We start from the raw sequence: 115,343 nt of genomic DNA on the forward strand, positions 1-115,343 counted from the left end.
CTAAACGTTACCGTTTTTAGCGGATGCAAACATACAACCTTTTTTAGTTCTCAGCAAAATCTTAAGCAATCTTTTTTTACAAAATTTCTTAATCTCTTTACCTTTTCAAAAAAACTCTAGAACGTATACTTTTTTCGCCGCAACGTATCCCGTTTTAGCGGCTGCAAATATAAGCAGCTTTTTATTCCATCCAACTTTTTTATAAACCTTTTTTTGCCTTTTTTTTAACCAACCTTTTAATACACTATTTTCTAGTGGATTATGTTATAAACTTTTTTTGTCTTTTTGTGGATTTGTGGATTCGCCTTTTGCTTGGTTGTGGGTTAACGATTGAGGCATTGTTGAAGCTCCTCACTTCGGCTACGCTTAGTGACCTTGCTTTTACTTTACTTAGTAGATTGTATCACACTTATATCTATACACTATATAGTGAGAGCGACTGGCGAAAGCGTGACCCTTTGTATTTTATTTAAAAAGACAAAGGGAAACCCCGTTAGATCTTTGGTCTTTGGTCTTTGGTGTTAGGTCTTTGATCTTTGATCTTTGATCTTTGGTCTTTGGTCTTTGGTCTTTGGTCTTTGGTCTTTGGTGTTGGGGGTTTGGTGTTGGGATTTATTCTATAATGTTTCTTTATGAAATAGATTTAAAAACTAATGATGATATATTTTGCGATATACAGAAACTAAAAATTGCCATATTAGTTGGTTTTACATCCAAAAAATATGGCAATTATTTATGAGGTAGTTTTATTGTCTACTACCTTATTTATACTGGTATTATTTTACAATAAATTTTTCAGTTATAAATGCATTAGATTCTGTTCCTCCTACTTTTAGTGTATATATACCAGAAGCAGCTTGAGACATATCTAAGTTTACGATATAAGAGTCTGCAGATGATCTTGATAAGTTTTTAAACTTAAGTTGCTGACCATTTATGTTATATATTGCTGCATACACAGAACCGTCATACGATGTATTTAGTACAGCTTGGAATTGGTTTTCGCCTTTTTCTATAATTTTAAGATCCGAGTTATTGATCAACGAAAACTCTTCAACGCTTAACGTTTGAATGCTTGCTGTATAATCTTCTGTTTCTCCATAAGTTGTTTCTACACATGCGTCGTCAGGAACTGCAGCATTCCAATTTGTTTTTGCTCTCATTCTGAAAGTACCTTGATTTGCATCTGCAGGTATTGTTACATCTACAGTATCCGTAAAAGTTCCTCCAGTTTGATTTGCACCTAATATAAAGTCAGTAACTACTTTTTCATTAGTTTCAAAAATATTGTTGTCATTAAAATCTATCCAAACCGTTAGATATTGATTCCCATAGTTTGTTGTTACTGTTAATGGATATGTTACTCCAGGTTCTAAACTTGCAATTTGATCTGTAAAATCACCATATCCTTCACAAGCAGAGCTATTGTTAATCTCTGCAATAGAGAATAATCGTAAACCATCACCTAAAGTACAATCTGCAGTAGGTGCACATACAGTATTCTCAACCATTGTGGTAACACTGTCATTACTTGGCATCTGATCTCCAACTAATAATGTTGTCGCCGTGATTGTATATACAGCAATATTTGACAAATCAGCAGTTAGCGGAAATGTATAATCGAGTGTTTGCTCTGGGTTAATTGCCGTAGTTATAGTTCCTCCAATTGGAGTTCCTCCATCTACAGTGAATTGAATCGGAATATTATTCTGCACATTCGCACCAAAATTTCTTACCGTCACAGTTACAGTCTCATTACCAAGACCAGAAGCTGTTTCTGGAGTTATAATACTTATAACTCCAACATCATTGTTTAGTAAATGCGTTACATCTTTAGTATATGGATCATTTTGCGTAAATTGATCTGTAGCAAGTGAAGTTTTTGCTTCTATAGTATAGGTTTGCCCTGAATTTGACAAATCGACGTTTTGAGAAAATGTATAGTTTGCTGTTTCGCCTGAGTTAAGTGTTCCTGTGAAAACTTCTGAAGCAACTAATGTTCCATCAACTCTCAATTCTACAGGAATGTTTGATTGTGTTAAGTTACCAAAGTTTCTGATGGTTACTTCTACAGCTTCTGAATTTGTCAAAATTCCATTTTCAGGAGTCACAATATTAATAATCCCTGTATCATTATCAAAACCAGGAGATAAACTAAAAGAAGCTACTCGAGATCTCCAAGAATTATTCGCTGCAAAATATTCGGCTGTATGCCAAAAAGTAAATCCATCTGGATCCATTGTTAGATGTGAATAATCTCCAAATCTATTTGAAAATGTTTGTACTCCAACACCATCAACTATTGTTGTTTCTGCAACAGACATTTGCCCTAGCGGATCTGAACTGAAACGACCAGTATAGGCAATACCTACTGGCGTAGCAGGACCAGCAATATTAAATCCAAGTCCTATATTTCCTTGTAAGTCGATTGCGGCAGAGCCCATAAAACGACTAAGACCATCTGCAGGCGCATAGGTACCTTCTTGATAAACACTCCAACCCGTTGAATCACTATTTCTTAATTCAATCCAACGCACACCCGAAGTATCATTACCATCTACATCAACGTTAAATGTGATTACCCATGAGTTGTGCACTCCAAAACTTCTATAATTTGCTGCATATGATATTACACCACCAATCATATCAATTTTTTGATTTGTTCCTGGCTGATCAACATCTCCTGTTCCGAAAGGTGCGAATACAGAATCGAAAGCGCCTAAAGGAATTTCAAGCGGCGCTGAAATTGCAGAGTTTGCAGGAACATTCCAATCCATATCAATTTCCCATACTTTTAAATGGTCATTTGTTATAGCAGTACTCCATCCATCATCTTGAAGATATACAATATAACCTGGCACATCAGTAGGATAAGCATTTCCTAAAAGATTTGCTGGTTCAGGACTAAAAACTGTATTTGGATTGTTTACTATACCTGGCAATGCGAAACCTACAATTTGTGGGTTTGGATCACCATTTAATATTACATCTCTTTCTAATACGTACACTGTTTCTGCACCACCTTTATTAGCTGTCAGGTAATATCCATCTGGCCATATTGAGTAATGCGGGTAATCAGGAAAAGCATCAAATACAAATTCATATACATTATATGCTCCTGTAGGATCTGGCGTATCAGAAACTCCTAAAACTAAAGAGTTAGTCGCAGCTCCAAATTGACTTACAAAATATCTATCAGCCAAATGATCATACATTATAATAGGATCTCCATCGTTATTTCCTGAACCTAAGAATGTACCTAAAGGTGTAGGACCTGCCAATGTGTTTCCATTTTTATCAAAAATCTTTACTGCGGTATTTACTGCATTTACATAATGGTTTGGACCTGCAGCACCAGATGGATCTGGAGGCGTAGAACCACCGGATTCATTTACTGAAATACCGTCGAAGTTTTCTTCCAAATTAAACATTGCTGAATAATTACCATTCGATCTTTGTCGTAAAGGATCGACACCGTTAATTGGAAGTCCGTTAGGGTTTAATTTTTCATTTGCTCTAAGGTTGTTAGAAATTATTCGTATTTCATTGACCCTGTAATCTTCCTCTTGATTTACTGCAAAATCTCGCAAAGGAATTGTTTTTCCTTTAAATTCTCCTTGAATAATCACAGTAGGATTGTTTTGCGAAAAGGCAAACGACATACACAGAAGAAGTGGAATAAGTAATAACTTTTTCATTAATTTTTGGTTTAGTTTAATAAATAGTAATCTCTAGTGGATGCAAATAGGAACATTTTCAAACATTCAGAGATTTTTAAATAGATAATTTCTATACGCTACCAATCACATAATCAAAATGAAAAGCAAATCTTATCCTATAAAGACTATTACTCTTTTCTGAATATGGCAACTACTTCATTGAATTTTATCATTAATGAGTTTTTTGTACTCATAACAAACTAAAACACCAACTAGTTGCTTTTCAGAAAAAACAGCATTTCTTCATGTATTTTTTTGATAATAGTATTAGAAATTAAGCAATTTTTGATAAAAGTATTGTTTTTACAGCTAGTTTCAAAAAGTTATTTTATGGAAATCATGCAAACTCTTTATTAAGAAAGCGATTACTACATACCTGAAAGTCTTTTTACTTTATGAGTAGAAAGCAGCACAATAAAATCCGCAATCAACTTATTTGCAGACGCATACACCCTAAATCAGTAAGTTTTCTTGCTTTATTTTAAGAGAAGAAATTCCACACAAGTCCAAAACGAACCACGAAATCACGATATGGCTGATTTGGCGCTGAGAAAAAGTTGTATCCTGTAAAGGAAGAATTTAAATGTTCTAGTTTGAAATAAATTCGAGTACGTCTTACTTTAGCATTGATGAAGACATCAAAACGCGGAAAACCTCCTATTTTTTGTTGATTTTGACTGTAGAATTCTCCTAACAATGGACTGTACGCATTTCCAAAATATTCTGTAAAGTAACTAAATGTAACTCCTGTTTGAATGAAAAGTGCCTTTTTGAACCATTTATCTGTATAGTATAACGTGTTTCGTGTTACCAATTCTGGCACATTAAACACATCTCCTGTTTGCGTTACCTGCTGATACATTACTGTATTGTTAAGAGCAATTTTCCCATAACGAAATTCTTTCCCAACTTTTACTTTTAAATACGTAATTCCATCCTGACTTTGTTGTGGCGATATTTGACTATCAGCAACAAGTCCTGAAAAGTATGTGTAATTATCTAGCGACGTAAAACTTACATCGGCATTTCCCCATTTTTTAGATTTTAGGCTAAAGTTGATGCTTTGCGTGCGTTCATTTTTGAGATTGTTTCGCCAATTGTAGTTTATATAATCGCTTTGATTGATGATAAAGTTAAAGTTTGGCGCTTTGGAATTGATGACAATAGATGCTTCTGCGTTGAAATCGTCATTAAATTTATAGCTTGCGCGACCCGTAAAATAGTTTCCTCCAAGTTCGCCAGATACATTTGCTAATAAATCTGCTTTAAGCTGAATTCCAGCAATCGTATGTCGCCATTCGCCTCCAATAGAAATCACATCTCCTTCTATTCTATTCGGAATCACATCTCCTGTGGATGGATATAAAATTTTATCAAAAAAGTAATCATATTTTGTATGATTGGCTTTGAACTTTACATCTCCAAAGGTTTTCGTAGTATAACTCAAACTCGCTTGATTGAATAGTTTTCGCAATTGCGATCGATCTCTTATCGCAGATGAGATAAAACTATCTCCAAACAATGCATTTTCATTATCCTGATTGTAGATATAGTATTTTGTTTCGTAATTGAAGGTATGTCCGATACGCAAATTATTATCGCGAAGCGAATCTTTTTGTCTTACAATTTTGTAATCGTGTTCTAGATAATATCGCTTTCCTACCAATATGTTTTCTGCATCTTGGAATTGTACTGATAAACGCGATCGATCTGTAAATTCTTCTACTCCATTTTCAAAGTCCGCTACAGCTTCTGTTGTCAAACCTCCATTTTCGTTGTTCAACACATCTTGTGAGTAAAAGTGCGCACGCAATCCGTAACGATCATTTTTAGTTCGGTAATTCGCTGTCAATCTAAAATTCCCAGTACTACTCAATACATTTTGATACTTTCCTAACGAACGCATTCCTTTATAAGCAATAGAAAAGTTCATACGTTTCGAAGTATTCATTGTAATAAAAGCATCTAATAATTGCCCTTGCTCCATCGCCGTTTTAAAGAACAACTCTGTCGTTGGTGTTGGCACATTAAAATACTTTACATCTTCAATTTCATCATAATTAAAGTGTTTTGCGCGCATTCCAATACTCGGAAAAGCAGAAGCTCTATCAAATGAATATCCTAAACTGTTATAGGTTTGTCCTAAGTTTGAAAAAGGTATCAACTCAAAATCGTCCCTTCTTAGGTAATTGTATTTATAATCTTTTTCAATAGTTAATGTCGTATCTAAAATCGTAGTATCGCGATCGTGCGAAATGATTTTATACAAATTGATGTCGTATTCTTTTCGTTTGGCAGTCCTATCCTTTTCAGAACCTTTGTTTTCTCTATTGAGCGGTTCTTCTCCTCGCTGATCGAGTCGTTGCTTTTTTTCTGGAACTGGTTTAAATTCTCCTTCCTGTGCTTGTACAGCAGAAACAGTAATACATATAAATATAACGAAAAGGATGTGCTTCACTTCTTTGATTTTTTTAGCGTATACTGCATAGTCTTCATTCATTGTACGCTAGCTACGCAACAAAAGTATACTTTTTGATCGAAATAAAAAGCTAAGATTTGTTATTGAAATCATAAATTGTTGTTTTTGAGGCTTCATCGTTTTATTTTTTCTATTTTGATTTGACTTATAGAACGAATAGTTTTGTCTTTAAAGATTTTACGCATGTTAGCATTACAATTATTTGAAGGTATAGAAGCTGGAACCGATGAAGCCGGACGCGGATGTCTCGCCGGACCTGTGACAGCAGCTGCCGTTATTTTACCAAAAGACTTTTCAAATGATATATTGAACGACTCCAAACAGCTCAGTGAGCGAAAGCGTGAAATGTTACGTCCAATCATTGAGTTGGAAGCGCTAAGTTTTGGTGTGGCACATATTTTTCCGAAAGAAATTGACAACATAAATATTTTAAATGCTTCTATTTTGGGCATGCATAAATCCATTGATCAACTTTCCATAACTCCAGAACATATTATTGTCGATGGAAATAAATTCAAACCTTATAAAGAGATTCCGCATCAAACTATTATAAAAGGTGATGGAAAATATTTAAATATTGCAGCTGCTTCTGTATTGGCTAAAACCTACCGAGATGCGTATATGGAAAAGATTCATGAAGAGTTTCCTATGTACAATTGGAAAAAGAATAAAGGATATCCAACTGTTGAACATCGTGAAGCCATTAAAAAGTATGGCGCCACAAAATACCATCGCATGTCATTTCGCTTGCTTCCAGAGCAGTATACGTTAGATTTATAATATTCATAGAATTTTCACGTTTATTTTTCATACATTTAATATTAAAACCGACCGTTATGAAAACTAAAATTATTTTATTCCTACTTGTAGGATTCTTAATTTCTTGCAACAACGATGATGATGCAACTACTCCTGGAAATCCAATTTCAGGAACTTGGAAATTGATTGATGTTTCCTGCGAATGTGCACCACCAAATTTTCAAGCAGATCACATTTGGAATTTCGATCTTTCTCAAAATAAATTAATGGTAGCTAATGAAGTCGATGAACCTTTACAAATCTTTGAGACTGGCATCTACTTTTTTGTTTTAGGGAGCAATACGATCACCTTGCAAGATCTTCCGTATGAATATTTCTTTGAAAATGACAGATTGCATATCGGCTATCAATACCAAAGTGATGGCCCATTAATGATTTTTGAAAGACAGCAATAAACTGTAACAATTATAAAAAATACAGCTCTCTAAGGTAAACACAAACCAATATGAGAGCTTTTTTTATACTTCTATTTGTAATTTTTTCGGCTAATACATCTTTCGGACAAATTTCTCCAAGCGATTTTCAACTTGAACATGGAACATATAAAGTAGGCTTCAAACACTACCAAAAAACAGACGCTACACGAACGTACACTCGTGTTTTTGAATGGACAAATACAACCATTTCACGTCCAATCCCAATCAGTATTTGGTATCCGAGTACAGAAACAACTGCGCAAAAAACCACCATTTTAAGCTATCTAGAAATTTTTAAGAACGAACGCGAGTGGGAACATTTACCCAACGAACAATTATTAAACTGGTTTCCATATCCTGTAAATAACACACACAACAAAGCAATACTAAACCATACGACAAGAGCATTTGTGAACAATAAGATTGCCAACGGAAAATTTCCTATCATTATATATGCGCCGAGCTATGAAGCGTCTTCTATTGAAAATTTTGTGTTGTGCGAATATCTAGCCAGTCATGGATATATTGTCATTTCGAGTCCGAGTCGTGGCGCTGATATGAAATATTTTTCTGGAGGAACGCATAAAGACATGGAAGCACAAGCACGTGATATTGAGTTTTTACTACAAGAAGCACTAACGTTTAAAAATACAGACGCCAGCAAAATTGCGACGATGGGATTTAGTTTTGGCGGATTGTCAAATGTACTCGCGCAAATTCGCAATAAAAACATCAAAGCTATTGTAAGTTTGGACGGAAGCATTCGGTATAATTATAAAGTTTTACAAGAATCGCCTTTTCATGATATCAAAAAAGTTGATACTCCTTTTATTCATTTCGCACAAAAAGACATTCCTGAAACAGTATTGAAAGCAGACAAGATTGATCCGAAATTGAATGATGAGTTTGAATTCTACGATAATTTGATACACAGCGATGCATACAAACTCAAGTTTCACGATTTAACACATGCTAATTTCAGTTCGTTCGGCGTTCTATTTCGTCCAAGAGACAAACGACAAGATAAAAGTGATCAAAAAATTCTCGCTTCATACAAATTGGTTTCAAACTATACCTTACACTTTTTAAATGCATACTTACGAAACAATCAAACTTCTATACAGTTTCTGTCAAATACACCGCAGCAAAATGGAATTTCGTCAAATTTACTTTCTAAAGAATCTAAAAAAGCAATCGAAAAACCGTTTAACTTTCCAGATTTTAATGATCTCGCTGCCAAACAAGAATATCAAAAACTAGAAGATTTACACAAAAAACTCATACAAAAACATCCAACTTTAACATTACCCGAATGGAAATTGAACAATCTTGGATTACAACTCAGTTTCAATCCAAAGACATCTTCATACGGAATTTTAGTGTTTAAGTTTGCCATCTATCTTTATCCAAAATCTGCCAACTTACTTGACAGTTTAGCAGAAGTGTATTTATTTACAGGTGATATACAAAATGCGATCGTTCACTTTAAAAAATCGCTTGCGCTAGATCCAGAAAATCAAAATGCAAAAAATCGATTGAAAGCGTTGAATAAATGATCAATTTTTTCGTTGTACATATATGTTGATTCGCAATAAACATAGAAAAATAATTAAAGCATTCAAGCGGTACTTTAACAACGAAGTTAAAATCCCTAGAGTTTTACCTAAAAAAGGAATTATAAGTAGCGAAAAAACAGGCTGGTATATTCGATACATATTTTTGAAAGATGAAAATGAAAACGTATGTCTCGATTTTACCGCTGAACACAGAATGACCAATCCCAGACATTGTAGAATTTCATTAAATGGTGAAATTACACATTTAGAAATGTATAGAGAATGTTACGGATTTGATTCTGATATTCCGGGAGACAAAGAAAAACAGGAAAAAGAGTATTATGCTCATAACAGAAAAGTTTCTCAAATACTGATAAAAAAAGGGCTTTCAGACAAAAGAAAGTGATCAATACTTATTTTAAATCAATCAAACTACATCCAAAATTATAAATACATAAAGTCAGCTTATGAACAATACATTTCTTACCATTATTCTTGTATTTTTTGTGCAATCTTTCGCTTTTGGACAATTTAGTAGAGAAAACATAGAGACTGATTCTAGCAATATTAAAATTGTTAGAAATTCTGCATATAAAACCTACACTGAAACTTATAAACATAAAAACTTAGAATGGTATAGTGTACATTTTATAAAAGATACTACACGCTTACATACCGAAGGTTGGTCACTTAAAGACGGAGAAAATATTGGTGTTTGGAACGAATACAATTTTGACGGAGAATTACTATTCACGAGAGATTATGACAATGCTACTTGCACCATCAACAAAACATTATTTCCTTTTCATAACCTGCTTGAAAAAATGAAAAAGAAAGCAGATCAATTAATAATTGATACGTACAGTAAAACATTCTTTGACAATCATGTTCGTTTCAATTTTGACTGTACTGCGCATGATAAAGATGGATATGTGGGTAATTGGACAGAACCTATGAAAAGAAAGCCCACAGAATTTCTATTTCAATATCAAGTAAAATTAAAAACTTCCAAATGGTATGATGAAATGATTACTATTGAATTGGACGAACAAGGAACATATATACTTAAAAAAGGAATTGGAAATAATTACGGTTTTGAGAAGGCAACTACGAAACATAAAACATTTCAAATTGATGAACATAAAGCGCTAGACATTGCAAAAACAAAAGGTTTAAAAGTAAATCCCTCAGAAGAAGTCATTGCTTTTTTGACATGGGAAAGCTTTAGAACAAAAACATTCTTTAATGGTCAATTTATGTATTACATTATTGAGCTTACAAAAGAAATAAAAGACATTAAAGAAAAAGGGCGCTCCAAAATCATTTATAAATATAATGTCTACACTTTCAATCCTTGGTCGGGAGAATTTATCGAAAAAAAGAAAATGAAAAGAGTTAAAACATGGGGACAGCGCAGTGGATTTACATCAGGATTATTGCCCGACGACTAAAAAATGATGTGCAAACTGAAAAAATGATCTCAAATACTATAACTTTAATGTTTACAAATTACGTCCCATGAAAACATTACAAATTCACCTTGCCAAAACGCAGTATTATCGTTGGTATCAATTGTATGAACGTCCTATGACGGATGCGCGTATCAGAAATCAGTTAGAACTTTTGGCAGAAGATATTTTGCTACAAAGTGCCGCAGGGGAAATGCGCGGAAAGGAAAGTTATCCCGAACGCTTAAAAGTGTATGAAGGTTGGCAAAATGCACATCATGTACAAGAGATTTCAATTCAAGAACACGAAGATGGTTTTTTACAGTTGAACGCTTCTATCCGTTATCAAAATATAAAGCCTGATGGCGAAAAAGCGAGTTACACCATTGATTATACAATTAATTTTGAGTCTTTTGAACGTTCACTTCCGCAGTTTAAAACTGTAAAAATTACACCTACAGGACAAACAAATGATATTTTCGCAGATGCATATCCGGAAAATCGCTGTAAAGCTTCCATGCATTATTGGTTGGCCAACATGGAACAATGTGATGGAAATGCAACTCCTTTTGTAGAATTGCTAGCAGACCGTTTTGAGTTGAATTTTTCTAGTGGAAAAGTGAGTTCCATTGAAGAGTTATCTACCTGGCTCAATGGCGCGCCAAAACATATGAAAGAAAGCAATCATCATCCAGAAAATTTTAAAGTAACTGTTATTGACAAAAATACTTATGAAATAAATGTTGAATTTGACTGGAATGGCATCACACTAGATGACAAAAAAATGATCGCTCGCACGGCACATCATTGGATTCTTACTGACAACCCCGAAGAACGATTTGCACGAATTAAAACCATGAATGTAACTGCGCTTGTGCCTTTTACCGTTGTGGAATCATAATAATTATACTTGTTATTCATCGCTTTTGTATAAAGCAAAAAACGATAACATACAAAATGCACTTTCACAGAAATGAAAGTGCATTTTTTTTAAGGCATCAGTTGCTTTTTTTAGTTCCCACGGAAACAACCTGCACTACCGTGACAAACCACCGGAAGTGTATACGGAGGACATCCTAAAGAGTTTTTACTAACTCCTCCAGGATTGCATGCTCCACCGCTAATTCCTCCAACAATTGCATCTGTTCCTAATTCTGAAACAGTTTGCTTTCTTAATTTCAATGACTTTAATTTAGTCTTTTTCATAATAATAATGTTTTTATGTTATGTTACTATGGGTACTATTCAAAAAATCATTACCCACTTTTTTAAAAAAAATGTATTTTTAGCTTATTAAATTATTTTTTATGTGGGAAGAACGACTTCAAATTTTTGACGCTATTGTAGAAAAATGTCCTCGCTTTGAGCGAAAAGGAAAAAGTATGATTTATACATCGGCAAACGGACATATGTTTGGCTTACTCAACAAAGCAGGTGAAATTGGTTTTCGCTATTCGAAAGAAGTACAAGAAAAATATATCAAAGAATTTAACTCCGATTATTACAAATCGCATGGCGCTACGATGAAAGGATATGTTTTAATTCCGGATGAAATGCTTACTGACATTGATAATTTAGCCAACTATTTGAACGAAAGTTATGAGTATGTGATGTCTTTAAATCCGAAATAACAGCTAAACTCACTCAAAAGCCAATTTCACTCATTCTACATTTGTATCCCTACATTTTACACCTATCTTCACTGTAAAGCGTAAAGCTTCTTAGTACATTCACGGAGTTTCTGTGTCTCTAGTACCTAGTTTGGTTATTGTTAATAAGAACTGTAATTCTATTGCTGTCATACTAATTCATAAATTAGTAAGTTTTATACTTTTGTAGATACATTACAAAAAGGGCAACGACATCGTACGATGTTATTAAATAGACATTACATGAAAAGAATTCTCATTCTTCTTCTTACCATACTTAGTATTGGCTGTACCACAGAAACTCCTAAAGAATATTCTTTATTAGTCTATGTGCCGCAAAACGCTGCTGCTATTATACAAATTCAAAATCTTGAAAGTTTCCGTAGCGAACTAAAGAACAATCAGTTGTTAAAATCATTTCGAAAACCGTCTTTCAAAAAAGATTTCAATGCTTTTATGGAGTATTTGCAATATATAAAACCCAATTCAAAATCGTTGGTATGCTTTAACGAACTAGGCAAGGATAATTTTGAATATACGTTTATCACAAAAATTCATCCTGATTTAATTGTCTTTGATTCTTTAGCGAAACCTAGCACTGAAAAAATTGACTATGAAGGGAATTCAATCTTAAAGACAACCTTAGGCGACCGTGTGAATTATACCTTTATTACCGATAGTATTTTTATAAATTCTTCTTCGGAGTTATTGATAGAAAATTGCATTCGTTCGTATCAAAAAGCAATCGTTCCTGAAACCCTCAAAAAAGTATATGCTACTATTGATGAAACGAAATCAGCCACCGTATTGGCAAATCCGAAATACATGCAACCTTTGCTGAAAAAGTTGTTTCCAAATGCTGCCACAAGCATGGTGACAAATTTTGGAGAACAAGCAGCACTTGACGTAAATATTTTACCTGACGAACTTTCTTTTACAGGAATTGTCACCGCAAACGATTCGTTATCGCATACGCTAAGCTCCCTGAAAAATACGGCTCCAAGGGAATACAAAATGGCAAAAGTGATTCCGCCATCTTTTGAACATTGTACGTCCATTACTTTTGATGCTTACGAGAAGTTTCACCCAGAAACTAAAAATTCACTATTAGATGCTTTAGAAGAAGTCACTACATTTACTTTTAACGGAAATACCTTTACAGGACTGCGTTTTATTTCTTCCAGCAATGAAGCCATTACACAATTACAAACAAAACCAGAAACGAGCACTGTTAGGAATACCAAAATTTATGAAAACGAAGATGATTTACTGTTCAAAGATCACTTTACACCTTTTATAAAACAGTTTGACAATCGTCATTTTGTCATTCTAGATGAATATATCATCTTTTCTGAGTCTGACGGATTGCGCACGTTGGCTATGATTATTGGTATGTATAAAGATGAACAAACGCTTTTTTATCAGAAGAATTATCAAGAAGTCATTGAGAATTTAAGTGATGAATCGTCATTACTTACCTTGGTAAATACAACACAGTTTAAGAAAACATTCGCGGAAAGTGCAGCCAAGAAATATCAAAAAGAAATTTCAAGCATTAATATTAGCGATTATCCTTTTGCCGCTTTGCAGTTTACCAACGAAAAAGGAAGCAATTATGCACATGTTCACGGAATTTTAAAACGTAATACTTCAAAACCATCAGAAAATACCGTTTCACAATTATTGAATGTCGTTTTGGACAATCCCGCAACATCTGATCCGCAGTTTGTAAAAAATCATATCACCAAACGAAAAGAAATTGTCGTACAAGACGATCAAAATGCGTTGTATTTGATTTCTACTTCTGGAAAAATATTGTGGAAAAAACAATTGGACGGTCAACTTTTAGGCAAGGTTTCACAGATAGATTTGTATAAAAATGGACGTTTGCAATTAGCATGTACAACTTCGCAATCTTTTTATGTGTTAGACAGAAATGGAAACGATGTAAAACCTTATCCGACAAAAGCGAAAACGACATTTACGCAACCTGTGGCTATTTTTGATTATGATGCATCGAAAAATTATCGTTTTGTATTTACGGAAGGAAACAAAGTGTATATGCGTGATAAAAAAGAAAAAACCGTGTCTGGATTTAAGTTTTCTGGATCGGAGAACGATTTTATCAATCCGCCACAACACTTCAGAGTTCGTTCTAAAGATTATATCACTTTTCAAGAAAGCAACGGAAAATTGCACATTTTATCACGTACAGGAAAACCGAGAATTACACCAAAGAAGAATATTCAATTTTCAGACAATATTATATACATTCACAACAACCTTTTCACGACTTCAGATCGCAAAGGTAATTTGATTCAGATTGACCAAAAAGGACAGTTTCAACAAACAAAACTTCCTGTAGAGGAAAGTCATGATGTAGTAATGACCAGCAAAACTTTGGTGAGTTTCTTTGAGAATAAACTACGCATCAAAGACAAAACCGTGGAACTCGACTTTGGTTCGTACAGCAAACCGAATATCTTTTATGTACGCAATAAAATTTATGTAACTATTACCGATAAAGATGCGCAAAAAGTATATTTATTTGATAGTAATGCGAAGCCAATTGCAGGTTTTCCAGCGTTTGGAAGTTCTGCTATTGATCTTGGGAATTTTGATAAAGACAATAAATTGGAAGTTGTGACTAAGGGAGAAAATAATACTATTTTGGTGTATAAGTTGAATTAGGTTTTGGGTTTTAGGTCTTGGGTCTTGGGTCTTGGGTAAAAAACATCCTTTTGAAAGCGTTTTTTCAAAAGAATGTTTGTTATAATTTAATACGATCTTTCTTTTAAAGATGTGACTTAATAAAGTCCCAAATTGCATGTAGCGCTTCGTCAATTAATTCTTGTGCCACAGAGAATTCTGTACCATCTGCATAACGAACTGGAGAACCGTTTCCATCAGGACTACAATGATTTACATCAATAGATCTACGCCAGTAATCTGCATGATTTCTCCATTCTGTCTGATTTACCTTGGTAGGAGCATCAACCCAAAGATTCCACGCTAAAACACTATCTACTTCTAATAAATTTCCAGAACCTATATTAAAAAGATTCATTACTAATTGGTTGAATTCATCAACGAAATCATCTCCTGTTTTTTGAACTTCTCCAATAATAACTTCCAAATTGGCATAATTCCACGCTACATTATTATGTAATGTAAATGAAGGCAAGTGTTTTAAAGCGTTTGGAGTGTACAACTTGTCTCTCACAAAAATAATTTCTGGATTGTCTACACCTGGCATCTTTATCGTACTGCTTGTATTGAGCTTAATTGCTTGATCTTTGTTAACTGGAAGGTGATGCAACTTATTTGCCTTCTCAAAAAGAAGCCAAAGAATTCTCCCCATCCAAGATAGGTTGGCATCTTTACTGAACCATATTTTAGGTCCAATAATCATATCAATTGCTAAACTTTTATCCGTTTCATTCACCCAACCTCTTTGTTTTACTACGGTAACTTCAACATTTATAGTACCAAAACCTGGAATATACGTTCCTTGTTGCGGACAAATAACTGCCCAATTTTGACCTGTACTATCATAACCTGCTCTTGAAATATCGGGCGCAAACATTTGAAAACATCTAGATTTTGGCTCATTATGCTTTGTAAGCCATGTAAACTCTGGCCACAATACACGCTGTTGTCTTTTAATTTTACCAATATTATCTAAATTGTCGGTCATTGGTAGTGAGCTTAAATCTGCAACACCATCTTTGTATTGCAACTCTGGATGCTTTTCTATAAATCCGCCTTTCCAACCTCTTGCCGGAATGTGATTTGGTGTAATTTTCTTTTCATCACATTTTGATTGTACTTGTTTTGAACTACTCATGTGTTTCGTTTTTATTTATGTTTTCTTAAAAATAAACAGAACACAATCAATACACACCCGTAGAATGTCTTGTTTTGAAATCCACGTAATTACACTCTTTCTTTTATTGAAAAAAGCGATCAACAGAAACATTTACAAAGTGTAATACACTGAAAAACAATGAAATTTCAAATACGCCTATGGTATAAATTTTAGCACGCAAGAAGACTTTTGCTTCAGAAATTTTAGCAAAATTATTAATACTCTACTTCTTCTCCAATATTGTCAATTTCTTCAATAACATCGTATTCTGAACGCAGACGTTTGATGCGTTTTTTTAATAGAGAAGCTTCTAAAAAACCAAAAAATCCAGGGATAGAAAACATGAATATGGTCAACACATCTTGTCGATTATACCCATATTCAATAAACCAAAGTAAAGAGTTTAATGTAGCACCCGCAACATATAAAAGAAACGTAGAAAAACAAACGGTGCCAACCCATAACAGTTTATGTACTTCTTTCTCCAAACGTTGCTTTTCTTTTCGTCTGTAGAAACGATATGTTTTAATATGATAAATGATGTTCACTATTGCAAAAATAAAGGCAAATCCGAAGTATATATATATTTCGAATGGGATTTGCACATTTTGCGCAGTAACCATAGCTTGCCACATAACATATACCACGGTACAGGTTATAATAAGCGAGACTATAATGAGTATGATTTTTAATACACGCATAAATCTTAGTCCTTATAAAATAGAATTATCGCCTATGTTCTCTAGTTCTTGTTCCAAAGATAAATTTTCGTGACGTTTTTGCACTCTTTGAAACATTAACAAGACTTCAACAACACTTAGCAGACTAAAAAACAATATAATCATAAAAATAATAAAACCATTCATATCTTGCTCAATTGAAGCATTTGTAGCATAAAAAAAGTTTACAAATGTCTCATAAATAAGGTATGCGATACAACTAGGAAAAATCAAAGCAGCGATCCAATATAATTTAGGAATGTTTCTTTTTCGTTTTATCTTACTGTAATATCGATAGGTTTTTACGTGAAATATCACCGCCAGAATTCCAGTTATAAATGCAATTACTAAAAGAATATAATCAAACGTATCTGCTGTTGTATCACGTGAAAATGATTCTACAAAAAGAAACAACAATCCTCCTAATACTATGAGCACATATGCAATGATAAAAACTTTTAGTATTTCTTGAATAATTGTTTTGGTCAATGTGAGTGATTTTGCGATTCAATATAAGACTTTCACTACTAAGATTCATGAAACCCTTTAATATTTTCGATTTCTTCGTGTTGTGCTCGTCTTCTTTTGTAGATGGTTACAAAACGATTCAACTTGTAGGTTTCCAACAGTGTCACCAATCCGAAAACAATAAAACAAATTGATAAGATGATACTTAAAGAATATATTGAAAAAGTGCCATTCACAATTTTTGGAAACAAAATTCCAAAACCTAATAATAGGTTAATGAGTCCGAATGAAATGTGTAATGCCCAATATTGTTTGGTGAGTTCATCTATCGTTTTTCCAAATATAAATAATGGATAATAGCTCAAGGTTTTGATATGAAAATAGATACTAAATGAACTTGTACACGCCAAGAAAAATAATGCTGAAACCGCACCTTGAAAACTCCTCAAGTCTAAATACATCACATAACTAAATATAAAAAGTAGTATGGTGATAATGATCGTAAAAATGAGCAATCCTATTTTAACAAGTTTCATTTTACGGTTTGATATGCAAGTTCAGCTTCAAAAAGTGTTTCAAAATGACGCAATAATTTTTCCTTTACTTTTGCTTCATCAACCTGCATTTTTCCAAGTTCAACATTTAAAGAAGTTACTGCTTTTCCTCTAATTCCACAGGGAATGATATTATCAAAGTATCCTAAATCTGCATTGACATTCAAAGCAAAACCGTGCATAGTTACCCAACGACTTGCACGTACGCCCATAGCACATATTTTACGTGCAAACGGTGTTCCTACGTCTAACCAAACTCCAGTTTCTCCTTCGCTCCTAGTCGCTTTCAAACCATATTCCGCCAAGGTCAAAATGATCATTTCTTCCAATAAACGCAAGTATTTGTGAATGTCTGTAAAGAAATTTTCCAAATCCAAAATAGGATAACCCACAATTTGTCCTGGTCCGTGATAAGTAATATCTCCACCACGATTAATTTTATAAAACGTAGCTCCTTTTGCGGCCAATTGCGTTTCATCTAACAATAAATTAGACATATCGCCACTTTTCCCTAAAGTATATACGTGCGGATGTTCGACAAATAGAAAATGATTCTTTGTTTCCAAACCTGCATTTTCACGTCGATTCTTAATTTTAGTATCTACAATTTCCTTGAATAAATCTTCTTGAAAATCCCACGTCTCCTTATAATCTTTCGTTCCTAAGTCCTGTATGTGTATCGTTTTGTTCAATGTCTGCATATTTTCAACTACAAAAATACGACATTACAAAATATCTATTCTTTTTAGAAACACTTTATTTAGAAATTGAAATCCATATTTCAGAAATTAACATGCCTACGCTCTCTGTAAATGTTGTTTTTTGTTATGAATTCTAAATAGAAACATCATGAAGAAAAAATCACTAAAATCATTATCCCTTAAAAAAAGTAGTGTTGCAAATATTACTGGAGGAACCGAAGATGCGCAAGCAAATCAAGCTGCAAATGCGATTAGTTCTATATGTCCAAATCCAACTATTATACTTACCATTCACTCCGCATTTCCTTGGGACTGCAGAACTTTATCCTGCATTACCGATTGCGAATGGTGTAAAATTTTACCGTAACAAAAAAAGAGGAATTACATAATTATAATTCCTCTTCTTCCTTGTAGTGTTTATTTTTTTATTTTTCTAACTCTACTTCAAAGTTTAATATTTCTGGATTGTCTACAAATTCCATAACATTCACTTCAAACACAAAACTCTTTCCATCTTTTCCGATCACAGCATCTTTTAAAGAAACTGATTTTATTTTTCTAGGAAAATGATAGTCCAATTTATATGAAGACGCAGCAAGTAACATTTCAGCTTGTCCAAGGTTTTGCTTGAGAGAATCTACCAATTTTTGATCCAATACACGGAAAGAACGTTTAAAGATATTATTCTTATAAGAATAGTCCATTTTTGTCAATTTATCGAAATCTACAGCAGCTAACGGATCTGATGCTCTCATGGCACTTCTGTCTTTAGCGATTTTCCCAATAGCTTCCATGCCTTCAAACATGCCTTTTATATCGCTGATGCTATTGAAATCTGCAAAAACATCAAAGTTCATTTTATTTTTATTAGCGTCTACCATCATATGAATATTCAACTTTTCTAAGTTTTTGATATTCTTCTGATCTTCTTTGGAAAGATTTGCAATATTAAATTTTGCTTTCCCAAGTACGTCTTTAAATGACACTATAGAATCGATAGGTTCTTCACCTCCAATTGGCAATTTATTTCCCATCATTGGCATTAAATCGGAACCATCAAGATATAATGACATTTTTCCTGTTCCGTCTTCGTTTACATAAATTGTTTCAGAGAATTCACAGCTTGTAAACAGTGTTGCAAATACGGCTAAAAGTCCTAAAAAGATTTTTTTCATAATTATAATTAAATTGTTTTTTTATTAGCGATCTGGATTATTTAAAATGACCAATGCAGCTATCGTTCCAGGAACCCAGCCACATATCCACAAGAGAAAGACTATTACCATAGATCCGCAACCTTTATCTAAAACAGATAATGGCGGAAAAATAATTGCCAATAATACTCTCCATATACTCATATTGTCTTTTTGTTTGATGATTGATGATACTAATATGACTTAAAAATGACGAAAATGTTACAGAAGTACTATTGTTACAAAGTTTTGTGACTTCAAATATTTCCAAATCAATACATTGGTATACTAATGAAATGTAATTATCTTTGCAAACTTAAATTTACACATAATATTATGCAATTATCAGAGCAAGAAATCGTTCGCAGAGAAAAACTTACTAAGTTACGCGAACTCGGCATTAACCCGTATCCAGCAAATTTGTATCCTGTAAATCACACTTCGAAACAGGTAAAGGAAACATTTGCAGAAGGTAAACAGGTGATAATTGCAGGTAGATTGATGTCGCGCCGTATTCAAGGTTCGGCTTCATTCGCAGAAATGCAAGATGCTGAAGGAAGAATTCAAGTTTATTTTAATAGAGACGAAATTTGTACAGGAGAAGATAAATCACACTACAATACTGTGTATAAGAAATTATTAGACATTGGTGATTTTATCGGAATTGAAGGAGAATTATTCACAACGAAAGTAGGTGAGCAAACTGTGATGGTGAAAAATTTCACGGTATTGAGCAAAGCTTTAAAACCATTACCACAACCACGAACAGATAGTGACGGAAAGATACATGATGCTTTTACGGATCCAGAACAAAGATATCGTCAACGTTATGCTGATTTGGTAGTAAATCCACATGTAAAAGAAATTTTTGTAAAGCGTACGAAATTATTCAACGCCATGCGTAATTTCTTTAATGAAGCTGGTTATTTTGAGGTAGAAACACCAATCTTACAACCAATTCCTGGTGGTGCAGCGGCACGTCCGTTTGTAACACACCACAATTCATTGAACATTCCTTTATATATGAGAATTGCGAATGAATTGTATTTGAAAAGATTGATTGTTGGTGGATTTGATGGTGTGTATGAATTCTCTAAAAACTTCCGTAACGAAGGAATGGACCGTACGCACAATCCAGAATTTACAGCTATGGAAATTTATGTAGCCTATAAAGACTACAATTGGATGATGGATTTTACAGAATCATTACTTGAACATTGTGCTATTGCCGTAAATGGTGAAACTACCGCAACGTTTGGAGAACATACAATTGACTTTAAAGCGCCATACAAACGTGTAACGATGACACAATCAATCATTGATTTTACAGGATTTGATATTACTGGAAAGTCTGAAGAGGAACTTCGTGAAGCTGCCAAAGGCATGGGAATTGAAGTTGATGAAACGATGGGGAAAGGAAAATTGATTGATGAAATTTTCGGCGAAAAATGTGAAGGAAATTATATTGAACCAACGTTCATCACAGATTATCCAAAAGAAATGAGTCCGTTGTGTAAAGAACATCGCGAGAATCCAGAATTAACGGAACGCTTTGAATTAATGGTTTGTGGTAAAGAAATTGCCAACGCCTATTCGGAGTTAAATGATCCTATTGATCAGCGTGAACGCTTTGAAGCACAGTTAAAACTTTCTGAAAAAGGAGACGACGAAGCTATGTTTATTGACAATGACTTTATTCGTGCTTTAGAATATGGAATGCCACCAACGTCTGGTTTAGGAATTGGAATGGATCGCTTGATTATGTATTTAACCAACAATCCATCTATTCAAGAAGTATTGTTCTTCCCACAAATGCGTCCAGAGAAAAAGCAAGTGGCTTTGACAGATGAAGCAAAAGCAGTGTTGGACTTATTGAAAAAAGCAGAAAAGCTTCCGCTAGCAGACTTAAAAGCACAAGCTGGATTGTCTAACAAAAAGTGGGACAAGTCTATTAAAGAATTGACCAAAAATAGTTTGGCTAAAGTGGAGAAAACTGACGACGGGCTTTTTGTGGAGATCGTTTAGTTTATAAAACGTACACTTCGACTTCGATTAGTGTACTTCACTAATAATATCAAAGGAACTGTAAATTTTGCAGTTCCTTTTTTTGTAAGGTGTTTTAAAAGGTTTCGTCAAATTTTATAATTGTTTTTAACCTATAAAACTTACCATCATGAATTTATACATTATATGCGTTGCTATCGTTTGCATTTCTTTGACAATTGATCATCTTATCTCTTTAATTCGAAAAACGTACCGATAAATTCACTAGATAACTTGTGACGATCTTTTTGCTAAGATTGTACAGTGTATAAAACATACACTTCGAGTCCGCTTAGTGTATTTTGTAAATAATATCTAAGGAATTGTAGATTTTGCAGTTCTTTTTTTTGTCATATATTTTTATATCTTGCTTGCCTTTAAAGCAAAATAAAATACACATTGAGAAACTCTAAATCTGTCTTCGGAATTATCATTACCGTCATTTTAGCTATCGGTCAAATTACCTTTGGAATTATTGATTTTTCTAACGATTCATCTTCCCAAATGGACTATCCAAAAGTTGATCCTGAAGTTAATAAGAAACTTGAGGATGATTTCATGAAAATGATTTCCAATGCTTTACTTACAGGAAAAATGTCACCAGGACAAGAACTGATGCAATTAGAAAAAGATTCCGTGTTTCCAGTTACAGAGAATGTTAAGGTGCATTTGTACAAAAAGTTTCATCTATATGATCCGGCTATAGCAACTACTGTTGAACTTTTTGGGAAATTTTCTAAGTATTATTTCTTTTATGATCGTGTTTCAACGTCTGCTTCAGAATCCATCGAAAATCAGTGGAAAAAATTACGCGTAAAGTCTGCAAAAACACAAGTTCCCGCAAGTAACTTTTCTCATAAGAATATAAAAAAGTATACTTCTAAAAACCTACACATAGAAGAACATACATTTACGATTTCTTGGGATCATATTGAAATGCAAGGCGTCGCAACTTTGGTAGAAACTGAAAACGATCGTTTTTTCTTTCACTTTGTTTCCAAAGAAAAAAAAGGACATAAGTTTGACACTTCTTTTCTAAAGAAATATATGGATCTTTATTTGAAGATTGAGTAGACTTGTTTAGACGCACTTTGTTTTTAGACTTGTTTCACTCTTAGACGCGCTTTGCTGTTAGACGTGGCTTCGCCTTTTGGTATTTTTTGAAACTTAGGATAAATTTTACCGAACGTCTTTTCGAGTGATTTTTGCAAAAAATTGTATCGAGAAATGTTTGATATTAGAATCGTCGTTGCTTTAGATTATTCAACTTTTACCAACTCCAACGTAGTTTGATATAAATCTGTTTTGTTCATTTTGGCTTTGAGCCATGCGTAAAAACTCATCACAAAAATATCTTCTTCAACACGTTCTTTCCATTGAAAAGAATGCGCAACGGCTGTGTGAAATTCCGCAGAAGTCACCGTTTCTGGCGCATGATAATATTCTTTTACAAACTTTAAAAAGGTAATGACACGCGCTTCTCCCGACTTTCTAAAAAACGGATAGTACTTTCGTTGGAAACTTGTAAAACGCGAATCGACATAGGAAATGTTTCCCAATTCAATATGTAATAACAATTCAATTAGATTCTTTTTAATGACCCAATCAACGCCCGTTTTTTCTTCGTACCATTTGTCGGTATGGTAAAATTTTGAGAACATTTTTTGCGCTTTTTTAAATTCGCCTTGCTGAAAATACAATACAATTAAACTTATATGCACATCCAACATGGCTTCCAAATCATACTTTTTCAAATCGATCACTTCTTCCAATAATTGAATCGCCTTTTGCGCATTTCCCAAATAGTTATGATTCAACGCTAATAAACATTGATAGGACAGCAAAGAATCTTTGTAATAACGCTGTTTTTGTTGCTCCATCGCCGTTTTCATACGTTCTAAATAAGTCAAACTTTGGGCAAATTCTTTCTTTCTAAAGAAAATATTCGCGATGAGATATAAGACTTTGATATGGTAAAATAAATGCTTGTCCGTTTGTTTTAATCGGTTCGAAATGGCGTTGTAATTCTCTAAAATAAACGGTTCAATCGCAAAATAGGTTCTATTAACTGCAGCAATTGAGTTGACAATTTGTGCTAATTGATACAAGGATTTATAGGACAATCCGATTTCCTTTGAAATTCCAAAGCGTTCGTAGGTTTCCTGAATTAGACTTTGAAACGAGATAATTTCGCCTTTATATACTACTTTTTGTACTTCTTCCTGAATCACAGCATATGCCATATTTAGTTTTTCTTCTTGCAAAAAATCTTGTTGGTTCGCCGTACATTTTTCAATTAACACTTCTAATGGTGGTGCAAAATTAGTTCTGTGCGCATATTGTATTTGCGTGTGATATACTTCGTTCAAAAGTGAAAAATGCTGAATATCGCTTGCTTTCTTTTCCGCTTTGTCTAAAATTTTAAAAGCCGTTTTGAATTGTTTTTGGAGTAATAGATTCCGTGCGACTAGAATACGTTTGGTAATTTCCAATTCATCTGAAACTTCATGCGTCAAACTTTGGGTTGCCATAAAATCGACCAATGAACTCCATAAACGTTTCCGCAATCCGTGATAGGCCGTTTTATTATCTTTTCCATATAGTTTTTGCGGAATTTCTTTTGCGGGATATTTCGCGAGTAGCAACTGAAACAACTGCACATTCTTCGTGTCGTGTCGCTTGTTTTTATATTTCAGATATTTTACAAATTCCTGCTGTTCTTCTGTTGAAAATTGAGAAATAATAACATCAATTGCAATCATTATATCGACTGTTTTTATTTAATTAAAATACTTATAGTCAATATTTTAATTATTATTTTACACTATAAATATAGTCCTTTTTTATGAAAATATAGATTTCGTAGTCAAAAATCCGATCGCATATTTGTCCTGTAATCAAAACAAAAAAACGAATCAATTTACATTTAAAATCAAACCATTATGGAACAACAAACATTTTTAAGTTCAGAAGAAAAAACAAAGAAAACGAAAACAGTAACAAACAATCAGGAAAGGAATCCTTTTAAACCAACGCCAGCGTTTATATCTGCATCTTGGGCAGCATTAGCTATCGGAATGATTTCGTACTGTATAGGATTGTGGAAAGCAACGATGGAGTTGAACGAAAAAGGATACTACTTCACCATTTTACTCTTCGGATTATTCTCCGTGATTTCAGTTCAAAAAGCAGTAAGAGATAAGATGGAAGGAATTCCAGTTACAGAAATTTATTATGGAATCAGTTGGTTTACAACCATTGCAGCAATTCTATTACTCGTAGTCGGATTGTGGAATGCAGAATTGGAATTGAGTGAGAAAGGATTTTACGGAATGTCGTTTACCTTAAGTCTATTTGCATCTGTAGCTGTACAGAAAAATACCAGAGATATGCACGCTTTAAAAAATCAAAACGCCTAAATGTGGGTTGATTACCAGAAACCTTGCAATAACAAGCGAAAGCAGTTGTTGCGAGGTTTTATTTGATCAAAAACGAATCAATACATAAAAAGATAAAAAATGAATCCACTAAAAATATCTCTAACAATAACTTGCCTTTTGCTGTCGCTTTTAGGTATTGGACAAAATAATCCAATAGAATTATATCGTACAGGGAATTCCAATTTCAAATCTGGGAATTATGAAAAGGCCATTGCCAATTACACGGAATTAATGGAAACCGTTGATAAAAAAATCGTCCAAAAAAACTGTTATATAAATCGCGGACTTTCATACGACAGACTTCAAAAATATGATTTAGCAATTGCAGATTTTACAGAAGCGATTCAGTTAGACAGTACAGATATGGCTTCTTTTATTGACAGAGGACTTTCAAGAATGCATGCCGGCTATTTGGAAAAGGCAAAAACAGACTACAACTATGTTGTTAACAAAAACAACAATTCTAAAATGATGGAATCTGCATTATATTGGCTTGCCCGAATTCACTACTCGCAAGGAAAATTTAAAGAAGTCATAAAAAACTGTGATCAGTATTTTGCAATCAACTCAAAAGATCCAGAATTGTATTTTATCCGTGGAACTGCCAACGATATGCTCGGAGATTTTAAACAATCCATTAAGGATTATAGTAAAGCAATTGAACTAAAGCCAACGTATGTGCAAGCAATTGCTAATCGAGGAACTGCAAAGATTAATCTTTTGACTACAAATGGAAATTTACAACCCAATAAAAAAGACACAAAAAGCGCTTGTCAAGATTTGAAAAGAGCGAAAGCATTGGGAGATGATGTCATTGATGATCTGATTTACATTTATTGCGATAGAAAAGAAACAAAGAAACGGAATTAAAAACCTTGTAATGACAAGCAATTCTTATTGTAGTTGTTATAAGATTTTATTTGAAAACATATTTTATCACTACATTTAACTAATACATTTTAAGTTTAATACTATGAGTTTAAAAATCACAAGAGCGCTGCCCGAATTGGTCGAAAACGATATTATTACGGACGAGATTGCTCAAAATATAAAAGCCCATTACGAGAAACATAATATAAATGATTCCAACAGATTGGTGACTATCTTCGGAATTTTGGGCGCTACTTTAGTCGGATTAGGAATCATCTTGATCATGGCACACAATTGGGATCATTTTCCAAGAATTATCAAAGTTATGCTAGCCTTTCTTCCTATGTTGGTAGGGCAAGCAATTTTAGGATTTAGCATTGTAAAAAGCAAATCTACTGCATGGAAAGAAGCCGCCACAGTATTCTTATTTCTCTCCGTCGGTGTCTGTATTGCTTCCGTAAGTCAGATATATCATATTTCTGGCGATTTAGAATCGTTTTTATTGGCTTGGGTTGTACTCTGTACTCCGCTCATATATGTTACCAAATCGACTTCTGCAATTATCTTACATTTAATTTTCATCACCTATTATACCTTTGAGGCTAATTTTGGAGTTCGAACAGGTTCTTTAGCTCCACTATACTACCTTATTTTATTAGCAATTCCGATTCCGCGTTACATTCAATTATTAAAATCCAATGTAAAATCGCCAGCCCTTATTGCTTTTCATTGGTTATTTCCATTAAGCCTAATGCTTGCGCTTCCGCTTTTTATTGGCAGCGCCTACTTTACAGGTCTTTTAATTTATATACTTCTATATGGTTTATTTTATAATATTGGAAAACACAGCTATTTCAAAAATGCTTCTTTATGGCAAAACGGATATTTATTTTTAGGAGCAATCGGAACTATTTTTCTATTATTTGCAGCTAGTTCTCGCATGGCTTGGAGAATGTTACAATATGCAAACAAGTTTGACACAAATGAAATACTCATCTGTCTTATACTATTAGCTGCTATATGTTTTGTTTTGTATCGAAATTCGAGAACAACAACATTCATAAAAGGCGATTTATTTCAATATATCTTCTTCATTTTTGGAATCATTTTCTTTATCTCAAATGAGAGTGGTGTCATTGCAACTTTAATGATAAATATCCTAATTTTTGCAATAGGATTAATGTTGATAAAAACAGGTGCCGACAATGTACATTTTGGCTATTTAAATAGTGGAATGCTGGTTCTTGCTGTACTAATTGCATTTCGTTTTTACGATACAAATATAAGTTTTGAACTACGCGGATTGCTCTTTGTATTGATTGGCGGAGGATTTTTTGCAGCAAACTATATCAAATTAAAAAAACAAAAGACTCGCAATAACAGTAAAACTTAATCAGAACATCATTAAATAGCTAATTGTCGTTTCTGCAAAAGCAGGAATTCATAAAAAACAAATACAATGAAAAAAACACATATATACATACTTTTTGGTTTGATGGTGATTGCTCAAATTTTCGCTTCTGCACAAATTGTATATAAATACGAAAGCATTATTTCTCCTGAAAATGTGTACAAATTCAAAACGGCTCCAATAGATCCGAATAATCCATTTATGGGAAAATATGTAGACTTAAACTTTGAAATGAACTTTTTTGTCACAGAAGATACCGACTGGCATTATGGGCAAACAGCCTATGCGTATATCTCAAAAGATGAAAATGGATATGCAGTTTTAGAAACCTTATCTAAAGAAATTTTACCAAATAGCGAATTTGACTATGTAGCTGTAGAAACTTCCCGTCATTACCATGAAGGCGTTCGTTTTCAATTTCCATTCAACACTTATTATATGAAAGAAACGAAAGCTTATGATGCTGAGCTATTATACAGAAGAAATAATAGAACTGAAAATCAGCAAGATGTATATGCAATTGTGCATATTAAAAACGGAAATCATGTACTTACGGATGTTATTATAGATGGCGTTTCTTTAAAAGATGCTGTTGAAGACTAATCTCCTTTTAACTGTTACAAAAAACACTTAAATAAATTATAAAAGCACCATCTTTCTATTGAGAGAAGATGGTGCTTTTTGCTTTAAATTCTTCTTTTCATGATTTCCCTTTTGAGGTAAAAACTCAAATTTTTCTTCATTTTTTTGTTAAAGGTCTAACGTTTGCAAAAAAATCAACGCTTATAAAGTAATTCAGCACTTGTATTGAATTATTACATACTTTGATAAAGAAATACAAAATTCAAAACCTCTTTTTAATAACTAAAATCATTAAAAAAGCATCTCGTATGTAAAAAATGTAATGTAATAAACATAAAAAAAGCGAACCGAAGTTCGCTCAATTTTAGATTCATTTCTAAAGTTACCAGCATCCTTCAGCTTCAGGACGCGAGAGTCTACAATCCCAATTTCTAGTAGGTCCACAATTGTCTGAAGGACAACCACCTTTAACAGCTTGATGTTGGAACTTTGAAATAGCTTTTTTGTTCAGTTTCAATACTGTAAGACTTCTTTTTTTCATGATTTATTGATTTATGGTTAATAAGAATTAAAAAGTATAAAAACAAAATAAAAACCTCTTACGGTATCACCGTAATTAACATTTTAAGCTATTGTATAACAATTAATTATTAATTTACGAAAGATCATTTCACAAACACTTTTTCGCTTCAAGAAAGTAACATGAAAAAAAAATTAAAGTTTGTGATTTTTGCACTAAAAAAAGAAGATTATATGTCAGCAATCTTCTGGCAGGTAATTTTTTGTATTTTCAACAACAATCAGAAAAACATTCTGAAAATGATATATTATGTCATATAGCATACTCACAAAAAATCTAAAAAACGAAATAGATGAAATTCCTATTTCTACACATAAACTCTTTCATACGTATTGGTTGCCATTATTTGAAAAACAGCAATGTGAAAATTTATTGAATTGGAAATATCCACATGATTTAGAAGCTGATGAAATTCAAAATGTTATAGTAGAATGGGAAAGGTTGCTTCCATTCATTTCTGGAACTTGGGAAAAAGAAAGAGCTAATTTTATCTTGAAGAAACTGAAAGAAATCAATTATAATGAATATCAATATATTAGTTTTGGTTAAACTCTAAAGGAACGAATAAGCGTCTGATATTTTAAGATATGAATTATAGATTTGTAAAAAAGAATAAAAGTACTTTAGAGAATCCAAGTTATGATTTTGGAGTTGATTTAGAAAGTATAGAGAAAGATGAGGAGTTTTCACTTTCTAGTTTTGATTGGTCTGAATGGAACGCATCAGAAGTCCAAAATATCATTGATCGCACCAAATCATTAACTGGAGAAGATTTTTTTGACTATTATGTAGACGGAAGTGAACTAAGAATTTCCATTGATAATGAATACGCCTTATTCTTTGATTGGAGAACAGAAACAGCCGACGATGATTTTAGATGGACAACAACAAAGTTTTTGGAATTTATGGAAGCTTTCAAAGTTTTTTTACAAAGTGAAGGCAGATAAAACAAGTATATACAACCATGAAAAAAATAACACTATTACTTTTAACCATTTTCCTTTTTAGCTGCAAAGGGAAAGGAATTCAAGAAACAGAATTCACGTATACGTTATCTCCAAACGAAACGTATTCGTATGCATTTGTGCTGAAATCTAAAATATTAACGATCACACAAGAAGTTGATTTTAAACTAGTAAAAGCAACAAATGATACCTTGCAGCTGGAAGCCGAAATTAAAGATATGAAGTGGAAAGATGATGGCGGAGAACTAGAACAGGAAACCAATCAATATTATAAAGATCGATTTATCAATAGACCTTTTGTGTTTTCGATAGATACGCAAGGAAAGGTTCTGCAAAATCTAGAATACAAAAGCGGTCGTCAAGGAGAAACAGTGTTTGATATCAATAATTTCTTTATGGAATTGCCTGCTGGAATTCAAAAAACAGGAGACTCTTGGACACGTTTGAGACCAGCTGTTGATTTGATGTTTACAAAAATCGATTCCAAATACACACTGCTGGAAATCGAAAATGATAGCTTGGCACATATTAAAGTTCATAGTGAACTTAAAAGTGATGACGAAAATAGCAGTTTTACCAAAAACCTAAAAGGCAGGTATATTATCAATACCAAAAACGGATTGCTAGAAGCTGGAGAACTTGAAATGGGCGGATTTAATGGTTTTAGCAATATTTCAGGAACAATTCGTATTTATAAAAAGTAGTTTTACAAACTTCCTTGCGAAATGTATTTATAATCTTCCAACTCCGTGAGTTGTTGAATGCGCTTGGAACTTCCGTTTTTAATTAAATAGATCTCATCTGACACTTCGGTAATATCTCTGTAATAATGATCGATAATGACAATGATTTTTTGCCGTTTTTCTGTTTGAATCAGCTTTTTAATAGCTTCAATTTGTATAGGAGAAATATGTGAAAAAGGTTCGTCAAGTAAAATGATTCTAGCAGGTGTTTTTAAGCTAAGAAAGACTTCTATAATACGGCGTTGTCCGCCAGAAAGATGTCCAAATTTTTGCAATAGATCAAAATCATCTTCTACAAAAAAGGAACGAAAATCTTGTTCTGAAACTTGATACAATTGCAATGCTTTGCGAATGGACATAAAATCTGGAATAAAATTATGCTGCGGCAGATACTTTACAATTCCAACAGTGTATAGCTTTTTCTGAATCACATTTCCATCAACCTTAATCAATTTGTATTTTGATTTTTCAGATCCAAAAACAATTTTTAACAAGGTGCTTTTTCCACAACCATTACTTCCTAAGATTCCTGTAACTTGTCCTTCTTCTGCTTTCAAGTAAACTCCATATAGTAACTGAATGTCTCCAAAATATTTTTCTATGTTGTCAACTTCGAGCATCTTATGAAAGTATAAATTGAAGTACTAAAATATCTATCGTAGATAAAAGAAGTAACAAACCTACAATAACACCATCGCTCATTCCTAAATTATACAAAAAATACAAGGTACTTTGATTGTTCATTTTCTTCATGATGAAAAACACAACAGGCAATACAATTTTCATCGTAATAATTAAAGGTGCTAACGGCAAAGAAAAGAGATTACACAATACATAACTAACGGTCAAAAATGAAGTCAAAATCAACAGTTCTTTCGCATAAAAAAAGACATAAGTAATGTATCTCATAAAAATAATATCTACACTTTCAAAGAAAAGCAATTCATTCAAGATGAATCGTTAACAACACACTAAAGACTGTTAAACAATTCCCAAAATAAAAATACTATTAAACCTTTCGCAAAAGCAAAAGTCCTAGAAGCAAATATTTAAAAGAACAGAACACATGAAAAACATCATTTATGCATTGGCAATACTATTCTCCCTAAATGTAGTTGCACAAGAAGGATCTGAACGTTCAGACAAAAAAGGAAAAAGGGAAATGAGCAAAGAATTTATGCAGAATTTGAGTCCCAAAGAACTTGCCACCTTACATACAAAGAAACTCACACTAGCATTAGATTTATCAGACAAACAACAAGCACAAGTTTTAGCTTTACAAACAAAAGTTGCTACAGAACGCAAAGCGAAAATGGAAGCGCATAAGGCGAAGAAAGAAAAAGGAGAAAAACCTTCAAAAGAAGAACGTTACAAAATGATGAATGAGCGTTTAGATGCAAAGATTGCCTATAAGAAAAATATGAAAGAGATTCTCTCTGACGAACAGTATACACGATGGGAGAAAATGCAGGCACGTAAAGGAAAAGGTAAGAAAAAACGAAAAGGAAAGCGCAAAAGACAAGAGTAGTGTTTCAGAAAAGAGAAGTTAAAAGGCTTCTCTTTTTTGTTATTTCTGTACAATTTTAGTATTATTGAGGTATTATTTAGCTAAAACCAACCAACAAGTTATGAAAAAATATATTACACTATTCACGTTTGTATGTGTATTGTTTCTAGGAATGCAAACTGCAACAGCTCAGGAAACTCCTGAAACTAAGGCAAAAACAAAAACCCTAGAATTAGCAAAATCAGTTGAACTTTCTGATGCACAGATAAAGCAAGTATATGCTGTTTACTTAGCATACGAAAAAAATAATCGTGTTGAGAATGCTGCTGCATTAGATAAAGCAAGAAGAGACATTAGTGCTTTATTACATCCAGAGCAACAACAAAAATTCAAAGCTCGTTTTGTGAAAGATAAAGAACGTAAGAAGAAATTAGCCAAAGGAAGAGGCGCACAATAAGGAACACTCTACTTTTATAAAAATATAAAACTCGGCAATTTGCCGAGTTTTTTTATGTCCTTTTTTATCAAATGTTACTTCAATTTCTATGACAAGAGCAAGTGATTTTAATTAAAGCTTTATTTCATATTAATTATGATTCGTCCTTACGAGGAAGCGTTAGCGACGTGGTAATCTGTTTATTGTAAAACACACATGCGTTCTTTGAAATATAAGATTGCTTCACTGCGTTCGCAATGACGAATCATGATAGTATTGCTCATTTTTAAATCACCAAATTGATGTATTATCACATAAAAAACGATTGTCACTTCAAGTAGTAAATTTATAATACCGAAAAGCACTTTAAATAACTCTCGTATGTTTTTACAACTCTTTCGCTACTTCTTCAATCGCTTGAATGGTTTTGTCTAAGTCTTCATAAGATAATGCATCTGACAAAAACCAAGTTTCAAACGCCGATGGCGCAATATAGATTCCTCTATCTAACAATCCGTGGAAAAATTTCTTGAATGAATCGTTGTTTCCTTTTGCAGAAGAAGCAAAATCAGTGACTGGCGCTTCGCAAAAATGTACCGAAATCATAGAACCAATCCTGTTGATTTGATGTGTAACTCCTGCTGCCGTCAATACTTTTTCAATGCCTTCGTGTAAATATGCTGTCTTTTTTTGTAGGCTGGTAAAAACCTCATCTTTTTGATTCAACTCTTCCAACATCGCCAATCCTGCTGCCATTGCGAGTGGATTTCCACTTAATGTTCCTGCTTGATATACAGGCCCAAGAGGTGCCAAATGACTCATAATTTCTTTTCGCGATGCAAAAGCTCCAACAGGCAATCCGCCTCCAATTACTTTTCCAAAACAAACAATATCTGCTTTGACTCCAAACAATTCTTGAACGCCTCCTTTTGCCAATCGGAATCCCGTCATGACTTCATCAAAAACTAATAAAATACCATGTTCGTCACACAAAGCGCGTAATCCTTCCAAAAATCCTGCTACTGGAGGAATGCATCCCATATTTCCTGCTACAGGTTCTAAAATGATACATGCAATTTCTCCTTCGTTTTGCTGAATAATTTCTTTTACATTTTCCAAATCATTGTAACGTGCTAGCAACGTATCTTTTGCAGTTCCTTGCGTGACTCCAGGACTGTTTGGACTTCCAAAAGTAACAGCTCCACTTCCTGCCTGAATTAAAAATGCATCGCTATGTCCGTGATAACAACCTGCAAATTTGATCATTTTGTCTTTTCCAGTATATCCTCTTGCCAAACGAACTGCGCTCATACAAGCTTCTGTTCCACTGTTTACAAAACGAATCATATCAATATTAGGCACCATGGAAACGGCGAGTTCTGCTATTTGCGTCTCAATCGCAGTAGGCATTCCAAAAGAAGTTCCTTTCTTGGCTTTATCTACGACAGCATCAATCACAGGCTTGTGTGTATGACCTAAAATCATCGGTCCCCACGAATTAATATATTCTATATATTGCTTATCATCTTCATCAATGATATAAGCACCTTTGGCTTCTTTCACAAAAATTGGTGTTCCGCCAACAGCTTTAAACGCTCGAACTGGTGAATTTACACCACCAGGAATCACTTTCTGTGCTTCTGCAAAGAGTGCGCTACTACGTTTATATTCCATTCTATTTTTTTATAATTTATAAAGATTAACATCTAAAGAAATAATTAATTCTTCAAATGTATTTACATTTCTTATTATGTTTATCAACGTTTTTATACTTTCTTCCTTCTCTGGAAAACGTTCTTCTATATATTTTCGTAAACTTCGTATGATTTCTTTCTTTAATCGAGGGAGTTCTATACAACCTATAATTTCATCAGCATACGAACATCCCTGTTTAAATTTTTCACTATATATACTGTGATTTACTGAATATTGAATACCATTACTATCTGTAATGATTTCAGTACTTGTATCTACTTTTTTACTTATTTCAAAATCCCAGCCCCAATGACTGCTTATTGACTGTAAAACAAGTTCTTCATCTTCATGAAACACGCTAAACTCATATGAAAAATCCTGATCTACATACAAAATAGGGTATTCTATACCCAAAGAATCATTTTGAGAATCAACTGTTTTCTCATGAAATTGAGGTTGGTATTCTTTTGTCGAAAAAAATAAATTCTTCAGTTGCCTGAACATTTTTAAAAATCTTTAGGAAGTGGTTTTACAAACAGTACTTGTCCAATAAAAATCTCATTGCTTTCAAGTCCGTTTAAAGATTTTAATTTCGCAACCGTTATTTTATGTTTTCTAGCAATACTGTATAATGTATCTCCTTTAGAAACCGTATAACGATCGTTGTGTGTAGTTACTTTTTTAGCGTCTTCTGGTTTCTTTCCTAAAACCTCAGCATCATATTGATACAACTTATAACGTTCAATCAATTTGATTAATTTTCTCGGGTATTTAGGATCCGTTGCATAACCTGCTTTTTTCAAGCCTTTTGCCCAACCTTTATAATCGTCTTTTGGCAACTTGAATAGTGATGCATAACGCGATCTTCCTGTTAAGAATAAGGAATGATCTGTAAATGAATATGCTGGATTTGCGTATTTTCGGAAACATTCTTGGTCTTCATCATCGTCATGATAAACGCGTTGTCCTTTCCAACCTTTATGACACTTGATTCCAAAGTGATTGTTAGAGCGCATCGTCAATTTACCTTTTCCTGATCCTGATTCTAAAATTCCTTGTGCCAAGGTAATACTTGCAGGAATTCCATGTAGTTCCATTTCTCGTTTTGCGACATCGATATACGTTTCAATATATACTTCTGTAATACTTTTTTTCGAAGTGGCTTCTGGAACTTTTACAACAATGTCTGGAGTCGTTTCTGTGGTGCGTACAGGCTCTTCTTTAGGCGTTGTCGTTTTGACAACTTTTGTTGTTTTCTTTGTACGTTTTTTTGTTTTCGTGACACGATTTTGTGTTCCACAGCTAGTGAATATCAATAAACCTAAAAGTGTATAGATGATATGTTTCTTCATGCGCTTATATGATCGTTTGTTGTCCTTTTTTTTGTAGTTTCTGGTTCATTCCTTCAATTCCTTGCAATCCACCAGAATGAATTGCTAAAATACGGTTTTGTTTGGCAAAATGCCCATTTTTGATCAAATCTATAATTCCAAACAGCATTTTCCCTGTATAAATTGGATCTAGTGGAATTTTTGTTTGTTGTTTGAACTGATTGATAAATGTGATCAATGTATCCGATACTTTCCCGTAACCGCCAAAATGATAATCGCTGATCAATTGCCAATTATTTTTGTGGGTATACTGTGCAATTTCTTTCCGTAAAAAATCTCCTTTCAACGCTGGAAAACCTAGTATTTGTTGATGCAAAAATGCTCCGTGACTCAATCCTGCAATCGTTCCTCCAGTTCCAACGGCACAACAAATGACATCAAAATCTTTTTCTTTTTCTGTGATGATTTCTGCACAACCTTTTACGGCCAATTCATTGGTTCCGCCTTCAGGAATACTATAAAAACGTCCAAACTCCTCTGTTAATTGTGTAGCGAATGCTTCAGATGTTTTTTCACGGTAGGCATTTCGTGTGATAAACTTTAAATGCATGCCGTTTTTTATAGCAAATTGTAAGGTTGGGTTGCTCTCTATTTTATGAACCAATTCTTCTCCTCTAATAATTCCGATGGTTTTAAATCCTTGGAGTTTTCCTGCTGCCGCCACTGCTGCAATATGATTGGAATATGCACCTCCAAAAGTCAATAAGGTATTTTGTTGCTGTGCTTTGGCTTCCGCCAGATTGTAGGTGAGTTTCCTAAATTTATTCCCAGATACAAACGGATGAATCAAATCTTCACGTTTTATGAACAATTGCACATCTGTTTCAAAATCGAGTTTGACTTCTTGTATCGGTATATTTTTGGTTAAAAATTCCATTCAGGTCACAAAAATACTGCAAAAAATAGAATCCTTCTGATGCTCTGAAGAAAACATTCATCAAAAAGCAAAATGATTTGTCACGAATACATGCATGTTTTTCAATTGATTTTAGTAAAAATTAATGGTGTTATATTTGATTCGTCATCATGAGGAATATTAGTGACGTGGTGATCTGTTTTACGTAAAACATGTCTGTTATTTAAAGTCACAGATTGCTTTGTCATACTTCCGCGCAATGACGTATCATAAGAGGCATGCTATCTGTTCAAATTGTCACATTTTCTCATTAAAAATCACCACTTTCAGAACCATAGTATTTATGTTTCACAATTTATTACGTCTAATCTACTTTATTTAGTAAATTCACTCATGAAAAATTACTTTCTACTAGTAAGCGTCGTACTCATTTGTTTGAGCAGTACTTCATGTACGGTTTTACAATGGCGTAAATCTGATACTGAAATAAAGCAAACATTTAATGAGTTGAACATTGCGACTGAGATTTCGTATTTTAAAGTAGACAGTCTTGATGTAAATATTCGCGTACAATCTGTTACATCTGCTGAAAAAAACATCAATCTCGTTTTTTTTCACGGTTCTCCTAGTTCATTATCTGCTTGGGAAGGATATTTGGCTGACAGTTCGCTTAGAGAAGTTGCCAATATGCATGCTATTGACAGACCTGGTTATGGCTACTCCAATTTTGGCGACGAAATGACTTCTATCCAAACTCAAGCTCAATTAATGAGTGCACTTATCCATCAAAAGAAATGGAATAATGTGATTGTAGTTGGTGCGTCTTATGGCGGTCCACTAGCGGCAAGAATTGGTTTTTTAAATGATCAAATAGAAGCCATTGTCATGATTTCTCCTGCCATCGATCCAAACAATGAAAAAGATATTTGGGCATCTCGATTCACACAATGGAAACTCACACGCTGGCTCGTTCCAACGGGATATCGCGTTGCAGGCGATGAAAAAGTAATACATGCCCAAGAACTTGCCTCCATTGTAAGCGACTGGAAACACATTGCCATTCCTGTATTGCATTTTCATGGAGATATTGATGATATTGTTCCGTATGAAAACATATATTTTAGCAAAGAACATTTTCAGAATATTGAAATCATTTCTATTCCCGAAAAAGGACATGAAATTGCATGGAAAAACAAAGAACTCATCATTCCGCATTTGCTAAAACTTATTCTGCAAATTCAAAAAGAAGAATAAGAAACACTCAAAAACTGTTTTAAGAAGAATTTGCGCGCGATTCATTTTTGGTGTAAATTAGCATCAAACGTAAATTATATGGCACGACAAAGTATTTCATTTACTCAACCAAATGATGAATGGTTAAAAGCACAAGTTGAAAGTCAGGAATATTCAAGTAAAAGTGAACTTGTTAATGATTTAATTAGACAAGCAAGGAATCAGCAAATAGAAATCGATTGGATTAGAGCTAAATTAGAAAAAGCTGAAAATAGCGGATTTACAAATAATAGCAAGGAAGATATTTTAGCACAATCCAAATCACTACTTAATGAGTGAATACAGACTAAGCAACAATGCAAAAGACGACTTGATCCGTATTCATCAGTATGGAGTCAAAAAATTTGGAATGGTACAAGCTGACAAATATTTTGAGTCATTTTTTCAATATTTTGATATCATTGCGCAACGTCCATATTCGTTTGAATCAGTAGATTTCATTAAGAAAGGATATAGACGTTGTATTTGTGACTCTGATAGTATTTACTACAAAATAAATAGTCATGTTGTTGAAATAATGGCAATTATTGGAAGACAAAATGTAAAGGAAATGCTCTAAACTTACAGATAAAACAAATGCTTACAATAAACTACTCAAAAAACAGACTTCCGACTTCTAAGTCTCCTTTAGCTTTTTCTAAGCGAACAATAGTGGTCTTTTTCTCTTCGTTTTCCTTTCCGTAATTTGTATACAATGCTACTTTCAAAATAGTTGGTCCAGATACTTTTTGCATATTATCTGCATAATGATCTACAACTATTTTATACTCACCTTTTACGGCATTTTTCAGCATAAATTCTTCGGGTCCATAGCCTTCCGTTAAATCTTCAGACATTCTTCCGCCAATTTTTGTAAGCTGATTTTTATACGAAGCCTTCTCTCCTTTCGGGTCAAAAACCCACAAATCAATATCTGTATCGTTATGATTCCAATCGATCACAATACGTACATCTACAGGCATTTCTTTAAACGTTTCTCGCTTTTCTTTCTTTATTTTTAGTTGTTTCTTATACGTATTTACCAAACGAGTCAATTCTACATATGCTACATGTTCGATACCTGTAAATCTACCATCTGCATCTTTATGTAATAATTCGCCATCGTACAATTTCCATAACAAGTCATAGCTTTTTTGAATCTCACCCACATATTCATACGCCAATGCCAAATCACGATACGATTGTGGTTCTTCTGGTCGCAATGCTAGCACTTTTTCATATACCAATACCGCCAATTCATATTGTTGCAACTCTTCAAATCTATAGCCTGCCGCTTTTAACAATTCATAATTATTAAGTTCCATTTCTAGTAAATTGGTAGTCACAGTCAATGCAATATCAGGAGCATTTCTCTTGTAGAAAAAGTCGGCAATATCTAAATAAAAAGAAGGTGTATTTGCATACGTATCTCGAATTTCTATATACTTTTTGTATGCGTTTGAAAGGGTTGTTTCTTTCTCTAGTTCTTTTATATATGGCATATCTGAATTCCACGATTTTAATTGTATACTGGAATTCATTTTTTCAGCAAATGCATCTATGGCTTCCAAATTATCCTTGAGTCCTTGCTTCGTAATTACATACACAATGCCTCCACGACCTTCCTGTCCATATATGGCAATTGCTTCTTCATTTTTTAATATACCTAATTGTTGTATTTCCTCTTCCTTTAACTTTTTAAGCATGTGAAGATTCGATATTTCTCCATCAATTATATATATAGGACGATTGTTTTCACTGAGCGAATTTTGACTTTGAAGAAACATTTCAATAGTTTCCCAATTTTGATGTACACCTCCTGAAATAACAACACCTGATGCACTACCTCTAAGCACAGATGAATGCACTGTAGAAACCGCAGAAGCAACTTTAGCACTAGACACATAACCGCCATAGCCGACTACCGTTACTGCTTCCAACGCTTCACCAAATTTCAATTTTGATTTTACAGTTGATGAATTGACTTGCACTTCGTTTGTAGTGTAACCTACATAAGAAATTACGAGATGCTGCCCTTTTTTTGCTTGCAGACTAAAGTTCCCATCAAAATCAGTTGTGGTTCCTCTACTTGTCCCTTTTACTATTACATTAGCGCCCGGAAGTGGCATTCCTGTATCATCTGTAACGAGTCCTGAAACTGTAAATAATGCACCCGAACCATTCATATTAGCTGTAGACATTTCAGAAGTCTGTATTGCGTTTGTTGTTTGATGTTCCGTAATTTCCTCCGTTTGTGCTACAGGTTCAGTTTGTCTTTGCGTTGTATCTTCCGTTGGTGTTACGGTTTGATTTTGTACAGTTGCTTGTGTTTGCGTCGTTACGGGAGTTGCTGTTTCTATAGCTGTATTTTGTACATCTGCAACCTTTTCTTCCTGATACCAATCCATCAAATCTTCGTATGCTTCTTGTAATTCTTTTTTTCTTTCAGCCAATTCTTCATCCAAAAACTCTTCATCAGATGACATGGTTGCTACATACTCTTTATATTCCGCTAATAGTTCTTTTGGCGGTTTAATTTTGAAGTGTACATAATCTTCGATACGATCTAAAATAATCATAGATGTATAATCCGTAATCAAACTATATCGGGTTGCCAATGCAATAATTTCGTTTTTATTTTCTAATTCGTTTTGATACAAATGCTTTAATTTTTGTTTTGCCCATAAGCGTTTTACAGCTGTAGTTCCTTCAGAAGCTTCAATACTTACAGGAACTTTTTGTGTTACTTGCCCTCCATAACCAAATAAGAGTTCAATATCAGTATCGTTTGAAAATTGACCACTGATTGAAAAATCTTGGTATACATTGACACGATGTTTCGGATATATTTCACGAACCTGTTCATTCTGTGTCATTCCTAAAAATTGATAGGTTTCTCTTTTTAATAGTTGTGCTGCCTTTGTATATTCAATTCGAACTAAGTTCAAATAATTTCCACCAGATTTTGTAGTAAGATCAATGAGACTTTGATGATTTGCAGACACTAATGAGTTGATGGCATACACTGGAATTTTTCGCTTCAAAGCTAAGTCTCCCATATTTCCCAATCCGTCTGAAAACAATAGTATTTCGTCAGCTTTGATTTTTAGGTCTTCAAACACATTTAGTTTTGTACCTCCGTCATACTGTACATTCCGTATTTCTGCAATTAAATCATTTGTATTTCCTGCTTTTACTATAAATTCTTTTTGCGTTTGAATTTGATTGTTGAATGTGATAAAATTCACCGTTACATTTTGCACATACTCCAAATACGACGTTATTAATTTTACTTCGTTTGCCACATCTTTAAAGCGCATGGAATACGACGCATCCCAAAGAATTGTTATCTTTTTTGGCTTCTTTTTTAAACGTGTTTTTGGTTGCAATACTTTGTGAAAATGAAAATATCCGTTGTATGTTGCCAAATGTTCTTGATTTGTCTTGTTTGAAATTTGAATCACAACAGGAGTTTTAGGCGCATGATTTTTCTTAGTGGTTGTTGCTACAAATGTATCTCCGTCTTTTTCGAAGAAGAAATCATCATAGTTTGTTTTTACAACTTTAGGCAACTGTTTCGTAAAAACATTCATCGTTATTGAAAACGCGTCTAACTTTTCAGAAATTCCAAGTGGCAATTCATAACTTTGTTTCCCATTTATAGTTCGTAACTCTTGTTCAAATTGTAAAATAATATGTTTGTGCTTTTTAGAAAATATAGGATATATACGAGCTCGGTAATTATTCCCTTCTGTCTTTTCTAACAATGCAGGATCAATTTTTCGTCGTATCGTGGTTTCATAAGCAACTCTTCCCAATTCACTTTCAACAATCACCGCATCGCGCATTTTCCCATTAACGTCCATAGCAAAACCTGAAACTGTTTGTCCTTCTCCCAAAGGAAATACCAATTCGCCTTCAAGCGTTCTATCCAATCCATTGTAAAACTTCATGTCATACGTTGTTACTGCTAAGTTTCCAACAATTTCAACATTCACCTTTAAGTCGGTTAGTTTTAAATCGTCTTCATCTTCCACCATAACTTTTGGTGGATTCTGTGCAATTGCTTGCGAACTTATCAGTAGTAAAAAGAAATAATAGTACAGTTTTTTCATGACAGTCTTGTTTTCAAATGATCAAAACAAAACTCATCATTTATAAAAGTTTATAAAAGGAGCAATGAGTTAGCGCATCTTTTGAATGAGTCAACGCCACCTTTCTGAATTTAATTTGGGAATGTATCTTTTTTCCGTGTGCAGCATAAACATAAAAATCTCAAAACGATTTTGATTTTGAGTAATATTCCTATAGCTTTAGCAATAAGTTTACTAAAATAAAAGTAAGTGATCAGAGAAATTTCTTAGTATTCATTAAAAATCGCACAACAGTACGACCGATAAAAAAAGTAAAATCATGAAAAACAACATCCTTATTTTTACAATTCTATTGACTTTTACGTTTACATCTTTCGGGCAAACAAATCCAATTACAAATTTAACTTGGAATCATACATATCAAACTCCAAATAATTATTTTACGCTTGCATGGGATGCACCTGCGTTGCCTCATGATGCGCTAATTGGGTATAATATATATAGAGGAAATGAATTGTATCGATTTCAAACTGAAAATTCTCTTTACAATTTACCACAAGGTTCTAATTGCGGAATAGACTTTTTAGTAAATGATACTAACACTCCATTTTTGGCACATGTAACTGCTGTTTACGACCCTGGTAATACAGAATCAACATTTACAGAAACTGTTCTTATTGAAGGCCCATTACTCAGCAATCCAGAATTCAAGAAAATTGATACTATTGTATATCCAAATCCTACAAGCGGCATACTGAATATTGGGAATGCGAATTTGAAAAAGATTTTGATGTATAACATTTCTGGAGAAATAGTCAAAGAATTTAAACCGAAGGCTACAATTGATGTATCTTCAATGCCAAAAGGTTTTTATTTGATAAAACTAATTTCTGACAAAGGAGCTTCAACAGATAAGATTATTATTCAATAATTTCAAGTTATTAGCTATCTTCTTTTAAAGTCTTGTAGCAACATGGATTGGGATCACTTTCATTCAGAATTCTGTCTTTCCCTCCAAATTTTTAAAATAAAAATATAATAATTACAAACAGTGGCGTTTGTAGATTGATTAAATGGTGCAAATCTGACAATCATCAAATTCAATACGCTTTGGATGGAAATAACAATGAATTGACTAATGAGCAAAAGCAATCTCTATTAAAAGAATTACAAAAAACAATATGAGACAAATAAAAAACATACTGACTATTTTGATTTCTATAGTTCTTTTAGTGAGTTGTATAACGGACACTAAAAAAGAAATAACGAAGCAAAAAGCTGTAGATGATTCATTGTTTAGCCTCAATCTAGATTCTATAAAACATCATTATGGTAAAAAATTCACAGAACTCAGGACGATTATAAATCGACATGATCCAATAAACCTTCTTGCTACTGGAGTTCCTAGTGATGAATATGAACCAGAAGTAAAAACAATAATTGTACAGTTGGAAAAAGAAATGACCAAAGAGCAAATTCACGATTTAATCTACCAAGAGTTTCTAAGATGGTTTGAAAATGACTCTGTAATAGGCAAAAAAGATTCTTATAAAAAATTAGCGAGTGCAATTGATCGCTGGAATAAGACTGGGTTTTATATAAATGAAAAAGGAGAAGCTCATATTGACAGCATTTATATTGACGAGAATGAAGTAGGGAAGTATAAAGAGTATGTACAGAAGAAAAAAGGGTTTCAAAAAACATTCAAAGCTTATTATCCTAAATATCCTAAGATAGGAAAAGCCTATAAATTTCTAGGAAGAAAAGATTCAATAAACTATGCAGTAATCATACAAAGATTAGACAGTTCAAGAATAGAATTTTTAACAGATAATACAAAACATAATAATAAAGCACACAAAGGAATTGCTGTTATTTCTAAACAAAAAAAAGGCTATTACTTAAACGAGAAAAGCATGCTCAATAATAATTCTTATAAAGCTGCTGAGTTTATTGAGCAAAAAGATAGTTCCATGCTAATCATAAGAGTTGGAATTGATTCTATTGGTAGTGGTGATCGACTTTTATTACGATTATTAAAAAAGCACAAAAATAAAATAATAACAGATGTTAAATTTGCTAATTAATAAAACCAATTACACTTTCTACATATACCGTAAAAACTGAAAAAGTCTGCGTTTTTTTAAATACGTAAAATCTGCTTCATTTTGATACGCTTCTCGTTCAAAACTTAAATTGAGATAGGCTTTATTTCGATTGCGATAATAGCAAAGTTTAATCAACCATTCTAGCACATATAAAACATAAAAAGGCAGAATCAGTAATTCGAGTTGTTGTCGCAGATGAATTCGTTCATGATGTATCAAAATAGCATTGCGTTTATCTTCTGCATATCGCAAAAAAATAAAAGGATATAAGGTAATTCCTCGAAAACCTCTCGGCACTATATATTTTGATATAAAAACCATACGCTTATATCCATTGTGATATGAAATTACTGTAAAGAAAATGATGATTTTTTTCTTTATTCGAATTTAAAAAATCAAGCATAGCCAAAGCTACGGTTTCTTTTTAAAATAAAGAAGAAAGGTGAAAAGGGTATTTTATTACGATGATTTCACATCATAATGGATATTAGTCATTCCAAATGTACGCCAATTTAAGTACCTTTGTCAAAATGAAGAAATTAATTCCCATTGAAGAAGGCGATTTTTATCTTTCGCCCGAAGGTTACAAGGTGTTTACTGAACAGTTTCACCTAAAAAGAGGCTACTGTTGCGAAAGTGGTTGCAGACATTGCCCTTACGGATTTAATAAAAAAAGAAAATAACATTTCATGGATTCCATCTTTATGAAATATAAAAAAGCTACTGCACATTTTCATCGTGTAGATATTCGCTATCCCTAGTATGTTCTTTAAACAGTCAACGTTTTTAGCATACAGAATAACTACATAAATAAATTAAAATGACAGTAAAAGAACATATTTTACAAGGAATTCCAAACGAATTACCAAATCCAAAACCGTACGATCCAACAATCAATCACGCGCCAAAGCGTAAAGAAATATTATCTCCAGAAGAAAAGAAGTTAGCATTGCGAAATGCATTGCGCTATTTTGATAAAAAGCATCACGAAGTTTTACTACCTGAGTTTAAAAGCGAACTCGAAACCTATGGAAGAATCTATATGTATCGTTTTCGTCCCGATTATAAAATGTATGCACGTCCGATAGACGAATATCCAGGAAAATCAACGCAAGCGAAAGCAATTATGTTGATGATTCAGAATAATTTGGACTATGCAGTTGCACAGCATCCGCACGAATTAATTACTTATGGAGGAAACGGTGGCGTTTTCCAAAACTGGGCACAATATTTATTGGCAATGCAGTATTTGGCAGAAATGAATGACGAACAAACGTTGGTGATGTATTCTGGACATCCATTAGGATTATTTCCATCGCACAAAGATGCGCCAAGAGTTGTAGTGACTAACGGAATGATGATTCCTAACTATTCACAACCTGATGATTGGGAAAAATTCAACGCACTCGGAGTTACACAATACGGACAAATGACCGCGGGAAGTTATATGTATATTGGTCCGCAAGGAATTGTACATGGAACCACGATTACCGTATTGAATGGTGGACGAAAAATTTCAAAGAATGGCGAAGGCTTGGAAGGAAAACTATTCCTTACTGCCGGATTAGGCGGAATGAGTGGTGCGCAACCAAAAGCAGGAAATATTGCAGGTTGTATCACTGTCTGTGCAGAAGTAAATCCGAAAGCAACCGAAACACGCCATTCACAAGGTTGGGTTGATGAAGTAGTATACGATTTAGATACATTGGTAAGCAGAGTAAATTCTGCGAAAGCGAATAAAGAAGTTGTTTCCATCGCCTATCAAGGAAATATTGTAGATGTTTGGGAAAAGTTTGACGAAGAAGATGTGTATGTAGATTTAGGAAGCGATCAAACTTCGTTGCACAATCCGTGGGCTGGAGGATATTATCCAATGGGACTTTCGTATGAAGCGTCAAATGATATGATGGCAAACAATCCAGCACTTTTTAAAGAAAAAATACAAGAAACACTCCGCAGACATGCAGCAGCCGTAAATAAACACACCGAAAAAGGAACTTACTTTTTCGATTATGGAAATGCGTTCTTACTAGAAGCTTCTCGTGCTGGTGCAGATATCATGGCAGAAAACGACATCGATTTCAAATATCCAAGTTATGTACAAGACATTATGGGCCCCATGTGTTTCGATTATGGTTTTGGACCATTCCGTTGGGTTTGTGCTTCAGGAAAGCCAGAAGATTTAGCAAAAACCGATCAAATTGCCTGTGAAGTCTTAGAAGAAATCATGAAGGTTTCTCCAACAGAAATTCAGCAGCAAATGGCAGATAATATTCGTTGGATCAAAGGCGCTCAGGAAAATAAATTGGTCGTTGGCTCGCAAGCACGTATTTTATATGCAGATGCGGAAGGTCGTATGAAAATTGCACAAGCATTTAACGAAGCCATTGAAAGAGGCGATATTGGACCTGTAATTTTAGGACGTGATCATCACGATGTTTCTGGAACAGATTCGCCGTATAGAGAGACTTCTAATATCTATGATGGTTCAAAATTCACGGCAGATATGGCCATTCACAATGTGATTGGTGATAGTTTTAGAGGTGCTACTTGGGTTTCAATCCACAATGGTGGAGGCGTTGGTTGGGGCGAAGTAATTAATGGAGGCTTCGGCATGGTTCTTGATGGTAGTAAGGAAGCATCAAAACGTCTACATTCCATGCTATTTTGGGATGTAAATAATGGAATTGCCAGAAGAAGTTGGGCACGAAATGACGAAGCAATTTTCGCTATAAAACGCGCTATGGAAGTCGAACCAAATTTAAAAGTGACACTTCCAAACCTTGTAGATGATGCTTTATTAGACTAGAATATTTATTTTTAAATAATATAGTAACCCAAAAAAAAGCAGTGATATGAAAACATTAAAATTACTATTGCCGGTAGTTGCACTACTATTCGTTACTTCTTGTATTTCGGTTAGAGTGGTTGCCGATTACGACCAAGAAGCTGATTTTAAATCGTATAAAACCTTTGCGTTTTATAAAACTGGAATTGACAAAGCTGAGATTTCTGATTTAGACAAGAAAAGAATTCTACGTTCTATTGAAAAAGAAATGCTTGCCAGAGGTTTTGTAAAATCTGACAATCCAGATCTTTTAGTAAACATCATGACAAAAGCTAACAAGCGCATCAACGTAAACAACAACTTCGGTTTTGGTTTCGGTGGCTTTGGCTGGGGCGGCTGGGGCTGGAACCCTTGGATGTGGAGAGGAAACTCTGCATGGGTAACCTCACGCGTTGAAGGTGTTTTATACATTGACTTGATTGATACCAAGCAAAAAGAATTGGTATGGCAAGGACGCGGTGCTGGAAACTTATTAGGACGTCGTGGTAATATTGAAAAGAAAGAAGCACGAATTCAAGAATTTGTACAAGAAATTATGAAAGAATATCCACCTGTAGCAGACGCTCAGTAGATATAATTCACATAGAAATAGAAAACCTCGGAAGGAAACTTTCGAGGTTTTTTTATGCGTTTTTTGATTTTTGCAGCGTTGTAAATGCTAAAAAGCTGCTGTACTTTTGGTAAAAACCTCCTTAGGTTTTGTTTATTTCCTGCGGTACTTTTGCATAAAACCTTATGTAGTTTTAAAAACGTGTACATATGATTTTAAAAGCATTAAGAAGTACTATTTTCTTGGGTTTAGTATGTTTTTAAGGTTTAAAAAACTACAAGTTTGTACATGTAATACTATTTTGTATTAAAAATTTTCTTTCATTTTCTTTGATTTTGGATGAGTTTCTTATAGATTTAAAACAATTAAAAAAAACTAAATTCCCTGCTAAAAAAACACACAAGCTATTGTTTTTACAGAGAACCTAACCACTAACTACTGTATTTTATTAATGAAAGAAAATTACAATTTTGCATTACGACTTATTCTGAATGCTAAAAGATACAGTCGCAGATCACTGAATCTAAGCAATCTAAATCTCCCTACGCTACCAAAGCAACTTTTTGAATTAACTAAATTAGAAGAACTGAACTTAAACTATAATCGAATTACTGAAATTCCTGAGGCTATTGGAAAGCTAAAGAGTTTAAATCATCTTTATTTAGAGAATAATCAAATTACTGAAATACCTGAAACTATTGGAAAGCTAAAGAATTTAAATCATCTTTATTTAGAGAATAATCGAATTATTGAAATACCTGAAACTATTGGAAAACTTATCTACCTAACTGAACTTTATTTAGGAAGTAATCAAATTACTGAAATACCTAAAACTATTGGAAAACTTATCTACTTAACTGAACTTTATTTAGGGAGTAATCAAATTACTGAAATACCTGAAACTATCGGAAAGTTAACTAATTTAACTCATCTTTATTTAGGAGGCAATCAAATTACAAAAATACCTGAAGCTATTGGAAAGCTAATTAATTTAGAAAGCCTAGATTTAGATGACAATAAGATTGAAACACTTCATACATCTATTGGAAAATTGACTCATCTAAAAAAACTTGAATTACAAAATAATCAAATTTCAAAGCTTCCTGAGTCTATTGGTAATATAACAAACTTAAAAACATTCTATCTGTATAGAAATCAAATTTCAAAGCTTCCTGAAGCTATTGGCAAATTAAACAACTTAGCCGAAATAGCTTTAAATGAAAATCTATTTAAAGTAGGCTCTGAAGTATACAAACTTCCTCCTAAAGAACAAATCCAAGAAATCCTAAAATGGCAAGAAGCTCAGAAGGCTGGCACTTTACAACCCATACACGAAGCCAAAGTAATTTTTATAGGAGAAAGCAATTATGGAAAAACTCATTTGATAGAATTTCTGAAAGAAGGAGAAATCAAACGTGAAATAAATACCACACATGGTATTGAACGCAGTCAACTGACGGTTCCACATCCTGATAAAAATATTCAATTAAATATTTGGGATTTAGGCGGACAGGAATTTATGCGCAGCACACATCAATTCTTCTTTTCAGAACGTACTTTGTATGTGTTGGTTACTCTTGCCCGTAGAGAACGTAAAGACATTAATCCTTGGTTAAAACTAGTAAATCAATTAGCGAATAAAGCTCCTGTTTTGGTCGTAATTAACAAAATAGATTTGGATGCTCAAGATATAGACAGACTCAGTTTAGAACGTGATTACCCTAATATTATCGGTTTTGTAAGAACCTGCATTATGGATTGTAAAGACGGAGTAAAAGCAAAAGACACATTGAATCTTTTAAAAAAACGAATTAAAGATGTTGTAAGCAACAAAGATATCATGCCAAGTGTTTTTGAACAACGTCCTCCTGATTGGTTTATGGTCAAAAACGAATTGGAAAAACTAGAAGCCAAAGGTGAAGATTTTATTACGTATAGTGAATATGAAAAACTTGACTTTATTAAAAACCTTCCTGAAGAAGAACGTAAAAGTAACTTAAAGCTATTAAGTATGATCGGCGCGGTAGTGAGTTTTGTAGACGATCCTCGTTTGATAGACACCAATGTAATCAACCCGCAATGGATCATGGATGGTGTGTATTCTATTATCAATGATTCAAAGGTAAAAGATGAAGCCAAAGGACAATTACATATCAACGACTTGGAACGCATACTTCCGAAAGATCGATTTCCAACCGAAAGACATGCTTACCTTTTGGAATTGATGAATAAATTCAACTTATGTTATCCAGCTAAAGAACAGCGTGACATCTATTTTATACCTGATCTTTTTGACGATATTGAACCAGAGTTTATGGAATGGAAAAACGATGCATCTATTCATTTTAGATACAACTATGACGATTTTTCCCCTGATGCCTTTATGACTCAATTTATTGTAGAAATGCATCAAGACATTCAAGAGGACAAACTTTGGCGTAGTGGTGTGTATATTTCTAATGGGAACTGTCAAGCAAAAGTATACCAAGCCTTTCGTAAAAACTTTATTCATATTGAAATCAGAGGAAATGCAAATGAAGGAAGAAGTTATTTGTACTCCATTAGAGAAGCCTTTCGAAAATTGCACAAGCCATTTCCTAAAATGCACATCACGGAAGAAGTATTGTATAAAAACTACTGGTTAGATTATGAAGAATTGACTATTCTCGAAGATGCCAATCAACCAAAATATCATACCAAACTCAAAGAGCAACTTCCTATCACCACCATTTTAAACGGATATACTACCATGGCAGAACGTACTGGAAATTTAAAAATTATCAAGATATTTTTAGCCTCTTCTTACGAACTCAAACCTGAAAGAGAGCAATTTGAAATCTTTATCAATCGTGAAAATAAAAGGTTGATAGAAAAAGGGACATTTTTAAAATTAGAAATCTGGGAAGATTTTATTGATGCCATGTCACAAACACGCTTGCAAAATGAATACAATTATGTAGTTCAGAACTCCGATATTTTTATAAGTCTATTTTTCACAAAAGTTGGTCAATTTACCTTAGAAGAGTTTGAAACTGCTTTTGGTCAATTTCAAGTAACTGGAAAACCATTTGTCTATACCTATTTTAAAGATGCGCCTGTAAGCATGGAAGACATAAAGAAGAATGATTTTGAAAGTCTCCAAAATTTTAAAGATAAGCTCAAAAACTTAGGTCATTTTAGAACAATCTTCAAAAGCAATGAAGACTTACAATTAAAATTTAAAAAACAACTTGATAAAGTATTGCCTCTTTTATCATAAACCAACCGAACTACAATTATGTATATATTTATAATGCATTTAGAAATCATCCATCATTAAAACAAGACATTGTAAAAGAATCGTATCATGGCAATAGTAAACACGTATTTATATTTTAATGGGAATTGTGAAAAAGCATTTAAATTTTATCAAGATGTTTTTCAAAAAGAAATCACACATATGGAACGCTATAAAGATGTTCCTGAAGCGGCAAGACAGCATTTTTTAGATTGTAAAGATGAGCATATTATGCATGCCACCTTACCTATTAGCGATGAAACTTTTTTAATGGGAGCTGATGTGATTGATCGTAACAAAAAAGGACAGAATGCGGCTGCATTTTTCTCATTAATTGTCAGTACAGAAAGTCAGGAAGAAGCAGATCGCATATTTAATACACTTTCAAAAGAAGGAACCATCAAACTTCCTATGGCGGAGCAATTTTGGGGTTCGTATTATGGAATTTGTATGGATCAATTTGGAATCAATTGGAAAATTAGTTTTGCACTGGAAGGCAACTAAATACGAATACATGATGAGTCAGTAACTATGACTATAATTAATTGTTACCTTGTAAAATCAAAATAAAAACAAGCGCAATTCATATATTCAGAAGGCTATGATAAAATATTTAATTTGTTCGATTATACTACTTGCCTCATGTTCAAATATAGAAAGAATTGAATACCGATTGACACATCCAGATGATGCGGGAGAGCAATATCTAACTATTATAGAATCTGATGTATATTATCATGGAAAAGCACATAAAATATCGACTGATTCCACTAAAACCTCTTTTACTTATTTCTTATCGAAAGCTGTTAACAAAGGTCCTGATCAAAATGGTATTGACAACTTGGTGTTTTATGACTTCCAATATTCGGATGAGTTGCTTGAAGTTACAGATTTTGATAGTTCCAAACTCAATAAAAGTGTACTAATTTCATTTGATATTTATAATTCAATGTGGGGAGAATTAAGTGGAGATACAATTTCTTTAAAAGCAACAAAGCATATATATGATAGCAGATCAGACAAAATTATATTTACTAAAATGAAATAAAACGTAAAACACTGAACAGAATGTTTTAAAGGTTATAATTTCACAGAATGTACTTGTAAACATGAATCCTTAAGAACAAGTACGTTTTAAGTTTTCATTAAAACTTTCTTAGCCTACATTTTTATATATTTACTTTTTAAAAATTTACCACAATACATGATTCAAAAAGTTTTTTTCACACTCGCTATTTTATTTGTGTGCACGAATATGTCTATCGCACAAAGTGACTTCTACATAAAATTAGACAATAAAAATCGTGTCAAGGAAATAGGAACGCTTCAAAATGGAGAAAGAGAAGGCTTATTTTTCAAATATAAACGCAATGGAAAACACAAGTCATTTATTTATAATAATGGTAAAAGACAAAGAATTAAATTATCCGAAGTTAACGTAGAGAGAAAATACGATTCGCAATATAAAGATCAAATTTTAGAAGAAAGTTACGGCATTTTAAAAAATGGAAAACGAGAAGGATTGTGGGTGACGTTTAATGATGAAAATGTTTTTAAAGTAGCTTCTAATTATAAAAACGGAGCGTTAGAAGATGTACAATATCAATTTCACACAGATGGCGAAGTGCTTCGTATAGACAAGTATTCAAAAAGTGTAAAAAATGGTATTTGTAAAGAGTTTCACAGCGGTGGAGCGCTCCATTACAAAACAACTTATAAGGATGGAAAAATCATCGATGGAGAAAATATTTATTATTATCCGAATGGAAATAAAAAAATAGTCAACAACTACAAAAACGGTTTAAAGTTTGGAAAAAGCACTACGTATTACGAATCTGGAGCTGTTGAAATCGAAGGAATATATCGCGATAAAGGATTACAAGAAGGACCTTGGAAAGAGTATTACGAAAGTGGCGCACTTAAAGAAGAATATTATTATAAACATGGACTTTTTCATGGTGAATACACAATCTACGATGAAAAAGGAAAGATTCTAGAACAGTATATCTACAAAAATGACAAGCTGATTAAGACCATTATTAATTAGTCTCGTTTTGCTTTTAGACATGCTTTGTTTTTTGAGATTCCTTTTTCAATCATTTAGTTTTTAAACAATTGGAGGCAAATAGGAACCAAAAAACCTTATCATTATTATAGACTTACCATATTTATACCGTATTGATTTTTAGTATTTTTCATGAAACTTAAAACTTTACGTAATGAAAAAAAAGAATTTAAACTTAGGAAAACTTACGTTGACCAAATCTAATGTTGCTTCATTAGTACAAAGAGAAAGAATTATGGGAGGTTCTGGTGTCGGACCAGGCTGTAATTCGGATATTGAATGTACTCAGACTTGTGTTCAAAACACCTGCACTTCTGTTCCACCACCACCGCCAACAAATGGATGTGCAACAGTACCTGACTGCTTTACGCAAGCATTTAGTTGTGGTCCTGCATGTTTCCCAACACAACAAGATTGTGTTACACAACAAACTTGCGGTGGAGATTTTTTATGTGACAACCAAACTTTTGGTGGAGGTTTTTAATCTACCTTTAAAACATAACTCTTATAAAATAATAAACCCTAAAAGTTTAACTTTTAGGGTTTGCTTTTTAAGCGTATTGTCAAATTAATACATTGCCAAATTGCAGCATTAAATACATTAATAGTTCATCAACTCTTCTATTTTCTTCTTCACTTTTTCTGTAGATGGAATCATGGTTTGTTCCAAGGTGCTGTTTAGCGGAATGGCTGGCATGTTTTCAGAACCAATGACCATTACAGGCGCATCTAAGTATTTGAAACATTTTTCCTGAATCATTCCTGCAATAGATCGTGCAAACGAATTGTTTACAGGTTCCTCAGTCACTACCAAGCACTTTCCTGTCTTTTTTACCGATGCTATGATTGTTTCTTCATCTAATGGGAATAAGGTTCGTAAATCGATAATTTCGATGTTTTCACGTTGTCCTTCCGAAGCATTCATTGCCCAATGTGTTCCCATTCCGTAGGTAATCACCGTCATGGTTTCTTTATCATCTTGCTTCCAGATTTCTTGCAATACATTTGCTTTTCCAAATGGTAACAAATAGTCTTCCGATGGTTCAATAGACGTTGCGCCTTTGGTTCCTGGCACTTTTGACCAATACAAACCTTTATGCTCTAAAATGACAACTGGATTTGGATCGTGATACGCTGCTTTCATCAACCCTTTTAAATCGGCTCCGTTGCTTGGATACGCAATTTTAATTCCTCTAATATTAGTTAACACAGATTCTACTGAAGATGAATGGTAAGGTCCACCACTTCCATACGCTCCAATTGGCACACGTAAAATCATGGATACTGGCCATTTTCCGTTTGATAAATAGCAAGAACGACTCACCTCAGTAAATAACTGATTGAGTCCTGGCCAAATATAATCTGCAAATTGAACTTCCACAATCGGCTTTAATCCAACCGCACTCATTCCCACAGTGGAACCTACGATAAATGCTTCTTGAATTGGTGTGTTGAAGACACGATCGTCTCCAAATTTTTGCGCTAAAGTGGCTGCTTCACGGAAAACTCCACCTAAACGTCCTCCAACATCTTGTCCGTATAATAAACATTCTTTGTGTTCGCGCATCAACTCTTCTACTGCAAATAATGCACAATCAACCATCACGACTTTTTCTTCTCGTTCTGGACTACGCTCTCCTACTTCTGCAGTTACGGGCGTTGGCGCAAAATCATGTGTAAATAAATCTTCAGGTGTTGGATCTTCAGCCTGAACTGCTTCATCGAAATCAGCTTTTACTTGTGCAATGGCAGCTGTTTCAATTGCAGAAACCTCAGCTTCTGAAAAACCATTGTCTAGTAATTGTTGTTTGATCACTGGATATGGATCGCGTGAACGTGCTTCTTCCAAATCGTCTCGATACCATTCCATTCGCACACCAGAAGTATGATGATTGAGTAATGGAACTTTGGCATGTACTAAGATAGGACGACGTTCTTCACGAATGGTTTTGATGACTTTTTCGAGTGTTTCATAACTTTCTATAAAGTTGGCACCATCAATAGAAACAGCGTCTAAACCTTTGAAACCTTCTGCATATTCAGCCGCATTTTGCGCTCTGGTTTCTGCTGCATTGGCCGAAATATCCCAACCATTGTCTTGTACTAAATATAATATTGGCAATTGTTTTAAAGCTGCCATTTGAAACGCTTCTGCAATTTCTCCTTCCGTAACCGAAGCATCTCCTAACGAACATACGGTAATCGGATTTAAATCACGCGTATCAGCAAATGGAGAATTTTTGGCTGCTTGATCTTCAATACCTTGAACTTCTTTGTATTTCATTCCCATCGCAACTCCTGTCGCTGGAATGGTTTGCATTCCTGTTGCCGAAGATTGATGTGGGATTTTTGGTTTGTCTGCTTCTCGTAAACTTGGATGCGAATAATAGGTTCTTCCACCAGAAAAAGGATCGTCTTTTTTAGCTAATAATTGCAACATTAAGTCGTACGGACGCATTCCGATAGATAATAACATGGCGTCATCACGGTAGTATGGAAATGCATAATCTTGCGGAAGCAACTGCATTCCAACTGCACACTGAATAGCTTCGTGTCCACGTGAAGTTGCATGTACATATTTTGACACTTGCTTAAAGTTGTCTTCGTATAATGTTGCCATAGCTTTTGCTGTGCAAAGCAATGAGAATCCTTTTTGTAGTGTGTTTTTATTCATATTTCTTTAGTAGTGAGATATTAGTAGTGAGAATTGAGAGTGTTTCACAACTAATGCCTCATATCTATTTATACATTTTACTTCAAAGTACTTCTCGATACAATTTTCTTTCATTTCGACTGCGCTCAATGTGACAGAAAATCACTCGAAGTGACGTTTTATTATTTAGTAATGAGTTTTTAGTAGTGAGTATTGAGATACTATCACAGCTAATTTCTCATTTCTTTTTACTTTTTTGTTTTAAAGTCTTCTCGATACTAATTTGCTCTACAAATTCACTCGAAGTGACGCTTTACTATATTCAGTTTTATGTGATACTGAGTCAAGCCTGGCATAACGATTTTCGTTTGAAACTTCTCTATACTAACAGCTCAATACTCAATACTATCAGCTAACTGAAACCATCCAGTTGTGCTTGTCTTCTAGTTTTCCTGCGCGAACTCCGTTGATGGTATCCATTACCAATTGTCCTACAGGACTTTCGTCAGATACATGAATTTCCGTGTCCTTGTAACCGATTGCCTGAATCATGGCAATTCCGACTGCAGTTCCTGTCCCGAACGCTTCTTCTAGTTTTCCATTGTTGGAAGCTTCTATAATTTCAGAAAGCTTGATAGGACGTTGTTCCACTTCATAACCGTTGTCTTCTAAAATAGTGATGACACTTTTACGCGTAATTCCATCTAAGATTGCTCCGTCTAGGCTTGGTGTGATGAATTTCCCGTCAATTTTGAAGAAGATATTCATGGTTCCTACTTCCTGAATGTATTCGAATTCATGCGCATCTAACCATAATACTTGATCGAATCCTTTTGATTTTGCAATTTCCGTTGGACGAATGGCTGCTGCATAGTTTCCTGCTGCTTTTGCTTCTCCTGTTCCACCTTCGGCCGCACGAATAAATTTTGTTTCTGCGTACAGTTTGATGCGTTTTGTAAAGAAAGGTCCTGCTGGCGATGCAATGATGATAAAGTGATAACTCGTCGCTGCACGCATTCCAATAAATGGTTCTGTAGCATACATAAATGGACGTAAATATAAAGCACTTCCTTCCTGTGGAGGAATCCAACCGCGTTCCATATCGACAATCTTTTTGAGTCCTTCTACGAATAATTCTTCTGGAAATTCTGGCATTCCCATACGACGTGCACTGAAGTTTAAGCGTTTTGCATTTTCTTCTGGACGAAATAATAACGGATCTCCTTCGCCATTAACAGTAGCTTTCATTCCTTCGAAAATAGCTTGTCCGTAATGCAATGCCATGGCTGCTGGATGCGTTGGAATCATTCCTAAAGGTTGAATTTTTGGAGTTTGCCATGCACCATCTTCATACGAGCAGATAAACATGTGATCGGTAAAGGTTCTTCCTAAGGGAATATTATCAAAATCAAGTTTCGAAACGTTTGATTCTGCTGCTTTAGTGATTTCTATCGTGTGTGCCATTTTTTAGTTGTTTGTTGGTAGTTATTAGTTTTTAGGGGATTTTTGTGTTTTAGTTTAGTTGTTGGTTGTTGGAGTCGCTTTGCTCCTGTTATTTGTTTTTTTGTTGATTTGTTTATACTTAGCTTACCTCTTAAAAAGAAATCTTTTTTCAATTTAAAATTTAGCATTTAGCATTTATAATTTCATAGTACTTCTCGATACTAAATTCTTGCAGAATTTCACTCGAAGTGACGTTCAGTTTCAAATTCAGTTTCTATATTTTCCTATTCGGATCGAATTCTTCTAGGTAATCACCTACTTTTCGTAAGAATGATCCACCTAAATATCCATCTACAACTCTATGGTCGAATGACAAGGATAGATACATCATGCTGCGAATTGCGATTTCGTCTCCTTTTTCCGTTGTAATGACTTCCGGACGCTTTTTGATGATTCCTAATGCTAAAATTGCTACTTCTGGTTGATTGATGATTGGTGTTCCCATCAAACTTCCAAAGGTTCCCACATTAGAGATCGTGAAAGTACTTCCCTGAATTTCTTCTGGTTTGAGCTTGTTTTCGCGAGAAGCATGTGCTAAATGATTTACTTCTGCTGCCAAACCTTTTAAGTTTTTCTCGTCGGCATTTTTAACGACAGGAACAATCAGGTTTCCGCTTGGTAACGCCGTTGCCATTCCTATGTTAATGTCTTTACGTTCTATGATTTTCTTTCCATCTTCAGATACCGAAGCATTGATGCCAGGGAAATCGATGACTGCTTTTGCTACTGCTTCTACAAATAGAGGTGTAAAGGTCAAACGTTGGTTGTATTTTTCTTGGAAAGGCACTTTGTTGGCATTTCTCCAATTTACCATGTTTGTCACATCAATTTCAATATATGCTGTTACATGCGGCGATGTATGTTTTGAATACACCATATGATCGGCGATCATTTTTCGCATGCGATCCATTTCTACCACAGTGTCATGTCCTTCCACAAATTTGATTGGTGGCGGATTGTAACTGCTTTTTGGTTGCTGCGGTTGTGCTTGTATTTGCGGTCTGCTCGCTAACGGATATTGTCTATTTTTTAGATAATTGAATACATCACTTTTGCGAATACGTCCGTCTGCTCCTGTTCCTGGAATGCTTTGCACTTCCTCAATGGTCATGTTTTCTTTTTTCGCAATACTTACAATAAGTGGCGATAAGAATGCATCTGGATTTCTTACAAATTCTGAATTCTGAATGTTGAATTCTGAATTGTGAGCGTTGTTCGTAGGAGTTGGAATATTTGCCGTTTTTGGCGCTTCTGTTTGTAGGTCTTCTTTAGAAACTTCCGCTGCGATTTCTCCATCTTCAGAAGCATTGATCAAAGCAATTACTTCTCCAACAGGAACTACATCATTCGGTTGAAAACGAATTTCTGTAATCACACCAGTACATGGCGATGGTACTTCAGAATCAACTTTATCTGTAGCGACTTCTAAAATGGTTTCTTCTATTTCAACAGTATCTCCAACATTTTTCATCCAACTGATGACAGTGGCTTCCGAGATACTTTCTCCCATTTTGGGCATTTTCAGCGGTACAATAGGCATGAGCGTTTTTTTAATTAGTAGGTTACTTTCTATTAAAAAGCGAACAAAACTACTGTTTTTCTAATTAAATAAAACAAATTCACTATTATCTATTATTATTTGTAGTGTTTTTTTCTTTAATTTTGATTTATAATTATATTTTTTTCTTTTAGAAGCTATCTAATATGGCTTTTTTATATTTTTTATCTGAAAACCTATGAAGTTAGATCAAATCGATTTGAAAATTTTGAGGTTGCTGCAACAGAACAGCAATCGTACAACTAAAAGTTTGGCAGAAGAACTAAAGATGTCTACAACACCTGTATTTGAGCGTATTAAAAAGCTTGAAAAGGAAGGTTATATTGATGATTATGTTGCTTTACTGAACGCCAAGAAGTTAGGTTTAAAACAAACCGTTTTTATCGGCATTACTCTACAAGGACATACACGTAGTTATTTGGAACGATTTGTAAAGCAGATCAATACCTTTCCAGAAGTGGTAGAATGCCATCGTATTACGGGAAACTTTGATTATTTGCTAAAGTTAGTCGTAGAAGATGTAGAAGCGTATGAGAAGTTTATCATTACAAAATTGACCTTACTTCCGTATTTGGGAAGTGTTCAAAGTTATATTGCACTTTCTAAAGGAAAACAAACCCATGAGTTAAATTTGGCTGCTTTGTGATGGTTTTTACCTAACAAAAATCAAGTTTTAGATGATAAATTGTGCTACAATTTCACTTTAAGACTTATTATTTAATTACTAAACGATATTACTTTTCAGTATCTTTAGAAACCAATACTATTTTATAATGACAGATTTTAAACTCGATTTTTTAGATCATGTAGCTATTCTTGTAAAAGATATGAATGCATCCGTAGCTTGGTATACAAAAGTATTGGGTTTGAAACGTTATCAACTTGAAAAATGGGGCGAGTTTCCTATTTTTATGTTATCAGGAAAAACAGGCATTGCATTGTTTCCTGCCAATATGAAAGATCCTGAATTGGTACCAACTTCCAAGAATGTAAAAATTGATCACTTTGCGTTTCATGTCAGTAATGAAGCGTTTGCAAAAGCTCGGAAACATTATGAAGATTTAGGACTCAGCTATACTTTTAAAGATCATCACTATTTTCATTCTATATACACCAAAGATTTGGATGGACATACTGTGGAATTGACAACATTGGTTGTGGATGCAGAAGAGTTTTACACAAAAAAATAAGCTTATGAAAATAGGAAAACTATTCAATCAGCTAAGCAAAAGTCAATACATTCATTATATAGACAATCATAAAAAGTATACTGACTTTAACACCTTAGGATTATATAGATCTATTTGTGAAAATGAAAAACTGACACTTGCTGAAAAAATTGAAATTAGAGATTACTCCAATGTTTTTTTCGGAAAGACATTTACTTTTTTTCAACTCAAAGATCCTCAAACGTATTTTGAACTTATCACTTTAGGAAAAGAATTAACCGTAGCCGACGAAAGGCAAATCTGGGAAAATATAAGAAGCAATCAACAAAAGATATTGGCTGATAAAAGAATTAAACATCGAAACTTTGGAGAATATTCAAAACACAATTGCGGCTACGAAGATTGTAATTACAATGGGTTAATGATAAAACAAGGATCTTTTTTAGCTGAAGCCACTATGCATTTTAATTCCGACAAAAATGAGTATGCTGCTAAAGATAAATCGGAGCGAATAAAGAAGCAACGAAAAAATAAAAAACAAATCATTAAAGATGATCTAAACGATTTTATGTGATTAATTCACTACCTCTAAAGTGGAGCAGAAGAATTTTACAGCTAGTTTAATTTAGCTTTGTAGTTGATACACCGTAACCGTCTTACCTTCTGTTTTCACAAATAGATTTGTTTTAGCATCATACGCATCAGGCTTTATATTGGCATCATGAAATATAACAGTTCCTTCTAATGATATCAATGCGATTCCTTGTTTTTTAGAATGTAGAACGATAACATTTAACTCTTGATTAAAGTGAATTCTAGCATTGACAACATTCAATCCTTCTACTTTAATTTTCTTCGTAATTTCTGATTTCCTGTCTTCAATTTTGTACAAATGAATTTCTTGTGGCGAATCTTTATGAGCATCTTCATCGTCTTCTTCGATTGGATTATAAGCAACTGCAACCGTATCATTAGCTATCCAACAAACAGCTCGATCGTTGTGTTCCCATCCACCAATATGTATCGCAGCAATTCTAGGGTTTTCAATAAAATCTTCTACTTCAAAAACAGTATACGCATCACAAGAACCCCATGCCCATCCAGCACTTAAAAACATTTTGTTATCGGGAGACATCATTAATTCACCATAAAAATAATCCAAAGGTCTTGGCCACGGAAGTTTAGTGTCTTCTTTATAATTTTTATAAAACTCAAGGTGTCGTTCTTCTGCGTTTTCTTCTATTAAAGATTTTGATGCTGTGAGTATTTGTCTTGAATCTAAGTTCATAATTTGCACATGATTCCACGCTTCACTGTATATTAAATGCGGAATATTGTCTTTATTTTTAAATAACGCTATTGGATAACGAGAAATATCGGCATGATAATCTTTTCGCCATAAGTGCAACTTTTTGTATTCATTAGGATAGTGAACAAATCCATGTCTTTTATAATCATTCACAATTACCACAATTGAGTCCAAGGTATAAATCGTTGTTTTGGCGTTGATGTCAAAACCTCCATCTTGATAACTAAAGTTACTTTTTACAGAAAATAAATGTTCTCCTTCTTGTTTGTCAATAGTATACCGAACTACAGCTCCTGAACTCAACAACATTACCAATTCATTTGATGTTGCAAACGTAGTGCTTTGTATCGTTTCTTCAGTATCGAATGTTATGTTATGAACTTTTGTAATTTTCATGTATATAATTGATAATTTTAAGCGAGTAAGTTAACAAATAAAGAGTTACTCACACATAAAAAATATCCTGTAAAAATTATGGAACCCTTCGTCAGAAAAATCAAAGCGAAACAAGTAACTTTGTAGCATGCGTCAAGAGAAAATATGGAGAATGTAATTGAACAAAAGTTACAGCTATCAAATCTGAATTGACACTATTAGATGAATTCCTTATAGCGAAAAGGAAAGAAAAAGAAGCTCATTAATATTTTTTAAAATTTTCAATACCTCGTATTTATGTCCACTATTTTCAACAGCAAGCGAAATTTAGTTCGTATTGTATATGATATTGCCAACGATCACGGAATTACCATTGATTCTTTTTCGTATGATTGGATTTTGAAACTTTCTAAAAATGAAGTCCATAAGCATATTTTTGGTTATAATTTTGAGTTGAACTCTTCCACGGCAAAGATGATTGCTGGTGATAAAAGTGCTGCTTCTGACTTGCTAAAAGCCGCGAATGTTGCAACAGTTGAACATACATTATTCTTGAATCCGAATATGGAAAAGTATGTTGGCAGTCTTGGAAATTGGCAACAAATCCTCGCTTATTTTCACAAAAACGATCAGCATATTGTGTGCAAACCTGTCAATGGAACTGGCGGGAATGGTGTGTTTTTGGTGAAAACTATCACACAATTAGAACAGGCTATTCATGAATTATTTTCAAAATATAGAAGCATTTGTTTGTCTCCTTTTTATGATATCAAGAAAGAATACAGAGCTGTAATTTTAGATGGAGAAGTTGAATTGTTGTACCAAAAAAACATTCCTTTCGTGACGACTGATGGTGTTTCAACTATATTAGAATTGCTGCAAGCTAAATTTTCAGGCGAAACCTTAGATAGCGTCATTACTTCTTTTTCTAACAGAAGCGATCGTAATTTTAGTGATATTCCACCGAAAGGGGAAATTATAGAAGTCAATTGGAAAAGTAATTTAGGCGAAGGCGCTCAAGCGGAAATCATTCAGAATGAAAATATTTCCACACTTGCTATAAAAGCTGCAAACACCATCAATATTCGTTTTTGTTCTGTAGATGTTATTGAAACCACTTCAGGAGCATTTTATGTATTGGAAATCAATTCTGGCGTGATGATTGAGCATTTTTTAAACAGCAATCCGCAAGAATATGATCGTGTGAAAACGATTTATGAAAAAGCGGTGTTACGAATGTTAAATATTTAGATCTGAACGTAGCACTGTTATTACACTAAACATTTATGTTATATGTAACTTTATAAACTAATTACTGACATATACATATATAAACCATTTGCAGCGTGAATCTTACCTATGTATTTTTAGTTATTTTATTTCTAGTATATTTTTTCTACACTTTTAACGTGCAAAAAAAGATTACACTAAATATTGTCTTAACAAAAAGACAAAAGATTTTAAATTCAATACTGATTTGGTTGGTACCATTTGTTTGGTATTATCTCATTAAAGATTTGATTACAGATGAAATCGAAATAATGACAAAAGAAAAAAGAAATAAACTACGAACAAAACATGATCGAAATCCTCATTCAAATGGAAATGTAGGAACTTATTCTGGAGGAGATATGGGCTTTTAATTAAAGTTTATTTCCCCATAAAATCACGCAAGGTATCATAAAACGCTTCCTGTGTTGGACGTTCTTTGGGAACTTCACGTAACGGCTCGACTTCGCGTAAAGTTTCATGACAATCGGCTGGTAATTGTTGATATAATTGTGTGCCTTTGGTTTTCCAAGCTATCATTTCATCACTAACTTGTTTAATGACTTTTGCAGGATTTCCAACTACCAAACTACGTTTAGGAATGACAGTTTTTGCTTTGACAAACGCCATCGCACCAATGATACTTTCATCACCAATTTCGGCATCGTCCATAATTACAGTGTTCATTCCAACCAACACATTTCGACCAATATTGGCACCGTGAATGATAGCACCGTGACCAATATGTGCACTTTCTTTCAATACAATCGATTTTCCTGGAAACATATGCACGGTACAATTTTCTTGTACGTTTACGCCATCTTCCAAGATAATTTCTCCCCAATCGCCACGAATAGCTGCTCCAGGTCCTATATAACAATCTTTCCCAATAATTACATTTCCTGTTACGGCTGCTAATGGATGTACAAAACTACTTTCGTGTACAACGGGAATGTATCCTTTAAATTCGTAGATCATATTCATTTCCCGTGAAAGCGGGAACCTTTTTTGTTTGTAATCTCAACAAAGATACTGCATTTTCGATTTACGAGCGAGCGTCTGTTTTTTGAAACCTTTCTGCAAAATTCCAAAATAACATTTCATGCGTTAAAATGTTAAATTTCTACAAATCACGCAGGTTTCTGTAAGTTTTCATGTAAAAAATGCTACTACATTCCTATAAAACTGAAAAGCTATGAATCACACAACACCTTCGTGCATTATCCAAAAAGAAGATATTCCAACATTAAAATTTTCTAAAACAGAAATCTTACAAAGTCCAAGAAAAAGAAGTTTACGATCGTACTATTTAGATCGTGCTACAAAATTAGGAAACTTGTTAAAGAATAAAGTCACTATTTATTTTAAAGATCATACCGATCAATTAATGCAAGTAAACACAACTATTTGGGCTGTTACCACTGATTTTGTGGTTTTAAAACAAGGCATTACCATTCCGAAGAGAAGTATTTTATATATTGATTAGTAAGCGAGTTTTCACATCTGAAGCTTGCTATAATTTCTAAGTTGTTCTCGATACAATTTTCTCCATTTTATTCCGAAAATCACTCGAACTGACGTTTAGCACCTTAATACGTCATTACGAGGAAACATGACGAAGTAATCTGCCGATCGCATATAAGAGTTTGTATTTGAAACAAACAGATTGCCACGAATTTCCTCTAAATTCTCGCAATGACGTTTTAAAGAAGTTTCAACACCTAAAAATTCACGCGAAACACCATATTCAACGTTGTTCCCAAACCGATATCTGTTTGTTCTACCAATTGTTGCGTAGTATCGCCTTCAACTCTGTACAATTTATCAATCTCATTTTCTCTGTTGTATAGATTGATTACTGACACGCCAAATCGCGCTTTGATGTTTTTTTCTTTCTGTAGATAGAAATCATACAGCACACTTGCATCCAATCGATGATACGCTGGCAATCGCTTGTTATTTTGATCTTCATAAATGATTTCAACATCTGTATTGCCTTCATCATCTGTAAATTCTATAATGTCAGCAGCCTGTGTAAATGGTTTTCCCGTAGTATATTGCCATCCAAAAGCAAACTCGAAATTCTTGTAATTAAAGGTATTTGACAATGATAAAACATGTCGTTGGTCAAAGTTTCCAAAGAAAGTTCCTGCTTGTAAGTTTGGAAATCGGAAGTCGTTTTGACTTAGTGAATAGCCCAACCAAAAACTCGTTTTTTTAATTCTCTTTTTTACCAATACATCGACTCCGTACACAGTGCTATTTCCAGAAATATAATCTTCTGCAATTTGATTTGCCGTGCGAAAACCTCGTGTAAAAGAAGTAAGTCCTTTAATGCGTTTGTAATACCCTTCTACATCTAACTTCCAACCATTTTTTGCGAATTCAAATCCTGTGGTTATTTGTCGATTGGACAATATTGGAACATCTTCTTTGTCTGCCAAGGCCCAAATTTCATTGCTTAATCCTAATTCGTTAAATTCAAATGTCAACAACTGACTTATGGCTTGATTCCGTAATTCTGCGGAAGCTTTCACTTTCCAATAATCATCAAATGCATACTCGCCATACAAACGCGGTTCTAGATAAATATCTTGAAAGTCCGAAAAATAATTTCCGCGCAATCCAACTCTCAAAAACCAATGCGCATCCGCATATTTATATTCTGTAAATGCGCTGTGTACGGTTTGTTCACTGCGTACAATTTCATTTCCTGTAAAATCTTGTCCAGCTTCTATAATATCATAATTGACTTTATAGTCTGAAAACTCATATCCTACAGTAAATGTATGTGCTTTTTTGGGACGATAACTCACTTGTGCAATTCCTCCAAAATCATTGATGATATTTTCTTTGCGATATGATTCGTTATCGACTCCTGCAACAAAATCACGGAAGGTATTTTCCAATTCATATTTTGAATACTGAACTTTTAGGTCTGTTTCCCATGAATCACCATATTTTCCATTCCATTGAAAACTCAAGCCATTATTTTGAAGTTTTAATGCATCTGCTGAACCTTCTCGTTCCACATTTTCACTTGCGTGATTTAGACTGTTGTTGATCAATAATGTACTGACGCTAAGTTTATGGTCTTCATGCGGTTGATAAAGTATTTTTCCAAAGAAATCTGTGAAGTAAAATTTATTTTCAAGAATGTTCAATTCTTCTTCGACGCGAATGTTATTAATTTCTTCGATTTTGGTATGTTGAAATACACGATCACTGAGCGAATTGAAAGTAAACGAATCCCAAACATCGGTCAGCGATCTTCTTCCCGAGACAATAATTCCCAATGTATCTTTTATGATCGGAACTTTCACAAAAGCATCTGCATTAATGGTTGTTGTTCCAATACCACCCGAAAATTCATCTGGAACTTTTCCAAACGATTGCATGTCAATAATTCCAGCTACACGCGAACCATATTTGGTACTTGCGCCACTTTTAAATACATCAACACGTTCGGTAATGTGTGGATTGAACGGCGAAATCATTCCAAAAAAATGTCCACCGTGATACATGGTAATTCCATCAAACAATACCAAATTCTGATCGGGCGTTCCTCCGCGAATGTGCAATGCTGAAGCTGATTCCGTTGGACTCGAAATGCCTGGAATACGCTGTAAACTTTGTAAAATATCTGGTTCGGTTAATCCTGCCAAAATATTCAGCTTATTCGGTTGTAGCGTAATGGCTTTGTTTATTTTATTTTGATCAAATCCTGAAGTCACATATTCGGAAACAATCACCACTTCATCCAAACTATATTGACGAATAGCATCTTTTGCAACCGCAGCAGCTTCCGTAATTACAAAATTCTCCGCATCAATTTCAGTGATTTCTACTTGCTGTTTTGCTTCTATAACGGAGAGCATTTCTGACAATGTTGCCATTCCATTATAGGAAATAAAAATTCCTTGAAGCGTAGCTGTATTGTATGAAAAACGCACTTGAAAACGCTGTTCCAAATCGCGAATTACGTCTGAAAGTGGTTTTTCTTGATATCGTATATTTTGTTCTTGTGCATTCGCTAGGAATACAAACAGGCAAAAACAATACGCTAAAAGTTTTTTCATTAATGTGAACGAATTTCTACTGTTTTTCCTTCAGTAATAGTGTACGGAATTCCCATCGCAACAAATACTGTTCTTGCAGCTGATATAAGATTGTCATGTTTGAATCTTCCAGAAAAATAGATCTCTTTTAAATGCTCTTTCCCTGTGATTGTTATTCCATATTGACGCTCCATTTCCGCCACTACTTCTTTGATATTGACTTTATAAAAAGAACTTTCATTCAACAACCATTGTGGTTTTTCTTCATAAATATCATACTTTTCTAAGTTGCCTTTCTGCAATGAAATAGATTTTCCTTTGGTCAAAATAATAGTGTCACTATTTTTTAATTGCACTTTTACTTTCCCTTCATAACATTGTACAATATAAGTATCAACTCTCGAATTTACAGAAAATTGTGTTCCCAAAACCGTGACATCTCCTTGATTGGAAGTTACGGTAAACGTCTCTCCTTTTTTGACTTTAAAGAATGCTTCTCCTTCTAAATTAAGCTTTCGATTGCTTTCCCAATTGAACGCTGTAAATGTTACTTTAGAATCAGCATTGAGTTGTACTTCTGAATCATCTGGCAATTTAAATTCCGTTTGTTGTGCTACTTCCGTAGTGTAAATCGTTTCCTGAAACATAAACGTATAGCCCACAAAAAGTAGTACGCAAGCTGCAGCTGCGGCAAATATCCATCTTGGAACGAGTCGCTTTGCTTTTGTTGGTGTTTCTTCAATAATTTCCGCTTTGGATTCGTTTTGAATCTTTACTTGGAAAGCAGCATAATTTGCTTCCACATCAGGTTCAGAAAAAGAAGCCGTATCTAGCGTATCTAAAATCTTTGCATAATCAGCATAGTCTTCAGATTTCTGAAATTCTGCAAGTTCTGACTTGGTGAGTTCACCTGCCATCCAACGTGCTAAAAAGTTATCATCATAGTTCTGTTGCATATGCTATTTATTTTGGATTATATACGTATAACCGCTTTGTCGAAAAAAAACCTATGTTAGAGTTTATAATTTTTTATACTACTTCGTAATTGTATCAATGCGCGTTGCATCCTTGTTTCCACTGATTTGACTGAAATTCCTAGCATTTCCGCGATTTCTTTATACTTCTTTTTTTCGATTCTGTTGAGTAAAAAAACTTCGCGCTGTTTTTCAGAAAGTGCATTAATGGCAGCTGTTAATTGCTGTTGAAATTCCTTTTCTCGCAATACAAAATCGGGATCTTCAATTTCCACATTGCGCTGTTTAACTTGTTTGTATTTCAGCACTACTTTTTGATGTTCGTAAATATTGAAATACGCATTCTTTACAATGGTAAATAAATAGGAAACTGCTTTTTCGGGAGACACTTTTGCACAATTCTTCCAGAGTTTCACAAAAGCATCCTGCGTTAAATCGTCTGCCTGCGCTTCATCTTTACATTTGATATAAATGAAATTTCGAACCGTTGCGAATTGCTTCGTAAACACATTTTTAAAAATCTGTTCGTCACAAACGTTTGTAAAGAGTTCTGGCATTGATGTTTTTTCTGGATTTATGTTGTAAATATAGGATTTTTATAAAAATAGATACGTCATTGCGAAAGTTATGAAAAAACTTGTGGCAATCTGTTTCTTTAGTCACAGATTACTTCGTCATGCTTCCTCGTAATGACGTTTCACATGATTTATATTTTTTTCAAAACCAAACATAGGGTAAATTTCACAGTTCCTGTTTGTCTCGTAAATCCAATAATACAATCGTTATGAGCAGACCTAAAAGTTTAACAATCTCACTCGCAATTCTTTTTCTTTTTACGATTGGTTTGACTTGTTTTAAACTGAAACCAATTTCAAAATCGTACAATGAGTTTCTTCCAAAAGAAATATACAATGTGTCGTATGACTTCTATTTTAAAGGAAAAGATTCCATGTTTGTAAAATCGTATTTACCACAAGATAACGAGCGACAACGTATTTCAGAAACTCCACAAAAAGTAAAAAACAGTTCATTTTCTATTGTAAAAGAAGGTCAAAATCATCGTGGAATTTGGCGAACTACTCAAAAAAGAAACTTTCACACGGTACAATACGGTTTTACATTTAAAGGCAAAGCTTTAAAATATGTGATCGCTGATGATTTATCGAAAAAATTAAATCGTCATGTGGATACAAAATATCTGAAACCATCAAAATATATAGAAGTTTTTCATCCGAAGATTAATAAACTTGCGAATAAACTAACCGCAACTACGTATGATTTAAAGAGTAGCATTACGGCATTGTATACGTATGTCTACAAGATTCCTTCAGCTCCCATCAATCAGCGAACCAGCGCTTTGAATGCCCTAGAACAAAATTTGGCTTCTTGCAATGGAAAAGCACGATTGTTTGTGGCCATGTGTAGAAATCAAGGAATTCCTGCCCGCTTGAAAGGTGGATTGATCTTAGAAAATACACAGAAAAGAATTTCACATTTATGGGCAGAAGTCCACATTCAAGACAAATGGGTTCCGTTTGATGTATTGAATGGTCACTTTGCCTATTTGCCAGCGAATTATTTAGAGTTATACACAGGCGATCGCCCATTGATTACACACTCAAAAGATATTTTGTTTGATTATAGTTACACGATTGAAAAAATGGATCATGTACCGTTTATCAACTCAGATGCGTACACAAAATTACAGAGCAATCCATTTACATTGATCAAATTGTCGGAAAGTGGAATTATTCCTAAAAAAGTGCTTAGTTTTTTATTGCTATTGCCATTGGCTGGATTGTTGATTTCCTTATTGAAAAATGTCATCGGATTGAAAACGTACGGCATCTTTTTACCTGTGTTGATTGCGTATACGTTAAGCATGATCGGATTCATTTCGGGAATCTCGCTATTCTTATGTATTACAGGATTGATTGCACTGTTTTCTATTCCGCTAAATCGTTGGGGATTGTTATATACGCCAAAAATCGTTGTGTTATTGACCTTAACTGTACTTAGTATTTTAGTATTGATTTCGATCGGATTGTATTTTGAAATTTCTTGGTTGACGAAACTATCATTTTTCCCAATCATTGTGATTGTAATCATGTCCGAACGTTTTGCGCGTGCCATTGAAGAAGATGGTTATCAAAAAGCCGCAAGTACCATTGGACAAACCTTACTAGTAACTTCGTTTTGTTATTTAATTTTTGCCTCAAGCACCCTAAAAACCCTTGTATTAATTTTTCCCGAATTTATACTCGTAAGCTTGATGATTAATTTGTTTATCGGAAAATGGATTGGATTACGTGTGACGGAATATTTTCGTTTTAAACGGTTGATTTTCAATACCAATTGATATGAGATTCAGAGTACTTCTCGATACACACTCGAAGTGACGCTTGCTGCTCACCTAAAAAACCTACACGTCAGTTCAAGTGGCGAATCTGTGATTCGTTGTATCGAGAAATACTTTGAATTCAATATCATTCTGCACGAACATTGAGAGAAGTCGAAATGTGATGCGGAATCCAAATTCATAACTAAATAGATTCCTACCTCCACAGGAATGACAAAAAAAAACAAAATCATGCTCAAAAAACTCTTTAAAAAAAGTCTGGATAACAACTTTGAAGCCATGGGAATTAACGAACGAAATGTCTCGTTGATTTACCCAAACAATCAACGTAAGCATTACAAACTCGCGGATGATAAAGTACTCACCAAAAATATTTTGGAAACTTATGATATTCCATGTGCAAAAACCTATGCCGTGATTGAACGTATTGGCGATATTATTCCGAAGTGGAAAAGTATTCAGCAGTATAAAAAGATTGCCGTAAAACCTGCGAATGGAAGTGGCGGCGGCGGAATTCAAATTCTCACAAAAAAAGAAGATGGTTGGTATCGCAATGGTGAATTGTATCCTGAAGAATCTATTTTTATGCACATGGCAAATATCATTATGGGTTGTTTTTCGCTGGGTTCAGACGATCGTGTGTTGATAGAAGCTTGTATAGAACCACATCCGTTTTTTCATGAAATCTACCCAGAAGGTGTTCCCGATTTTCGCGTGATTTTACTTCACGGAAAACCTATTATTTCTATGCTTCGTATTCCAACCGACATTTCAGATGGAAAAGCCAATTTACACCAAGGCGGTTTGGGCATCGGAATTGACATGCAGAAAGGCGAATTGCTACAAGCACATGACGGACAAAACTATCATGATGTACATCCAGATAATGGCAACCAAATTAAAGGCAAAAAAATTCCATATTGGGAAGCGATTATAGAAATTTCTAAGAATACTGCTGCACATTTTCCGCTGCAGTATTTAGGCATTGACATTGTCATTGATAAAACCTTAGGTCCGTTGATTATGGAAATTAATGTACGTCCTGGATTGGGGATTCAGTTGGCTAATGGGGTTGGGATGAAGGTGGTTTTGAGTTAGTCTTGATAATATTAAACATACTATTTTTTGGAAATCTTTTTTTGCCTAGTATTGTCGAAATCAATATCTCCTATAATATTTTTGTTTCTCAAGTATTTTAAATGAACCAAAGGCTCTATTAAAAGGCTTCTTACTCTTTCTTCGTCCAAATAAGGGAAATCATGTTCAATATTCTTCAAAAGGCTCAGACGTTCTTTGATAAATTTATTTTCTAACACAAAATTTTCTAATCGTTTACGTTCATATTCTAATTCTTCATGTTCAATTGATTTTTTATTTTTTTCTTCATTATATTCCAGCTTCATACGTTGTTCAGACAAAAGCAGCTCATGTTGTTTTTGCATATATTCATTACTGAGCTCACTCTTCTTTTGCTCATTTCTATTTCTGTAATCCCTATCTTTTTTACGCTCATGCCTCTCATTTAAATATAAACGTAACTGCTCAAAAACATTCAACTTTCCTAAAAACTCCCAAAAACCAGGAGAGCTGATTGAAACACGATTCAAAAAAAGTCGATCAGCTGATGGTACAGATTTACTTACCAAATAACTATAATGATAAAATTCATTTTTTTCCCCATATTGACAATCAATCACATTAGTAATACGAATTAATTCTTTAGGAAAATATTCTAAGATGTAATATATATTGTATGCAAATTCAAACCAAAATAAGAACTCTTGAAAATCCTTAACGTCTGAAGATTTTTCAGTGTTAAAACTTATCCTCTTTTGCCCACCTGCTGATAAATATTCATCTAATTGTTTAAGCTTGAAATCACTCATATTTTGAGTAGCTTTAGGAGATACTATTTGACTTTTTTGGTTGTTTAATGGTAAATCAGGTCTAAGAAAATTTTCTGCAATTTTTAACAGAACTTCTTCTTTTCTTAATGGATCTTTGACATTCTCCAAAATCTCAATAACAGTACAAACTCTACTTTCATCTAACAACAAACTCTTCTTATCTTTTTCCACTAAATATCTTATATATAAATGGGCTATAACCAAAACTGCCCCAATAAATTCAAAACTTATAGTTAAAATAAGAATAGTTATAGACAAAGAAGCTAATACTTGAATTGAATAAAAAATAATAATAAGTCCTAAAAAATTAAATACAATTCCTATTACAACTAAATAAGGAAACCCTGAAGCCACTTTCATTAATATATCTTTTTTTACTTTATCTACTATATTACGCATAAGATATTTTTTTATTCTAAAGCTATAATAATCTTATTTAAGCTCAAAACAAAAAGTAAGATATTATTTTCTTTTTACAAAGCAAATTCATCATTTTAAACTTTCTCAAAAAAATCTCAACCCAAACACAGGGTAAAATCTTTTCTTCCTGTTAGTAGGGAAAACAAAGAGATAATTTATGACATTTCAAAAATCACCATTTCCGTATGTATTCCTGTTTATCGTGATGATGAGCATTACTATATATTTTAATTTTTCTGTAGATGCTTCGATTGAGCAACCCATTGTACACACGATTGAGAAACAAGAAACGAGTTCGTATCAAATTGCAACAGAAGAAGCAACAACTGATAGTCCAACTGTAGTTAGCAATTATTAGTACGGACTATATACTTAAGTTCACTCGGGCATTAGAGATTCCATAAAACGAGATTTTCATTCTAGTTTTTCGATTGCGATATGGGCATTGTCAATCCATGGAAAATAATGCTCGAAGTGACACAAGTTTATCCTAACAATACACAAGATTCTTAAAATTTATTATATGAAATTTCCTCGATTCCTTGTTGCAGTAATTGCTGTAACGTTTTCAAATACTATATACGGACAAGTTCAAGTCAGCACAGAAACGACAACCGGATTTGAATCCAATATTTTTAAAGCGCCAAATAGTTTGTTTTCAGAAGATACTGATGTACTAATGCAACGTGAAGCTTTGGTGACTGAAAGTCTGTACCAAGATGCGTTGTTTAAGTTTTCGTATCGATTTAAAGATCGAAACTACGATTTTAAATTTTCGATGAATCCAGAGTTTCGTTATTATTTTGATGCGCCAAACGCGAAACGATTGCTCCTAAATAGTCGTGCAAATTACACCATGAAACTAAAAAGACGTCTGGAATGGGAAAGTGATGTACATTTTAAATTACGAGATCAAAAAGGACAAGATTTAGATCAGAATGAATTGAATACAACCTTAGGATACCGTCAACTAAATGCTTTTAGCGGATTGAATTTTAGATGGTATAAAAATAATCGTTCGTTTGTACGCTTGGAGTATCGTTTTAAGGATTTTTACAATTCCAATACACGTTCGATTGCGTATCACAGATATGGAATTTCCACAGGTTTTCGTCATCTCGATTGGAAAGATGGTTTGTTGCATAGTGTCGGTATTGAAGCTGGTTTTTACCACAGATCGTATGATATTGTTTCGCGTGCTACTGGTCAGACTTCCGATCGAGTTTGGCAATATTTGAATGTCGCTTTATCGTATAAACTTCCGTTGAGTCAACACTGGAATCTAACCACAGGATTCGCTTACGAAAAACGTATGGATCGTACGAATGATGAGTTTGGATACAATCAATTTCGCTCATCGATCAAATTACAATACAAAGCAGAGAAATTGAATTTACGATTGACAAGCAGTTATAGCTTGCGAAAGTTTAATGAATTAGTTGCCGAAAACAGTGAAGAAAATGAAGTCGGATTGTTGAAATATGATTATTTGCGTTTGCGATTTTTAGGTTCGTATCAACTGAATAATAATTGGTCAATCATTGCAAACGGATATTTGATTGATAGAGCTTCAAACAATACAAATGTGAATACGACTGCTTTTCGAGCGTATAATTCGTATTATGCTGGTATTGGGATTCGATATACTTTTTGAGATTAGATTTGAGATTTTAGTAGTGAGTATTGAGAATGTTTCAAATGGAATGTTTCGTTCTTTGAGAAACTAAATATTATTGAATGACCTAGTCGTCAGTTCGAGTGGTTTTCGGAATAAAATGGAGAAAATTGTATCGAGAACAGCTTGGAAATTCAAAGCTGTTCTCGATACAATTTTTATTTCCGCTTTGCTCCATAAAAATCACTCGAACTGACGTTTTGTATATTTAAATCTTTGATACGTCATTGCGAGAATTTAGAAGAAATTCGTGGCAATCTGTTTATTTCATAAAAACATTTAACTTATGATTTCAACAGATTGCTTCGTCATGCTTCCTCGCAATGACGTATCAAAAAAACTCAATTCTCAATACTAGCATCTAATAACTATAAAATACTATAAAATCTATGCAAATCGCTTCAAGGTTTCTTTTGTAAAGTCAGAAAGGACTAGTCTTCCTGAGATTGCTGCACGTTCCGCTAATAAGTTATCCCAATCTTCCGTTCCTGCCCAAAATGCTTTTTTCATTTCTGCCATCGCTTCCGGATTGTACGTGCATAAATGGTTTGCAAACGCAGTAACTGCTTCGTCCAATTCTTCGTTTGAATCATAAACTTTCATATATAAACCTTTGCTTCTCGCCCATTCTGCATCGTAGAAACTGTTTGCATCAATGGCAATTTGTGACATTCCGCTTAAACCTAGTTTACGTTCTACGGCTGGTCCAACTACAAATGGTCCGATTCCAACATTGAGTTCGCTTAGTTTGATAGAAGCAAATTTTGATGCCATGCAATAGTCTACCGCAGAAGCCAATCCAACGCCGCCACCAACAGTTTTTCCTTGTACACGTCCGATGATGAATTTTGGACATTTACGCATTGCGTTGATCACGTTTGCAAATCCTGAAAAGAAGATTCTTCCTGTTTCTGCATCGTTGATGTTTATTAATTCTTTAAAGCTTGCTCCTGCACAAAAAGTTCTATCCCTTCCACTTTTTAGAACAATAACTTTGATGTTGTCATTCGTTCCTGCATCGGTAATCGTTTGTGCTAATTTGGCTAATATATCTCCTGGCAACGAGTTGTGTGCCGGATGAAAAAATTCGATGGTTGCTACACCGTTTTGTATGTCTTGTTTTACGTATGGATCGCTCATATTCATTTCCCACGAAAGTGGGAATCTTATTAATGGTTAGACTTTATTTTTTTGAGATTCCAGATTTCTTAACAAACCATCAGGAATCTTGTTTTTGTTAGTTCTATTTTATTTTATCTACTAAATCTTCCCAATTAGGATTATCTTTCTCAATCAGTTCAACCTTCCAATCACGATTCCATTTCTTCATACGTTTCTCTCTGAGAAGAGCCGCTTCTTTTTCTTTATGATTTTCGAAATACACCAACATATTCAAATTATATCGCGCTGAAAACGTAGTTGGATGCACTTTATTTTTATGTTGCCTGATTCTTCTTTTTAAATCTTTTGTGACTCCTATATACAATACACCTTTTGGCTTGTTTGTGATGATGTATACGGAGTATGTTTCCAATTTTTGATTTACTTTTTTTAGTTTTTCACTTTCGTGAGAATGTTTCTATTAATATTACTTTTTTGAGTAAATAACTTTTTGTTGCTATTTTTTAAGACTCCCGATTTCTCGGACATATTCTTTTAACTCCTACTTTTCTTAAATATAAAGACTCCCGATTTCTCGGGAGCTTTGAATAATTCGACTATAATAAGCCGAATTGTTCAAAGTGATGATTAAAATGCTTTGTATTCATCAAGCTCCACTCAAATTTGTCTAGATGTCCGAAGACTGCATTTTTCGTCGTTGCTTCAGGGTTTTCTTTGAAGTACAATTCAAATGCATCATACGCTTCTAGCAATTTGGTTTTGGCTTCCGCCAGATTTTCGTAACGTGCTTCCGTGATTAGATTTTCTAATAGTTTTGGCGCATCAAAGTTTCTTGGCATTTTATCGTGTGTGTATAAACTGTCTTGTACTTTTTCTAAATACTTTTCTGGTGTCTCTATTTCGAAATCTTGAATTTCCCCAGAAGCTACTTTCAACGTGTATTCTAAATGTTCTACCATTTGCTGTGCAGACATTTTCCCCCAAGCCGGTTTTGCGTCTTCTGTTAATTTCCCTAAGTAGTTTTGAATTGTCTTTTTGTTGATCGTTGCAAACGGATTTTTCTTTTGAACCATGGTCAAAATTGTCGCAATTGCCACTAATTCGTCTTCTTGATCGAATACCTCAACAAACCATTTTACGATTCCACTTGGCAATTCTTTTCCTCTCGAATCTCTGTCTACTTTTTCTTTACATGTCAGTCGTACATAAATGGTATCATTATGATAAATTGGACGTAAGAAACGACATTCTTCCAATCCGTAGTTTGCTGCAACTGGACCTTTGTTTGGATATACAAATAATCCCGCTGCTGCGGCAATGATAAAGTATCCATGAGCTGTACGTTTTTCAAAAATACTTCCGTCTAAAGAAGTGATGTCTGTATGCGCATAAAAATGATCCCAAGTTAAGTTTGCGAAGTTGATGATATCCGTATCTGTAACCGTGCGTTTGTGTGTTTTTAACGACATTCCCGCTTCGATATCTTCCCAGTGATATGCAAACGGATGCTTCTCCGTTTCTTTGTATTCGGCATTCGCCTGATAGATTCCTGTAACTTCCGTTAATGTGGTTGGTGAACCTTGAATGGCACAACGTTGCATATAATGTTTGATGCCTCGCATTCCGCCCATTTCTTCGCCTCCACCAGCACGTCCTGGACCTCCATGCACCAATAATGGTAATGGTGAACCGTGACCTGTACTTTGTTTTGCCATATCGCGATTCCCTACTAAGATACGTCCGTGATGTGAAGCCGCTCCAACTACATATTCTTTGGCTTTTTTATCGTCATTTGTAAAGATAGAAGATACTAAAGATCCTTTCCCCATTTGCGCCAATTCAATAGCTTCATCCATGTTTTTGTATGGCATGATCGTACTAACTGGTCCAAATGCTTCAATTTCGTGAACGTTTGTGTTTTTGAATGGATTGTTTTCTCTAAGTAGGATTGGACTTAGGAATGCTCCTTTTTCACCATCAGCTCCAACAGCATCGATCGTGTCTAAACTTCCGTATACGATATCGGCAGTTTTTGCTAGTTTTGACACTTGATCTTTTACAGATTGCACTTGTGCTTTGTTGATCAATGCGCCCATGCGTACTTCTTTCAATCTTGGATCTCCAATAGTGACTTTACTCAATTGTTTTCCTAAAGCAATTTGCACATCTTCCACTAAATTCTCTGGAACGATGATTCTTCGGATTGCCGTACATTTTTGACCTGTTTTTACGGTCATTTCTTTTCGAACTTCTTTGATGAATAGATCAAATTCTGGAGTTCCTGGCACAGCATCTTCTCCTAAGACAGAACAGTTTAAGGAATCGGCTTCCATTGTGAATGGTACAGCTTCTTGCGTGAGTCTTGGATGTGCTTTTAGGATGCGTCCTGTATGTGCAGAACCTGTAAAAGTTACTACATCTTGTGATTCTACTGTATCTAGAATTGATTTTGTCATTCCGCTTAACAATTGTATTGCACCTTCTGGTAAGATTCCAGAGTCTACAATGACTCTCACCACTGCTTCTGTTAGATATGCAGTTTGTGGCGCTGGCAAAACGACTGCTGCCATTCCTGCCATCCAATTCACGGCGCATTTTTCTAACATTCCCCATACTGGGAAGTTGAATGCGTTGATATGCACAGCTACTCCTCGTTTTGGAACTAAGATATGATGTGCCATAAAACGTCCGCCACGAGATAAATCGATTGGATCGCCTTCTACATGATAAGGTTGATTTGGAAAGAGTTTACGAAGTGATGCATTTGCGAATAGGTTTCCGAATCCACCTTCAATATCAATCCAGCTATCAACGCGCGTTGCTCCCGTTTTGTAACTGATATCGTAGAATTGTTCTTTTCGTTTGTTGAGATATAAAGCTAGTTTTTTGAGCATGTTTCCACGCTCTTGAAAGGTCATTTTTCGAAGTTTTTCGCCTCCTTTTGTTCTTCCATAATGTAATGCTGCTGGAATATCGAGTCCTTCTGTAGTTGCAAATCCGATAGTTTCTCCGGTTACGGCATCGAACATTGGTGAACCGTCTCCAGTTCCTTGCATCCATTGTCCGTTGATATAGCTTTGTAGAATCATGTTGTTGTGTTTTTGGCTTTTAGCTCTTGGCTACTTGGTGTTGGTTTTATATTTTATTGCTTACTCTGACGTTTGCTTTGTTTATTCGTTAATTTGTCTATTTGTTTTGCTCACTCTTATGTTTTTTACCACGAATTCACGAATTGGTTTTTGTTAATTTGTTTATTCGTTAATTTGGTAGCTCACTCTTAACTCATCACTTTTTAACTCTTAACTTTTGTCTGTTTGTTTTGCTTACTCTTATGTTTTTTTACCACGAATTCACGAATCGGTTTTTGTTGATTTGTTTGTTTATTAATTTGGTAACTCACTCTTAACTCATCACTTTTTAACTCTTAACTTTTGTCTGTTTGTTTTGCTTACTCTTATGCTTTTTACCACGAATTCACGAATCGGTTTTTGTTGATTTGTTTGTTTGTTAATTTGGTAGCTCACTCTTAATTCATCACTTTTTAACTCTTAACTTTTGTCTGTTTGCTTTGCTTACTCTGACGTTTGCTTTGTTGATTCGTTAATTTGGTAACTCACTCTTAACTCATCACTTTTTAACTCTTAACTTTTGTCTGTTTGTTTTTATGAGCACAAATTTTGTTCGCTTTTAGCTTTTAAAAAATGTCTTTTCTTGTTTAAAATTCAATTATTAATCACGAATTGTACTTTAAAAACTTCTCAATACTAATATCTGACTACTTGTCTCCCATTTCGTAGGAAGTTCTGCGTTAGCGATTGAGGTTTTGTGGAGCTCTTTTTGAGATTCCTGCCTACGCAGGAATGGCAACAAAGCGACTACCGAAAGCGCGACCGCCATTTTTCATGGTGGAAACGCCCAAATTATTTCAAACGTTTTCGCTTTTAGAACATTTTGTCAAATTTACTAAATTCTTTACTTAAGAATGTTGATATTTTTGAGCAAACTTGGTTTGAATCGTTCACTGATTGTGATTTTATCCTGACTTTTGAGTAAGACGAGGTTATCATTGAGAAATATGTCTTCTATTTGTTCAATATTGATGATGTATTTTCGGTGTGTTTGAATGAAATTTTCTGCTGGCAAGATGCTTTTCATTTTTTTGAGCGCGAGTTGTACCGTAAATTTTCCTTGCTCGCAATAGATGTAACTGTAATTGCCATCGACTTCGATGTAGTGAATGTCTTGAATGTATACTTTTTTGAGATAGTTTCCTTTTTTGATGAAGATGGAATTTTGATTGAGCACTGCGTTTTTTTCTTCTTCAAACGCATTAGGTTGTTCGTAATATTTACCAATAACGACTTCCAACATATAGAGAAATTCTAGTTCGTTAAACGGTTTGATGACGTAACTAAATGGCTTGGTGAGTTTGGCTTTTTCGAATACCTCTTTGCTTTTGGAAGATGTTAAAAATAGAAATGGAATGTCTTTTTCTAAGTTGTTGATTTCTTTAGCTAAGTCAATTCCGTTTTCGTTTTCGCCTAAGAATATATCAATAATGAGCGCATCAATTTTTGTGGTTTCGACTAAATGCAATGCTTTTTGAATCGTGCTTGCCAATATCACTTCATATCCATTTTCGGTAAGCGTATTCATGGTGATTTCGGCTTGCGAAATGTCATCTTCTACGACAAGAATTTTTAGATTTAGCATGATTTTAGTTTTAGTGTAAACGTAGTTCCAACCTCTTTTTGACTTTGAATTTCGAGTGTTCCTTGATTTTTATCAATCAAGGTTTTCGTTAGATATAATCCAAGACCTGTACTATTTTTGTTTTGTTGTGTTTGGAATTTGTTCTGCAAGATATTGTTTTTGATAGTGTCGTCCATTCCAATTCCTGTGTCCGCAACTTTTAACAATGTATAGTTTTCATTGAGTGTTTCTGCGCTTACCGTAATTTTTCCGCCTTCGTTGGTATATTTGAATGCATTGTCTAATAGATTTCGCAGTATGATTTTTAGCGATTCTCTGTCGACAGCAACTTTTACATTTTTAGGAATTTCCGTTTCTAATGTGATTTGTTTTGTTTTGACAAAGAGTTGATAATCATCCAAAATTGGTTGTAAAAGAATGAACGCAGGAATCGTTTCCATGCTGAAATGCAGTTGCTCTGATTGATCCAAAGACCAATTCAACACATTATCTAACATGAGATATACTTTATCCGTAATTGATTTGTTATTGATGACTAGTTGTTGTGTTTCTTGCAGATTTTTGCCTTCGATACTTTCGCCCAATTTTGCATTGTTTTTTTGAATGGCATTGACTGGTGAACGCAAATCGTGGGAAACTATGGAAAACAGTCTATTTTTTGTATCGTTAAGTTTTGCGAGATCTTTCTTTTGTTTGACTCTTTGTCGATAGAAATACGCACCAATTGCCAAGAATAATAACAACATCACTGAAGCGACAATGAATAGATTTCGTTGCCAGCTTTTACTTTTAAGTTCTGCTTCTTGGTATTTTTTATCTAATTGTAAGAGTTGTACTTCTTGCTGTTTTTCTTTGACTGCAAATTCTTTTTGTTGCTTTGCTAAACTCCACACTTTATCACGATTCCACAGTGAATCTTTCCATTGTTCGTATTCTTTTCGATACTGTAAGCTTTGCGCTAATTGTTTTTGATTTTCAGCAACTACAGCCATATTTAATGCTGCATTTTGCTTGAATTCAAAGTCATTTACTTTTTTTGAGAGTTTGTAAGCCTTTTGAAACATTGGAATGGCAAGATCGTCTTTGTATTGATCGTAATATACATTTGCCAAATCCATCAACGTTAAGCCCATTCCGAGTGAATCTTTGTCTTCAATTTGTAACTTATAGGTATCTTTTAGATATTTTTCGGCTAAATCGTGCTTTTGTGTATGTAAGTAACACAAGCCAATATTATGATAGATTTCTTTCTTATTGTAATCGTTCCCGGTATTTGCATAATAGACTTCCCATTTTTTATAGAACGTTAAAGCTTGTTCAAATTTATTTTGTTGCGTATAAATTCCTCCTAACTTTATATATTTCAAATACGCATAGGGAAACGCATCTGAAATTTTTAAGAAGTTTTGTTCTGCATCTTGCAATATTCCTTTTAGCACTAAAACTTGTGCTTTTATATAGAATGCACAATCTAATAGTTCATTATTCGATTTTTCTTTGTTAATGAATCGATCGCTATACAACAATGCAGAATCGAGTTTATTTTCAAAGAAAAATGTATGTGCCTTGTGAAATGTTTCTGGTGAATTATGTTTTTGACAAACAGTTTCAGGAAACTTTTTAAATACTTCTGAAAATTTCGCTTTCTGCGCATATCCAGAAATCACAAAGAATAAAAAATATAGTATTCGTATTTTTCTCAGTTTACTGACCACTACCTGTTCTTCTTACTGTAGTTACTGTTCCTCTTCTTGTTTTTGGATCATCTTTATCGTTGGTCACTGTATGTGTGTAAAAAACACAATCGATTTCTGCATCAGGCACATATAATGTTAGTTCGCAACTATATACATTAAAATACTCAGGAATTCCCTTAGGTTGATTGTATGTAACTTTTATCCATCTTGCAGGTAAATCGCCAACAGGAGTTTCTACTTTTATTATTCTATCAAACTCACTCGTATCTAATTTCATATTGGCACTTCCTTCAGGAATGCAAGCTTGTATAACCATTTTATAATTCCCAACAGCTTCTCCAATGTGTTCTAGTTCAAATACAGAGACTAATGGTGTTAGACAAAAAGAAGTGTCTGAAGCAGTTACAGTTTTATTATTAATTTGATTAAAAGTTGGTGTATTTAGAATTTTCATGATGTAAAACGATATGTTTGTTAGATGTTGAAAGATATGAAATATAAACAACTTCACTTTATCTTTTATTTGAGCGAATTCCCTTATAAATAGTGTGTTTTTTAGACTTATTTAATCTTGAAAATTAGGTTTCTGCGCTTATCAATCATTTTTCCGCACTCGTAATTATAAACTTCTCGCTTATACGTTTCTCGTCATTTTCTTGCTGAATTTTCAGGAGTTTTGAAGTATCAAAAAAATAGTTGTAGTCACTTATTTTTTTGTGAGGCGTTACCTGAAAAGCCTATTAATAATAGAGTAAGGAGAAAACTTAAAATTTTAAAATTATGGAAATCATTATTAAAAACGGAACAAAAGACACGATTTACTTTTCAACAGACACATTAGTAGGTTCAGGATCTCTTATTCCTGATCAGACTGCTAACCTAAAAGGATCAGGAAAAGTTGACTATGTTAATACCGTAGAACCAAATGAAAATACAGTTGGAGGAAACTTTGTTGCACAAGAAGGTGAGTTTTATACAATTCTTGGAGTAAAAGAAAGAAGAATATAAGTCTTTGATTTATAAAAAGAGAAGTGTAAAAGCTTCTCTTTTATTTTTTTAATCTAACAACACTTTATTTTGAAAACTACTGAATCCATTTTTTTAGAAATTCCGAATGTTTCCAAGCTGCAAATGCAGATTAAACCGCAAGAAGATTGGATTATTTCTGGTTATTTGAAACAACACAAGTTCTGGGAATATTACAACACCTGCATCATACATGAATTGCTACAAAAAGGCAATTGCTGTATTGACATTGGCGCCAACTTAGGCTATTTTTCTTTGATTGCTGCTGACAAAGTTGGCGAACATGGAACTGTGATTTCGTTTGAACCTGAAGCGTCTAATTATGAGTTGCTGACTGAAAATATTTATTGTAATAGTTTTCAAAATCGAATTCATGCACATGCGGTTGGAATTAGTTTTCAATATGAAGAACGCTTGTTGTTTATGTCTGATCATAATCATGGTGGACATCAGTTTGATTTTCCAACCTTAGATACGCAAACGGCGTCAGGTAGACTTTGCAAAAATGTTCGTTTGGATGATTTTATGCATGAAAATTATCCTGAACAAAAAGTCGATTTTATTAAAATGGACGTACAAGGGTACGAAACAAAAGCTTTACAGGGAATGATGAATGTGATTGAACAAAACAAAGATCATCTGGTGATGCTTATTGAATATTCGCCAACGTTATTACAAAATTTTGATGATGAACAATTGGGTTTAACTGCTTTTCATGAGTTTTTGGAAGCAAATTGCTCACAGATATATTTAGTGCATCAATATGTTGATGAAGCTAAAAACCCCATTATCTCCCCTATTTCCCTATCCCAAATTAAAGCACAAATTCCACCACTTGAAAAAGCAACGCAAACCAGCGGATTGGATGCTTGTTTGGATCTTTTACTACTCTTTTCTGAAGAAGGACATACTTCTTTTTTAAACAAATTATCTTAGTTATGAAGCAACAAAAACCACGCATATTGATATTAGGAGATGCAGTAGCAACTACTGGATTTGCAAAAGTTATTTACGAAATATTTTTTCCTTTAAAAGACGAATACGAGTTGTTTCAACTTGGCACAAACTATTTTGGTGATCCACATGAATGGCCTTGGAAAATTTTCCCTGCAAAAATAGGACAGTATAGCACAGGTGAGCAACGACTTGCCGATTTGGTTAAAAATATTAAACCCGATTTAGTGTTTATGTTACAAGATCCTTGGGTACAGATTAAATATCTGGCCATTATGAAGCATTTTCCACATATTCCAACAGTTGTGTATGCTTCTTTTAATTCTGGAAATATTGAAGCTTCATTACCAGCAAAATTACAATCAGCTAATCGTTTTGTGGTGTATACCGAATTTGCGAAAACTGCTTTGAAAGAAGCTATTTCAAATAATGACTCTATTAGTTTCCCCACTATTGAGGTAATTCCTCATGGAGTTGACTCAGTCACATTTTCACCTTTAGCATCAGATAGAACAATTGCAAAAAAAATAGCCAGAAAGCAATTGTATCCTGATGAAAATCATGCACTGCAAAACGGTTTTATTGTATTGAATGCCAATCGAAATCAGCCACGAAAGCGTATTGACACAACGATGGAAGGTTTTCATTTGTTTTCGAAAGATAAAAAAGACGAAGCTTTTTTACACTTACACATGGGATTGAAAGATATTGGTTGGGATATTAAAAACTTAGCCAAACGCTATCAGTTAGAAAATCAGTTAGTGTTTTCTACAGAAAGTCCAAATGCGCCTAGATTTACAGAAACGACTTTGAACACTATTTTTAACGCTGCCGATGTTGGTATAAATACAGCTTCTAGTGAAGGCTGGGGATTGTTGAGTTTTGAACAAGCTGCTGCTGGTTTGGCACAAGTTGTTCCAAATCATACAAGCGGAAAGGAATTATGGAGTAACACTGGATGCTTATTGGAACCTTCTATTACATTGGTAGATCCACACACAAATATTAACGAACATATTATTCGCCCAGAAACTGTTGCTGAATCTTTAGAAAAGTTATGGAATGATATGAATTATTTGAGAGATGTAGAAGAGAAATGTTATAACAACGCCATGCAATCTAAGTATGATTGGAAACGCATTTCGAAGCAGTGGAAAACGATTTTTGAGGAAGAGTTGATGGCAGTTGTGAGTTAGTTGCTTGGGTCTTGTTTTTTGTCGATTTGTTTGTTTGTTGATTTGTTTTGCTTACTCAGACACTTTTTTGTCACGAATTCACGAATGTTTTTATTTTATCGCTTACACTCTTGCTTGGGTCTTGGGTCTTGGGTCTTGGGTCTTAAGAAATATATTTTTTATTTAAAATTCAATTATTAATTACGAATTGTGCTTTAAAACTTCTCAATACTCAATACTAATATCTCAGTACTTTTCTCGCGTTAGCGCTGGAGCAATTGTTGGAGCTCTTTTGAAAAGTGGATTCCTGCCTATACTGAATCAAGTTCAGCATAAACTACGGAAATGACAGTTTTCAAAAAGCGACTTGCGACATAGCGACCGCAAAAGCACATTTCGACTCCGTTCAATGTAAACACTAAACGGTAAAATGTGCTTTTGTGGAAACGCCTTAATTATTTTATGAGTTCACATTTTCAATGATAGCTGCATAGCCTTGTCCGACACCAATACACATCGTGATTAATGCATAACGCTTGCCAGTTTCCTGCAATTGTAATGCCGCAGAATACGCAATACGCGCTCCTGTAACTCCAAGTGGATGACCAATTGCAATGGCGCCTCCATTTGGATTGATTCTAGCATCATCATCAGCCAATCCCCATTCGCGAATGCAAGCTAAACTTTGTGCTGCAAAGGCTTCGTTGAGTTCGATTACGTCCATATCATCCATGGTTAATCCTGCTTTTTGCAATGCTTTGTTGGAAGCATTTACTGGACCAATTCCCATGATGCGTGGTTCTACTCCCACAACTGCCGAACTTACAATTCGTGCCATTGGTTTTAGATTGTATTTTTTAACTGCAGCTTCAGAAGCTACAATTGTTGCAGCCGCACCATCGTTTAATCCAGATGCATTTCCTGCAGTCACACTTCCGCCTTCTTTTTTGAAAGCTGCTCTTAGTTTTGCTAAGATTTCTGGTGTTGTCGTTGGTTTTATGAATTCATCTTGATTGAAGATGATTGGATCTTTTTTACGTTGCGGAATTTCAACCGCTACAATTTCTTTGGCTAAGCGTCCAGATGCTTGTGCTGCTGTTGCTTTCATTTGACTTCTATACGCAAAGGCATCTTGATCTTCACGAGAGATATTGTACTTTTCTACTAGATTTTCGGCAGTAACTCCCATTCCGTCCGTACCATATGCAGCGTGCATTTTTGGATTGATGAATCGCCACCCGAAACTAGTATCATACATTTTTGCATCGGTTCCAAAAGCACTTGATGGTTTTGCAATTGCGTATGGTCCGCGTGTCATGTTTTCCACTCCACCAGCTACAAATAAATCTCCATCGCCCGCTTTGATGGCACGATTGGCATGAATGATGGCTGATAACCCAGAACTACAAAGTCTGTTTACCGTTTCGCCAGGAACCGTATATGGCAATCCTGCTAGTAGCGATGACATACGCGCCACATTACGATTGTCTTCTCCTGCTTGATTGGCACAACCGATAATTACATCGTCATATGCATCTTTTGGAATGTTTGGATTGCGATCGGTTACTTCTTTGATAACTATAGCTCCTAAATCATCAACACGTGTGGTTGCCAATGATCCTTTGAATTTTCCTATGGGAGTTCTAACTCCGTCTATGATGTATGCTTCCATGCTTGAAATGCTAAATTTTAAATGCTAAATCTTAAATATAAAAGTGGTTGGTAATGCTTCAATTTAAAACTTTTGCTGTTTGTTTAATGTAAAATGTAAAACTCTAAATGTAAAATTTTAAAGTGTTTGTTTTGATTATCAAACTGTATTTAGTGTTTTATCTTTGATGTTTATTTTTTGTTTGATGTTTTTATACTTGTTGTAAAGATAGCTACTAATTCACTACACTCTTTTTGATTTTGTTTGAACTTATTTTCGTCCTGAATTAAGTTTGCTTCTACCATAATCTCCATGTTGACTTGAGATTCTCTTAATTCTTTTAAGCAGATTTTCATTTTATGTATGAAATCTCTTTTTGATTCAGCTGATTGTGCTTCACCATAGTTTAAAGCTGCAGATGTAGACGAACGAATCAATTGTTTTATTAAATGCTCGGATGCATATTCTTTTTTCAAAGCAGAAGAATTGACGATAACATTTGCTGAAAATTTCACCAAACGTTTTTGTAAGTCGTATTGTTTCTTTTTTTCCACTTTAGAATTTTTAATTTAAAATTTTACATTTAGCATTTATTTTATTCTTCCCAATCTTTTTGCGTTCGATATACAACACCTTTGAAGAGCGCAATGAGTTCATCACCACGTTTGACTTCTATGATGTTGAAACCAAGTTTGTTTTTTACTTTTTCTATGACAGATTCGGCTACAATGAAGTCACCTTCCTCTAATGCTTCAATATGATTGATAGAAGTTTCTATAGAAACCGCATATTTTCCATGTGTATTTGCAGCAAAACCAAAAGCGGTATCTGCTAAGGAATAACTGATTCCGCCATGTGCTTTCCCCATACTGTTGAGCATATCTCTTTTGACCGTTAACCCAACTTTACATCTTCCTATTTCACATTCTAGAATCTCAATTCCGAGCCATGTACTGAATGGATCGAGGCTTAACATTTTATGTGGTATGTCTTTTCCTTTTATCGGCATTAGTTGTTTGGGATTAGGGATTAGCGTTTTCTTTCTTTTTTAAAGGCATTAGGTAATTGGCATTAGGGATTAGTTTTTTTCCTTTCCAATATTCTTTTTCTCAAAGATGACATCATTTTTGTCAACTCTGAGATTAACTTCCTATTTTCTTCATCATCTTCAAAATTAATATAGTTTCTTCTTCTCGCTTTCGTACTACAACTTACACATTCGTTTGCACTGTAAATGGCATGATTTAAATGCTTCACAAATTGAGCATCTGAACCAGGATATCCTTCTGCAATATTTAATGCTATGGAATCAGCTGCTCTTCTAAATTGGGATGATAAAGCATACAGTTCGTGATTAGGAAACTTTTTTACTATTAAATTAACTAATTCACCAAAATCCATTGCTTTTTGATAGACTCTTAAATCTTCAAATTTAAAATTGTATTTACTTACTTGACTCATACCTAATTCCTAATACCAAATCCCTAGTCAAAAAAGGTTTTCCCTTGTCTGTTTAGTTTTCGTAATAATGGCGAACAACGATAACGATCTTCATGGTATTCGTCGTATAAACTGTCTAAGGTTTTCACACACCAATCGATTCCTTTTTCATCTGCCCAAGCGAGTAATCCTTTTGGATAATTCACTCCTTTTGTCATTGCATTGTCAATGTCTTCCGCGGAAGCAATATTTAAGAATAGTGCGTCTGCTGCTTCGTTGATGAGCATGACTAATACACGATCGAATATTTGATTGGCCAATTCTTCATCATACGTCGTCTCGACTGCGCTCGATGTGACACGTTTTCCGTTTTCATCATAGTCGTAATATCCTTTTCCAGTTTTTCTACCTAGATATCCCGCTTCTGATAAACGCTTTTGCGTGAACGATGGTTTGTATCTTGAATCGAAATAGAACGCCGTAAATACGGTTTCTGTTACCGTATAATTTACATCATTTCCAATGAAATCCATCAATTCAAAAGGTCCCATACGGAATTTACCAATTGTTTTTAGCGCATTGTCAATGGTAGCAAAATCTGCCAAACCTTCTTCATAAATTCGTAATGATTCTCCATAGAAAGGTCGCGCTACTCTATTTACGATAAAACCTGGTGTATCTTTTGCTACTGCTACCACCTTTTTCCAATCGGCAATGGCTTGCGTTGCTTTATCTAATACTTCTTGTGAGGTTTGAATGGCAGGAATGACCTCAACTAATTTCATCAATGGTGCTGGATTGAAAAAGTGAATTCCGATACAACGTTCTGGTTTTTGTAATGATGAAGCAATAGAAGCTATGGATAATGACGACGTATTTGATGCAATGATTGCTGTATCACTCACATACGTTTCTAATTCGGAAAATACTTTTTGTTTGATGTCTAGATTTTCAATGATTGCTTCAATCGTTAAATCAGAATCTCCTAAATCTTTAAGTGTATCTACATAGGAAATGTTTCCTTGAATTCTCGATTTTTCAGCTTCATCGATACGTCCTTTTTGAATGAGACGATTTAATATTTTTTCTAAAGCAGCTTTACTTTTGTCTAAAGCAGCTTGTTTTGTATCGTATAGTTTCACCATGCATCCTGCGGTTGCTGCAACTTGCGCAATTCCGCTTCCCATAGTGCCTGAACCTATTATTCCTACGTTTTTAATCATAAATTATAAATGTTAAATTATAAATGTTAAATGTCTGTCTATTCACCTTTTACATTTAATATTTAAACTTTTAGATTTTTCGGTTTGGTACTTATTTTCCTTTAAAATTTGGTTTTCTTTTTTCAACAAATGAAGCAACACCTTCGCGATAGTCATCAGATTCACTCGCTTCTATTTGATGTTTTGATTCTAGTGCTAATTGTGATTCTAAGTCGTTTGAAAGTGATTGATTTAATACTTTTTTGGTTAAACCAAGTGCTTTTGTTGGCATCTTCGCTAGTTTTTCAGCTAACGCGACTACATCTTCTTTGAATGTTTCTAGCGGTAATACTTTGTATAACATTCCCAATCGTTCTGCTTCTTCTGCTCCAACTTTATCTCCTAACATCATGAGTGCAGAAGCTTTTTGAAATCCGATTAATCGTGGTAAGAAGAATGTTCCTGCGCTGTCTGGAATTAATCCGATTTTGCTAAACGCCTGGATGAAACTTACTTTTTCATGTGCTACTACAATATCACACGCCAAAGCAATGTTTGCTCCAGCTCCTGCTGCTACACCATTGACAGCTCCAATTATTGGTTTTTCTATGGCACGAATTCGCTGAATGATTGGATTGTAATGTTCTTCTAGTATTTTTTTGAATCCAGGATTGAGTTCTGGATGTGTAACTTCTTTTAAGTCTTGTCCTGCACAAAATGCTTTTCCTTCTCCAGATAATACAATCGCGCGTACTTCGTCATTTTGTTCACATTGATCTAGTGTATCTTGTAAACGCAATGCCATTTCGCGATTGAAACTATTGAATACTTCAGGACGATTGAGCGTTATATACGCTACATTGTTTTCAATTTTTAATTCAATTGAATTATTACTCATACCTTTATAATGTAAAATGCAAAATATCAAAGTTTAAATGTAAAATGTTAATCGTATTAAATATCATTTTTACATCTAGCATTTAAAATTTTGCTGTTTATAATTTATTTCAAGCATTTAAAGTAATCAAATGGCTCTAAACAGTCTTCACATTTGAATAATGCTTTGCAGGCTGTTGAACCAAATTGACTGACTAGTTTTGTATTTGTCGAATTGCAGTTCGTACATTTTACGATGCGCTTATCACCAAGCAATGCATCTTTGTCTGCATCTGGATTTAGTGGCGGTGCAATTCCGTATTCTCGCAATGCATTTCGTCCGCGTTCGGTAATCCAATCTGTTGTCCAAGCTGGTACTAATACTAATTTTACTTTTGATTCGTAATTATGCTCCTTGAGCGCTTTGGAAATATCATCTCCAATGACATCCATTGCAGGACAACCTGAGTATGTTGGTGTAATACTTACTTCTACAATTCCGTTAATCAATCTTGCAGAACGTACAACACCCATGTCCATTATGGAAAGTACTGGAATTTCTGGATCCGATACTTTTTCCAAGATTGGAATAAGAACTTCGTCTATGTGTTGATTGGTCGCGATCATTTTATTTGGATGATACTTTGTGTGTTATTTGCATCTCAACTCCGCTTGATGTGACAAATTATGTTACCAATTCATGTTTGGATAGGCTCTTTGCATGTATTGCATGTCTGCTAATAAGTAGCCCATATGTTCTGTGTGAATTCCTGCTTTTCCTCCTTTTTGGAAGTATTTGCTTTCTGGAACTGTTAACGTAGCTTCTTGTAATAATGAAGTTACATTTTGATAGTATGTTTCTTTTAATTTAGAAACATCTACTCCTATTCCTTGTTCAGCTAGGGCTTTTGCTTCTTCGGTTACTTCGAACAATTCGTTTGTGTATGTCCAAAGTCCATCAATAGCTGCTTGCATTTTTTCATGACTTTCTTCGGTTCCATCACCTAAGCGCTTAACCCAATCACCTGAGAAACGCACATGATAGGAAACTTCTTTGATCGATTTTTTTGCAATTGCACTTAAGGTCATATCTTGACTAAACTGTAATTTTTCCAGTAATAATAAGTGAAACACATCGAATAGATATTGTCTTGCTATAGTATATGCAAAATCACGATTTGGCTGCTCTACTAATAATACATTTTTATATTCACGTTCGTAACGTAAGAAAGCAATACTGTCTTCTGTTGCATCACCACCTTTGATATCTGCTGCATACTGAAAGTAACTACGTGTTTGTCCAAATAGATCTAAGGAAATATTTGTACAAGCAATGTCTGTTTCTAGACTTGGTCCGTGTCCACATAATTCTCCTAAACGCTGTCCTCCTATTAAACAGTTATCGGCTAGTTCGAGTATGTAGTTGTATAAGTTTGTTTTCATATTTATTTCCCGTGAAAACGGGAATCTTTTTGTTGTTAAACTTCATAGTACACTTCGACTTCGCTCAGTGTACGGATTTAGATTCCCAATTTCTTGGGAATGACACTGCGTGTCACATATGCTTAATCTCGTCTGGTAACGTATAAAAAGTTGGATGACGATATATTTTGTCCTGTGCTGGTTCAAATAGTTCGCCATTGTTTTCAGGATTTGAAGCTGTAATGTTTTTTGATTCTACAACCCAAATACTTACACCTTCACTTCTGCGCGTGTACACATCTCTTGCATTTTCTAATGCCATTTCTGCATCAGCTGCATGTAAGCTTCCAAAATGTCTGTGTTCTAATCCGTTTTTACTTCTCACGAATATTTCCCAAAGAGGCCAATTTTTTTCCATATTTATTGCCCACGAAAGTGGGTAACTTTTAGTTAGTTTTCTATTTTTTAGTACCTGTATGCATATTGAGATGTCTCAACTGAGTTCTACATGACATTTACAGTGATATTATACTGCTTTCGCTTGATTTTCTTTTTTGTTTTGTTGTTTTTCAGCATACGCCATGGCTGCATCACGAACCCAAGTTCCTTCTTCCCATGCACCAACTCTTGCATTCATACGTTCTTTGTTACAAGGACCATGACCTTTGACTACTTGCCAAAATTCATCCCAGTCAATTTCTCCAAAGTCATAGTGACCTGTTTCCTCATTCCATTTTAAGTCTGGATCTGGAACTGTGATTCCTAAGATGTCTGCTTGTGGCACGGTTTGATCAATGAATTGTTGGCGTAATTCATCGTTTGTTTTACGTTTTAGCTTCCATTTCATTGATTGTTCTGTATGTACAGATTCTGCATCTACAGGACCTAACATCATCAATGATGGCCACCACCAACGATTTAATGCATCTTGCGCCATTTGCTTTTGTACTTCCGTTCCGTTACACAAACTCATCATGATTTCAAACCCTTGACGTTGGTGAAAACTTTCTTCTTTACATACACGAATCATCGCTCTTGCATACGGTCCGTATGAAGTATTACACAATGGCACTTGATTGATAATGGCTGCACCATCTACCAGCCAACCAATTGCTCCCATATCTGCCCAAGTGATTGTTGGGTAATTGAAAATACTAGAGTATTTTGCTTTTCCTGAGTGCAGTTGATCATATAATTCATCACGAGAAATACCTAGCGTTTCGCAAGCACTGTATAAGTATAATCCGTGACCTGCTTCGTCTTGTACTTTGGCTAATAAAGCAACTTTTCTACGTAGTGAAGGTGCTCTTGTAATCCAGTTTCCTTCTGGCAGCATTCCTACGATTTCAGAATGTGCGTGTTGCGATATTTGACGGATATGTGTTTTCCTGTATTTTTCAGGCATCCAATCTTTTGGTTCTATCTTTTCGTCATTGGCAATACGTTGCTCAAAGATTTCTTCTAGGTCTTTTAATTGTGCTTCACTCATGATTATGAATTTTAAATTAAAAATGCTAAATGTGAAATTTCATTTAGACTTTGTTTTTTCTTTTTTTTGAGAATTCCGATTTCTCGGAAACTTTAGCGTTAAGGATAGAGCAACTTGTTTGAGCTCCTTGAAAAGAGCGAGTTGCGAAAGCCTGACCCAAAGGGTAACGCCCAAATTATTTAGCTACACGTCAAAGTCTACTACGACTTTTTCTGTAGTTGGAACAGCTTGGCATGATAATACCAATCCGCTCGCAAGTTCTTCTTCTACTAATGCGTAGTTAATTTTCATTTCTACAGAACCTTCAACTACTCTACATTTACAGGTACTGCATACACCACCTTTGCAAGCAAATGGTAAGTCTGCGCCTGCTGCCAATGCGCCGTCTAATATGTTATCATATTCGTCTTCCATGATGAAGTGAAATTCTTTTCCTCCATCGACAATGGTTACATCTGTTCCATCAACTTTTTGTTCTAGAATTTCAGCAATATGTGCGTTAGACTCTTTTTTGTCGCCTGAAAAGAATAGTTCATAATGAATATTTTCTTTTGGCAATCCTGCAGCTTCTAGTTCATCTCTGATGAGAAAGATCATTTCTTCTGGCCCACAGATAAAACAGTCTGCTGTATCCTTAATATCTATAAACGTTTTTGTAAGTGTTTGAATTTTTTCTGGAGTAAATCGTCCATTCAAAAATTCAATATCACGTTGTTCTTTTGTTAAGAAATAGAAAATATTAAAACGCTGTAAGTATTTGTTTTTCAGTTGTTCTATCTCTTCCTTAAAGATAATAGATTTTACCGTTCGATTCAAATAAAACAGTTTGAATGTACTTTCTGTCTCCAGTTCTAGATGTGTTTTTATGATGGACAACATTGGCGTAATTCCACTACCTGCGGCAAACGCAATGTAGTTTTTCTTCCCATTTGGATCGACTTCTACATAGAAACGACCTGCGGGCGCCATTAATTCTAGCGTATCACCTGCTTTTAATTCTGTGTTTGCAAATGTTGAAAATATACCGCCTGGAATTTGCTTTACAGCGACTTTCCATTCGTTGTCTATAGGACTTGAACATAAGGAGTAAGATCTACGAATGTCTTCATCGTTGATCATTTTACGTAGCGTAAGATACTGCCCTTGCTTATATTGAAACTCTTCTTGAAGGTTTTCTGGAATATTGAATGTGATTACCGTACAATCTGAAGTTTCTTTGTGTACTTCAGCGACTTCGATTTCATGAAACTTTGCCATGCAATTTTTAGTTGTTTTCTACAAAACTAACAATTGTTAGTTTGACTTGCAACTAATTTTTTGTTAAATATTAAAAATCAATTCTTTACATATATAAAAAGAGCACTAAAAAGCGCTCTTTCTTTGTTTTAGGTTCATTAATATAAGTTAACATGTCCGGTCGCAGGTTTGCTGATTGCACGTTTCTCCTTCACAAGTTAGGCATGTTTGTTCTTGTGGACAAGAGTTACTTCCTGGTGGTACTGGCGGTCCGCCAGCAACTACTGCATTCAGGTTTGAGATCATACTTTTTTTCAATCTCAACCTATTCATCGATTTTTTCTTCATTTATGGTAGGTTTAAAAATTAATTAAACCTAATTTACGTAAGATAAAACCTACTTCAAAATGGTTTTACAGTAGATTTTTTAATGCAAACACTATCGTAGATTTATAGGTTTACCATCGTTATGCAGTAACTCCAGTAAGCATCACTTGACTCAATTTGCCTAATAGATTTTCCTTTATAATATCTTCTCTTTTGGGAATCCAAAGATATAAGGAGCGTAAGGTAGAAAGAATTGAGAATAATATAATTTCTGGATTTACAGCTTTAAGTTCGCCTTTTTCGATACCTTGTTTTAATATTTGACGAAAGCTTTCTTCATAGTTTCTGCGGAGTTGTAAATAATAATCTAATTTTCCTTCTAAATGCATCCAATCATTGTTCATTGTTGCCATTTTTGAAGGGTTTTCCATCGTAATTTGCACATGAAGTTTTATGATACGTTCTAGTTTTTCGATACTCGTTATATTTTCTGCGGCTACTATTTCTGCCATTCCTTCCGTAAATTGCTCTCCAATTTGAATAATGATATCAGAAAGTATTTGTTGTTTGGATTGAATGTGATTGTATAAGCTTGCTGCTTTGATTCCCATTGCTTGTGCAATATCACGCATCGTAACAGCGCTGTACCCTTTTTTCTTGAAAAGTGCCTCTGCTGTCCGCACGATTTCTTCTTTCCGTGTTTCTGATTTTTGTATCATAATTGTTGCCCTTAATAAGTTTGTGAAGATACATATTTTATAAAATACGTTGAATTTCTACTTTTTATTGCATTGATATTTTATGTTTTAATAGCTTTGTGAAAATTTGCCAGATGAATCAGAATATTGAAACGAATCCTTTATTGGATAGACTTCCACCACATTTACAACAGTACATTAAGCCGCAGAATTATAATGATTATACAGCTATTAATCAGGCAGTTTGGCGTTATGTGATGCGTAAGAGTGTTTCGTATTTGAGTACTGTAGCTCACGATTCGTATTTGGAAGGTTTGAAAAAGACCGGAATTTCTATTGATGCAATTCCTAGCATGTACGGCATGAACCGTATTTTGAAAGAGATTGGTTGGGCAGCTGTTGCTGTAGATGGTTTTATTCCGCCAAATGCTTTTATGGAGTTTCAAGCGTATAAAGTGTTGGTCATTGCAAGTGATATTCGTCAGTTAGAACATATTTCATACACACCAGCTCCTGATATTATTCATGAAGCAGCTGGACATGCTCCTATTATTGCTAATCCTGATTATGCAGAATATTTACGCCGTTTTGGTGAGGTTGGTGCCAAAGCAATTTTGTCTGCGCATGATAATGATATGTACGAAGCTGTTCGAAAATTATCTATTGTAAAAGAAGCACCAGGAAGTACTGAAGCCGAAATTGAAGCTGCAGAAACGCGTGTGAATGAGTTACAAGCCAAGAAAGTAGAATTGTCTGAAATGGCCATGATTCGTAATTTACATTGGTGGACCGTAGAATATGGTTTGATAGGCAATGTTGATGATCCAAAGATTTATGGTGCTGGTTTACTTTCTTCTATTGGTGAAAGCAAATGGTGCATGACCGATGAAGTGAAAAAGATTCCTTATTCTGTAGAAGCTGCGTACCAAGAGTTTGATATTACCAAACCGCAACCACAGTTGTATGTGACTCCCGATTTTTCATATTTGATGCAAGTATTGGAAGAATTTGCGGAAACGATGGCATTGCGAAAAGGCGGATTTAGAGGTTTACGAAAACTTATCGCATCTAAAAAAATTGGAACGATTGAACTGAGTACTGGTTTGCAAGTTTCGGGTGTGTTTACCGAAATGATTATGAATGAAGACAATGAAGTGGTATTTTTTAGAACAGAAGGTCCAACCGCATTATCAAACCGCGAAAAAGAATTGATTGGTCATGGTGTTACGATGCATCCACATGGTTTTAGTTCTCCTTTAGGCAAATTGAAAGGTATTAATTTGGCGATTGAAGATATGAGTCCGCGCGATTTGAAAGCGTATAGTTTTTATGATGGCGAGCGTATTTCTTTTGAATATGAAAGTGGTATAAAAGTAGATGGTTTGAACGTTACCGGAATTCGCAATATTTATGGAAAGTTAATTTTGATTCAGTTTACCGATTGTACCGTGACGTATAAAGATCGTGTGCTGTTTAAACCTGAATATGGTACGTTTGATTTAGCTTTGGGTAAAAAGATTGTGTCAGCATATTCTGGTGCTGCAGATTACAATTCGTTTGATACCATGCATTTTAAATCGGAAACCTTGACTGTGAAAGTTCCGAAATCGGAAGAAGAGAAAGATTTGGAAGATTTATATGCCAAAGTTCGCAAGTATAGAATTGAAAAAGATGTTTCTGTTTCTTTAGTAACAATTCTGCAAACACTCACAGAAAAACATCCAAAGGATTGGTTATTATTGGTTGAATTGTATGAATTAACCAAGGATCAACCAATTACACAAACACAAATTTTACAACGTCTACAAACCCTTCAAATGGAACGCCCAGAAACCGCACAATTGATTCGCGATGGTGTTGATTTGGTGAATTAGATCTCTAGATTTTTAGACACGCTATCGCTCTTAGATTGTTGGTATTGCCTTTGGTGCCGCTGTCGCTCATAGATTATAATATAGTTTCGCCTGTTGACATGCAGGATTCACTATGCTTTTAGAGTGTTAGAAAAAAAGCGAACCAAAGTTCGCTTTTAGAATCATGATTGACACTTACATCATATTAATTATGTCTTTCATTTTTCCCTGAACAAATATTAGCTCTATTTGTCACATTTACCCAGCCATTATCTCCATCTTCATCCCCATTTTCATCTTCATCATTAATTCCTCCTGTTACAGCATAGCGTATTTGCCTTGAAATAATTTCTTTGTTTAAGAACAGTTGACTCTTTACATTTCGTTTTTTCATAATAAATAGTTTTAAGTTTATATACACTAGGGACACAACCTCAAATTCATTACCCTAAAAAACTCAAAAAAGCGAACCGAAGTCCGCTTTTAGAATCATGATTGACAATAATTGAAATTAATTATGTCTTTCATTTTTTACTTCGCAAATGTTCACATGTGTATTCACCCTTACATCTTCGTCTTCATCATCATTATCAAGGTCATTAATTCCTCCTACTACAGCATGAAGCATTTGTCTTGAAATAATTTCTTTGTTTAAGAACAATTGATTCTTTACATTTCGTTTTTTCATAATAAATAGTTTTAAGTTTATGTACACTTGGGACAAAATCTCAAATTCATTACCCTAAAAACTCAAAAAAGCGAACCGAAGTCCGCTTTTAGAATCATAACTGATACTTACATCATATTAATTATGTCTTTCATTTTTTACTTCGCAAATGTTCACATGTGTATTCACCCTTACATCTTCGTCTTCATCATCATTATCAAGGTCATTAATTCCTCCCACTACAGCATGAAGCATTTGTCTTGAAATAATTTCTTTGTTTAAGAACAATTGATTCTTTACATTTCGTTTTTTCATAATAAATAGTTTTAAGTTTATGTACACTTGGGACAAAATCTCAAATTCATTACCCTAAAAACTCAAAAAAGCGAACCAAAGTCCGCTTTTCTATTATCGTAAAGAATACGTATTAGCAATCACACCAAGATGCAAAAGACTGACATCCAGTTGCATTGGTATTACAAGCTGTTCCATTGGTATCTGGCTCAGGACAAATAATTACACTTTCATATCTACATGTTCCACTTCCTCCAATAGATTCCATACTTTTCAAGTTAGAGATTGACTTTTTACGTAGTTGTAAGTTTTTTAAGCTTTTCTTTTTCATAGTAATTTTGTTTTTTCATTTAACTACCTTAAAGTTAATTTAAACAAAAAATTGCCCATTACGGTTTTACCCTATTTAACTATAAATTAATAATTTACCCACCTATTTGTTAAATTTTTACAAGAAATAGCTTTATACTATTTTGTTGCTTTTTTAAAATTTTAGTGTTGGGATTTTTTGTTGAAGTTGCTCAATTTTAGTTTGAAGATTCGCTAAAAATTTTTGGTGTTGTTCCGAGTTTGGATTGAATGGTTTGTGCGCTAGTCCTTTCTGAATCGTAGCTATAGCTTCCATCGTTTGTTCACTTTCGTGGGAAATCCAAGCGTGTTGAAATTTTTCCCAAATATAATTCACGGCCAATGTATTTGGATGCAACATATCGTCTGTGTAAAATCGGTAATCACGCAGTTCATCTATCATTAATTCGTAGGAAGGAAAATAATGAACTACATCTCGCTTTGATATGTGTTGATGAATTCCTGCTAGCAAATGTGCTTTGCTACGTTGATTTTCCACAAAACCATCTTTTATATGTCGCACTGGAGACACCGTAAATAGAATGGTTATTTTTGGATTGACACTTTTTAGTAAAGCAATACAATTTTCAATACTTGCAGATACTTCATCCACCGATAAAATTTCTTTTAAAAATTGCTTCTGTGGCACTTTATGACAATTGGCAACAATCGTATCGGTTTCAATATGTCGATACGTCCATGCCGTTCCTAACGTAATGATAATATGTGAAGCTTCTTGTAATAGCGTATGCGTTTGTTGAATGCTAGCATTTAAGTTTTCTAATATTTTTTCTTTGTTAGAATGACTCAACTCAGAATGTGCTCCGAAACAATGCCAACGTTCATTTACATAGAAAATATCTTCTTCCGTATATACTTCTTGATTGATGGCTTTTAGAATTATATTTTCGATGGATTTCGGGTGAAATAGAATTCCGAATGGATTTTGAAACGTTTTGAATTTATAATACGTCAACTTCTCACCTATATGTTCCGAAAAACAAGAACCTAACAAACATACCTTTGAATCATAATGAATTGGATTGTATTTTTCTTTCGTGAACGGAATATTGGTTTGCAATAACATATATTATTTTTTTAATAAAATGCTTTCATATAGACTCATAAGTGGCTCACAAAGATAGGATAGTATTTGATATCGTTTCTTTTTTGTCATGAGAAAAATAGTGCTGACGTTTTATAAAACATCAGACGCTCCTGTTTTTAGTATCAATATATTTCTATTTCTTCGGTGGAAACATTTTTAAAATTAGATTATGAAAAAAAGAAGTATCAACACATTAATGCTCCGTAAAAAAACAGTTTTTAACTTTCAACACATTTCGGGAGGTGCTATTCGTACGCAATTTTGCTATACTGATCAATTATGTCCACTTCCGCCGCACGAACCAGAGCCTTTGAAACCCATTCCAAACCCAGATGTACCGTTGTAGATTTTTATCAGATATTTTTACAATGATTATGTGCTAAAAACAAAAAACCAATAACATGTTGTTATTGGTTTTTATTCTTTTATGTTGCTCTAAGCAAAGTTTAGACTATTGCTTCTCCTTTTCTTCTGCAGCTCTTTTGGCCATATGATACATTAAATTTACCCTGTTTTTCATCCCTTGCGTAAATCCAACTAATTCTTTGCTTTCATACGTAACGCCTTTTATTTTTTCAAGTTTTAAAATAGCGTCACTAGTTGCACGATCTAACTTTCCTTTTTCTACGATATCGTACGGATTTAAAAATTTAAGATATACCAATTTGTCTTGAAAATCAGTGACCACTTTAGGTGTTGGCTTTTCTAATTTATACCATTTTCCTTTTTTATTTTGCATCATACACCAAACATACACATCATCTTTGGTATCTTTTTCTTTCGTTTCTTCTTGAGCTAGCATTGGTATTGCAAAAAACAATGCCAACACAACGATATACATTTTTTTCATTTGACTATTATATATTTGGGTTATTTTTATGCTTAAAATAAGTTAAATATAATTTTCTTTCCAAGAAAATTCTTCTTTTTTAAAAAACCTAATCTTACTCTTTTGTTATTTTACATATTCACGAACACGTTCTATTGCTTTCGGAATTCCTCCTGGATTTTTTCCTCCAGCAGTTGCAAAAAACGCTTGTCCGCCGCCGCCGCCGTGGATTAACTTTCCTAATTCACGCACAACTTTTCCAGCATCATATCCGCGTTCTGCTACTAATTCTTTCGAAATATAGCAGGTCAACATCACTTTACTTTCTGTCGCTGTAGCGAAGAATAAAAATAGATTTTTCATTTCTCCACCCAATTCAAAAGCTAAGTTTTTAATTCCGTTTTGATCTAAATCTACTTTTTTAGCTAAGAACTGAACGCCATTAATATCTTCCAATTCGTTTTTAAGATCGCCTTTCAAGTTTTTCGCTTTGTCTTTTAATAGGCTTTCGATCTGTTTTTTCAGCTTTGCGTTTTCATCTTTCAAATCGCTTACTGCTTTTACAGCATCTTTCGGATTGTTTAAAACGTCTTTTATTTCGTAATACGCTCTGTTGTTTTCAAAATAAAATTCTTTCGTCGCATCAAAAGTAATCGCTTCTATTCTACGAATTCCAGCAGCTACAGCACCTTCTGATTTGATTTTGAAATGCCAAATATCTGCCGTGTTTTGCACATGTGTTCCTCCACATAATTCTATGGATTGACCAAAACGAATGGAACGAACTGTATCGCCATATTTTTCGCCAAATAATGCCATTGCTCCATCTGCCATTGCTTCTGCAACAGGTCTGTTTCGTATTTCTTCTAACGGAAGTTTTCCTTCAATTCTAGCATTGACAAAGTTTTCTACATCGCGCAATTCTTCTACTGTCAATTTAGAAAAGTGAGAAAAGTCGAAACGCAAATATTTTGAATGCACTGCCGAACCTTTTTGCTCAACATGAGTTCCTAAAACTTCTCTTAATGCTTGATGCAATAAGTGTGTTGCTGTATGGTTTGCCGCTGTACGTTCACGTTGTTTTTTATCTACAACAGCACGTAAAGTTTCATCTAAGCTTTTTGGTAAATTTTTAGCAATATGAATAATGAGATTGTTCTCTTTTTTCGTGTCTAAAATATACACAACATCACCATTTGGAACTTCCAAATATCCTTTATCTCCTACTTGTCCACCGCCTTCTGGGTAGAATGGTGTCATATTGAATACCAATTGATATTGCACACCTTCTTTTTGGGTTTCAATTTTGCGGTAACGCGTCAATTTTACATCAACTTCCAGCGAATCGTATCCCACAAATTCTTCGTCTTCATCTTCTAATAAAACAACCCAATCGTCAGCTTCAATCTTAGTTCCTATACGTCCATCTTCTTGCTGTTTTTTAAGTGCTTTTTCAAACTCTTCTTTATTATAAGTGAATCCTTGTTCACTTAAAATCAACTCCGTTAAGTCTTCTGGAAAACCATACGTATCTTTCAATTCGAATACTTTTTTTCCGGAAACTACTTTTCCTTCTACATTTTCAATCACACGATCAAGCAAGACCAAACCTTGATCTAGCGTACGTAAAAATGATTGTTCTTCTTCTTTGATTACATTCTGAATGAGTTGCTTTTGCTCTTTGAGTTCAGGAAATGCTTTCCCCATTTTTTTGTCTAGCACATCTACTAAACGATAAATAAATGGTTCTTTTTTGTTTAAGAATGTGAATCCGTAACGAACTGCTCTACGCAAAATTCTACGAATTACATATCCTCTCGTATTGTTACTTGGCAATTGTCCATCTGCAATAGAAAAAGATACGGCACGCACGTGATCGGCAATGACACGAATAGCGACATCTATTTTTTCATCTTTTCCATAATCTACATTTGCAATTGCTTCAATTTCTCTGATAATTGGCGTAAAAACGTCTGTATCATAGTTCGATTTTACATCTTGCAACACCATACACAAACGCTCAAATCCCATTCCCGTATCTACATGTTTCGCAGGTAATTTTTCTAAAGATTTGTCTGCTTTACGATTGTATTGCATGAAAACCAAGTTCCAGATTTCCACTACTTGCGGATGATCCATATTTACTAAATCGGCTCCAGGAACTTTTGCTTTTTCTTCATCAGAACGAATATCGACATGAATTTCAGAACAAGGTCCGCAAGGTCCTTGACTTCCCATTTCCCAGAAATTGTCTGCTTTGTTTCCCATCAAAATGCGTTCTTCTGGAATAATTTCTTTCCACAAATCATACGCTTCTTGATCGAGTTTCAATCCATCTTCATCACTTCCTTCAAACACCGTAACATATAAAATATCTTTATCAATTTTATATACTTCTGTCAGTAATTCCCATGCCCAAGCAATGGCTTCTTTTTTAAAGTAATCTCCAAAACTCCAATTCCCCAACATTTCAAACATCGTATGGTGATAGGTGTCATAACCAACTTCTTCTAAGTCATTATGCTTTCCGCTTACACGTAAACATTTTTGTGTGTCGGCGATACGATTGCTTGTTGGCGTTCCATTTCCTAAGAAATATTCTTTAAAAGGTGCCATTCCAGAGTTGACAAACATCAAAGTTGGATCGTTCTTCGTAACCATTGGCGCAGAAGGTACAATTTGATGTGTTTTAGATTTATAAAACTCTAAAAATTTAGCTCTAATATCCTGAGATTTCATGTGTTATATATTATTATTCTTTAATGGTCACATGTTATTCGCTATTTATAATTTTGTTAAAAAAAAGCGTTTTTAACATGCTCATTTCATGTTTTATTCTTTATATAATGATGGTTAAATAATTGATTTTTTCTATTAAAATTATCTTAACCTAATTCAAAATTCTTAAAAACTGTGAAACAATAACTATATTTGTTCGTCTTACAGCTACCTCGCGAATCAATATTTCACGAAAATCTGTACAAAAATAGAATAATTTAAGGAATGAGTAAGGTAAAATATTATTACGATTCAGAAACATTATCATATCGGAAGATTGAAACTAAGCGCGGACGCAAAATTGGCTATGCTTTAGTGTACATCGCATCGGTGGTTTTAGGTTCAGTTTTGTTGCTTATTTTGTTTCTTAATACTGCTTTTGAAACACCAAAAGAAAAGGTATTGAAGCGTGAATTGGCGCAAATGGAACTTCAGTATAATTTATTGAATAAAAAAATCAAGCAAGCGCAAGAAGTTCTAAAAAACTTAGAAGAACGCGATAATAATATTTACCGATTGTATTTTGAAGCAAATCCAATTCCGGAAGAACAACGAAAAGCTGGTTTTGGTGGTGTCAATCGCTACGAAGCTTTGTATAATTATGAAAATGCCGATTTGTTAATTTCTACCACAAAGGAATTAGAGAAATTACAGAAACGTATGATTGTGCATTCAAAATCCTTGGATGAGATTGCAATACTAGCCGAAGATAAAGAGAAGTTTTTGTCTTCTATTCCAGCAATACAACCTGTCAACAATGAAGATTTAACACGTATGGCTTCTGGATATGGATGGCGAAACGATCCATTTACCAAAGCGCGTAAAATGCATTGGGGAATGGATTTTACAGCACCAAGAGGAACACCTGTGTATGCCGCTGGCGATGGTGTTGTGGTTCGTGCAGATAATTCTTCTTCGGGTTTTGGAAAACACATTCGAATTGATCATGGATATGGATATGTTTCTTTATATGCGCATTTGAGCAGATACAATGTTCGTAAAGGAAGAAAAGTAAAACGCGGTGATTTGATTGGTTTTGTGGGAAGTACAGGACGTTCGCAAGCACCACATTTGCATTATGAAATTCGAAAAAATGGTGATAAAATCAATCCAATTAATTTCTACTACGGGAATTTATCTGCCATAGAATTTGAACAATTACTTAAAAACGCTGCTAAGCAGAATCAATCGCTTGACTAATGCATATTGATTTACCAGAAAAATTATATTACAGCATCGGCGAAGTTGCAAAAGCTTTTGGCGTAAATGCTTCTTTGATACGTTTTTGGGAGAAAGAATTTGACGAAATTCAACCGAAAAAAAACGCGAAAGGGAATCGTAAATTTACTCCAGAAGACATCAAACATATCGAACTTATTTATCACTTGGTAAAAGAGCGCGGGTTTACACTTGACGGCGCTAAAGTTCATTTAAAAGAGGAAAAGAAAAAAACACTTTCCAATTTTGAGATAATTCGTAAATTACAACATATTAGAGCAGAGCTTGTAAAAATTAAAGATAACCTGTAACGCTCAGACCAAATACAATACTAACAATAGATAAACCCGAATAATTATGAATAAAAAAACGATCATCATAATCGTTGTCCTAGCGGTTATAGCCATTTTTACGTACACAAAATACAATGGAATGGTAGGAATTAATGAAGATACAAAAACAGCTTGGTCTAAAGTAGAAAGTGAATATGAACGTAGAAGTGCGTTGATTGGAAACTTAGTTAAAACTGTACAAGGTGCTGCCGATTATGAAAAATCTACGTTAGAAGCAGTTATCAATGCAAGAGCAAAAGCTACCTCAACACAAATTAATGTAGATGATATAACGCCTGAAAATATGGCAAAATTTCAACAAGCACAGGCTGGATTATCAGGTGCTTTATCAAAATTATTAGTGTCTGTAGAACGTTATCCTGACTTAAAAGCGAACCAAAGCTTTTTGAAGCTTCAAGATGAATTGGCAAGCACTGAAAATTCTGTTCGTACCGCAAGAAATCGTTATTCTGAACAAGCCAATAAATTAAATAAACACATCAAAACATTTCCAAACAATCTATTTGCAAGCATGTTTGGATTTAAAGAAATGGCACGCTTTAAAGCAGCAGCTGGTTCTGAAAACGCACCTGACGTTGAATTTGACTTTAATAAATAATTCGCAATACGCACATACAATATGTCTAAAGTAGAAGATTTCCTTTCCACAGAGGAAGAACAAGAAATCGTTGCTGCCATTAGAACAGCAGAACGAAGTACTTCTGGTGAAATTCGCATTCACATTGAAGATCATGTTAATATTGATCCTTTTGAACGCGCACTAGAAGTATTTCATATGCTGAAAATGGACAATACCAAACTCCGCAATGGTGTGCTTATTTATGTTGCTGTGCGAGATAAAAAATTTGTGATTTGCGGTGATGAAGGCATTAATAATGTGGTTCCAGACAATTTTTGGGATACTACGCGTGATACGATGCGCAATCAATTCCGACAAGGAAATTTTACAAAAGGATTGATTGAAGGCGTATTGCAAGCCGGACTAGAATTACAAAAGCATTTCCCTTGGGATGTGGATACTGACGAAAACGAACTCTCAAACGAAATTTCAAGAGGCTAATGCTGAAAACACTCAAAACAACATATTTACGCACATTTCTTTGCCTTTTAGGATTATTATTCTTGAATGTTTCGCATGCACAGTTTGATATTCCTCCTAAACCAACAAAGGCAAATCCTGATGCTATCTACGATTATGCGAATTTACTTTCTAGTAATGAGAAAGCTACTTTAGAGCATAAAATCATTAAGTATTCTGATACGACTTCTACTCAAATTGTGATTGCAATTATTGAAAGTTTACAAGGAGAAAGTATTGGAATGTTGACGCCAAAATGGGGACATGAATGGGGCGTTGGACAAAAAGGAAAAGACAATGGTGTGATGATTGTTCTTTCAAAAAGCGATCGTAAAATATGGATTTCTCCAGGATATGGTGCCGAAAACGAATTGACCGCAGGAATTGTGGGACAGATTACCCGAAATCGGATCATTCCGTTTTTTAAGAAAGGTGATTATTATGGCGGATTAAACGCTGGTGTTGATAGTATTATTGAAGTATTAGCTGGCGAATTTACTGGTGAACGCAGACGTTCTTCCAAAGGTACGCCCGTTGGCGTTGTTTTCTTTTTGATTATCTTTTTTATAGTCTTGGTGTCAATTTTAGCTAATAATAAACGAAATGGCGGCGGCAATAATCGCGGTGGCGGACGACGACGAAATAGCACTGGAAGTGATTTACTGGATATCATTATTTTGAGTAATCTTGGAAAAGGTTCTTTTGGTAGTGGTGGCGGAAGCGGCGGTGGCGGCTTTGGCGGTGGATTCGGTGGTGGCTTTGGCGGCGGCGGATTCAGCGGTGGTGGCGCTGGTGGAAGTTGGTAGTTTTTGTTAGACTTTATTAGATTTTTTGACTTGTTGCTCTCTTAGATTATTAGACCTGTTTTACTTTTAGATTGTTAGACTGCCTTAGACTGATTTTTCTCTTAGATTATTAGACTCGCTTTACTCTTAGATTGTTAGACTATCTTAGACTAATTTTTCTTGAAGACATGAAAAGCATAATAGATCTGGAAGTTCTCTAGATCTTTTCGGTTAAAAAAATCGTGCTATGATCTGTTTCGTATTCTCAGAAACATCTCAATACTCACTACTAAGAACAAAACTATCGTTTCAAAGTAAAATGTCCTGTAAAAGTACGTCCATCTTGTAATTGTGCAGAAAACCAATAATCGTTAGAAGGCATTTTTGCGCCGTTAATGGTTCCGTTCCAAGCATCTTCGGAATTGATTAAAACTCTGAGCAACTTCCCATAACGATCGTATATGAACACTTGCGAATTCCCTTGAAAAACCGATGAAATTCCTTTGAGTTGCCAAGTATCATTAATTCCATCGTTGTTTGGTGTGAAGAATCTTGGATATCCAATTACGGCGATGTCTGCATCTACCGTTCCACAATTATTTTTAATGTCTCTCACATACACCGTATGAAATCCTACACCTACATTTTGAAAGATATTTGATTCTTGATATACACCATTTGGATTGTCGAGCGCATATACATATGTACCTTCTCCAGAAACCATGACTGTAACAATATTGTTATCGGAAATATCATCAATTTGAATTTCTCCTATGGTGGCAATATCTGATGGCTGTACTGAGATCGTTTTTGTTTTTGTGCAAGCACCAATTTCAGTAACTTCCACCGTATAATTCCCTATTTGATTTACCTGAATTTCTGGCGTTGTTTCTCCATTTGACCATACAAAAGCATAGTCACTAAAGTTACTATTAATCCCACTTGAAAGCGTGATCATTTGTGGTGAAAAATTCACACAGTAATAAACTTCTTCTGTCGTTTCAATTGCTGGTAAGTTAATTACATTAAGCATGACTTCTCCTATTCCATAACAATCGCCATTTTGCGCTACACGTGCATAAATTGTTTGTGAATAAGCTGTTGTATTGGTGAACTGATTTCCTAACGGATTGGACAGTAATAATGCATTTTCTAAGGTTTCAAAATAAGTAACCGTAACATCCGTCGGCAAACCATCTGTGATTTGCGCATCAGCTTCTGATAGATCAAATTGCGTAAGTCCGACCTCTTCTACCGCATCACAAGCATTGATGACGGCATTATTGACCGCATTTGAATTTACTTGAAGCGTGACTTCCGCAGTATTTTCACAACCAGAAACTAGGTCCGTTACTTTTGCATATATTACTTGCGGATTGGCTGTATTTGTGTAAGCTCCTGTTGTGATTTCATCCGTTAAAGCACTGTCTGTATAATAACGTACTTGCCGATCTACAACAATTCCAGCTGCTACTTCTTGATTGTATTCAAAAAGATTAAAAATAGTTGCACCACTGGTTGATCCACATTGTACAATGGAAATATCTTCTGTTGCTGGCAATCCAAAAATTGATCCTGTTATTGGTATGCGTGGACCACTTGTACAGCCTGAAAACGCTGGAAATACCCAAAATGTAGTCGTTTCTGTGAGCGAGACTGTATAACTTGTTCCTGTATGAATAGGCGTTGTTGCCGTTTCTGATGCAAACCATTGTACACTATCTGTGTTTGTTGCGATGCTTAAAGTTAACTCTGCTGCATCACAACTTCCGCTTTCTGTGATTGTTGATTTTGGAGTTTCAATTCGTGTACTCGCAGATAAATTGATGGCGGGTTCTCCTGGCATTCCGCCAAATTCTACAATGTATCCTTGTGGATGATATGGATTGTTCGGATCGGTTGAACCTTGATTGGGTAAATCGTTCCAAGAACCCATCAAACCGATACTTGGATCGGTAATATGTGCATAATGTTCGCCTCCAAGGTTGTTAGGTTCGCCCGTATTCCAAAATGAAAATGCTCCATTTTGTGGTGAACCATTGACGGCTCCTAACCAAAAAACTGTTCCTGCTTCGGGTCCCGTAACCCATTGCCATGTTCCTTCTTGATCTACGTCTGAAGCGCCAATCCAACCCGTTCCTGAACTCTGTGAACCTGCGAGTTCTGCTTCTTCCTCTGTGGTGAGTGTAGCCAAATATCCTTCCAACCCAAAATAGGTTTGTGCCGCCGCCGCATCACGTGCTTGTGTCCAAGTAATTCCTGTGTTTTGCACATAGAAATAGTAATGTCCTGTAGATGGTAAATAGTTGGCATCTCCTAAGTTGATGGAGAAAAATTTATCTTCTGTAAAGTTCGTTTGTGTAGTTTCAAAAACGATTGCTTCAATGGCAGCTTCGTATTCTGCAAACGTTGCAGGACCAACTAAAGCTAATCTACCAAGATTTGGTGTCCAAAAAGCATCAATATTAGGATGTATCCCTGTTAAACTCAATTCATCTTCACCATTGGTATACCCTTCAGAAATTTGCACATATATAATAGGCAAACTGGTATCTCCAGCATCAGGATCGGTAATTGATACGTTCATCGCTATACTCATTGGCGCATCACCACAATATTGCTGATCACCTTCTGCGGTGATTGTTGGTGGTGTTTGCGCATGCGATATTGCAGTTGCTAATAGCAGCATGCAAAAGCATATCGATCTAGAAAAATTAAGCATATAATTTAGAGTATATCTCTAAAAATAGGTATTTTTTTTATGCAGTCTAGTGAGTTCGTAGATTTTTAACAACTATAACGTTATAGTAGTGAAAATTAATTTCCGTTGTTGTTGTTGGGATACATTTTTTTGATTTTTTGCTGCTGTTTTTCTGTCAGTTCATCGAATGGCTTTTTATACTTTTTTAATGCAAACTCGTTGCGAACTGCATGTAAAGCATCACTAATTACTTCCTTTATATCTGCAACAGTGCTCATCATGGTTTCGCCACTCACATTTAGTGACACACTACTATTAAATGTGTGTGTTTGATAATGTTTTTTAAGCACCTCTTTTAATTCATCAATAGAAACTTCTTCATTATTTACTTTTAAAGTGCTTTTGCCTTTGGTTACGATTTGAAGATTGGTTGCTACAGTCAGGTCTTTTTGTAATACATTTTCAATTTCTTTTGCTAAATGTAATTCATCTATATCAACTTCTTGTATTATTGGTTTTATATAGTAGTTATCTATAGTTGTAATCATTAGGAACTTATAATATTCATGTGTAAAATCTTCTGCTGTAAACATTTTAGAAATTTCATTTCCTATTTCGGAAATACTGCTTGTGCCTTTATTTTTGATTATAGATTTTAAGAACTCAGTATTTTTATTGATACGAGTTTCTTTAAAACCCGTTTCATTCATCATTTCGCTAACACAAGATTTGTATTTTTCAAAACTAAAGTCTTTTGCTTTCACCATTGTATTTAGAATAAAATCTGCAACTCCTAAACTTACAGTCTCAGAACTTTTAAGTATTTCTAAATTTTTAAATACGTTTAGATAGCTTTCGCCTGAACCATCTTTCAGCAACTTTTTTTCAATTAATAGTGTTTCTGCTTTTTGAATAAGATTTTCAAGTTTAGCTCCATTGTCTTTAAAGCCATTACGAAAACAATTCATCGCGATAGTTTCTTTTTCATATTTTTCTGTTTGCCCAAAAATATGCATCGTGCTAAATAGAAGAATCACACAACTAAGCTTTTGAAATATTGTTTTCATTGATTGTTTTTTGTTTGATTGGTAATTTAGTGCAACTGCTTTCTAATAAAATTTAACCACTTTTTCTGATAGTCTTCTCCTCCTTTTACACCAACATCAAAATGCCCTGCGCCTTTTACCAAGATGAATTCTTTTTCTGTAGAAGCACAATTTTGATAGAGCTTTTCACCATAACTATAATGAATATTTTCATCCTGATCGCCATGTGCAATCATAATGGGTTGATGAATATTTTTTACGGAAAGAATTGGTTTTACCTCATCGGGATTGAAGTCCGCAATTTTTCCAGCTTCGCGCAAAGCTGCATCCGACACAAAACGCAATCCGAAGCCGCCTAGCATTTTCTTTTTGTAATCGTATACAATTTGATCTAAGTCTGCAAAAGTACTTTCTATAATGCCAAATTCGATCCGTTTGTCAAATTCTAAGGCTTGAATAGCAATAGCACCTCCTAAAGAGTTTCCCCAAATCCCAATTTTTAATGAAGGATTCCGTTTTTTGAGTTCGTCTACAATGGTGGCAATGTCTTGCTTTTCGTGAAAACCATAGCTACAATATTGTCCGCCACTTTCACCATGTGCTCTTCCGTCAAAAACAACAGAGGCAATTCCGCGTGAAGCCAAATTTCCCGCAAGGTTTAAAAAGTGTTCTTTACAACCGCCAATTCCGTGTATTAAAATCATTACTGCTTTAGCTTCTTGCGTCTTTGGCTGAATATAATAGCCTTTGAGTGATATGCTATCTTTTGTCGAGATTGTTACGGTTTCACTTTGCAATCCAAGTTGTTCTGGCGTAATGTCAAGATTGATTTTTTGTGGTTGAATAATCGCATATGGCGCTACGTGAATGGTAAGAATGTACCCTGCAATTCCTACTAGAAATAGTACTACAATGAATATTTTTAATAGTTTCTTTTTCATTAGATTTCTATTTCAATAGTGCTCGTTACTTGTACAATTCTAGGATTACTTTTTATTAGAGACATGGTATTTGTCTATCAGTGAAAACGTAAGGTATTTGTAGAATTCATGATTAAAATCTTTAGCTTCAAATATTTCTAGCATTTTACTTGTCAAGTCTGTGATTTTAGGATTATTTCCAGAGGAAGACATGGTAATAAACTTGCTCAATTTAGAATCTTTGAAGTCAGGACTTTTAAGAATTCCATCCATACATTTACTATATTTTTTAGTATTCTTAGGATCTAATAATCTTTTAATCACATAGTCGCTAATTCCAAAGTTGGAGATTCGTCCATCAATGGCCATTCTTATGTTTTTGTAGAGTGTTATATAACTCTCGCCACTTGTATTTTGAAGCAATTCTGCACTAATTAATTTTTGCTCTGCTTTTTTGATGAGTGATTTAAATTCGACTCCGTTGTCATCAAACAAACTGCACATACAGTTCATGTAGGTTGCTTCTAACTTGTAATTATTTTGGGCTTTTGTTTGGAATGAAATTAATAGTACAAAAGCGCAGAGTATTGATTTGATCATTTTATTCATCTATTTCTAAATTCTTAATTTGTAATGGATATGTTTCTTTAATTTTTGTTTGTTCTGATGTTGACAATTCACTGTAAAAACGCTTGTATGTTTCTTTCGCCAATTCATCTCTTACCATTTCTAATCCTTCTTGAATTCTTTCTTGAACTCTCATGAAGTTTCCATATTCAGTCATTCTGCTAGTTTGAAACACCACGATACTTTTGGAAGTATTTTGTTTAAAATATGAAATTACTTTTTTTCTTAGAACTTCTATGGCAATTTTTTCATCATTCACAAAGATTTGTTGCTCAGCGTTAATTTTTACGAATAATGCATGCTTTCGCTCTTCTTCTGTTAACGATTTTTCATCTTCTGTTTTTGGCAATTGAGGAGTAAAACTAAGATCTACATAATTCATAGACTCAATCATCGTAAATGTGGTCATTTTGTAATAATCGTGTGTAAAATCTTCTGGGTCAAGAATTGCAATAAATTGTTCTATGAATTCATTTGAGCTCGGTTCAGCTTGTTTTAACGACGCTATTAACTTCAACATTCTCGAAAGCTTTGAGTCTTTAAAATTTACCGCCGAAAATACTTTTTGCATGCAATCTTCACTTTCTAATGAAATGATTTTATCGGATACTTCCGTCATGTATTTTGCGACTCCTAAATCTTGCAGTTTTTCATTAAACATATTGTCTAGATTTCTATACATTGCTAGATAACTTTCGCCACTTTTATCTTTTAAATAGCCAAAGTCAATTAACTTTTGTTCTGCTTTTTTTAGAATGTTTAAGAATTCAACTCCTTTGTCTGGTAAGGACTGATAAAAGCAATACATAAATTCAGTTTCCGTTTTGAGTCGTTTTTTTTGACTGAAAACGGTCATCGAACTTGATAGAATGATTAGACAAATAAGTGACCTTAGTATGTTTTTCATGCACATTTTTTCTGTTGGACGACACTTTTGAAGCATTCGTTACATTTAAAGCCTCAAAATACAAAATTAAGTGTACAAAAAAAGCTTCTGTGTATTTGTCAGAAGCTTTTTTGTATGGTATGCATTATATGTGTGTACTAAAACATTTCAAAGCTGTTTTTATTTCCTCCAACTTTGCTGAGTTTATAGGTAAAACCTAGCATAAAGTAACGCTGTAATACTGTACTTTGTGAATCTTGAATGAAGTCAGCCGTAATCGATCTTCTTGTATTGATATTTTGATCTAACAAGTCATAAGCTGTCAATTTGATGGTTCCTTTATCGTTGAGAATTTTTACACCTAAACTCATGTTCCAAAATAACGAACTTCGTTCAAATCCTGGTGCTACATTGGTTCGATAGGTATAACGTAAATCATTTCCAAATACAATTTTTTTAGGCCAATACGTAGTTGTTTTTAAACCTGCAGTATGTGTTTGAAAGGTTTCGTTATCAAAATTATCTAAACTATACCGTGTTGTATTGAATCCTACGTAATAGTTAGGTTCAATTTCTATCAATTCTTTGTAGTTATATGTCAGACTCATGCTTGGCGTAATCGTATTTCGCTTTGTAGAGAATTCAACGCCATTCGTGAAATTAATTTCTTTGTTGATATTTGTATATAACCCAACTCTGTATCGCAAAGATGTACTATCTTTTTTGATGGTTTTACTAAACGATCCACCTCCATTTATTCTGTAAATTCCATCTACATTTGTATACGTCGTTGTTCTAATTCTGTTTTCATCAATTACCGATAAAGGAACAATTCTATCATTTGTAAGACCTCCATTCATCCATATAAAAAAGCCACTTTTTGATTTAAAATCATAGTTGTTAAAGTTTGCATAGAAATCATGGTTGAATTCTCTGTTTAAGTTTGGATTACCAACAGTGATATTTAGCGGATTACTCACATTGGCAACAGGTTGTAATTGCTGAGCACTTGGCGCTTGTGTTCTTGTATTGTAGTTAAAATAAACGCTCATTCCTTGTTTAATGGTGTAGCGCGCATAACTATTGATATTGATATCTGTAAACGTAGAACGAACTGTCGTATTTTGAATAAATTCTTCGTTTTCTAGTTCCGAAAATAACAATCCTGTTGTGACACCAAATCGTAGTTTTTCTCCAGAATAGTTAATCCCAATTCTTGGTGAATGCGTTTGAAAATTTACTTTTAAGTCAGAACTCAAACTTTCGTTGAAATCGTCATAGGCATTGTTTGTATTATCAAAGTCAAATACGCGTCTGTCATTGCGTTCACGTCTGTTAGAAAATCTATATTCAAGATCTAAGAATATCTTTTTTGCTTTTAGCGGAATTCGATATTCAACATTCGCAGAAATCGTATTTTGTCTAGATTCCGAATCTGTCAATTGATCTCTGGTTTCAATCGAAGGTATAGTTCCAAATATTTCATTTGTTGTATTTAAGAAATTTTCAGAAGTATTGTTTATAAAGTTTCCATCGGCGCCTACTTGTATATACGCTCCTTTACTACCAAACTTTTTGATTACATATAAATTACTTCTAAAATTGCGACGTTCGGAATCCGTTTGGTTTTGCGATTCACCACGGTTGATCACTGTTCCATCGTCTTCTAACGATTCTTCATTACGTGAAGAAAAGTTTTCTCCTTCTGAAAATTGAAAGTTTGGTCTAAAAATTACTTTGAAGGTTGAATCGATTTCAAATTGCAAGTTTGCATTTGCTCTATGATTATCATTTCTGTTTAAAAATGTACTTCTCGAATTGGTAAAGAAACTTCCATCTGGCAGAATGTTTTCACGCTCTACTCTATTTTCGTTTTCTGAATCGGCACGCGAGAAAAAGTAATCTGCAGCAATTTCAGTTTTGTCTTCGTATTCATCTACAAAACTAGCTCCTGCATTGGAAGATGTGGTAATTCCTTGTCCGCCACCAAATTGTTGTCCTCCAATGGAAAACGAACCATTATCGCTCCAAGATACACCTCCGCCGGCACTTCCCATCATATCATAAATTTCATCAAAACTAAATCCGGAACTATTGATATTGTTTTTACTGGCAAGAACGCTGACGCGCTGTTTGTCATTAAAATAGTTTCCAATTCCACTCATGGCATAGCGTTCGTCTGTTCCTCCACTTACGGTGGCACGTCCGAAGAAACCTTTATTTTGATCTTCCTTGAGTTCTATATTGATCGTTTGATTTTCCGAAGTGCTTTCTTTCCCTGTAAATTCTTCCGAATCACTTTTGGTCGTGGTCACCTGAATTTTATCTACAATTTCTTTCGTTAAGTTTTTTGTGGCAATTTTTGGATCGTTCCCAAAGAACGGTTTTCCATTTACCAGAATTTTGTTGACTTCTTTTCCGTTGACTTTTATTTTTCCATCACTGTCTACCTCAACACCTGGCAGTTTTTTAATCAAATCTTCTACCGTAGCATCTGGACGTGCTTTGAACGAATCGGCATTAAATTCTAAAGTATCTTTTTTAACTGTAATCGGTGCTTTGATAGCCGTAAGTTGCACTGCATCTAGTTCGTCCGTTGCCAATTCCATAGCAATTTCTGGAAGTGTGATCACTGATTTGTCTAAGGTAATTTTTTGTTGATAGACTTTAAATCCGGTAAAAGTGATAAATAAATTAGCTTCTTTTTGTTGGGTTCTTCCCGCCAATTCAAAGCGTCCTTTATTGTCACTAATGGTATACGTAATAAGCGTAGAATCTTTGATGGTTTGCAGATATACTGTAGCAGATTCTAATGGAGTTTTGTCTATTTTGTCAACAATATTTCCTTTGATTTCAAATTCTTGAGCAGAAAGTTGCCCTGAGAAAAAGCTGGCTAAAATAAGTAGCAGCAGACTTAATGGTTTATTCATTTTGATTTTTGATTGATAGTAAATCGGTTTGCATACAAACAAACAGAAAAATTCCTCATTTATTATTAAAATAATCTTAAAACACTTGGTTAAAATCTTAAAATCACCAATATTCCTTTTTCAAATTTGATCTACTTAATTACTTATTTTTGTAATTCACCTATCATACAAACTCTTAGCTACACATGTTTAAATCTGTCTTTTTCATACTTATATATGCACTATGCTCTTTGCAAATTCATGCACAAGAAGATCAGTTTAAGACAGATAGTTTGGCTAAATTTTCTTTTGAGATTTTAACTGAGAAATATAATTTTTATAAGAATACGACTCCTAATACTGC

Annotated in this window: 115 protein-coding genes (1 of these 115 running past the window's edge); 54 read left to right on the top strand and 61 right to left on the bottom strand. The window is 34.3% G+C overall.

Features of this window, described 5'->3' with window-relative positions:
- Positions 1 to 776: 776 nt before the first annotated feature.
- Together Q0845_RS04720 and Q0845_RS04725 are read right to left on the bottom strand one after the other, a co-directional pair.
- Positions 777 to 3,698: a GEVED domain-containing protein gene (locus Q0845_RS04720; protein ID WP_298509935.1), complete on the bottom strand. Its 2,922-nt coding sequence runs from the start codon at positions 3,696 to 3,698 to the stop codon at positions 777 to 779.
- 502 nt (positions 3,699 to 4,200) lie between these two features.
- Entirely contained in the window at positions 4,201 to 6,219 is a 2,019-nt protein-coding gene (locus Q0845_RS04725) for a putative porin (protein ID WP_298509938.1), read from the bottom strand.
- A gap of 162 nt (positions 6,220 to 6,381) precedes the next feature.
- Here Q0845_RS04725 and Q0845_RS04730 point away from each other — a divergent pair, with 162 nt between their 5' ends.
- From Q0845_RS04730 to Q0845_RS04755, 6 genes are all read left to right on the top strand, one after another.
- Positions 6,382 to 6,978 carry a ribonuclease HII gene (locus tag Q0845_RS04730; RefSeq protein WP_298509941.1) on the top strand — a complete coding sequence of 199 codons (597 nt, stop codon included), beginning with the start codon at positions 6,382 to 6,384 and terminating at the stop codon, positions 6,976 to 6,978.
- 56 nt (positions 6,979 to 7,034) lie between these two features.
- On the top strand, positions 7,035 to 7,412 hold the full coding sequence (locus Q0845_RS04735) for a hypothetical protein (protein ID WP_298509944.1): 378 nt from the start codon (positions 7,035 to 7,037) through the stop codon (positions 7,410 to 7,412).
- A gap of 50 nt (positions 7,413 to 7,462) precedes the next feature.
- Entirely contained in the window at positions 7,463 to 8,989 is a 1,527-nt protein-coding gene (locus Q0845_RS04740; protein ID WP_298509947.1) for a dienelactone hydrolase family protein, read from the top strand.
- Between the two features lie 163 nt (positions 8,990 to 9,152).
- On the top strand, positions 9,153 to 9,395 hold the full coding sequence (locus tag Q0845_RS04745; RefSeq protein ID WP_298509950.1) for a hypothetical protein: 243 nt from the start codon (positions 9,153 to 9,155) through the stop codon (positions 9,393 to 9,395).
- A gap of 61 nt (positions 9,396 to 9,456) precedes the next feature.
- Positions 9,457 to 10,440: a hypothetical protein gene (locus Q0845_RS04750; RefSeq protein WP_298509952.1), complete on the top strand. Its 984-nt coding sequence runs from the start codon at positions 9,457 to 9,459 to the stop codon at positions 10,438 to 10,440.
- A 67-nt stretch (positions 10,441 to 10,507) separates the two neighbouring features.
- Entirely contained in the window at positions 10,508 to 11,338 is an 831-nt protein-coding gene (locus Q0845_RS04755; RefSeq protein ID WP_298509955.1) for a hypothetical protein, read from the top strand.
- A 110-nt stretch (positions 11,339 to 11,448) separates the two neighbouring features.
- Here Q0845_RS04755 and Q0845_RS04760 read toward each other — a convergent pair whose 3' ends face one another.
- On the bottom strand, positions 11,449 to 11,643 hold the full coding sequence (locus Q0845_RS04760; protein WP_298509958.1) for a hypothetical protein: 195 nt from the start codon (positions 11,641 to 11,643) through the stop codon (positions 11,449 to 11,451).
- A 101-nt stretch (positions 11,644 to 11,744) separates the two neighbouring features.
- Between Q0845_RS04760 and Q0845_RS04765 the strand changes: the two genes are divergently transcribed.
- Both Q0845_RS04765 and Q0845_RS04770 read left to right on the top strand, forming a co-directional pair.
- Complete coding sequence (locus Q0845_RS04765; protein ID WP_298509961.1) at positions 11,745 to 12,068, top strand: hypothetical protein; 324 nt, start codon at positions 11,745 to 11,747, stop codon at positions 12,066 to 12,068.
- A 261-nt stretch (positions 12,069 to 12,329) separates the two neighbouring features.
- Complete coding sequence (locus tag Q0845_RS04770; protein ID WP_298509964.1) at positions 12,330 to 14,777, top strand: hypothetical protein; 2,448 nt, start codon at positions 12,330 to 12,332, stop codon at positions 14,775 to 14,777.
- Between the two features lie 103 nt (positions 14,778 to 14,880).
- Here the strand turns inward: Q0845_RS04770 and Q0845_RS04775 are convergent, their stop codons facing one another.
- The 5 genes from Q0845_RS04775 to lipB all read right to left on the bottom strand — a co-directional run bounded on the left by Q0845_RS04775 (position 14,881) and on the right by lipB (position 18,387).
- A complete protein-coding gene (locus tag Q0845_RS04775) occupies positions 14,881 to 15,933 on the bottom strand; it encodes a hypothetical protein (protein WP_298509967.1) in 1,053 nt (350 codons plus the stop codon).
- Between the two features lie 236 nt (positions 15,934 to 16,169).
- Positions 16,170 to 16,655, bottom strand: coding sequence for a hypothetical protein (locus Q0845_RS04780; protein ID WP_298509970.1), 486 nt, complete (start codon positions 16,653 to 16,655; stop codon positions 16,170 to 16,172).
- Between the two features lie 12 nt (positions 16,656 to 16,667).
- A complete protein-coding gene (locus Q0845_RS04785; RefSeq protein WP_298509973.1) occupies positions 16,668 to 17,162 on the bottom strand; it encodes a hypothetical protein in 495 nt (164 codons plus the stop codon).
- Between the two features lie 38 nt (positions 17,163 to 17,200).
- Entirely contained in the window at positions 17,201 to 17,677 is a 477-nt protein-coding gene (locus Q0845_RS04790) for a hypothetical protein (RefSeq protein WP_298509976.1), read from the bottom strand.
- Positions 17,674 to 18,387 (bottom strand): lipoyl(octanoyl) transferase LipB, encoded by a 714-nt coding sequence (gene lipB / locus Q0845_RS04795; RefSeq protein WP_298510731.1) that lies wholly within the window; start codon positions 18,385 to 18,387, stop codon positions 17,674 to 17,676. The genes Q0845_RS04790 and lipB overlap by 4 nt, the downstream gene beginning before the upstream one ends.
- Positions 18,388 to 18,544: 157 nt before the next feature.
- Here lipB and Q0845_RS04800 point away from each other — a divergent pair, with 157 nt between their 5' ends.
- Positions 18,545 to 18,763, top strand: coding sequence for a hypothetical protein (locus Q0845_RS04800; protein WP_298509979.1), 219 nt, complete (start codon positions 18,545 to 18,547; stop codon positions 18,761 to 18,763).
- A 58-nt stretch (positions 18,764 to 18,821) separates the two neighbouring features.
- On the opposite strand, the gene Q0845_RS04805 is transcribed toward Q0845_RS04800, so the two are convergent.
- Both Q0845_RS04805 and Q0845_RS04810 read right to left on the bottom strand, forming a co-directional pair.
- Positions 18,822 to 19,571 carry a hypothetical protein gene (locus Q0845_RS04805; RefSeq protein WP_298509981.1) on the bottom strand — a complete coding sequence of 250 codons (750 nt, stop codon included), beginning with the start codon at positions 19,569 to 19,571 and terminating at the stop codon, positions 18,822 to 18,824.
- A gap of 24 nt (positions 19,572 to 19,595) precedes the next feature.
- Positions 19,596 to 19,754 (bottom strand): YqaE/Pmp3 family membrane protein, encoded by a 159-nt coding sequence (locus Q0845_RS04810; protein WP_298509984.1) that lies wholly within the window; start codon positions 19,752 to 19,754, stop codon positions 19,596 to 19,598.
- Between the two features lie 171 nt (positions 19,755 to 19,925).
- On the opposite strand from Q0845_RS04810, the gene lysS reads away from it, so the two are divergent.
- On the top strand, positions 19,926 to 21,614 hold the full coding sequence (gene lysS / locus Q0845_RS04815; protein ID WP_298509987.1) for a lysine--tRNA ligase: 1,689 nt from the start codon (positions 19,926 to 19,928) through the stop codon (positions 21,612 to 21,614).
- A gap of 417 nt (positions 21,615 to 22,031) precedes the next feature.
- On the top strand, positions 22,032 to 22,706 hold the full coding sequence (locus Q0845_RS04820) for a hypothetical protein (protein WP_298509990.1): 675 nt from the start codon (positions 22,032 to 22,034) through the stop codon (positions 22,704 to 22,706).
- Positions 22,707 to 22,891: 185 nt separating this feature from the next.
- Here Q0845_RS04820 and Q0845_RS04825 read toward each other — a convergent pair whose 3' ends face one another.
- Positions 22,892 to 24,394 carry a hypothetical protein gene (locus Q0845_RS04825; protein WP_298509992.1) on the bottom strand — a complete coding sequence of 501 codons (1,503 nt, stop codon included), beginning with the start codon at positions 24,392 to 24,394 and terminating at the stop codon, positions 22,892 to 22,894.
- A gap of 180 nt (positions 24,395 to 24,574) precedes the next feature.
- On the opposite strand from Q0845_RS04825, the gene yiaA reads away from it, so the two are divergent.
- The 4 genes from yiaA to Q0845_RS04845 all read left to right on the top strand — a co-directional run bounded on the left by yiaA (position 24,575) and on the right by Q0845_RS04845 (position 27,956).
- Positions 24,575 to 25,051, top strand: coding sequence for an inner membrane protein YiaA (yiaA, locus tag Q0845_RS04830; protein WP_298509995.1), 477 nt, complete (start codon positions 24,575 to 24,577; stop codon positions 25,049 to 25,051).
- Positions 25,052 to 25,150: 99 nt separating this feature from the next.
- Positions 25,151 to 25,942, top strand: a complete 792-nt coding sequence (locus Q0845_RS04835; protein WP_298509998.1) for a tetratricopeptide repeat protein — start codon at positions 25,151 to 25,153, stop codon at positions 25,940 to 25,942.
- 103 nt (positions 25,943 to 26,045) lie between these two features.
- A complete protein-coding gene (locus Q0845_RS04840; RefSeq protein WP_298510001.1) occupies positions 26,046 to 27,335 on the top strand; it encodes a DUF2157 domain-containing protein in 1,290 nt (429 codons plus the stop codon).
- A gap of 66 nt (positions 27,336 to 27,401) precedes the next feature.
- A complete protein-coding gene (locus Q0845_RS04845; protein ID WP_298510003.1) occupies positions 27,402 to 27,956 on the top strand; it encodes a GDYXXLXY domain-containing protein in 555 nt (184 codons plus the stop codon).
- A 361-nt stretch (positions 27,957 to 28,317) separates the two neighbouring features.
- On the opposite strand, the gene Q0845_RS04850 is transcribed toward Q0845_RS04845, so the two are convergent.
- Positions 28,318 to 28,476, bottom strand: coding sequence for a hypothetical protein (locus tag Q0845_RS04850; RefSeq protein WP_298510006.1), 159 nt, complete (start codon positions 28,474 to 28,476; stop codon positions 28,318 to 28,320).
- Positions 28,477 to 28,764: 288 nt separating this feature from the next.
- Between Q0845_RS04850 and Q0845_RS04855 the strand changes: the two genes are divergently transcribed.
- Genes Q0845_RS04855 through Q0845_RS04865 form a run of 3 tightly spaced genes read left to right on the top strand, consistent with a single transcriptional unit; the run spans position 28,765 to position 30,184 of the window.
- Complete coding sequence (locus tag Q0845_RS04855) at positions 28,765 to 29,064, top strand: hypothetical protein (protein ID WP_298510009.1); 300 nt, start codon at positions 28,765 to 28,767, stop codon at positions 29,062 to 29,064.
- Positions 29,065 to 29,102: 38 nt separating this feature from the next.
- Positions 29,103 to 29,462: a hypothetical protein gene (locus Q0845_RS04860; RefSeq protein WP_298510012.1), complete on the top strand. Its 360-nt coding sequence runs from the start codon at positions 29,103 to 29,105 to the stop codon at positions 29,460 to 29,462.
- A 17-nt stretch (positions 29,463 to 29,479) separates the two neighbouring features.
- Positions 29,480 to 30,184 (top strand): hypothetical protein, encoded by a 705-nt coding sequence (locus Q0845_RS04865; RefSeq protein WP_298510014.1) that lies wholly within the window; start codon positions 29,480 to 29,482, stop codon positions 30,182 to 30,184.
- A 2-nt stretch (positions 30,185 to 30,186) separates the two neighbouring features.
- On the opposite strand, the gene Q0845_RS04870 is transcribed toward Q0845_RS04865, so the two are convergent.
- Together Q0845_RS04870 and Q0845_RS04875 are read right to left on the bottom strand one after the other, a co-directional pair.
- The gene (locus Q0845_RS04870; protein WP_298510017.1) at positions 30,187 to 30,843 is read right to left on the bottom strand and encodes an ATP-binding cassette domain-containing protein; all 657 of its coding nucleotides are present in this window, start codon (positions 30,841 to 30,843) and stop codon (positions 30,187 to 30,189) included.
- Between the two features lies 1 nt (position 30,844).
- The gene (locus Q0845_RS04875) at positions 30,845 to 31,132 is read right to left on the bottom strand and encodes a hypothetical protein (RefSeq protein WP_298510020.1); all 288 of its coding nucleotides are present in this window, start codon (positions 31,130 to 31,132) and stop codon (positions 30,845 to 30,847) included.
- A 157-nt stretch (positions 31,133 to 31,289) separates the two neighbouring features.
- On the opposite strand from Q0845_RS04875, the gene Q0845_RS04880 reads away from it, so the two are divergent.
- Together Q0845_RS04880 and Q0845_RS04885 are read left to right on the top strand one after the other, a co-directional pair.
- On the top strand, positions 31,290 to 31,751 hold the full coding sequence (locus Q0845_RS04880) for a hypothetical protein (protein ID WP_298510022.1): 462 nt from the start codon (positions 31,290 to 31,292) through the stop codon (positions 31,749 to 31,751).
- Between the two features lie 100 nt (positions 31,752 to 31,851).
- Positions 31,852 to 32,187, top strand: coding sequence for a hypothetical protein (locus tag Q0845_RS04885; RefSeq protein ID WP_298510025.1), 336 nt, complete (start codon positions 31,852 to 31,854; stop codon positions 32,185 to 32,187).
- A gap of 366 nt (positions 32,188 to 32,553) precedes the next feature.
- Here Q0845_RS04885 and hemL read toward each other — a convergent pair whose 3' ends face one another.
- The 4 genes from hemL to Q0845_RS04905 all read right to left on the bottom strand — a co-directional run bounded on the left by hemL (position 32,554) and on the right by Q0845_RS04905 (position 36,129).
- Complete coding sequence (gene hemL, locus Q0845_RS04890) at positions 32,554 to 33,840, bottom strand: glutamate-1-semialdehyde 2,1-aminomutase (protein WP_298510028.1); 1,287 nt, start codon at positions 33,838 to 33,840, stop codon at positions 32,554 to 32,556.
- Between the two features lie 9 nt (positions 33,841 to 33,849).
- Complete coding sequence (locus tag Q0845_RS04895) at positions 33,850 to 34,275, bottom strand: hypothetical protein (protein WP_298510031.1); 426 nt, start codon at positions 34,273 to 34,275, stop codon at positions 33,850 to 33,852.
- 92 nt (positions 34,276 to 34,367) lie between these two features.
- The gene (locus Q0845_RS04900) at positions 34,368 to 35,213 is read right to left on the bottom strand and encodes a glucosaminidase domain-containing protein (RefSeq protein WP_298510032.1); all 846 of its coding nucleotides are present in this window, start codon (positions 35,211 to 35,213) and stop codon (positions 34,368 to 34,370) included.
- Between the two features lie 4 nt (positions 35,214 to 35,217).
- Positions 35,218 to 36,129 (bottom strand): 1-aminocyclopropane-1-carboxylate deaminase/D-cysteine desulfhydrase, encoded by a 912-nt coding sequence (locus Q0845_RS04905; RefSeq protein ID WP_298510035.1) that lies wholly within the window; start codon positions 36,127 to 36,129, stop codon positions 35,218 to 35,220.
- A gap of 372 nt (positions 36,130 to 36,501) precedes the next feature.
- Here Q0845_RS04905 and Q0845_RS04910 point away from each other — a divergent pair, with 372 nt between their 5' ends.
- From Q0845_RS04910 to Q0845_RS04920, 3 genes are all read left to right on the top strand, one after another.
- Complete coding sequence (locus Q0845_RS04910; RefSeq protein ID WP_298510037.1) at positions 36,502 to 37,362, top strand: alpha/beta hydrolase; 861 nt, start codon at positions 36,502 to 36,504, stop codon at positions 37,360 to 37,362.
- A gap of 78 nt (positions 37,363 to 37,440) precedes the next feature.
- Positions 37,441 to 37,680: a type II toxin-antitoxin system ParD family antitoxin gene (locus tag Q0845_RS04915; protein ID WP_298510040.1), complete on the top strand. Its 240-nt coding sequence runs from the start codon at positions 37,441 to 37,443 to the stop codon at positions 37,678 to 37,680.
- Positions 37,673 to 37,960 (top strand): type II toxin-antitoxin system RelE/ParE family toxin, encoded by a 288-nt coding sequence (locus tag Q0845_RS04920; RefSeq protein ID WP_298510043.1) that lies wholly within the window; start codon positions 37,673 to 37,675, stop codon positions 37,958 to 37,960. The genes Q0845_RS04915 and Q0845_RS04920 overlap by 8 nt, the downstream gene beginning before the upstream one ends.
- A 31-nt stretch (positions 37,961 to 37,991) precedes the next feature.
- Here the strand turns inward: Q0845_RS04920 and Q0845_RS04925 are convergent, their stop codons facing one another.
- Entirely contained in the window at positions 37,992 to 41,495 is a 3,504-nt protein-coding gene (locus tag Q0845_RS04925; RefSeq protein WP_298510046.1) for a VIT domain-containing protein, read from the bottom strand.
- A gap of 298 nt (positions 41,496 to 41,793) precedes the next feature.
- On the opposite strand from Q0845_RS04925, the gene Q0845_RS04930 reads away from it, so the two are divergent.
- Together Q0845_RS04930 and Q0845_RS04935 are read left to right on the top strand one after the other, a co-directional pair.
- Positions 41,794 to 42,405, top strand: coding sequence for a T9SS type A sorting domain-containing protein (locus tag Q0845_RS04930; protein ID WP_298510049.1), 612 nt, complete (start codon positions 41,794 to 41,796; stop codon positions 42,403 to 42,405).
- 250 nt (positions 42,406 to 42,655) lie between these two features.
- Complete coding sequence (locus Q0845_RS04935) at positions 42,656 to 43,561, top strand: hypothetical protein (RefSeq protein ID WP_298510052.1); 906 nt, start codon at positions 42,656 to 42,658, stop codon at positions 43,559 to 43,561.
- An 18-nt stretch (positions 43,562 to 43,579) separates the two neighbouring features.
- On the opposite strand, the gene Q0845_RS04940 is transcribed toward Q0845_RS04935, so the two are convergent.
- Positions 43,580 to 43,903: a hypothetical protein gene (locus Q0845_RS04940; RefSeq protein WP_298510055.1), complete on the bottom strand. Its 324-nt coding sequence runs from the start codon at positions 43,901 to 43,903 to the stop codon at positions 43,580 to 43,582.
- A 209-nt stretch (positions 43,904 to 44,112) separates the two neighbouring features.
- Between Q0845_RS04940 and Q0845_RS04945 the strand changes: the two genes are divergently transcribed.
- The 8 genes from Q0845_RS04945 to Q0845_RS04980 all read left to right on the top strand — a co-directional run bounded on the left by Q0845_RS04945 (position 44,113) and on the right by Q0845_RS04980 (position 52,806).
- Entirely contained in the window at positions 44,113 to 44,265 is a 153-nt protein-coding gene (locus tag Q0845_RS04945) for a DUF5522 domain-containing protein (protein WP_162200418.1), read from the top strand.
- A 137-nt stretch (positions 44,266 to 44,402) separates the two neighbouring features.
- Positions 44,403 to 46,391: a urocanate hydratase gene (locus Q0845_RS04950; protein WP_298510063.1), complete on the top strand. Its 1,989-nt coding sequence runs from the start codon at positions 44,403 to 44,405 to the stop codon at positions 46,389 to 46,391.
- Between the two features lie 46 nt (positions 46,392 to 46,437).
- Complete coding sequence (locus Q0845_RS04955) at positions 46,438 to 47,001, top strand: DUF4136 domain-containing protein (RefSeq protein WP_298510066.1); 564 nt, start codon at positions 46,438 to 46,440, stop codon at positions 46,999 to 47,001.
- Positions 47,002 to 47,431: 430 nt separating this feature from the next.
- Positions 47,432 to 50,239, top strand: a complete 2,808-nt coding sequence (locus tag Q0845_RS04960; RefSeq protein ID WP_298510069.1) for a COR domain-containing protein — start codon at positions 47,432 to 47,434, stop codon at positions 50,237 to 50,239.
- Between the two features lie 87 nt (positions 50,240 to 50,326).
- A complete protein-coding gene (locus Q0845_RS04965) occupies positions 50,327 to 50,761 on the top strand; it encodes a VOC family protein (RefSeq protein ID WP_298510072.1) in 435 nt (144 codons plus the stop codon).
- 97 nt (positions 50,762 to 50,858) lie between these two features.
- Positions 50,859 to 51,305 carry a hypothetical protein gene (locus Q0845_RS04970; RefSeq protein ID WP_298510075.1) on the top strand — a complete coding sequence of 149 codons (447 nt, stop codon included), beginning with the start codon at positions 50,859 to 50,861 and terminating at the stop codon, positions 51,303 to 51,305.
- Positions 51,306 to 51,461: 156 nt separating this feature from the next.
- A complete protein-coding gene (locus Q0845_RS04975) occupies positions 51,462 to 52,304 on the top strand; it encodes a toxin-antitoxin system YwqK family antitoxin (RefSeq protein WP_298510078.1) in 843 nt (280 codons plus the stop codon).
- 172 nt (positions 52,305 to 52,476) lie between these two features.
- Complete coding sequence (locus Q0845_RS04980; RefSeq protein WP_298510081.1) at positions 52,477 to 52,806, top strand: hypothetical protein; 330 nt, start codon at positions 52,477 to 52,479, stop codon at positions 52,804 to 52,806.
- Between the two features lie 117 nt (positions 52,807 to 52,923).
- Here the strand turns inward: Q0845_RS04980 and Q0845_RS04985 are convergent, their stop codons facing one another.
- The 3 genes from Q0845_RS04985 to Q0845_RS04995 form a co-directional block, all read right to left on the bottom strand.
- Complete coding sequence (locus Q0845_RS04985; RefSeq protein ID WP_298510084.1) at positions 52,924 to 54,996, bottom strand: thiamine pyrophosphate-dependent enzyme; 2,073 nt, start codon at positions 54,994 to 54,996, stop codon at positions 52,924 to 52,926.
- Between the two features lie 387 nt (positions 54,997 to 55,383).
- On the bottom strand, positions 55,384 to 56,439 hold the full coding sequence (locus Q0845_RS04990) for a branched-chain amino acid aminotransferase (protein WP_298510087.1): 1,056 nt from the start codon (positions 56,437 to 56,439) through the stop codon (positions 55,384 to 55,386).
- A gap of 253 nt (positions 56,440 to 56,692) precedes the next feature.
- Entirely contained in the window at positions 56,693 to 58,018 is a 1,326-nt protein-coding gene (locus Q0845_RS04995; protein ID WP_298510090.1) for a dihydrolipoamide acetyltransferase family protein, read from the bottom strand.
- 196 nt (positions 58,019 to 58,214) lie between these two features.
- On the opposite strand from Q0845_RS04995, the gene Q0845_RS05000 reads away from it, so the two are divergent.
- From Q0845_RS05000 to Q0845_RS05010, 3 genes are all read left to right on the top strand, one after another.
- Positions 58,215 to 58,682, top strand: a complete 468-nt coding sequence (locus tag Q0845_RS05000; RefSeq protein WP_298510093.1) for an Lrp/AsnC family transcriptional regulator — start codon at positions 58,215 to 58,217, stop codon at positions 58,680 to 58,682.
- 127 nt (positions 58,683 to 58,809) lie between these two features.
- On the top strand, positions 58,810 to 59,226 hold the full coding sequence (locus Q0845_RS05005) for a VOC family protein (RefSeq protein ID WP_298510096.1): 417 nt from the start codon (positions 58,810 to 58,812) through the stop codon (positions 59,224 to 59,226).
- Positions 59,227 to 59,230: 4 nt separating this feature from the next.
- Positions 59,231 to 59,779 (top strand): hypothetical protein, encoded by a 549-nt coding sequence (locus Q0845_RS05010; protein WP_298510099.1) that lies wholly within the window; start codon positions 59,231 to 59,233, stop codon positions 59,777 to 59,779.
- 51 nt (positions 59,780 to 59,830) lie between these two features.
- Here Q0845_RS05010 and Q0845_RS05015 read toward each other — a convergent pair whose 3' ends face one another.
- A complete protein-coding gene (locus Q0845_RS05015; protein ID WP_298510103.1) occupies positions 59,831 to 60,910 on the bottom strand; it encodes a hypothetical protein in 1,080 nt (359 codons plus the stop codon).
- A gap of 276 nt (positions 60,911 to 61,186) precedes the next feature.
- Between Q0845_RS05015 and Q0845_RS05020 the strand changes: the two genes are divergently transcribed.
- Together Q0845_RS05020 and Q0845_RS05025 are read left to right on the top strand one after the other, a co-directional pair.
- Positions 61,187 to 62,140: a hypothetical protein gene (locus tag Q0845_RS05020; protein ID WP_298510108.1), complete on the top strand. Its 954-nt coding sequence runs from the start codon at positions 61,187 to 61,189 to the stop codon at positions 62,138 to 62,140.
- Positions 62,141 to 62,298: 158 nt separating this feature from the next.
- Positions 62,299 to 62,532, top strand: coding sequence for a hypothetical protein (locus Q0845_RS05025; RefSeq protein WP_298510110.1), 234 nt, complete (start codon positions 62,299 to 62,301; stop codon positions 62,530 to 62,532).
- Positions 62,533 to 62,539: 7 nt separating this feature from the next.
- Here Q0845_RS05025 and Q0845_RS05030 read toward each other — a convergent pair whose 3' ends face one another.
- Positions 62,540 to 63,136 carry a transferase hexapeptide repeat family protein gene (locus Q0845_RS05030; protein ID WP_298510113.1) on the bottom strand — a complete coding sequence of 199 codons (597 nt, stop codon included), beginning with the start codon at positions 63,134 to 63,136 and terminating at the stop codon, positions 62,540 to 62,542.
- 217 nt (positions 63,137 to 63,353) lie between these two features.
- Here Q0845_RS05030 and Q0845_RS05035 point away from each other — a divergent pair, with 217 nt between their 5' ends.
- Positions 63,354 to 63,644 (top strand): hypothetical protein, encoded by a 291-nt coding sequence (locus Q0845_RS05035; RefSeq protein ID WP_298510115.1) that lies wholly within the window; start codon positions 63,354 to 63,356, stop codon positions 63,642 to 63,644.
- A 235-nt stretch (positions 63,645 to 63,879) separates the two neighbouring features.
- Here Q0845_RS05035 and Q0845_RS05040 read toward each other — a convergent pair whose 3' ends face one another.
- From Q0845_RS05040 to Q0845_RS05050, 3 genes are read right to left on the bottom strand one after another with little or no spacing between them, the layout of a single operon-like run.
- Entirely contained in the window at positions 63,880 to 66,237 is a 2,358-nt protein-coding gene (locus tag Q0845_RS05040; RefSeq protein ID WP_298510118.1) for a TonB-dependent siderophore receptor, read from the bottom strand.
- Positions 66,237 to 67,172, bottom strand: coding sequence for a FecR family protein (locus Q0845_RS05045; RefSeq protein ID WP_298510120.1), 936 nt, complete (start codon positions 67,170 to 67,172; stop codon positions 66,237 to 66,239). The genes Q0845_RS05040 and Q0845_RS05045 overlap by 1 nt, the downstream gene beginning before the upstream one ends.
- A 56-nt stretch (positions 67,173 to 67,228) precedes the next feature.
- Entirely contained in the window at positions 67,229 to 67,747 is a 519-nt protein-coding gene (locus Q0845_RS05050) for an RNA polymerase sigma factor (RefSeq protein ID WP_298510123.1), read from the bottom strand.
- A gap of 227 nt (positions 67,748 to 67,974) precedes the next feature.
- Between Q0845_RS05050 and Q0845_RS05055 the strand changes: the two genes are divergently transcribed.
- Positions 67,975 to 69,549 (top strand): 7TM domain-containing protein, encoded by a 1,575-nt coding sequence (locus tag Q0845_RS05055; RefSeq protein WP_298510126.1) that lies wholly within the window; start codon positions 67,975 to 67,977, stop codon positions 69,547 to 69,549.
- Positions 69,550 to 69,780: 231 nt separating this feature from the next.
- Positions 69,781 to 70,647: a sugar-transfer associated ATP-grasp domain-containing protein gene (locus Q0845_RS05060; RefSeq protein WP_298510129.1), complete on the top strand. Its 867-nt coding sequence runs from the start codon at positions 69,781 to 69,783 to the stop codon at positions 70,645 to 70,647.
- A gap of 20 nt (positions 70,648 to 70,667) precedes the next feature.
- Here the strand turns inward: Q0845_RS05060 and Q0845_RS05065 are convergent, their stop codons facing one another.
- Positions 70,668 to 71,855: a hypothetical protein gene (locus Q0845_RS05065; protein ID WP_298510131.1), complete on the bottom strand. Its 1,188-nt coding sequence runs from the start codon at positions 71,853 to 71,855 to the stop codon at positions 70,668 to 70,670.
- Between the two features lie 178 nt (positions 71,856 to 72,033).
- Between Q0845_RS05065 and Q0845_RS05070 the strand changes: the two genes are divergently transcribed.
- Both Q0845_RS05070 and Q0845_RS05075 read left to right on the top strand, forming a co-directional pair.
- Positions 72,034 to 72,234 (top strand): hypothetical protein, encoded by a 201-nt coding sequence (locus tag Q0845_RS05070; RefSeq protein WP_298510134.1) that lies wholly within the window; start codon positions 72,034 to 72,036, stop codon positions 72,232 to 72,234.
- Positions 72,235 to 72,399: 165 nt separating this feature from the next.
- Positions 72,400 to 73,530: a hypothetical protein gene (locus tag Q0845_RS05075; RefSeq protein WP_298510136.1), complete on the top strand. Its 1,131-nt coding sequence runs from the start codon at positions 72,400 to 72,402 to the stop codon at positions 73,528 to 73,530.
- A gap of 408 nt (positions 73,531 to 73,938) precedes the next feature.
- Here the strand turns inward: Q0845_RS05075 and Q0845_RS05080 are convergent, their stop codons facing one another.
- The 6 genes from Q0845_RS05080 to Q0845_RS05105 form a co-directional block, all read right to left on the bottom strand.
- Positions 73,939 to 74,691, bottom strand: a complete 753-nt coding sequence (locus tag Q0845_RS05080; protein ID WP_298510138.1) for an enoyl-CoA hydratase/isomerase family protein — start codon at positions 74,689 to 74,691, stop codon at positions 73,939 to 73,941.
- Positions 74,692 to 74,794: 103 nt separating this feature from the next.
- Positions 74,795 to 75,085 (bottom strand): GIY-YIG nuclease family protein, encoded by a 291-nt coding sequence (locus Q0845_RS05085; RefSeq protein WP_298510142.1) that lies wholly within the window; start codon positions 75,083 to 75,085, stop codon positions 74,795 to 74,797.
- A 184-nt stretch (positions 75,086 to 75,269) separates the two neighbouring features.
- A complete protein-coding gene (paaZ, locus tag Q0845_RS05090; protein ID WP_298510145.1) occupies positions 75,270 to 77,762 on the bottom strand; it encodes a phenylacetic acid degradation bifunctional protein PaaZ in 2,493 nt (830 codons plus the stop codon).
- Between the two features lie 883 nt (positions 77,763 to 78,645).
- Positions 78,646 to 79,386, bottom strand: a complete 741-nt coding sequence (locus Q0845_RS05095; RefSeq protein WP_298510148.1) for a LytTR family DNA-binding domain-containing protein — start codon at positions 79,384 to 79,386, stop codon at positions 78,646 to 78,648.
- Entirely contained in the window at positions 79,380 to 81,101 is a 1,722-nt protein-coding gene (locus Q0845_RS05100; protein ID WP_298510150.1) for a tetratricopeptide repeat-containing sensor histidine kinase, read from the bottom strand. The genes Q0845_RS05095 and Q0845_RS05100 overlap by 7 nt, the downstream gene beginning before the upstream one ends.
- Positions 81,091 to 81,537 carry a hypothetical protein gene (locus Q0845_RS05105; protein ID WP_298510152.1) on the bottom strand — a complete coding sequence of 149 codons (447 nt, stop codon included), beginning with the start codon at positions 81,535 to 81,537 and terminating at the stop codon, positions 81,091 to 81,093. Before Q0845_RS05105 ends, Q0845_RS05100 begins: the two co-directional genes overlap by 11 nt.
- Before the next feature lie 326 nt (positions 81,538 to 81,863).
- Between Q0845_RS05105 and Q0845_RS05110 the strand changes: the two genes are divergently transcribed.
- From Q0845_RS05110 to Q0845_RS05120, 3 genes are all read left to right on the top strand, one after another.
- The gene (locus Q0845_RS05110) at positions 81,864 to 82,091 is read left to right on the top strand and encodes a hypothetical protein (RefSeq protein WP_298510155.1); all 228 of its coding nucleotides are present in this window, start codon (positions 81,864 to 81,866) and stop codon (positions 82,089 to 82,091) included.
- A gap of 69 nt (positions 82,092 to 82,160) precedes the next feature.
- Entirely contained in the window at positions 82,161 to 83,045 is an 885-nt protein-coding gene (locus tag Q0845_RS05115; RefSeq protein WP_298510158.1) for an FkbM family methyltransferase, read from the top strand.
- Between the two features lie 2 nt (positions 83,046 to 83,047).
- Positions 83,048 to 84,259 carry a glycosyltransferase gene (locus Q0845_RS05120; RefSeq protein WP_298510159.1) on the top strand — a complete coding sequence of 404 codons (1,212 nt, stop codon included), beginning with the start codon at positions 83,048 to 83,050 and terminating at the stop codon, positions 84,257 to 84,259.
- A 439-nt stretch (positions 84,260 to 84,698) separates the two neighbouring features.
- Here the strand turns inward: Q0845_RS05120 and pcaF are convergent, their stop codons facing one another.
- The 13 genes from pcaF to Q0845_RS05185 all read right to left on the bottom strand — a co-directional run bounded on the left by pcaF (position 84,699) and on the right by Q0845_RS05185 (position 94,600).
- Positions 84,699 to 85,910 carry a 3-oxoadipyl-CoA thiolase gene (gene pcaF, locus Q0845_RS05125; protein ID WP_298510161.1) on the bottom strand — a complete coding sequence of 404 codons (1,212 nt, stop codon included), beginning with the start codon at positions 85,908 to 85,910 and terminating at the stop codon, positions 84,699 to 84,701.
- Between the two features lie 170 nt (positions 85,911 to 86,080).
- Positions 86,081 to 86,443, bottom strand: a complete 363-nt coding sequence (locus tag Q0845_RS05130) for a four helix bundle protein (RefSeq protein ID WP_298510163.1) — start codon at positions 86,441 to 86,443, stop codon at positions 86,081 to 86,083.
- 41 nt (positions 86,444 to 86,484) lie between these two features.
- Positions 86,485 to 86,898: a hotdog fold thioesterase gene (locus tag Q0845_RS05135; protein ID WP_298510166.1), complete on the bottom strand. Its 414-nt coding sequence runs from the start codon at positions 86,896 to 86,898 to the stop codon at positions 86,485 to 86,487.
- Positions 86,899 to 86,960: 62 nt separating this feature from the next.
- Positions 86,961 to 87,350: a four helix bundle protein gene (locus Q0845_RS05140; RefSeq protein WP_298510170.1), complete on the bottom strand. Its 390-nt coding sequence runs from the start codon at positions 87,348 to 87,350 to the stop codon at positions 86,961 to 86,963.
- A gap of 23 nt (positions 87,351 to 87,373) precedes the next feature.
- Positions 87,374 to 88,552 carry a 3-hydroxyacyl-CoA dehydrogenase NAD-binding domain-containing protein gene (locus tag Q0845_RS05145; RefSeq protein ID WP_298510173.1) on the bottom strand — a complete coding sequence of 393 codons (1,179 nt, stop codon included), beginning with the start codon at positions 88,550 to 88,552 and terminating at the stop codon, positions 87,374 to 87,376.
- Between the two features lie 91 nt (positions 88,553 to 88,643).
- Positions 88,644 to 89,429, bottom strand: a complete 786-nt coding sequence (locus Q0845_RS05150) for an enoyl-CoA hydratase-related protein (RefSeq protein ID WP_298510176.1) — start codon at positions 89,427 to 89,429, stop codon at positions 88,644 to 88,646.
- 104 nt (positions 89,430 to 89,533) lie between these two features.
- A complete protein-coding gene (gene paaD, locus Q0845_RS05155; protein ID WP_298510178.1) occupies positions 89,534 to 90,034 on the bottom strand; it encodes a 1,2-phenylacetyl-CoA epoxidase subunit PaaD in 501 nt (166 codons plus the stop codon).
- 63 nt (positions 90,035 to 90,097) lie between these two features.
- Positions 90,098 to 90,850 carry a 1,2-phenylacetyl-CoA epoxidase subunit PaaC gene (gene paaC, locus Q0845_RS05160; protein WP_298510183.1) on the bottom strand — a complete coding sequence of 251 codons (753 nt, stop codon included), beginning with the start codon at positions 90,848 to 90,850 and terminating at the stop codon, positions 90,098 to 90,100.
- A gap of 112 nt (positions 90,851 to 90,962) precedes the next feature.
- Positions 90,963 to 91,247, bottom strand: a complete 285-nt coding sequence (gene paaB / locus Q0845_RS05165) for a 1,2-phenylacetyl-CoA epoxidase subunit PaaB (RefSeq protein WP_007096629.1) — start codon at positions 91,245 to 91,247, stop codon at positions 90,963 to 90,965.
- A 108-nt stretch (positions 91,248 to 91,355) separates the two neighbouring features.
- Positions 91,356 to 92,318 (bottom strand): 1,2-phenylacetyl-CoA epoxidase subunit PaaA, encoded by a 963-nt coding sequence (gene paaA, locus Q0845_RS05170; protein WP_298510186.1) that lies wholly within the window; start codon positions 92,316 to 92,318, stop codon positions 91,356 to 91,358.
- Between the two features lie 183 nt (positions 92,319 to 92,501).
- The gene (paaE, locus tag Q0845_RS05175) at positions 92,502 to 93,575 is read right to left on the bottom strand and encodes a 1,2-phenylacetyl-CoA epoxidase subunit PaaE (protein WP_298510188.1); all 1,074 of its coding nucleotides are present in this window, start codon (positions 93,573 to 93,575) and stop codon (positions 92,502 to 92,504) included.
- A gap of 147 nt (positions 93,576 to 93,722) precedes the next feature.
- Positions 93,723 to 93,902, bottom strand: a complete 180-nt coding sequence (locus tag Q0845_RS05180; RefSeq protein ID WP_298510191.1) for a hypothetical protein — start codon at positions 93,900 to 93,902, stop codon at positions 93,723 to 93,725.
- Positions 93,903 to 94,021: 119 nt separating this feature from the next.
- Complete coding sequence (locus Q0845_RS05185; RefSeq protein WP_298510193.1) at positions 94,022 to 94,600, bottom strand: TetR/AcrR family transcriptional regulator; 579 nt, start codon at positions 94,598 to 94,600, stop codon at positions 94,022 to 94,024.
- A gap of 113 nt (positions 94,601 to 94,713) precedes the next feature.
- On the opposite strand from Q0845_RS05185, the gene Q0845_RS05190 reads away from it, so the two are divergent.
- Positions 94,714 to 96,453: an aromatic amino acid hydroxylase gene (locus Q0845_RS05190; RefSeq protein WP_298510197.1), complete on the top strand. Its 1,740-nt coding sequence runs from the start codon at positions 94,714 to 94,716 to the stop codon at positions 96,451 to 96,453.
- Positions 96,454 to 96,637: 184 nt separating this feature from the next.
- On the opposite strand, the gene Q0845_RS05195 is transcribed toward Q0845_RS05190, so the two are convergent.
- From Q0845_RS05195 to Q0845_RS05215, 5 genes are all read right to left on the bottom strand, one after another.
- A complete protein-coding gene (locus tag Q0845_RS05195; RefSeq protein WP_298510199.1) occupies positions 96,638 to 96,826 on the bottom strand; it encodes a hypothetical protein in 189 nt (62 codons plus the stop codon).
- A gap of 117 nt (positions 96,827 to 96,943) precedes the next feature.
- Positions 96,944 to 97,120 carry a hypothetical protein gene (locus Q0845_RS05200; protein WP_298510202.1) on the bottom strand — a complete coding sequence of 59 codons (177 nt, stop codon included), beginning with the start codon at positions 97,118 to 97,120 and terminating at the stop codon, positions 96,944 to 96,946.
- A gap of 117 nt (positions 97,121 to 97,237) precedes the next feature.
- On the bottom strand, positions 97,238 to 97,414 hold the full coding sequence (locus tag Q0845_RS05205; protein ID WP_298510202.1) for a hypothetical protein: 177 nt from the start codon (positions 97,412 to 97,414) through the stop codon (positions 97,238 to 97,240).
- 112 nt (positions 97,415 to 97,526) lie between these two features.
- Positions 97,527 to 97,724 carry a hypothetical protein gene (locus tag Q0845_RS05210; RefSeq protein WP_298510205.1) on the bottom strand — a complete coding sequence of 66 codons (198 nt, stop codon included), beginning with the start codon at positions 97,722 to 97,724 and terminating at the stop codon, positions 97,527 to 97,529.
- 153 nt (positions 97,725 to 97,877) lie between these two features.
- Positions 97,878 to 98,828 (bottom strand): GSCFA domain-containing protein, encoded by a 951-nt coding sequence (locus Q0845_RS05215; RefSeq protein WP_298510208.1) that lies wholly within the window; start codon positions 98,826 to 98,828, stop codon positions 97,878 to 97,880.
- A gap of 190 nt (positions 98,829 to 99,018) precedes the next feature.
- Between Q0845_RS05215 and Q0845_RS05220 the strand changes: the two genes are divergently transcribed.
- A complete protein-coding gene (locus Q0845_RS05220; RefSeq protein ID WP_298510210.1) occupies positions 99,019 to 99,195 on the top strand; it encodes a hypothetical protein in 177 nt (58 codons plus the stop codon).
- A 105-nt stretch (positions 99,196 to 99,300) separates the two neighbouring features.
- Here Q0845_RS05220 and Q0845_RS05225 read toward each other — a convergent pair whose 3' ends face one another.
- Both Q0845_RS05225 and alaS read right to left on the bottom strand, forming a co-directional pair.
- A complete protein-coding gene (locus Q0845_RS05225) occupies positions 99,301 to 99,699 on the bottom strand; it encodes a hypothetical protein (protein ID WP_298510212.1) in 399 nt (132 codons plus the stop codon).
- A 105-nt stretch (positions 99,700 to 99,804) separates the two neighbouring features.
- On the bottom strand, positions 99,805 to 102,417 hold the full coding sequence (alaS, locus tag Q0845_RS05230; protein WP_298510214.1) for an alanine--tRNA ligase: 2,613 nt from the start codon (positions 102,415 to 102,417) through the stop codon (positions 99,805 to 99,807).
- 264 nt (positions 102,418 to 102,681) lie between these two features.
- Between alaS and Q0845_RS05235 the strand changes: the two genes are divergently transcribed.
- From Q0845_RS05235 to Q0845_RS05255, 5 genes are read left to right on the top strand one after another with little or no spacing between them, the layout of a single operon-like run.
- A complete protein-coding gene (locus Q0845_RS05235) occupies positions 102,682 to 103,656 on the top strand; it encodes a peptidoglycan DD-metalloendopeptidase family protein (RefSeq protein WP_298510216.1) in 975 nt (324 codons plus the stop codon).
- The gene (locus tag Q0845_RS05240) at positions 103,656 to 103,985 is read left to right on the top strand and encodes a MerR family transcriptional regulator (RefSeq protein WP_298510218.1); all 330 of its coding nucleotides are present in this window, start codon (positions 103,656 to 103,658) and stop codon (positions 103,983 to 103,985) included. Before Q0845_RS05235 ends, Q0845_RS05240 begins: the two co-directional genes overlap by 1 nt.
- A gap of 46 nt (positions 103,986 to 104,031) precedes the next feature.
- Positions 104,032 to 104,625, top strand: coding sequence for a LemA family protein (locus tag Q0845_RS05245; RefSeq protein WP_298510220.1), 594 nt, complete (start codon positions 104,032 to 104,034; stop codon positions 104,623 to 104,625).
- Between the two features lie 21 nt (positions 104,626 to 104,646).
- Positions 104,647 to 105,087, top strand: a complete 441-nt coding sequence (locus tag Q0845_RS05250; RefSeq protein ID WP_298510222.1) for a TPM domain-containing protein — start codon at positions 104,647 to 104,649, stop codon at positions 105,085 to 105,087.
- Complete coding sequence (locus Q0845_RS05255) at positions 105,087 to 105,911, top strand: YgcG family protein (RefSeq protein WP_298510224.1); 825 nt, start codon at positions 105,087 to 105,089, stop codon at positions 105,909 to 105,911. The genes Q0845_RS05250 and Q0845_RS05255 overlap by 1 nt, the downstream gene beginning before the upstream one ends.
- A 280-nt stretch (positions 105,912 to 106,191) precedes the next feature.
- Here the strand turns inward: Q0845_RS05255 and Q0845_RS05260 are convergent, their stop codons facing one another.
- The 6 genes from Q0845_RS05260 to Q0845_RS05285 form a co-directional block, all read right to left on the bottom strand.
- Complete coding sequence (locus Q0845_RS05260; protein ID WP_298510226.1) at positions 106,192 to 108,579, bottom strand: T9SS type B sorting domain-containing protein; 2,388 nt, start codon at positions 108,577 to 108,579, stop codon at positions 106,192 to 106,194.
- 128 nt (positions 108,580 to 108,707) lie between these two features.
- Entirely contained in the window at positions 108,708 to 109,658 is a 951-nt protein-coding gene (locus Q0845_RS05265) for a hypothetical protein (protein ID WP_298510228.1), read from the bottom strand.
- 26 nt (positions 109,659 to 109,684) lie between these two features.
- On the bottom strand, positions 109,685 to 110,578 hold the full coding sequence (locus tag Q0845_RS05270) for an alpha/beta fold hydrolase (RefSeq protein WP_298510230.1): 894 nt from the start codon (positions 110,576 to 110,578) through the stop codon (positions 109,685 to 109,687).
- A gap of 45 nt (positions 110,579 to 110,623) precedes the next feature.
- A complete protein-coding gene (locus tag Q0845_RS05275) occupies positions 110,624 to 111,157 on the bottom strand; it encodes a hypothetical protein (RefSeq protein ID WP_298510232.1) in 534 nt (177 codons plus the stop codon).
- Position 111,158: 1 nt separating this feature from the next.
- Positions 111,159 to 112,091, bottom strand: a complete 933-nt coding sequence (locus tag Q0845_RS05280; protein ID WP_298510234.1) for a biopolymer transporter ExbD — start codon at positions 112,089 to 112,091, stop codon at positions 111,159 to 111,161.
- Between the two features lie 137 nt (positions 112,092 to 112,228).
- Positions 112,229 to 115,000, bottom strand: coding sequence for an outer membrane beta-barrel protein (locus tag Q0845_RS05285; protein ID WP_298510236.1), 2,772 nt, complete (start codon positions 114,998 to 115,000; stop codon positions 112,229 to 112,231).
- 185 nt (positions 115,001 to 115,185) lie between these two features.
- Between Q0845_RS05285 and Q0845_RS05290 the strand changes: the two genes are divergently transcribed.
- Positions 115,186 to 115,343, top strand: the 5' end (the start) of a protein-coding gene (locus Q0845_RS05290) for a helix-turn-helix domain-containing protein (RefSeq protein ID WP_298510238.1). The gene runs 1,570 nt beyond the window's last position; the window shows 158 of its 1,728 coding nt (coding positions 1–158); its start codon is at positions 115,186 to 115,188; its stop codon lies beyond the right edge, outside the window.

This window comes from uncultured Kordia sp., assembly GCF_947489565.1.
GTDB lineage: Bacteria > Bacteroidota > Bacteroidia > Flavobacteriales > Flavobacteriaceae > Kordia.

Bases quoted from the DNA above. Each gene is read 5' to 3' on its own strand.
- Q0845_RS04720 (WP_298509935.1), bottom strand. From the start codon at position 3,698: ATGAAAAAGTTATTACTTATTCCACTTCTTCTGTGTATGTCGTTTGCC.
- Q0845_RS04725 (WP_298509938.1), bottom strand. From the start codon at position 6,219: ATGAATGAAGACTATGCAGTATACGCTAAAAAAATCAAAGAAGTGAAG.
- Q0845_RS04730 (WP_298509941.1), top strand. From the start codon at position 6,382: ATGTTAGCATTACAATTATTTGAAGGTATAGAAGCTGGAACCGATGAA.
- Q0845_RS04735 (WP_298509944.1), top strand. From the start codon at position 7,035: ATGAAAACTAAAATTATTTTATTCCTACTTGTAGGATTCTTAATTTCT.
- Q0845_RS04740 (WP_298509947.1), top strand. From the start codon at position 7,463: ATGAGAGCTTTTTTTATACTTCTATTTGTAATTTTTTCGGCTAATACA.
- Q0845_RS04750 (WP_298509952.1), top strand. From the start codon at position 9,457: ATGAACAATACATTTCTTACCATTATTCTTGTATTTTTTGTGCAATCT.
- Q0845_RS04755 (WP_298509955.1), top strand. From the start codon at position 10,508: ATGAAAACATTACAAATTCACCTTGCCAAAACGCAGTATTATCGTTGG.
- Q0845_RS04760 (WP_298509958.1), bottom strand. From the start codon at position 11,643: ATGAAAAAGACTAAATTAAAGTCATTGAAATTAAGAAAGCAAACTGTT.
- Q0845_RS04765 (WP_298509961.1), top strand. From the start codon at position 11,745: ATGTGGGAAGAACGACTTCAAATTTTTGACGCTATTGTAGAAAAATGT.
- Q0845_RS04770 (WP_298509964.1), top strand. From the start codon at position 12,330: ATGAAAAGAATTCTCATTCTTCTTCTTACCATACTTAGTATTGGCTGT.
- Q0845_RS04775 (WP_298509967.1), bottom strand. From the start codon at position 15,933: ATGAGTAGTTCAAAACAAGTACAATCAAAATGTGATGAAAAGAAAATT.
- Q0845_RS04780 (WP_298509970.1), bottom strand. From the start codon at position 16,655: ATGCGTGTATTAAAAATCATACTCATTATAGTCTCGCTTATTATAACC.
- Q0845_RS04790 (WP_298509976.1), bottom strand. From the start codon at position 17,677: ATGAAACTTGTTAAAATAGGATTGCTCATTTTTACGATCATTATCACC.
- Q0845_RS04800 (WP_298509979.1), top strand. From the start codon at position 18,545: ATGAAGAAAAAATCACTAAAATCATTATCCCTTAAAAAAAGTAGTGTT.
- Q0845_RS04805 (WP_298509981.1), bottom strand. From the start codon at position 19,571: ATGAAAAAAATCTTTTTAGGACTTTTAGCCGTATTTGCAACACTGTTT.
- Q0845_RS04810 (WP_298509984.1), bottom strand. From the start codon at position 19,754: ATGAGTATATGGAGAGTATTATTGGCAATTATTTTTCCGCCATTATCT.
- lysS (WP_298509987.1), top strand. From the start codon at position 19,926: ATGCAATTATCAGAGCAAGAAATCGTTCGCAGAGAAAAACTTACTAAG.
- Q0845_RS04825 (WP_298509992.1), bottom strand. From the start codon at position 24,394: ATGATTGCAATTGATGTTATTATTTCTCAATTTTCAACAGAAGAACAG.
- yiaA (WP_298509995.1), top strand. From the start codon at position 24,575: ATGGAACAACAAACATTTTTAAGTTCAGAAGAAAAAACAAAGAAAACG.
- Q0845_RS04835 (WP_298509998.1), top strand. From the start codon at position 25,151: ATGAATCCACTAAAAATATCTCTAACAATAACTTGCCTTTTGCTGTCG.
- Q0845_RS04840 (WP_298510001.1), top strand. From the start codon at position 26,046: ATGAGTTTAAAAATCACAAGAGCGCTGCCCGAATTGGTCGAAAACGAT.
- Q0845_RS04845 (WP_298510003.1), top strand. From the start codon at position 27,402: ATGAAAAAAACACATATATACATACTTTTTGGTTTGATGGTGATTGCT.
- Q0845_RS04850 (WP_298510006.1), bottom strand. From the start codon at position 28,476: ATGAAAAAAAGAAGTCTTACAGTATTGAAACTGAACAAAAAAGCTATT.
- Q0845_RS04855 (WP_298510009.1), top strand. From the start codon at position 28,765: ATGTCATATAGCATACTCACAAAAAATCTAAAAAACGAAATAGATGAA.
- Q0845_RS04860 (WP_298510012.1), top strand. From the start codon at position 29,103: ATGAATTATAGATTTGTAAAAAAGAATAAAAGTACTTTAGAGAATCCA.
- Q0845_RS04865 (WP_298510014.1), top strand. From the start codon at position 29,480: ATGAAAAAAATAACACTATTACTTTTAACCATTTTCCTTTTTAGCTGC.
- Q0845_RS04870 (WP_298510017.1), bottom strand. From the start codon at position 30,843: ATGCTCGAAGTTGACAACATAGAAAAATATTTTGGAGACATTCAGTTA.
- Q0845_RS04875 (WP_298510020.1), bottom strand. From the start codon at position 31,132: ATGAGATACATTACTTATGTCTTTTTTTATGCGAAAGAACTGTTGATT.
- Q0845_RS04880 (WP_298510022.1), top strand. From the start codon at position 31,290: ATGAAAAACATCATTTATGCATTGGCAATACTATTCTCCCTAAATGTA.
- Q0845_RS04885 (WP_298510025.1), top strand. From the start codon at position 31,852: ATGAAAAAATATATTACACTATTCACGTTTGTATGTGTATTGTTTCTA.
- hemL (WP_298510028.1), bottom strand. From the start codon at position 33,840: ATGGAATATAAACGTAGTAGCGCACTCTTTGCAGAAGCACAGAAAGTG.
- Q0845_RS04900 (WP_298510032.1), bottom strand. From the start codon at position 35,213: ATGAAGAAACATATCATCTATACACTTTTAGGTTTATTGATATTCACT.
- Q0845_RS04905 (WP_298510035.1), bottom strand. From the start codon at position 36,129: ATGGAATTTTTAACCAAAAATATACCGATACAAGAAGTCAAACTCGAT.
- Q0845_RS04910 (WP_298510037.1), top strand. From the start codon at position 36,502: ATGAAAAATTACTTTCTACTAGTAAGCGTCGTACTCATTTGTTTGAGC.
- Q0845_RS04915 (WP_298510040.1), top strand. From the start codon at position 37,441: ATGGCACGACAAAGTATTTCATTTACTCAACCAAATGATGAATGGTTA.
- Q0845_RS04920 (WP_298510043.1), top strand. From the start codon at position 37,673: ATGAGTGAATACAGACTAAGCAACAATGCAAAAGACGACTTGATCCGT.
- Q0845_RS04925 (WP_298510046.1), bottom strand. From the start codon at position 41,495: ATGAAAAAACTGTACTATTATTTCTTTTTACTACTGATAAGTTCGCAA.
- Q0845_RS04930 (WP_298510049.1), top strand. From the start codon at position 41,794: ATGAAAAACAACATCCTTATTTTTACAATTCTATTGACTTTTACGTTT.
- Q0845_RS04935 (WP_298510052.1), top strand. From the start codon at position 42,656: ATGAGACAAATAAAAAACATACTGACTATTTTGATTTCTATAGTTCTT.
- Q0845_RS04940 (WP_298510055.1), bottom strand. From the start codon at position 43,903: ATGGTTTTTATATCAAAATATATAGTGCCGAGAGGTTTTCGAGGAATT.
- Q0845_RS04945 (WP_162200418.1), top strand. From the start codon at position 44,113: ATGAAGAAATTAATTCCCATTGAAGAAGGCGATTTTTATCTTTCGCCC.
- Q0845_RS04950 (WP_298510063.1), top strand. From the start codon at position 44,403: ATGACAGTAAAAGAACATATTTTACAAGGAATTCCAAACGAATTACCA.
- Q0845_RS04955 (WP_298510066.1), top strand. From the start codon at position 46,438: ATGAAAACATTAAAATTACTATTGCCGGTAGTTGCACTACTATTCGTT.
- Q0845_RS04960 (WP_298510069.1), top strand. From the start codon at position 47,432: ATGAAAGAAAATTACAATTTTGCATTACGACTTATTCTGAATGCTAAA.
- Q0845_RS04965 (WP_298510072.1), top strand. From the start codon at position 50,327: ATGGCAATAGTAAACACGTATTTATATTTTAATGGGAATTGTGAAAAA.
- Q0845_RS04970 (WP_298510075.1), top strand. From the start codon at position 50,859: ATGATAAAATATTTAATTTGTTCGATTATACTACTTGCCTCATGTTCA.
- Q0845_RS04975 (WP_298510078.1), top strand. From the start codon at position 51,462: ATGATTCAAAAAGTTTTTTTCACACTCGCTATTTTATTTGTGTGCACG.
- Q0845_RS04980 (WP_298510081.1), top strand. From the start codon at position 52,477: ATGAAAAAAAAGAATTTAAACTTAGGAAAACTTACGTTGACCAAATCT.
- Q0845_RS04985 (WP_298510084.1), bottom strand. From the start codon at position 54,996: ATGAATAAAAACACACTACAAAAAGGATTCTCATTGCTTTGCACAGCA.
- Q0845_RS04990 (WP_298510087.1), bottom strand. From the start codon at position 56,439: ATGGCACACACGATAGAAATCACTAAAGCAGCAGAATCAAACGTTTCG.
- Q0845_RS04995 (WP_298510090.1), bottom strand. From the start codon at position 58,018: ATGCCTATTGTACCGCTGAAAATGCCCAAAATGGGAGAAAGTATCTCG.
- Q0845_RS05000 (WP_298510093.1), top strand. From the start codon at position 58,215: ATGAAGTTAGATCAAATCGATTTGAAAATTTTGAGGTTGCTGCAACAG.
- Q0845_RS05005 (WP_298510096.1), top strand. From the start codon at position 58,810: ATGACAGATTTTAAACTCGATTTTTTAGATCATGTAGCTATTCTTGTA.
- Q0845_RS05010 (WP_298510099.1), top strand. From the start codon at position 59,231: ATGAAAATAGGAAAACTATTCAATCAGCTAAGCAAAAGTCAATACATT.
- Q0845_RS05015 (WP_298510103.1), bottom strand. From the start codon at position 60,910: ATGAAAATTACAAAAGTTCATAACATAACATTCGATACTGAAGAAACG.
- Q0845_RS05020 (WP_298510108.1), top strand. From the start codon at position 61,187: ATGTCCACTATTTTCAACAGCAAGCGAAATTTAGTTCGTATTGTATAT.
- Q0845_RS05030 (WP_298510113.1), bottom strand. From the start codon at position 63,136: ATGATCTACGAATTTAAAGGATACATTCCCGTTGTACACGAAAGTAGT.
- Q0845_RS05035 (WP_298510115.1), top strand. From the start codon at position 63,354: ATGAATCACACAACACCTTCGTGCATTATCCAAAAAGAAGATATTCCA.
- Q0845_RS05040 (WP_298510118.1), bottom strand. From the start codon at position 66,237: ATGAAAAAACTTTTAGCGTATTGTTTTTGCCTGTTTGTATTCCTAGCG.
- Q0845_RS05045 (WP_298510120.1), bottom strand. From the start codon at position 67,172: ATGCAACAGAACTATGATGATAACTTTTTAGCACGTTGGATGGCAGGT.
- Q0845_RS05050 (WP_298510123.1), bottom strand. From the start codon at position 67,747: ATGCCAGAACTCTTTACAAACGTTTGTGACGAACAGATTTTTAAAAAT.
- Q0845_RS05055 (WP_298510126.1), top strand. From the start codon at position 67,975: ATGAGCAGACCTAAAAGTTTAACAATCTCACTCGCAATTCTTTTTCTT.
- Q0845_RS05060 (WP_298510129.1), top strand. From the start codon at position 69,781: ATGCTCAAAAAACTCTTTAAAAAAAGTCTGGATAACAACTTTGAAGCC.
- Q0845_RS05065 (WP_298510131.1), bottom strand. From the start codon at position 71,855: ATGCGTAATATAGTAGATAAAGTAAAAAAAGATATATTAATGAAAGTG.
- Q0845_RS05070 (WP_298510134.1), top strand. From the start codon at position 72,034: ATGACATTTCAAAAATCACCATTTCCGTATGTATTCCTGTTTATCGTG.
- Q0845_RS05075 (WP_298510136.1), top strand. From the start codon at position 72,400: ATGAAATTTCCTCGATTCCTTGTTGCAGTAATTGCTGTAACGTTTTCA.
- Q0845_RS05080 (WP_298510138.1), bottom strand. From the start codon at position 74,691: ATGAGCGATCCATACGTAAAACAAGACATACAAAACGGTGTAGCAACC.
- paaZ (WP_298510145.1), bottom strand. From the start codon at position 77,762: ATGATTCTACAAAGCTATATCAACGGACAATGGATGCAAGGAACTGGA.
- Q0845_RS05095 (WP_298510148.1), bottom strand. From the start codon at position 79,386: ATGCTAAATCTAAAAATTCTTGTCGTAGAAGATGACATTTCGCAAGCC.
- Q0845_RS05105 (WP_298510152.1), bottom strand. From the start codon at position 81,537: ATGAAAATTCTAAATACACCAACTTTTAATCAAATTAATAATAAAACT.
- Q0845_RS05110 (WP_298510155.1), top strand. From the start codon at position 81,864: ATGGAAATCATTATTAAAAACGGAACAAAAGACACGATTTACTTTTCA.
- Q0845_RS05120 (WP_298510159.1), top strand. From the start codon at position 83,048: ATGAAGCAACAAAAACCACGCATATTGATATTAGGAGATGCAGTAGCA.
- pcaF (WP_298510161.1), bottom strand. From the start codon at position 85,910: ATGGAAGCATACATCATAGACGGAGTTAGAACTCCCATAGGAAAATTC.
- Q0845_RS05135 (WP_298510166.1), bottom strand. From the start codon at position 86,898: ATGCCGATAAAAGGAAAAGACATACCACATAAAATGTTAAGCCTCGAT.
- Q0845_RS05140 (WP_298510170.1), bottom strand. From the start codon at position 87,350: ATGAGTCAAGTAAGTAAATACAATTTTAAATTTGAAGATTTAAGAGTC.
- Q0845_RS05145 (WP_298510173.1), bottom strand. From the start codon at position 88,552: ATGATTAAAAACGTAGGAATAATAGGTTCAGGCACTATGGGAAGCGGA.
- Q0845_RS05150 (WP_298510176.1), bottom strand. From the start codon at position 89,429: ATGAGTAATAATTCAATTGAATTAAAAATTGAAAACAATGTAGCGTAT.
- paaD (WP_298510178.1), bottom strand. From the start codon at position 90,034: ATGATCGCGACCAATCAACACATAGACGAAGTTCTTATTCCAATCTTG.
- paaC (WP_298510183.1), bottom strand. From the start codon at position 90,850: ATGAAAACAAACTTATACAACTACATACTCGAACTAGCCGATAACTGT.
- paaB (WP_007096629.1), bottom strand. From the start codon at position 91,247: ATGGAAAAAAATTGGCCTCTTTGGGAAATATTCGTGAGAAGTAAAAAC.
- paaA (WP_298510186.1), bottom strand. From the start codon at position 92,318: ATGAGTGAAGCACAATTAAAAGACCTAGAAGAAATCTTTGAGCAACGT.
- paaE (WP_298510188.1), bottom strand. From the start codon at position 93,575: ATGGCAAAGTTTCATGAAATCGAAGTCGCTGAAGTACACAAAGAAACT.
- Q0845_RS05180 (WP_298510191.1), bottom strand. From the start codon at position 93,902: ATGAAGAAAAAATCGATGAATAGGTTGAGATTGAAAAAAAGTATGATC.
- Q0845_RS05185 (WP_298510193.1), bottom strand. From the start codon at position 94,600: ATGATACAAAAATCAGAAACACGGAAAGAAGAAATCGTGCGGACAGCA.
- Q0845_RS05190 (WP_298510197.1), top strand. From the start codon at position 94,714: ATGAATCAGAATATTGAAACGAATCCTTTATTGGATAGACTTCCACCA.
- Q0845_RS05195 (WP_298510199.1), bottom strand. From the start codon at position 96,826: ATGAAAAAACGAAATGTAAAGAGTCAACTGTTCTTAAACAAAGAAATT.
- Q0845_RS05200 (WP_298510202.1), bottom strand. From the start codon at position 97,120: ATGAAAAAACGAAATGTAAAGAATCAATTGTTCTTAAACAAAGAAATT.
- Q0845_RS05205 (WP_298510202.1), bottom strand. From the start codon at position 97,414: ATGAAAAAACGAAATGTAAAGAATCAATTGTTCTTAAACAAAGAAATT.
- Q0845_RS05210 (WP_298510205.1), bottom strand. From the start codon at position 97,724: ATGAAAAAGAAAAGCTTAAAAAACTTACAACTACGTAAAAAGTCAATC.
- Q0845_RS05215 (WP_298510208.1), bottom strand. From the start codon at position 98,828: ATGTTATTGCAAACCAATATTCCGTTCACGAAAGAAAAATACAATCCA.
- Q0845_RS05220 (WP_298510210.1), top strand. From the start codon at position 99,019: ATGAAAAAAAGAAGTATCAACACATTAATGCTCCGTAAAAAAACAGTT.
- Q0845_RS05225 (WP_298510212.1), bottom strand. From the start codon at position 99,699: ATGAAAAAAATGTATATCGTTGTGTTGGCATTGTTTTTTGCAATACCA.
- alaS (WP_298510214.1), bottom strand. From the start codon at position 102,417: ATGAAATCTCAGGATATTAGAGCTAAATTTTTAGAGTTTTATAAATCT.
- Q0845_RS05235 (WP_298510216.1), top strand. From the start codon at position 102,682: ATGAGTAAGGTAAAATATTATTACGATTCAGAAACATTATCATATCGG.
- Q0845_RS05240 (WP_298510218.1), top strand. From the start codon at position 103,656: ATGCATATTGATTTACCAGAAAAATTATATTACAGCATCGGCGAAGTT.
- Q0845_RS05245 (WP_298510220.1), top strand. From the start codon at position 104,032: ATGAATAAAAAAACGATCATCATAATCGTTGTCCTAGCGGTTATAGCC.
- Q0845_RS05250 (WP_298510222.1), top strand. From the start codon at position 104,647: ATGTCTAAAGTAGAAGATTTCCTTTCCACAGAGGAAGAACAAGAAATC.
- Q0845_RS05255 (WP_298510224.1), top strand. From the start codon at position 105,087: ATGCTGAAAACACTCAAAACAACATATTTACGCACATTTCTTTGCCTT.
- Q0845_RS05260 (WP_298510226.1), bottom strand. From the start codon at position 108,579: ATGCTGCTATTAGCAACTGCAATATCGCATGCGCAAACACCACCAACA.
- Q0845_RS05265 (WP_298510228.1), bottom strand. From the start codon at position 109,658: ATGAAAACAATATTTCAAAAGCTTAGTTGTGTGATTCTTCTATTTAGC.
- Q0845_RS05270 (WP_298510230.1), bottom strand. From the start codon at position 110,578: ATGAAAAAGAAACTATTAAAAATATTCATTGTAGTACTATTTCTAGTA.
- Q0845_RS05275 (WP_298510232.1), bottom strand. From the start codon at position 111,157: ATGATCAAATCAATACTCTGCGCTTTTGTACTATTAATTTCATTCCAA.
- Q0845_RS05280 (WP_298510234.1), bottom strand. From the start codon at position 112,091: ATGAAAAACATACTAAGGTCACTTATTTGTCTAATCATTCTATCAAGT.
- Q0845_RS05285 (WP_298510236.1), bottom strand. From the start codon at position 115,000: ATGAATAAACCATTAAGTCTGCTGCTACTTATTTTAGCCAGCTTTTTC.